This window comes from Aeromonas sp. s2 (genome assembly GCF_040907935.1).
In the GTDB taxonomy this organism is placed as follows: domain Bacteria; phylum Pseudomonadota; class Gammaproteobacteria; order Enterobacterales; family Aeromonadaceae; genus Aeromonas; species Aeromonas dhakensis.
In genome coordinates, this window is sequence record NZ_JBFOCR010000009.1 from 557619 (window position 1) to 670992 (window position 113374).

101 protein-coding genes, 1 pseudogene and 1 riboswitch (1 of these 103 running past the window's edge) are annotated in these 113374 nt (G+C 63.6%); of the genes and pseudogenes, 43 read left to right on the forward strand and 59 right to left on the reverse strand.

What is annotated here, in order from left to right:
• The 3 genes from AB5Y81_RS07470 to AB5Y81_RS07480 all read left to right on the forward strand — a co-directional run.
• On the forward strand, nt 1–530 hold a 530-nt coding region (locus AB5Y81_RS07470), incomplete at its 5' end, for a M23 family metallopeptidase (protein ID WP_368146617.1).
• A 194-nt stretch (nt 531–724) separates the two neighbouring features.
• Entirely contained in the window at nt 725–2122 is a 1398-nt protein-coding gene (locus AB5Y81_RS07475; RefSeq protein ID WP_279484662.1) for an alpha-amylase family protein, read from the forward strand.
• Nucleotides 2123–2295: 173 nt separating this feature from the next.
• A complete protein-coding gene (locus AB5Y81_RS07480; RefSeq protein WP_279485551.1) occupies nt 2296–3045 on the forward strand; it encodes a lytic transglycosylase domain-containing protein in 750 nt (249 codons plus the stop codon).
• 260 nt (nt 3046–3305) lie between these two features.
• On the opposite strand, the gene aqpZ is transcribed toward AB5Y81_RS07480, so the two are convergent.
• The 4 genes from aqpZ to AB5Y81_RS07500 form a co-directional block, all read right to left on the reverse strand.
• Complete coding sequence (gene aqpZ, locus AB5Y81_RS07485; protein WP_017788518.1) at nt 3306–3992, reverse strand: aquaporin Z; 687 nt, start codon at nt 3990–3992, stop codon at nt 3306–3308.
• A 326-nt stretch (nt 3993–4318) separates the two neighbouring features.
• Nucleotides 4319–4840, reverse strand: a complete 522-nt coding sequence (gene ruvC / locus AB5Y81_RS07490) for a crossover junction endodeoxyribonuclease RuvC (protein ID WP_005298649.1) — start codon at nt 4838–4840, stop codon at nt 4319–4321.
• A gap of 185 nt (nt 4841–5025) precedes the next feature.
• Nucleotides 5026–5934, reverse strand: coding sequence for a Gfo/Idh/MocA family oxidoreductase (locus AB5Y81_RS07495; RefSeq protein WP_279484663.1), 909 nt, complete (start codon nt 5932–5934; stop codon nt 5026–5028).
• Between the two features lie 207 nt (nt 5935–6141).
• Nucleotides 6142–6528: a hypothetical protein gene (locus AB5Y81_RS07500; RefSeq protein WP_005298645.1), complete on the reverse strand. Its 387-nt coding sequence runs from the start codon at nt 6526–6528 to the stop codon at nt 6142–6144.
• 539 nt (nt 6529–7067) lie between these two features.
• Between AB5Y81_RS07500 and AB5Y81_RS07505 the strand changes: the two genes are divergently transcribed.
• On the forward strand, nt 7068–7601 hold the full coding sequence (locus AB5Y81_RS07505) for a DinB family protein (RefSeq protein WP_279484664.1): 534 nt from the start codon (nt 7068–7070) through the stop codon (nt 7599–7601).
• On the forward strand, nt 7598–8032 hold the full coding sequence (locus tag AB5Y81_RS07510; RefSeq protein WP_279484665.1) for a hypothetical protein: 435 nt from the start codon (nt 7598–7600) through the stop codon (nt 8030–8032). Before AB5Y81_RS07505 ends, AB5Y81_RS07510 begins: the two co-directional genes overlap by 4 nt.
• Before the next feature lie 75 nt (nt 8033–8107).
• On the opposite strand, the gene AB5Y81_RS07515 is transcribed toward AB5Y81_RS07510, so the two are convergent.
• Nucleotides 8108–8323, reverse strand: coding sequence for a hypothetical protein (locus tag AB5Y81_RS07515; protein ID WP_215269674.1), 216 nt, complete (start codon nt 8321–8323; stop codon nt 8108–8110).
• Between the two features lie 437 nt (nt 8324–8760).
• Here AB5Y81_RS07515 and AB5Y81_RS07520 point away from each other — a divergent pair, with 437 nt between their 5' ends.
• Nucleotides 8761–10506 (forward strand): hypothetical protein, encoded by a 1746-nt coding sequence (locus tag AB5Y81_RS07520; RefSeq protein ID WP_279484666.1) that lies wholly within the window; start codon nt 8761–8763, stop codon nt 10504–10506.
• A 121-nt stretch (nt 10507–10627) separates the two neighbouring features.
• Here AB5Y81_RS07520 and AB5Y81_RS07525 read toward each other — a convergent pair whose 3' ends face one another.
• From AB5Y81_RS07525 to AB5Y81_RS07540, 4 genes are all read right to left on the reverse strand, one after another.
• Nucleotides 10628–13045, reverse strand: a complete 2418-nt coding sequence (locus AB5Y81_RS07525; RefSeq protein WP_368146619.1) for a YgiQ family radical SAM protein — start codon at nt 13043–13045, stop codon at nt 10628–10630.
• Nucleotides 13046–13182: 137 nt separating this feature from the next.
• Nucleotides 13183–13554: a hypothetical protein gene (locus tag AB5Y81_RS07530; protein ID WP_005298618.1), complete on the reverse strand. Its 372-nt coding sequence runs from the start codon at nt 13552–13554 to the stop codon at nt 13183–13185.
• An 83-nt stretch (nt 13555–13637) separates the two neighbouring features.
• Nucleotides 13638–16757: an efflux RND transporter permease subunit gene (locus AB5Y81_RS07535; RefSeq protein ID WP_279484668.1), complete on the reverse strand. Its 3120-nt coding sequence runs from the start codon at nt 16755–16757 to the stop codon at nt 13638–13640.
• The gene (locus AB5Y81_RS07540) at nt 16757–17806 is read right to left on the reverse strand and encodes an efflux RND transporter periplasmic adaptor subunit (RefSeq protein ID WP_242526965.1); all 1050 of its coding nucleotides are present in this window, start codon (nt 17804–17806) and stop codon (nt 16757–16759) included. Before AB5Y81_RS07540 ends, AB5Y81_RS07535 begins: the two co-directional genes overlap by 1 nt.
• Nucleotides 17807–18112: 306 nt before the next feature.
• On the opposite strand from AB5Y81_RS07540, the gene AB5Y81_RS07545 reads away from it, so the two are divergent.
• Together AB5Y81_RS07545 and AB5Y81_RS07550 are read left to right on the forward strand one after the other, a co-directional pair.
• The gene (locus AB5Y81_RS07545; protein WP_341536331.1) at nt 18113–19570 is read left to right on the forward strand and encodes a diguanylate cyclase; all 1458 of its coding nucleotides are present in this window, start codon (nt 18113–18115) and stop codon (nt 19568–19570) included.
• Between the two features lie 33 nt (nt 19571–19603).
• The gene (locus AB5Y81_RS07550) at nt 19604–20470 is read left to right on the forward strand and encodes a patatin-like phospholipase family protein (protein ID WP_005298608.1); all 867 of its coding nucleotides are present in this window, start codon (nt 19604–19606) and stop codon (nt 20468–20470) included.
• A gap of 73 nt (nt 20471–20543) precedes the next feature.
• Here the strand turns inward: AB5Y81_RS07550 and AB5Y81_RS07555 are convergent, their stop codons facing one another.
• Together AB5Y81_RS07555 and AB5Y81_RS07560 are read right to left on the reverse strand one after the other, a co-directional pair.
• Nucleotides 20544–21905, reverse strand: coding sequence for a sodium-dependent transporter (locus tag AB5Y81_RS07555; protein WP_005298606.1), 1362 nt, complete (start codon nt 21903–21905; stop codon nt 20544–20546).
• A 204-nt stretch (nt 21906–22109) separates the two neighbouring features.
• Entirely contained in the window at nt 22110–22376 is a 267-nt protein-coding gene (locus AB5Y81_RS07560; protein WP_005298604.1) for a DNA-binding transcriptional regulator, read from the reverse strand.
• Between the two features lie 259 nt (nt 22377–22635).
• Here AB5Y81_RS07560 and AB5Y81_RS07565 point away from each other — a divergent pair, with 259 nt between their 5' ends.
• The 4 genes from AB5Y81_RS07565 (at nt 22636) to AB5Y81_RS07580 (ending at nt 27289) form a co-directional block, all read left to right on the forward strand.
• The gene (locus AB5Y81_RS07565) at nt 22636–23232 is read left to right on the forward strand and encodes a hypothetical protein (protein WP_201880463.1); all 597 of its coding nucleotides are present in this window, start codon (nt 22636–22638) and stop codon (nt 23230–23232) included.
• Between the two features lie 309 nt (nt 23233–23541).
• Nucleotides 23542–24576, forward strand: coding sequence for an OmpA family protein (locus tag AB5Y81_RS07570; RefSeq protein WP_017766527.1), 1035 nt, complete (start codon nt 23542–23544; stop codon nt 24574–24576).
• Between the two features lie 431 nt (nt 24577–25007).
• Nucleotides 25008–26009, forward strand: coding sequence for a porin OmpA (gene ompA, locus AB5Y81_RS07575; RefSeq protein ID WP_005298595.1), 1002 nt, complete (start codon nt 25008–25010; stop codon nt 26007–26009).
• A 218-nt stretch (nt 26010–26227) separates the two neighbouring features.
• Nucleotides 26228–27289, forward strand: coding sequence for an OmpA family protein (locus AB5Y81_RS07580; RefSeq protein WP_095593178.1), 1062 nt, complete (start codon nt 26228–26230; stop codon nt 27287–27289).
• Nucleotides 27290–27418: 129 nt separating this feature from the next.
• Here AB5Y81_RS07580 and AB5Y81_RS07585 read toward each other — a convergent pair whose 3' ends face one another.
• Together AB5Y81_RS07585 and AB5Y81_RS07590 are read right to left on the reverse strand one after the other, a co-directional pair.
• Complete coding sequence (locus tag AB5Y81_RS07585) at nt 27419–29113, reverse strand: NAD-dependent malic enzyme (protein ID WP_005298591.1); 1695 nt, start codon at nt 29111–29113, stop codon at nt 27419–27421.
• A 68-nt stretch (nt 29114–29181) separates the two neighbouring features.
• Complete coding sequence (locus AB5Y81_RS07590; RefSeq protein WP_279484670.1) at nt 29182–30039, reverse strand: AraC family transcriptional regulator; 858 nt, start codon at nt 30037–30039, stop codon at nt 29182–29184.
• A 120-nt stretch (nt 30040–30159) separates the two neighbouring features.
• Between AB5Y81_RS07590 and AB5Y81_RS07595 the strand changes: the two genes are divergently transcribed.
• Together AB5Y81_RS07595 and AB5Y81_RS07600 are read left to right on the forward strand one after the other, a co-directional pair.
• Nucleotides 30160–31539: an MATE family efflux transporter gene (locus tag AB5Y81_RS07595; RefSeq protein ID WP_279484671.1), complete on the forward strand. Its 1380-nt coding sequence runs from the start codon at nt 30160–30162 to the stop codon at nt 31537–31539.
• 138 nt (nt 31540–31677) lie between these two features.
• Nucleotides 31678–31926 carry a YciN family protein gene (locus tag AB5Y81_RS07600; RefSeq protein WP_005298586.1) on the forward strand — a complete coding sequence of 83 codons (249 nt, stop codon included), beginning with the start codon at nt 31678–31680 and terminating at the stop codon, nt 31924–31926.
• Nucleotides 31927–31960: 34 nt separating this feature from the next.
• Here the strand turns inward: AB5Y81_RS07600 and AB5Y81_RS07605 are convergent, their stop codons facing one another.
• Nucleotides 31961–33100 carry a GGDEF domain-containing protein gene (locus AB5Y81_RS07605; RefSeq protein ID WP_279484672.1) on the reverse strand — a complete coding sequence of 380 codons (1140 nt, stop codon included), beginning with the start codon at nt 33098–33100 and terminating at the stop codon, nt 31961–31963.
• Between the two features lie 246 nt (nt 33101–33346).
• On the opposite strand from AB5Y81_RS07605, the gene AB5Y81_RS07610 reads away from it, so the two are divergent.
• Both AB5Y81_RS07610 and AB5Y81_RS07615 read left to right on the forward strand, forming a co-directional pair.
• Complete coding sequence (locus tag AB5Y81_RS07610) at nt 33347–34744, forward strand: nucleobase:cation symporter-2 family protein (RefSeq protein ID WP_279484673.1); 1398 nt, start codon at nt 33347–33349, stop codon at nt 34742–34744.
• Nucleotides 34745–34843: 99 nt separating this feature from the next.
• The gene (locus tag AB5Y81_RS07615) at nt 34844–35545 is read left to right on the forward strand and encodes a protein ligase (protein ID WP_279484674.1); all 702 of its coding nucleotides are present in this window, start codon (nt 34844–34846) and stop codon (nt 35543–35545) included.
• A gap of 108 nt (nt 35546–35653) precedes the next feature.
• Here AB5Y81_RS07615 and AB5Y81_RS07620 read toward each other — a convergent pair whose 3' ends face one another.
• Nucleotides 35654–37030 carry a sodium:alanine symporter family protein gene (locus AB5Y81_RS07620; protein WP_005298574.1) on the reverse strand — a complete coding sequence of 459 codons (1377 nt, stop codon included), beginning with the start codon at nt 37028–37030 and terminating at the stop codon, nt 35654–35656.
• Nucleotides 37031–37280: 250 nt separating this feature from the next.
• Nucleotides 37281–37391: riboswitch (glycine riboswitch) on the reverse strand.
• A 508-nt stretch (nt 37392–37899) separates the two neighbouring features.
• Here AB5Y81_RS07620 and AB5Y81_RS07625 point away from each other — a divergent pair.
• Complete coding sequence (locus AB5Y81_RS07625; protein ID WP_005298572.1) at nt 37900–39051, forward strand: type III PLP-dependent enzyme; 1152 nt, start codon at nt 37900–37902, stop codon at nt 39049–39051.
• A gap of 68 nt (nt 39052–39119) precedes the next feature.
• Here the strand turns inward: AB5Y81_RS07625 and AB5Y81_RS07630 are convergent, their stop codons facing one another.
• Complete coding sequence (locus tag AB5Y81_RS07630) at nt 39120–40088, reverse strand: calcium/sodium antiporter (RefSeq protein ID WP_025202060.1); 969 nt, start codon at nt 40086–40088, stop codon at nt 39120–39122.
• Nucleotides 40089–40212: 124 nt separating this feature from the next.
• Nucleotides 40213–40686, reverse strand: coding sequence for a peroxiredoxin (locus AB5Y81_RS07635; protein ID WP_017780615.1), 474 nt, complete (start codon nt 40684–40686; stop codon nt 40213–40215).
• Between the two features lie 126 nt (nt 40687–40812).
• Between AB5Y81_RS07635 and AB5Y81_RS07640 the strand changes: the two genes are divergently transcribed.
• Nucleotides 40813–41739, forward strand: a complete 927-nt coding sequence (locus AB5Y81_RS07640) for a phenylacetate--CoA ligase family protein (RefSeq protein WP_025202061.1) — start codon at nt 40813–40815, stop codon at nt 41737–41739.
• A gap of 63 nt (nt 41740–41802) precedes the next feature.
• On the opposite strand, the gene yfcD is transcribed toward AB5Y81_RS07640, so the two are convergent.
• Nucleotides 41803–42306 (reverse strand): NUDIX hydrolase YfcD, encoded by a 504-nt coding sequence (yfcD, locus tag AB5Y81_RS07645; protein WP_017783488.1) that lies wholly within the window; start codon nt 42304–42306, stop codon nt 41803–41805.
• Between the two features lie 172 nt (nt 42307–42478).
• On the opposite strand from yfcD, the gene AB5Y81_RS07650 reads away from it, so the two are divergent.
• Nucleotides 42479–42694, forward strand: a complete 216-nt coding sequence (locus AB5Y81_RS07650) for a DUF1107 domain-containing protein (protein WP_005298562.1) — start codon at nt 42479–42481, stop codon at nt 42692–42694.
• A gap of 105 nt (nt 42695–42799) precedes the next feature.
• Here the strand turns inward: AB5Y81_RS07650 and AB5Y81_RS07655 are convergent, their stop codons facing one another.
• The 20 genes and pseudogenes from AB5Y81_RS07655 to AB5Y81_RS07750 form a co-directional block, all read right to left on the reverse strand.
• Entirely contained in the window at nt 42800–43543 is a 744-nt protein-coding gene (locus tag AB5Y81_RS07655) for an amino acid ABC transporter ATP-binding protein (protein ID WP_005298561.1), read from the reverse strand.
• Nucleotides 43544–43556: 13 nt separating this feature from the next.
• The gene (locus AB5Y81_RS07660; protein ID WP_126882321.1) at nt 43557–44651 is read right to left on the reverse strand and encodes an amino acid ABC transporter permease; all 1095 of its coding nucleotides are present in this window, start codon (nt 44649–44651) and stop codon (nt 43557–43559) included.
• A 9-nt stretch (nt 44652–44660) separates the two neighbouring features.
• Complete coding sequence (locus tag AB5Y81_RS07665; protein ID WP_236664646.1) at nt 44661–45848, reverse strand: amino acid ABC transporter permease; 1188 nt, start codon at nt 45846–45848, stop codon at nt 44661–44663.
• A gap of 61 nt (nt 45849–45909) precedes the next feature.
• A complete protein-coding gene (locus tag AB5Y81_RS07670; protein WP_019839099.1) occupies nt 45910–46929 on the reverse strand; it encodes an amino acid ABC transporter substrate-binding protein in 1020 nt (339 codons plus the stop codon).
• Between the two features lie 461 nt (nt 46930–47390).
• Nucleotides 47391–47717, reverse strand: coding sequence for a DUF2845 domain-containing protein (locus AB5Y81_RS07675; protein WP_010634719.1), 327 nt, complete (start codon nt 47715–47717; stop codon nt 47391–47393).
• Entirely contained in the window at nt 47714–48727 is a 1014-nt protein-coding gene (locus AB5Y81_RS07680) for an ABC transporter permease (protein ID WP_139431397.1), read from the reverse strand. The genes AB5Y81_RS07675 and AB5Y81_RS07680 overlap by 4 nt, the downstream gene beginning before the upstream one ends.
• Before the next feature lie 73 nt (nt 48728–48800).
• The gene (locus AB5Y81_RS07685) at nt 48801–49682 is read right to left on the reverse strand and encodes an ABC transporter ATP-binding protein (RefSeq protein ID WP_017783484.1); all 882 of its coding nucleotides are present in this window, start codon (nt 49680–49682) and stop codon (nt 48801–48803) included.
• Nucleotides 49683–49811: 129 nt separating this feature from the next.
• The gene (locus AB5Y81_RS07690; RefSeq protein WP_005298548.1) at nt 49812–50423 is read right to left on the reverse strand and encodes an FKBP-type peptidyl-prolyl cis-trans isomerase; all 612 of its coding nucleotides are present in this window, start codon (nt 50421–50423) and stop codon (nt 49812–49814) included.
• Nucleotides 50424–50622: 199 nt separating this feature from the next.
• Nucleotides 50623–50715: pseudogene (locus AB5Y81_RS07695) on the reverse strand (copper homeostasis protein CutC); the annotation flags it as partial.
• A 34-nt stretch (nt 50716–50749) separates the two neighbouring features.
• Nucleotides 50750–51475 (reverse strand): copper homeostasis protein CutC, encoded by a 726-nt coding sequence (locus AB5Y81_RS07700; protein WP_010634723.1) that lies wholly within the window; start codon nt 51473–51475, stop codon nt 50750–50752.
• 42 nt (nt 51476–51517) lie between these two features.
• Nucleotides 51518–52420 carry an ROK family protein gene (locus AB5Y81_RS07705; protein WP_368146621.1) on the reverse strand — a complete coding sequence of 301 codons (903 nt, stop codon included), beginning with the start codon at nt 52418–52420 and terminating at the stop codon, nt 51518–51520.
• A gap of 109 nt (nt 52421–52529) precedes the next feature.
• Entirely contained in the window at nt 52530–53036 is a 507-nt protein-coding gene (locus AB5Y81_RS07710) for a GNAT family N-acetyltransferase (RefSeq protein WP_017765749.1), read from the reverse strand.
• The gene (locus AB5Y81_RS07715) at nt 53024–53830 is read right to left on the reverse strand and encodes a M48 family metallopeptidase (protein WP_279484678.1); all 807 of its coding nucleotides are present in this window, start codon (nt 53828–53830) and stop codon (nt 53024–53026) included. The genes AB5Y81_RS07710 and AB5Y81_RS07715 overlap by 13 nt, the downstream gene beginning before the upstream one ends.
• Nucleotides 53831–53980: 150 nt before the next feature.
• On the reverse strand, nt 53981–54955 hold the full coding sequence (locus AB5Y81_RS07720; RefSeq protein WP_005298532.1) for a PstS family phosphate ABC transporter substrate-binding protein: 975 nt from the start codon (nt 54953–54955) through the stop codon (nt 53981–53983).
• 377 nt (nt 54956–55332) lie between these two features.
• Entirely contained in the window at nt 55333–56628 is a 1296-nt protein-coding gene (phoR, locus tag AB5Y81_RS07725) for a phosphate regulon sensor histidine kinase PhoR (RefSeq protein ID WP_005298529.1), read from the reverse strand.
• 9 nt (nt 56629–56637) lie between these two features.
• Nucleotides 56638–57327: a phosphate regulon transcriptional regulator PhoB gene (phoB, locus tag AB5Y81_RS07730; protein WP_005298527.1), complete on the reverse strand. Its 690-nt coding sequence runs from the start codon at nt 57325–57327 to the stop codon at nt 56638–56640.
• Nucleotides 57328–57429: 102 nt separating this feature from the next.
• Entirely contained in the window at nt 57430–57840 is a 411-nt protein-coding gene (locus AB5Y81_RS07735; protein ID WP_026139211.1) for a VOC family protein, read from the reverse strand.
• 149 nt (nt 57841–57989) lie between these two features.
• Nucleotides 57990–59144: a CoA transferase gene (locus AB5Y81_RS07740; protein ID WP_279484679.1), complete on the reverse strand. Its 1155-nt coding sequence runs from the start codon at nt 59142–59144 to the stop codon at nt 57990–57992.
• Nucleotides 59144–60319 (reverse strand): acyl-CoA dehydrogenase, encoded by a 1176-nt coding sequence (locus AB5Y81_RS07745; protein ID WP_279484680.1) that lies wholly within the window; start codon nt 60317–60319, stop codon nt 59144–59146. Before AB5Y81_RS07745 ends, AB5Y81_RS07740 begins: the two co-directional genes overlap by 1 nt.
• Before the next feature lie 85 nt (nt 60320–60404).
• The gene (locus tag AB5Y81_RS07750; protein ID WP_368146623.1) at nt 60405–62081 is read right to left on the reverse strand and encodes a sigma-54-dependent Fis family transcriptional regulator; all 1677 of its coding nucleotides are present in this window, start codon (nt 62079–62081) and stop codon (nt 60405–60407) included.
• A 235-nt stretch (nt 62082–62316) separates the two neighbouring features.
• Between AB5Y81_RS07750 and AB5Y81_RS07755 the strand changes: the two genes are divergently transcribed.
• Nucleotides 62317–63834 (forward strand): aldehyde dehydrogenase, encoded by a 1518-nt coding sequence (locus tag AB5Y81_RS07755; protein ID WP_279484681.1) that lies wholly within the window; start codon nt 62317–62319, stop codon nt 63832–63834.
• Nucleotides 63835–63896: 62 nt separating this feature from the next.
• Here AB5Y81_RS07755 and AB5Y81_RS07760 read toward each other — a convergent pair whose 3' ends face one another.
• Nucleotides 63897–64703 carry a helix-turn-helix transcriptional regulator gene (locus AB5Y81_RS07760; protein ID WP_005298514.1) on the reverse strand — a complete coding sequence of 269 codons (807 nt, stop codon included), beginning with the start codon at nt 64701–64703 and terminating at the stop codon, nt 63897–63899.
• Between the two features lie 96 nt (nt 64704–64799).
• On the opposite strand from AB5Y81_RS07760, the gene AB5Y81_RS07765 reads away from it, so the two are divergent.
• Nucleotides 64800–65687: a DMT family transporter gene (locus AB5Y81_RS07765; RefSeq protein ID WP_279484682.1), complete on the forward strand. Its 888-nt coding sequence runs from the start codon at nt 64800–64802 to the stop codon at nt 65685–65687.
• A gap of 87 nt (nt 65688–65774) precedes the next feature.
• On the opposite strand, the gene AB5Y81_RS07770 is transcribed toward AB5Y81_RS07765, so the two are convergent.
• The 5 genes from AB5Y81_RS07770 to AB5Y81_RS07790 form a co-directional block, all read right to left on the reverse strand.
• Nucleotides 65775–66467, reverse strand: coding sequence for a response regulator (locus tag AB5Y81_RS07770; protein ID WP_005303332.1), 693 nt, complete (start codon nt 66465–66467; stop codon nt 65775–65777).
• A gap of 3 nt (nt 66468–66470) precedes the next feature.
• Complete coding sequence (locus AB5Y81_RS07775) at nt 66471–68039, reverse strand: sensor histidine kinase (protein WP_017780632.1); 1569 nt, start codon at nt 68037–68039, stop codon at nt 66471–66473.
• 17 nt (nt 68040–68056) lie between these two features.
• Nucleotides 68057–69607 carry an NAD-dependent malic enzyme gene (locus tag AB5Y81_RS07780; RefSeq protein ID WP_279484683.1) on the reverse strand — a complete coding sequence of 517 codons (1551 nt, stop codon included), beginning with the start codon at nt 69605–69607 and terminating at the stop codon, nt 68057–68059.
• 11 nt (nt 69608–69618) lie between these two features.
• A complete protein-coding gene (locus AB5Y81_RS07785; RefSeq protein WP_017764159.1) occupies nt 69619–70926 on the reverse strand; it encodes a 2-hydroxycarboxylate transporter family protein in 1308 nt (435 codons plus the stop codon).
• Nucleotides 70927–71455: 529 nt separating this feature from the next.
• A complete protein-coding gene (locus AB5Y81_RS07790) occupies nt 71456–71647 on the reverse strand; it encodes a hypothetical protein (protein ID WP_017764158.1) in 192 nt (63 codons plus the stop codon).
• A 320-nt stretch (nt 71648–71967) separates the two neighbouring features.
• Here AB5Y81_RS07790 and slyA point away from each other — a divergent pair, with 320 nt between their 5' ends.
• From slyA to AB5Y81_RS07815, 5 genes are all read left to right on the forward strand, one after another.
• Entirely contained in the window at nt 71968–72441 is a 474-nt protein-coding gene (slyA, locus tag AB5Y81_RS07795; protein ID WP_010634735.1) for a transcriptional regulator SlyA, read from the forward strand.
• Between the two features lies 1 nt (nt 72442).
• On the forward strand, nt 72443–73498 hold the full coding sequence (locus AB5Y81_RS07800; RefSeq protein ID WP_005303344.1) for an HlyD family secretion protein: 1056 nt from the start codon (nt 72443–72445) through the stop codon (nt 73496–73498).
• A gap of 10 nt (nt 73499–73508) precedes the next feature.
• Entirely contained in the window at nt 73509–74537 is a 1029-nt protein-coding gene (locus AB5Y81_RS07805) for a DUF2955 domain-containing protein (RefSeq protein ID WP_279484685.1), read from the forward strand.
• A gap of 140 nt (nt 74538–74677) precedes the next feature.
• Complete coding sequence (locus AB5Y81_RS07810; protein WP_279484686.1) at nt 74678–75439, forward strand: ABC transporter substrate-binding protein; 762 nt, start codon at nt 74678–74680, stop codon at nt 75437–75439.
• Between the two features lie 127 nt (nt 75440–75566).
• Complete coding sequence (locus tag AB5Y81_RS07815; protein ID WP_005303350.1) at nt 75567–75926, forward strand: MliC family protein; 360 nt, start codon at nt 75567–75569, stop codon at nt 75924–75926.
• A 60-nt stretch (nt 75927–75986) separates the two neighbouring features.
• Here AB5Y81_RS07815 and AB5Y81_RS07820 read toward each other — a convergent pair whose 3' ends face one another.
• The 4 genes from AB5Y81_RS07820 to nrdD all read right to left on the reverse strand — a co-directional run bounded on the left by AB5Y81_RS07820 (nt 75987) and on the right by nrdD (nt 79564).
• Complete coding sequence (locus AB5Y81_RS07820; protein WP_123245534.1) at nt 75987–76379, reverse strand: energy transducer TonB; 393 nt, start codon at nt 76377–76379, stop codon at nt 75987–75989.
• Between the two features lie 153 nt (nt 76380–76532).
• Nucleotides 76533–76703 carry a YqaE/Pmp3 family membrane protein gene (locus tag AB5Y81_RS07825; RefSeq protein ID WP_005343870.1) on the reverse strand — a complete coding sequence of 57 codons (171 nt, stop codon included), beginning with the start codon at nt 76701–76703 and terminating at the stop codon, nt 76533–76535.
• Between the two features lie 64 nt (nt 76704–76767).
• Nucleotides 76768–77277, reverse strand: a complete 510-nt coding sequence (gene nrdG, locus AB5Y81_RS07830) for an anaerobic ribonucleoside-triphosphate reductase-activating protein (RefSeq protein WP_201892339.1) — start codon at nt 77275–77277, stop codon at nt 76768–76770.
• A 169-nt stretch (nt 77278–77446) separates the two neighbouring features.
• Nucleotides 77447–79564: an anaerobic ribonucleoside-triphosphate reductase gene (gene nrdD, locus AB5Y81_RS07835; protein ID WP_279484688.1), complete on the reverse strand. Its 2118-nt coding sequence runs from the start codon at nt 79562–79564 to the stop codon at nt 77447–77449.
• 442 nt (nt 79565–80006) lie between these two features.
• Here nrdD and AB5Y81_RS07840 point away from each other — a divergent pair, with 442 nt between their 5' ends.
• Nucleotides 80007–80984 (forward strand): ABC transporter substrate-binding protein, encoded by a 978-nt coding sequence (locus tag AB5Y81_RS07840; protein ID WP_017787821.1) that lies wholly within the window; start codon nt 80007–80009, stop codon nt 80982–80984.
• A 73-nt stretch (nt 80985–81057) separates the two neighbouring features.
• Here AB5Y81_RS07840 and ligA read toward each other — a convergent pair whose 3' ends face one another.
• The 3 genes from ligA to AB5Y81_RS07855 form a co-directional block, all read right to left on the reverse strand.
• Nucleotides 81058–83064 (reverse strand): NAD-dependent DNA ligase LigA, encoded by a 2007-nt coding sequence (gene ligA, locus AB5Y81_RS07845; protein WP_260750765.1) that lies wholly within the window; start codon nt 83062–83064, stop codon nt 81058–81060.
• Between the two features lie 99 nt (nt 83065–83163).
• Nucleotides 83164–84288 carry a cell division protein ZipA gene (gene zipA, locus AB5Y81_RS07850; RefSeq protein ID WP_279484689.1) on the reverse strand — a complete coding sequence of 375 codons (1125 nt, stop codon included), beginning with the start codon at nt 84286–84288 and terminating at the stop codon, nt 83164–83166.
• 15 nt (nt 84289–84303) lie between these two features.
• On the reverse strand, nt 84304–87678 hold the full coding sequence (locus tag AB5Y81_RS07855; RefSeq protein WP_279484690.1) for an AAA family ATPase: 3375 nt from the start codon (nt 87676–87678) through the stop codon (nt 84304–84306).
• Between the two features lie 109 nt (nt 87679–87787).
• Here AB5Y81_RS07855 and cysZ point away from each other — a divergent pair, with 109 nt between their 5' ends.
• Together cysZ and AB5Y81_RS07865 are read left to right on the forward strand one after the other, a co-directional pair.
• Complete coding sequence (gene cysZ / locus AB5Y81_RS07860) at nt 87788–88552, forward strand: sulfate transporter CysZ (protein ID WP_017779872.1); 765 nt, start codon at nt 87788–87790, stop codon at nt 88550–88552.
• Nucleotides 88553–88686: 134 nt separating this feature from the next.
• Entirely contained in the window at nt 88687–89301 is a 615-nt protein-coding gene (locus tag AB5Y81_RS07865) for a trimeric intracellular cation channel family protein (RefSeq protein ID WP_005303366.1), read from the forward strand.
• A gap of 94 nt (nt 89302–89395) precedes the next feature.
• Here AB5Y81_RS07865 and AB5Y81_RS07870 read toward each other — a convergent pair whose 3' ends face one another.
• The 4 genes from AB5Y81_RS07870 to AB5Y81_RS07885 form a co-directional block, all read right to left on the reverse strand.
• Nucleotides 89396–89647 carry a hypothetical protein gene (locus AB5Y81_RS07870; RefSeq protein WP_017779871.1) on the reverse strand — a complete coding sequence of 84 codons (252 nt, stop codon included), beginning with the start codon at nt 89645–89647 and terminating at the stop codon, nt 89396–89398.
• 92 nt (nt 89648–89739) lie between these two features.
• Entirely contained in the window at nt 89740–90285 is a 546-nt protein-coding gene (locus tag AB5Y81_RS07875; RefSeq protein ID WP_005303369.1) for a DUF882 domain-containing protein, read from the reverse strand.
• Nucleotides 90286–90435: 150 nt separating this feature from the next.
• On the reverse strand, nt 90436–91920 hold the full coding sequence (locus AB5Y81_RS07880) for a murein L,D-transpeptidase (RefSeq protein ID WP_279484691.1): 1485 nt from the start codon (nt 91918–91920) through the stop codon (nt 90436–90438).
• Nucleotides 91921–92001: 81 nt separating this feature from the next.
• Nucleotides 92002–92772, reverse strand: a complete 771-nt coding sequence (locus AB5Y81_RS07885) for an ABC transporter substrate-binding protein (protein WP_211051607.1) — start codon at nt 92770–92772, stop codon at nt 92002–92004.
• 315 nt (nt 92773–93087) lie between these two features.
• Between AB5Y81_RS07885 and AB5Y81_RS07890 the strand changes: the two genes are divergently transcribed.
• The 5 genes from AB5Y81_RS07890 to AB5Y81_RS07910 all read left to right on the forward strand — a co-directional run bounded on the left by AB5Y81_RS07890 (nt 93088) and on the right by AB5Y81_RS07910 (nt 98599).
• Nucleotides 93088–93633, forward strand: coding sequence for a hypothetical protein (locus AB5Y81_RS07890; protein ID WP_005303374.1), 546 nt, complete (start codon nt 93088–93090; stop codon nt 93631–93633).
• Between the two features lie 56 nt (nt 93634–93689).
• Nucleotides 93690–94751: a glycosyltransferase family 2 protein gene (locus tag AB5Y81_RS07895; RefSeq protein ID WP_017779869.1), complete on the forward strand. Its 1062-nt coding sequence runs from the start codon at nt 93690–93692 to the stop codon at nt 94749–94751.
• Entirely contained in the window at nt 94748–95119 is a 372-nt protein-coding gene (locus AB5Y81_RS07900; RefSeq protein ID WP_005303379.1) for a GtrA family protein, read from the forward strand. The genes AB5Y81_RS07895 and AB5Y81_RS07900 overlap by 4 nt, the downstream gene beginning before the upstream one ends.
• Nucleotides 95119–96282: a membrane protein gene (locus AB5Y81_RS07905; RefSeq protein WP_043170790.1), complete on the forward strand. Its 1164-nt coding sequence runs from the start codon at nt 95119–95121 to the stop codon at nt 96280–96282. The genes AB5Y81_RS07900 and AB5Y81_RS07905 overlap by 1 nt, the downstream gene beginning before the upstream one ends.
• A gap of 208 nt (nt 96283–96490) precedes the next feature.
• Complete coding sequence (locus tag AB5Y81_RS07910) at nt 96491–98599, forward strand: alpha-amylase (RefSeq protein WP_368146625.1); 2109 nt, start codon at nt 96491–96493, stop codon at nt 98597–98599.
• A 106-nt stretch (nt 98600–98705) separates the two neighbouring features.
• On the opposite strand, the gene AB5Y81_RS07915 is transcribed toward AB5Y81_RS07910, so the two are convergent.
• A complete protein-coding gene (locus AB5Y81_RS07915) occupies nt 98706–99332 on the reverse strand; it encodes a glutathione S-transferase (protein WP_017779866.1) in 627 nt (208 codons plus the stop codon).
• A gap of 158 nt (nt 99333–99490) precedes the next feature.
• Between AB5Y81_RS07915 and AB5Y81_RS07920 the strand changes: the two genes are divergently transcribed.
• From AB5Y81_RS07920 to AB5Y81_RS07935, 4 genes are all read left to right on the forward strand, one after another.
• Nucleotides 99491–100135, forward strand: a complete 645-nt coding sequence (locus AB5Y81_RS07920; protein ID WP_095593209.1) for a response regulator transcription factor — start codon at nt 99491–99493, stop codon at nt 100133–100135.
• 88 nt (nt 100136–100223) lie between these two features.
• Entirely contained in the window at nt 100224–100805 is a 582-nt protein-coding gene (locus AB5Y81_RS07925; RefSeq protein ID WP_279484692.1) for a TetR/AcrR family transcriptional regulator, read from the forward strand.
• 71 nt (nt 100806–100876) lie between these two features.
• Nucleotides 100877–101746, forward strand: coding sequence for an alpha/beta hydrolase (locus tag AB5Y81_RS07930; RefSeq protein WP_201892352.1), 870 nt, complete (start codon nt 100877–100879; stop codon nt 101744–101746).
• A 120-nt stretch (nt 101747–101866) separates the two neighbouring features.
• The gene (locus AB5Y81_RS07935; RefSeq protein ID WP_279484693.1) at nt 101867–103012 is read left to right on the forward strand and encodes a patatin-like phospholipase family protein; all 1146 of its coding nucleotides are present in this window, start codon (nt 101867–101869) and stop codon (nt 103010–103012) included.
• 66 nt (nt 103013–103078) lie between these two features.
• On the opposite strand, the gene AB5Y81_RS07940 is transcribed toward AB5Y81_RS07935, so the two are convergent.
• Nucleotides 103079–105031 carry a cation:proton antiporter gene (locus AB5Y81_RS07940; protein ID WP_024941009.1) on the reverse strand — a complete coding sequence of 651 codons (1953 nt, stop codon included), beginning with the start codon at nt 105029–105031 and terminating at the stop codon, nt 103079–103081.
• A gap of 100 nt (nt 105032–105131) precedes the next feature.
• On the opposite strand from AB5Y81_RS07940, the gene AB5Y81_RS07945 reads away from it, so the two are divergent.
• A complete protein-coding gene (locus AB5Y81_RS07945; RefSeq protein WP_024941008.1) occupies nt 105132–106052 on the forward strand; it encodes a GGDEF domain-containing protein in 921 nt (306 codons plus the stop codon).
• Between the two features lie 66 nt (nt 106053–106118).
• On the opposite strand, the gene tilS is transcribed toward AB5Y81_RS07945, so the two are convergent.
• Nucleotides 106119–107459 (reverse strand): tRNA lysidine(34) synthetase TilS, encoded by a 1341-nt coding sequence (gene tilS / locus AB5Y81_RS07950; RefSeq protein WP_279484694.1) that lies wholly within the window; start codon nt 107457–107459, stop codon nt 106119–106121.
• Nucleotides 107460–107585: 126 nt separating this feature from the next.
• Here tilS and AB5Y81_RS07955 point away from each other — a divergent pair, with 126 nt between their 5' ends.
• The 4 genes from AB5Y81_RS07955 to AB5Y81_RS07970 all read left to right on the forward strand — a co-directional run bounded on the left by AB5Y81_RS07955 (nt 107586) and on the right by AB5Y81_RS07970 (nt 112862).
• On the forward strand, nt 107586–109616 hold the full coding sequence (locus AB5Y81_RS07955) for a M13 family metallopeptidase (RefSeq protein WP_017779860.1): 2031 nt from the start codon (nt 107586–107588) through the stop codon (nt 109614–109616).
• Between the two features lie 111 nt (nt 109617–109727).
• Nucleotides 109728–110165, forward strand: coding sequence for a PliI family lysozyme inhibitor of I-type lysozyme (locus AB5Y81_RS07960; RefSeq protein ID WP_010634765.1), 438 nt, complete (start codon nt 109728–109730; stop codon nt 110163–110165).
• Nucleotides 110166–110528: 363 nt separating this feature from the next.
• Complete coding sequence (locus AB5Y81_RS07965; RefSeq protein ID WP_279484695.1) at nt 110529–112250, forward strand: ABC-F family ATP-binding cassette domain-containing protein; 1722 nt, start codon at nt 110529–110531, stop codon at nt 112248–112250.
• 72 nt (nt 112251–112322) lie between these two features.
• A complete protein-coding gene (locus AB5Y81_RS07970; protein WP_010634767.1) occupies nt 112323–112862 on the forward strand; it encodes a GNAT family N-acetyltransferase in 540 nt (179 codons plus the stop codon).
• 40 nt (nt 112863–112902) lie between these two features.
• Here the strand turns inward: AB5Y81_RS07970 and yjeH are convergent, their stop codons facing one another.
• Nucleotides 112903–113374, reverse strand: partial view of an L-methionine/branched-chain amino acid transporter gene (yjeH, locus tag AB5Y81_RS07975; RefSeq protein ID WP_279484696.1) — the 3' end only. Its footprint extends 809 nt past the window's final position; the window shows 472 of its 1281 coding nt (coding positions 810–1281); the start codon falls outside the window, past its right edge; it ends in the stop codon at nt 112903–112905.

Below are 113374 nucleotides of genomic sequence, written 5' to 3' on the forward strand. Positions count from 1 at the left end.
AGTTCCAGCTGCCCTGGCGCCAGGGCTACAGCTGGAAGGCCAATGGCGCCCACTCCCATACCGGCTCCGGCTACCCCTACTCCTCCATCGACGTCTCCTACGACTGGCCGGGCTGGGGCGGCGCCACCTACACGGTCACCGCCGCCAACAGCGGCACCGTCACCGTCTTCTCCCGCTGCCAGGTGCGAGTCACCGCCCCCAATGGCTGGGCCACCAACTACTACCACATGAGCGGGATCTCGGTGCGCAGCGGCGACTACGTGGCCGCCGACACCCCCATCGGCACCTATGCCAGCAACCGCAACGAGGCCCTGTGCGAGGGCGGCTCCTCCACCGGCCCGCACCTGCACTTCTCCCTGCTCTACAACGGGGTGTTCCAGTCCCTGCAGGGACAGAAGCTGAGCAGCTATGCCGTCAACGTCGGCGCCAGCAACTACGACGACAACTGCAACCGCTTCTGGCTCTACAACCAGCGCAATGGCCAGCGCTACTGTGCCTGGCAACCGCTCTACAACAACGGGGTCGACTGAGTTGCATTACAACCCGCTAAGTGATTGAAAAATCAGTAATGATGGGATCTGTGCGGTTTTTTGCAAGCCGTCACAGATCCGCACAGTCCGCTTTGAAAGTGCTCACAAAATCACCGTCAGGCGATTGCCGGCCAGCCAGGCTGGTGTGAGGCTCTGGGTGCCCATCAGGGCACCCAATAAAAGGACTGACAATAATGAAACACACAGCGGGAATCTGGGCGATCGCAGGCATGCTGATCGCTCCTTTGACACACGCCGACGTCATACTGCACGCCTTCAACTGGAAATACAGTGAAGTCACCGCCAAGGCCGATCTCATCAAGGCTGCCGGCTACAAACAGGTGCTCATCTCGCCGCCCCTCAAGTCATCGGGCAACGAGTGGTGGGCACGCTACCAACCCCAGGATCTGCGCCTCATCGATACACCCCTTGGCAACAAGCAGGATCTCGAGCAGCTGATCGCCGCCATGCAGGCACGGGGCATCGCCGTCTACGCGGACGTGGTGCTCAACCACATGGCCAACGAAAGCTGGAAGCGCAGCGATCTCAACTACCCCGGCAGCGAGCTGCTGCAAAGCTATGCCGCCAACCCCGGCTACTTCGAGCGCCAGAAGCTGTTTGGCGATCTGGGCCAAAACTTCCTGGCCGGCCAGGACTTCCATCCGGAAGGGTGCATCAGCGACTGGAACGATCCGGGCAACGTGCAGTTCTGGCGGCTGTGCGGCGGCGCGGGCGACAAGGGGCTGCCGGATCTCGACCCCAACAACTGGGTGGTAAGCCAGCAGCAGGCCTACCTCAAGGCGCTCAAGGGGATGGGGATCAAAGGCTTTCGGGTCGATGCGGTCAAGCACATGAGCGATTACCAGATCAACGCCGTGTTCACCCCGGAGATAAAGCAGGGGATGCACGTGTTCGGCGAGGTGATCACCACCGGCGGCGCCGGCAGCAACGACTACGAGCACTTCCTCAAGCCCTACCTCGACAGCAGCGGCCAGGGTGCCTATGACTTCCCGCTGTTCGCCTCCCTGCGCGGGGCGCTCGGCTATGGTGGCAGCATGAACCTGCTGGCGGATCCCGGTGCCTACGGTCAGGCCCTGCCGGGCAGCCGGGCGGTCACCTTCGCCATCACTCACGACATCCCCACCAACGACGGCTTTCGCTACCAGATCCTGAACCCGACCGACGAGAAGCTGGCCTATGCCTACCTGCTCGGGCGCGATGGCGGCTCGCCGCTGGTCTATTCGGATCATGGCGAGACCCAGGCCAAGGACGGGCTGCGCTGGCAGGACTATTACCTGCGCAGCGACCTCAAGGGGATGATCCGCTTCCACAACGCGGTGCAGGGCCAGCCCATGCAGCTGGTCGGCAGCGGCGACTGCTTCGTGCTGTTCAAGCGTGGCAAGCAGGGGCTGGTCGGCATCAACAAGTGCGACTACGAGCAGGAGTACTGGCTCGATACCGCCAAGTTCGAGATGAACTGGTATCGCAACTACCGGGACGTGCTCGACCAAAACGCCGTGATCAACGTGCAGAGCCAGTGGGTCCGGGTCGCCATTCCCGCCCGCAGCGCCCGCCTCTGGCTGCAGGAGTAAACCGGCCACTGCCGTGCGAGGCCGCCACCGGGCGGCCTCGCTTTTTTTTTTGCCGCACACAAAATAGTGAGCCGCGGCCACAGCTCGGCCTGCGCGGGCTTGTTCTGCCCGCGCCGTGATGCTTTACTCAACAAGGCTAACGAGGCTGAAGGAGCAAGCCGTTGAAAGCATGGATGTTGATGGGATTGATCCCGCTGTTCTCCCCGCCCGGCTGGAGCCAGACACCCGCCCCGGCCGAGGTGGTGATCCTCACCGCCGAGCCGCCGGCCCCGCCCCCCGCGACGCCCCCCGTCACCATGCCCACCCCGGGGGTGCTGCCACCGCCCGAGCCAGCCAGCCCGCCACTGCCGCCCGGTACCCGCCAGATCCAGGTCTACAAGTCGGTGCAGAAAAACGGCGTGGTGCGCTACTCGGACGTGATGCCGGATCAGGGCCGCTATGAGCTGCTGCTGTTCAACGACTGTTACGCCTGCGACCCCGACTCCAAGGTCAACTGGCACACCACCGGCCTGTTTCTCTATGACTACGCCAGCACCATCCAGGCCGCAGCCAAAGCCTATCAGGTGGAGCCGGCCCTCATCCGGGCGCTGATCCACGCCGAATCCGCCTTCAACCCCCTCGCCGTGTCCCGCAAGGGGGCCATGGGACTGACCCAGCTGATGCCCGCCACGGCGCGGGAGCTGGGGGTGGGCAATGCCATGCTGGCGGAGCAGAATATCTTCGGCGGGGTGAAATATCTGGCGGGGCTGCTCAAGCAGTATGGTGGCAACGTGGCGCTGGCCACCGCGGCCTACAACGCCGGTGCCGGTGCGGTGCAAAAACATGGGGGCATCCCCCCTTATGCTGAAACCCGCGCCTACGTAGAGCGGGTGCAGCTGCTGCGCCAGCGCTACAAAGACATGCTGAGCGCCAAGGGGTTGTAAGCCCTTGGCAAGTCACAAACAAGGTGGCACTCCCTCCCATATGGCATGGCCGAAACCCGCACCTATGCCTATGTGTGGAGCGGGTGCAACTGCTGCGCCAACGCTACAAAGATATGCTGAGCGCCAAGGGGTTGTAGCCCCTCCCCTCTTGCCGATGACCAGGCTACTCTGCGGGCCCTTGCGGCCCGTTTTCGTGCCCGCCAGAAACGAAAAAACACGCCCGGGGGCGTGTCGATACCACACTTTGCTGCCCTGACGGATCAGGCTTTGGTCGCGATCGCGCGATAGGCCAATGCACCCAGAATGGCACCGACGATGGGAGCGACCCAGAACAGCCACAGCTGGCTCAGTGCCCAGTCCCCCACGAAGAAGGCCACGCCCGTGCTGCGCGCCGGGTTGACCGAGGTGTTGGTCACCGGAATGCTGATGAGGTGAATGAGGGTCAGGCACAGGCCAATGGCGATGGGGGCAAACCCGGCCGGGGCCCGGCTGTCGGTGGCGCCCATGATGACGAACAGGAAGAAACCTGTCATCACCACTTCGCACACCAGCGCCGCCAGCATGCTGTAGCCGCCCGGGGAGTGCTCGCCATAGCCGTTGGAGGCAAAGCCCGCCGCCAGGTCAAAACCGGCCTGACCGCTGGCAATCACATACAGCACCGCCGCTGCAGCAATCCCGCCCAGCACCTGAGCGACCATGTAGGGCAGCACGCCGGAGGCCGGAAAACGACCGCCGGCCCAGAGCCCGATGGTCACGGCCGGGTTCAGGTGACAGCCCGAGATATGGCCGATGGCGTAAGCCATGGTCAGCACGGTCAGGCCGAAGGCCAGCGCCACGCCGAGCAGGCCGATGCCGACGTTTGGAAAGGCGGCAGCCAGAACGGCGCTGCCGCAGCCCCCCAGCACCAGCCAGAAGGTGCCCATGAATTCAGCTGCAAAAGGTTTCACTTCTCGACTCTCCCAATGATGGATGAAGCGGGAGCCCAGGGCTCACCGGGCCGCACCACGCGGCCGGCGCATATTATGGGAGTCAGGATCGGGCATGCGAAGGGAGGGGGGCACGGTCATAAAACGTGACATGCATCACAAGCAGTTGATTAACTGAGAGGATTGTCGTTAGCGACCGATCAGGCAGCCCTTCTCGGTGAAGAGGAGGTGCGACAGAAAGTGACCCTTTTGAGGCTTCTACCGACAGCCGCCGCTGCCAGAAGAGGCAACTCGCCGGTGTATGGCCGGTTGTCCGACAGTGCCGCTATCACAGCGGCATGCACGGCTCAGCGGTAGCGACCGCGCACCGATCCCGTGCTGCGTCCGGCCATCTTGATCAGGATCTGACGGGTATGGAAGTGGCAGAGCGCCACCCCGAGGGCATCCGCCGCATCCGCCTGGGGGGTGGCCGAAAGCTTGAGCAGGTGGGTCACCATATGCTGCACCTGCTCCTTGGCGGCGCCGCCGGTGCCCACCACCGCCTGCTTGATCTGGGTGGCCGAGTATTCGCTCACCGGCAGCAGGGCATTGACCGCCGCCACGATGGCGCTGCCGCGAGCCTGACCCAGCTTCAAAGCGGAATCGGCATTACGGGCCATAAAGACCCGCTCGATGGCGAACTCGTCCGGCTTGAACTGGGTGATGATCTCGCTCACCCCGTCATAGACCTGCTTGAGGCGCGACGGCAGCTCCCCCAGGTCGGTGCGGATGCAGCCCGAGCCCAGGTACTCCGCCTTGCCCGCCACGATGCGAATGACCCCGTAACCGGTGATGCGTGAACCCGGATCTATCCCCAAAATAATGCTCATAGACTCGCTGCTGCTCTGAAGGCCGTTTCTGCTCGCCAAGATAGCAAACAAGCGCCCGCTTGGCTTGCGTGGCAGCGCCCCCGCCAATCAACTGCGCAGGGATGCGCCATCTCATACAGTGGTCCGGCGATTTTTTCGCCCGCCGCCCCGCCGATGGCCCTGGCAAACCGGCGCGGCGATCACCTTCACTCCCCCACCAGGGTGACCAGTTGCTCCGCCAGCCGGTGGCCGTGCAGGTAACTCTCAATCAGCGCCCCGTCGGCCCGTCCCGTCTCAATCTGCTGATACCAGTGAGCCAGCATGGCGACAAAACCCCGTTGGGTAAGCACCGGCTGCCAGTCGTCGGGGGCCAGGGTCAGCACGCTCTTGTCTCGGGCCATCGTGCCCCGGGTGCAGTTCTCGATATGCAGGGAGAAGTTGTCGCCATAGGCGTTTATACGCTCCTCGGTAATGCCAGCGCTGCGATTCATGCTGCCGCTCACCGCCACCTGCCCGCTCTGCCAGGCCACGCTCACCCCGGCCAGCAACTCGGGTTGGCGGGCACAGCGCCGCAGCACCGCATGCAGATCCCCATCAGGCGCCCCCCCGTAGTAGCAGAGGCTGTCGAGCACGTGGATAAAGTCGTCGAACAGAAACGAGCGCGGGGCCCCCGCCAGGGCGTGGCGGTGCTTTTGCCAGTTGAGCTCGGTAAGCGGCTGGCCGCGGGCCGCGCTCATGGCGGGCAGATAGCGGCGATTGAAGCCCACAAACAGCGGGCAGTTCTTGGCGATGGCGATATTGGCGAGGCTCTCTACCCCGGCAAACGTGTCGCAGAGCGGCTTGTCGACAAGGGTGGGGATGCCGGCGCGCAGGCACTGGGCGGCCAGTTCCAGGTGCACCGCGGTGGCGGCGTGGATCATCACCGCATCCGGGCGGCTTGCCAGCAAGCCGCCCAGCTCGGTGAAGCACTCGGCGATACGGTACTGGCGGGCCAGCTTATCCAATACCGCTGGATTGCGGGTACAGAGCAGCGGGGTGACTCGATCGTCACTGGCCAGCAGCGGCAGATAGGCTTTCTGGGCGATATCACCAAGACCTACGAGGGCAATGCGCATGACAACTCCTTGTTTTATCAGGCACGCGTGGGCAGAGTCAGCGCTGGCGAGCGCCTGCGCCAACCGGCCAATGCAAACTGGCGGACAGAGTAGCACTCCCCTCCTCTCCCCTCCATCGGCGGCGCCAAAAGCAACAGGGGCGACCCGCCGGTCGCCCCTGTTTCTGCATCTGTTGCTTGCATTACACGCCGGATCGGCCTGCGAGGATCAGCCCCGTGACAGCCCTTTGAGGGACTGGCAGTCGTAGTAGGTGACCCGCGGCTTGTCGTTGTAGTTAAGGTCGATCACCCCGAACAGCATTTTACGAGCGGGAATATAAACGTGGACATAGTTGGCCTGTTTCTCGTCGGCCACCTTGACGCTCTCCTGGTTGTTGTTCAGATAGGAGTTGAGCAGTCCTGCGCTGCTATAGCGCTCCAGCAGGTTCATCGGGAGCTCTTCGTTGTGCTTGAGGGTGCACAAGTTCTCCGGCTTGGGCGGGAACTGGCCCACCACCACTTTGCGCCCTTGCGGGCTGGTCTTGTCAACAGAGGTCATGCTGCCGGCACAGGCCGTCAGCGCCAGCGCGGGCAACAACAGAAACAGTTTTTTCATGGGGTCTGAACTCACAGATGGCGGGCCATCCCGGCCCGGTTTTGCCGCGGTGTTGACCGCGACGCTCGCCGCCGCCATCACCGCTGTCGCTTTTTTGATATCTCTCGCCGAGCAGGCTCGTGTCGCGAGTGGCGCGCATCTTCACACCCAGCCCCTCGTTATTCAATCACTATTCAATCAACAGGGCGGGAAGAGTGTAACCAGATATTTCAGGGCATCTGGTCGCCCTTTTGCCACCTCTCCCGCCCCGCGAAACTGGCGGCGGCACTGGCTTCGGACGAGTGTCTCTGGCTCCCCCGTCCTTCAGGGACGTCCGGGGATGGCGGCCTTATGGTCATCCCTATGTAACTGATTGATCACCTTATGTTTCACCAGCCAGAGCGAGAGCGGATCATAGGCTGGCAGGCCCATGGAGCCCGGCTGACCGCGTACTGGCAGCAACCGGCCTGCTGTCGATACCGCCGCAGAACAGGTTTCATATCGGTCTCTTCTTGGCTACCATGCCCACCTTTCAAGGAGCAGATGAGGGCAAGGAACCGATGAACAACGAGACGCTGCAATCCCTTTTTCATTACAAGCGCTGGGCCGATGACGAACTGCTGGCGGCCCTCGCCACCCTGGATGCCACACAATATGGCGAGGCTCACCACACGGCCCTGCGCATCTTCAACCATATCCATGTGGTCGATACCATCTTCAAGGCCAACCTGCTGGGGGAACGGCACGGTTTTACCGCCACCAATACCCCCGAGACGCCGACCCTGGCGGCGCTGCACGGCGCGGTCACGGCACTGGATAACTGGCTGGTGGAGTATTTGGCGACCCTGAGCCCGCAGGCGTGCAATACCCAGGTCCGGTTTCAGTTCACGGATGGCGACCAGGGGCAGATGAGCCGCGCCGAGATGCTGCTGCACCTGGTAACCCACGGCGGCTATCACAGGGGGGCGATCGGGCGGATCCTGGTGCAGTGCGGCATCACGCCGCCGCGCGATACCCTGACCACCTTCTTGCATCGCAGCGAACCTGAGCGGCGGGGCGATGCTGCCCTGGCAGATGACAAGGCCCGCCCATGAAGCGCACCTGTCTGCGGCTCACACCGCTGCTGCTGATCTGGCTGCTAAGCGGCTGCGCCGCCGCCCTCGATCACTACTCGGGACGCTTTCGCAATACCCTGGTGTCAGGGGAGACCCGCACGACCATTCGCGCCGAACTGGGCGATCCCCAGCTCTGCCAGCAGGCCACCTTTCTGACCGAGGATAAGGTGCAGGGCTGCGATCGCTTTACCGTGCTCGGCAAGATCCACAAGCGCGGTGACGGCAATGGCCAGGCCACGGCGAGCGCCGTGACAATGGGGCTGGGGGAGCTGATCCTGGTGCCCATGACGGTGGCCAGCGTGGCGGCGGACTACACCGAGCGTCACACCATTACCGTCTATTACGATCGGGATGATCACTATCTGTTTCACACCCTGCTCAATGGCAAGGGGCAGGAGGTGTGGCAATAAGGGGTTATAAAGCAGAACGCTTCGCTGCCCCACGGCCATGTGACAGCCGTTTGCCGGGTGACTAGCGAAATCCCGTCAAGATTGCTCTCTGCGATCCAGCCACTTGCCTATCCTGGCCCCCAGCTCGGCGCAGAGCAGCGCCGTCACGGCGGCCCAGAGCATCTGGCTGCCATCAAAGCCCGCCTGCTTTTCAAACAAGAAAGGCACCAGCAGATTGAAACCGATGATCCCGAGCAGCAGCCCAAGGCCGCTGCCCACCTTCTCCCTGCGGGATCGTACCTTTAACGCCATCTGATTGCTCCTGTTGAGATGAGATAAGGGGTACCTATCGCCCCAGCCGATCTACCCGGCAAGATAACAAAGCCTCCCACAATGGGGACAGTCATCTTTTTAGGGGGTGAAAATAGCCACATATGCCCTTTCAAATCCATTTGCTGATCCAGTTCAAAAAACGATGAGAATCTGATGGTTACATCACTTTAAGGCTCGCCCAAGTAGTTTCGTTTGGCTTACCATAACCATCCAGAACCTGTTGAACTGCGATGGGATGCTGTCATCGCTGGTCAAAGGAGCATATTGGAAACTGTCATCCACGGGCAGTAGTTTACTTCCCTAGTCTGGCGGGAAATAGCAGACGACCTCGAGACCAGATGTAGAACTCGGTCAAAAAAGATGGGTGTCCCAGAATTGCCGACGACAGAGGCGGCGAATACAAAGAGGAAGACCGAGTGACAGTTGAACAGTGCTTCGTGGGCGTTTGCTTCATCCCTCTCGACGGTAGCGGGCAGAAGTTCTTCGGCTTCTCGGAATACCTTGCGGGACTCGCACTCATGGTGTTGGCCTGGACAATCGCCGACGTCCGATACCGGTTCCGGGTCCGGACCGCTCCCATTCCTCTGCTGGGTATCACGTTCTCGGTCGTCGCCACCGTCGGTGTACTCACGCTGCTTACAGACCTCTGGCGCGCCGAGCAGTGGCTCGTGCCAAAGGGTAACCTCCTGACGCCCGCGTCGTGGCAAGCGATCCTGGGCGGACTGTTCCTGCTGACGTTCCTCACCTGGACTTGGTTCGCGTTCATCCGGCCGCCTACATACGGTCGGCACAACTCCGAGCGCTTCGCACATACCCTGTATCGATTCATCCTCAAGGGGTCACCGGCAGAGCTCGCAGTCATCGCAGACGAACTCGCCTACTCGGCCAGAGCGCTAGTCCGCCATGCCACGGACAGGGGCAGACTGAAGAACTATCGGCTTGAGCGCGAAGATGAAAAGAAGAAGGCCCCTCCGAAGGTAGAGGGATACGCCAACGACCTGCTTCTGCTCATCGCCGACAAGAGGCTGTGCCGCGCAATCGTCGAGTCGTCGCCGGGCACCGCACTGGCCGTGTTCCAAGCAATGGCCGACGCGAAGAAGCACGGCATCCAGGTGGAGACCTTCGCCAAGAACATCGTCAACGAGGCGCTGGCAAACAAGGACTCATTCCTCTATCACGAGGCGGAGGGCTACGAATCGGGCCTGATCGGCTACCACAAGCCGCTCAGTCAGGCGATGTTCTCGAACTACGAGATGGCCGAGACGATCGGGACTCTCCTTGACCCCGACATATACGGCAAGAGGGAATGGGACGCCACTCAATGGGAGGCCTACTGCAGGGTAGTGTTGATGACCTTCCGCAGCTACGTCAAAGAAGGGTATGGGGGCCATTCGTTCGTGCTGTATCGAGCCAAGGGTTACATCGAAAACGCTGCCTCCGACCTCTACACGTTGAACGAACTCGCCAGCGCTTGGGACACCGACTCGTCCCGCCGTCTTCGCATCGTCGTCGAGTTCGTCAAAGACGCGGTCAAGATTCTCAACGAGAAGGGGGCTCCCGACCACGTCCGCATTCGTGTGAGAGAGCAGCACGGCCATCCGCGCGAGACCTTTTACGATCACATAGCCAGCATGATCTTCGAGGTGATCTTCCACGCTTCGGCAGTCAAATCGCCACAGTGGGGATGCTGGACGATTCAGCACAACTCGGTGTGGGGCGAACTGTTCAACTTCAATCACCTTGATGGTCACGCTGGCAAGGTGGTGAAGTTCAAGGTGCGACGGCTCCTGTACGACGAGATTGCCGACATGAAGCGCTTTCCCAATTTCAAAGGTGCAAAGATTCTCGGCTTCTGCCTGAACGTGATGGGGCTCACTGTCAGGCAGGGCGACTACGACAAGGACAGCCGGGCGCTTCAAAGGGCCGTGCTGGCTTGGACGAGGAAAAACTTTGTATGGCTGCACGGGTACAACCCGCGCGTTGCCGAGGCGTGCTTGGTGGACGGCATAACCTTCGACGTGGAGAACCGGCGATTGGTGCACACGTCTCCGGCTGAAGGACTCAGGCGCAAACCAAGCTACGTCTACCTCGAACTTGACAAGGCCCCACCTGAATCCGACCCGGAAGCGGCGACCGCACCTCAATCTGAGGCCAAGGCGTAGCTCTCCGAGCTCCCCCAGCTATTGGAGGAACAAGCCACAGACCAGTCAGACCAATCAATAAATCAAGGGCGACCATCTGGCCGCCCTTATTGTATCTAGCTTTTCCCTATCAGAGGGAATATCACCGCGCCGGTCGCTTGGCACCATTGCCTTTGGCCGCAGGCTTGCCGCCTTGAGCGACGGGTTTGGCGCCCGGCTTGGCTGAGCCTGCGCGGGTCGGCGTCTTGCCCTTGTGAGCCGGTTTGCTCTTACCAGCACTCTGGCCTGCGCCTTGTGCGGCGGGATTGCCGTTCCCTTTACCCAACTTGAGCTCGGAGCCGACCGGTTTGCCATTGCCCGCCTTGCCGCCATTTCTGGTGGCTGCCGGAGCATTCGCTGCACCAGCCTCGCTGCGGGCGGCCTTGTTGCCAGCCCCGTTGCTGCGCTGATGGGTGATGGCACTGTGGCGGGTCAACGCGGGCTTGAGGCCCTTGCTGCGGCTGCGTTCGGCCCCGCTCTTGCCTTTAAGTTCGCCACGGCCTTCCGGCGGCACCAGGCAGTCGGGGCCGTTGCCGATCAGGTGGCCCTTGCCCATCTCCAGCAGGGCTTCGCGGATCATCGGCCAGCCGGCCGGATCGTGATAGCGCAGCAGCGCCTTGTGCAGGCGACGGCGACGCTCCCCTTTCACCACGAACACGTCCCCGCCCTGGCGACTCACCTTGTTGAGGGGGTTTTTCTCCGTGTAATACATGGTGGTGGCGTTGGCGAGCGGCGATGGGTAGAAGTTCTGCACCTGATCGAGCTTGAAGCGGTTGGACTTGATCCAGAGCGCCATGTTCACCATGTCTTCATCCGTGGTGCCCGGGTGGGCGGAGATGAAGTAGGGGATCAGGTACTGCTGCTTGCCCGCCTCCTTGGAGTACTTGTCGAACAGCTCCTTGAAGCTGTAGTAGCTGCCCATACCCGGCTTCATCATCTTGGAGAGCGGGCCCTCCTCGGTGTGCTCCGGCGCGATCTTGAGGTAGCCGCCGACATGGTACTTGGCCAGCTCCTTGATGTAGCGCGGATCTTCCACCGCGATGTCGTAACGCACCCCGGAGGCGATCAGTATCTTCTTGATGCCCTTGAGGTCGCGCGCCTTGCGATAGAGGTTGATGGTCGGGCTGTGGTCGGTGTCCATGTGCGGGCAGATGGTCGGCCAGACGCAGGAGGCACGGCGACAGGTCTGCTCGGCCTTGGGGCTCTTGCAGCGCAGCTTGTACATGTTGGCGGTGGGGCCGCCGAGATCCGAGATGACGCCGGTAAAGCCCGGCACCTTGTCGCGGATCTCTTCGATTTCTTTGAGGATCGACTCTTCCGAGCGACTCTGGATGATGCGCCCCTCGTGCTCGGTGATGGAGCAGAAGGAGCAGCCGCCGAAGCAGCCGCGCATGATGTTGACCGAGGTCTTGATCATGTCGTAGGCCGGGATCTTCTCCTTGCCATAGGCCGGGTGCGGCACCCGCTGGTACGGCAGGCCGAACACTCCGTCCATCTCGTCGGTTTCGAGGGGGAAGGCGGGCGGGTTGACCCAGATGATGCGATCGCCGTGGGCCTGGGAGAGCGCGCGGGCGCAGCCCGGGTTGGTCTCGTGGTGCAGGATGCGCGACGCATGGGCGTAGAGCACCTTGTCCTCCTTCACCCGCTCGAACGCCGGCAGCTTGACGTAGGTCAGCTCCCACGGCTTTTGCTTAGGGGGCTGCACCAGGATGGGCTTGGCCTCCTGCTCCACCGGCGCGGTACCTTCGTCGTCCGCGCAGGGGGCCCCTTCCATATAGGGGTTGGGGATGGGGTCGATGCGGCCAATCTGATCGAGCTTGCTCGAATCCACCCCGCGCCAGCCCGGCAGCGGCTCCTTGCGGATCACCGCGGTGCCGCGAATGTCCTGCATGGTCTCGATGGTCTCGCCACCTGCGATGCGGTGAGCCACCTCCACCAGGGGGCGCTCGGCGTTGCCGTAGATGAGGATGTCGGCCTTGGCGTCGATGAGGATGGAGCGGCGGATGGTCTCGGACCAGTAGTCGTAGTGGGCGATGCGACGCAGGGACGCCTCGATGCCGCCGATGACCACGGGGACCTCTTTATAGGCCTCCTTGCAGCGCTGGGTATAGACCAGGGTGGCGCGGTCCGGCCGCTTGCCGCCCACATCCCCGGGGGTGTAGGCGTCGTCGTGGCGCAGCTTCTTGTCGGCGGTGTAGCGGTTGATCATGGAGTCCATGTTGCCCGCGGTGACGCCATAGAAGAGGTTCGGCTTGCCCAGGCGCATGAAGTCATCCTTCGACGACCAGTCCGGCTGGGCGATGATGCCGACCCTAAAGCCCTGGGATTCGAGCATGCGGCCAATCACCGCCATGCCGAAGCTCGGGTGATCGACGTAGGCGTCGCCTGTCACCAGCACGATGTCGCAGCTGTCCCAGCCGAGCTTGTCCATCTCCGCACGGGACATGGGCAGGAAGGGCGCCGTGCCGTAGCACTCGGCCCAGTAGCGGGGATAGGAGAAGAGGTTGGTAACCGGCTGCATTTTGACCACCTGGAACAATTCGGGTCGCGCATTATACCGGCAGAGCAAGGCGGGGGCGACGGCTTTTTGCCCCTACGATAGATGCGGAAAAGGCGAGCCAGCGGGGCTCGCCTCAAAAGTGCGGGTCAATGGTCGGCTCAGGCCAGGGCGCGGGCCAGCACGATACGGTTGTAGTGGCGCTGCAGCAGCTGATAGCCGCCCAGCAGGCACCAGACCAGGGCGGGCGCCAGGAACACCGGGTGGGTGGCAAGGCGCAGCATCAGCAGGCCCAGCAGGATCAGCGCAAACGGTCGGCTCTCGTAGAGCCACAGCGGCCAGCCCTGCTTTCGCACCAGCCGGTGCTTGTCTGGGCGGCGATAGGCGCCGCGCCGAAACCAGGCCAGCGAACCGGCCAGATAGAGTGCCAACCCGGCCAGCAACAGCCCCGGCTGATCGGCAATCCCCAACAAAAGCAAACCGCTGCCCATGTAGGCAAAGGGCAGCGGCTCATAAATGGCTGATGGCAACATGACTCACCTCGAGTATCAAACTGGCTACATATTAACCCGCAGCCGTTTGCATGCCAGCCTCTGCCCCTATATGGGGGGCCGCATCAGGCAGCCGGTTTGTCCTGCTGCGAGGTGGCCTCGCTGGCGGCCAGCGCCGCGTCCACCTGTTGATCCCGCGCGCCGGTCATGCCGGCCCGTCTGGCCAGCAGATGGTAGATGGCGGGCACCAGCAGCAGGGTCACCAGGGTCGCGAGAGACAAGCCGAAGAAGACCACGGTGCCCACCGACATCCGGCTCTCGTAACCCGCCCCCATGGAGAGCATCAGCGGCACGGCCCCTATGATGGCGGTGAGGGAGGTCATCAGAATGGGGCGCAAACGGCGCACCGAGCCTGCGATGATCGCCTCGTCGAATCCTTCACCGCGCTGGCGCAGCTGGTTGATGAACTCGACGATCAGGATGCCGTTCTTGGTCACCATGCCGATCAGCATGATCATGCCGATCTGGCTGTAGATGCTCATCTCCTGCCCCGTCAGCCAGAGGCCGAGCAGGCCGCCGAAAATGCCGAGCGGCACCGTCACCATCACCACCGCCGGGGTCAGCATGCTCTCGAACTGGGCCACCAGCACCAGATAGACCACCAGCAGGGCCAGAGCGAACACCATCACCATCTCGCCCTGGTTGTCGCGATAGTCCTTGGACTCGCCGGCATAATCCACCGTCATGCCGTTTGGCAGGTTGGCATTGGCCCAGCCGTCCAGGTAATCCAGCGCCTCACCCAGGGTATGGCCCGGCGCCAGATCCGCGGTCAGGGTCACCGCCTTCTGGCGCTGGTAGTGATTGAGGCGCTGCGGGCTCGCCACCTGCTTGACGGTGGCCAGGGTCGAGAGGGTCACCATCTCGCCGTTGGCTGCCTTGAGGTAGATGCGGCTCAAGTCGGAGACGCCGTTGAAGTCGCGCTGGTTGGCGCGCAGGTAGACGTCATACTCCTCCCCCCTGTCCACATAGGTGGTCTGGCTGATGCCGCCGAGCAGGGCCTGCAGGGAGCTCGCGACGGTGGAGACCGGGATGCCGAGCTGGTTGGCCCGATCCCGCTCTATGGTCACCTGCAGCTCCGGGGTCTTCTCGGCGTAGTCGAGATCCGGCGTCTCCATCAGACCGCTCTGGGCTGCCGCCTCTTTCAGGGCCAGCCCCTGCTGATAGAGCTCGGCATAGTCGGAGCCCTGCAGCACGAACTGCACCGCCGCGGTGGAGCCACCGCGAAAGCCCGGCTGGAAGGTGCGGATCATCACGTCCGGGATGCCGGCCAGCCGCCCGCTCAGGGACTTGGCGAACTCGGTGGCGGTTTCATCCCGCTCGGCCCAGTCGGTGAGCTGGATGATGGCCATGCCGGTCTGATCGCCGCCGCGGCCGAAGGCCGGGGTGCTGAAGCTCATGGCCTGCACCACCCCCTTGCCGAGCAGCGGCATGATGGCGGCCTCCACCTGCTGCATGTTGCGTTTCATCCGCTCGATGCTGGTGCCCTCGGCCCCCTTGACGAAGACGTAGAGCACGCCCCGATCCTCGGTCGGGGTCAGGCTGGTGGGCAGCTGGGCAAACAGGGCACCGATGCCGCCCAGGCAGAGCACCAGCACCAACGGGGTCCAGCGCGAGTGGCGCAGCACGGCGCCAAGCAGAGTGCGATAGTGCTTCTCCACCCAGCCGAGGCCACGATCGAGCGCCGCCGTCAGCCGGTTGGGTCTATCCACCGAGCGCATCAGCCAGGAGCCCATGGCCGGGGTCAGGGTGAGCGCGATCAGCGACGAGAAGAGCACCGCCAGGGACAGCAGGATGGCGAACTCGGTAAAGAGCCGCCCCACCATGCCATCCATGAAAGCGATGGGCACGAACACCATCACCAGCACGGCGGTGGTGGCGATCACCGCAAAGCCCACCTCGCGGGTACCGTGCCAGGCGGCCAGCAGGGGCGGCTCGCCCCGCTGCAGATGGTGGTGAATGTTCTCCACCACCACGATGGCGTCATCCACCACCAGGCCGATGGCGAGAATGAGCGCCAACAGGGTGATGAGGTTGATGGAAAAGCCGAGATACCAGGCACCGATAAAAGCGGAAATGAGGGAGACCGGCACCGTGATGGCCGGAATGAGGGTGGTGCGCCCCTGCCCCAGAAACAGGTAGAGCACGGCCACCACCAGTACGGCGCAGATGGCGAGCGTTTCGTACACCTCGTCGATGGCCTGCTTGATGAAGATGGTGGAGTCGTAGTCGACCTCCAGGGTCGCCCCCTCCGGCAGGAAGCGCTGCATCTCGGCCATCTTTTTCTCGACCCCCTGCGCCACCGCCAGCGGGTTGGCGGTGGACTGGGCGACTATGCCAATCCCCAGGCTCTCACGGCCGTTGCGCTGGTAGGCGCTGTCTTCGTTCTTGGCCCCCACCTCCACATCGGCGATGTCGGCCAGATAGATGCTCTGGCCGTTGGCGGCGGTGCGCACCTGCAGCGCCTGGAAATCGGCGGCGGTGTGATAGAGCCGGGCGATCTGCACCGCCATGGTCATGCTGTTGTTGCGGATCTCGCCACCCGGCAGCTCGATGTTCTCGCGCTTGAGGGCGTCCTGCACATCCGCCACCGTGACACCGCGCGCCGCCATGTCGGCTGGGCGCAGCCGCACGTACATCACCTGGGTCAGATCGCCGGAGAGGGATACCTCGCTCACCCCGTCCACCAGGCTCAGGGGATCCACCAGCACCCGATTGGCGTAGTCGGTCATGGCGGTGCGGTCCATCTGGGTGCTGCTGAAGTTGAGCCAGACCGCTACGTCGCCGTTGCCGTTGTCCTTGGTGACCAGGGGTTCATCCACCTCGTCCGGCAGCTTGGGGCGGGCACGGGAGATGGCGTCGCGCACATCGGAGATCCCCTCCACCATGTTCCAGCCGAGCTTGAACTCCACCGTGATGACAGAGCGCCCCTTGCGGGTCACCGAGTTGATGTTCTTGATGCCGCTGATGCCGGAGAGCTGATCCTCGATGGGCTTGGTGACCTGGCTCTCCATGACGGCGGGGGCGGCCCCCTCGTACATGGTGGTGATGGAGACGGACGGCGTCTGCACGTCCGGCATCTCCCGCACCGTCAGCTTGGAAAACGCCACCAGACCGAACACGGTGAGCAGCGCGCTCAGCACCACCGCCACCAGCGGGCGGCGCACGGAAATATCGGAGAGCCACATCAGCCTTTGACCTCCGCCAGATCGTGCACGCTGACGCCGTCACGCAGGTTGACCAGCCCCTCGACCACGATGCGATCGCCCACCTTGAGCCCCTCGGTCACCCACACCTCTTCGCCATGGGTATCCCCCAGCACCACGGGCACCCGCTTGACCTTGCCGTTGGGTTCGAGACGATAGACGAAGCGCTGCTCGCCGGCATACTCCACCGACTGGGCAGGGATCAGGGTCATCTTCTGTGGCGGCAGGGAGAGCTCGACGTTGAGCAGCATGCCGGGGCGCAGCTGACCGTCGGGATTGGGGATGATCACCCGCGCCTTGATGTTCTGGGTATCGTTGGAGACGCGACTGTCCAGCGTCTCCAGTACGCCGCGAAAAGATTGATCCGGCCAGGCCGAACTGGTCGCCGTCACCGCCATGCCGGGGCGCAGCAGCGAGAGGTAGCGCTCGGGCACCGCCAGATCGAGCCGCAGCTTGGCCAGCTCGTCCAGGTGGAGCAGGGTGTCGCCGCTGTTGACCAGGGCCCCTTCGCTCAGATCGATGAGGCTGACCGAGCCGTCGAACGGCGCCAGCAGGGTGCGCAGGGAGAGCTCGTACTTGGCGGCATCGGCGCGGGCCTGAGCCTGGGCGACCGTGGCCTCCTGCCCTTCCAGCTCGGAGGTGGTGATGGCGCCGCGCGCCACCAGCCGGCGCATGTCCCGCAGCTTGCGGCTCTCGTCGCGCACGCTGGCGCTCTGCTCGGCCAGCTCGGCCTGCTGCTTGCCGGCGTCGAGGGCGATCAGCACGTCCCCCTGCTTGACCTGCTGGCCGGAGCGCACCGCTATCTTGACGATGCGGCCGGTCACCTCGGGGCTGATCACCACGGAGCGGTTGGCGGCCAGCTTGCTCACCAGCTTGATGGAGGGCTCGGCCAGGCTCTGGCTGACCGTCTGCGCCCGGATGTTGACCTGACGTGGCTGGGGTTTGCCGGCAGGGGCAAAGTGGCGGTAATACCAGCCGGCGGAAATCAGCAGAGAGAGGCAGGCAAGCACCAGCCAAGTACGCATTTTCATCAAGCAATCCATGAAATTAAGAGAAAAGAGGGCACTTCATCAATGATGGTCACCATGTTACCCCCTGACTATGCCGTGACTATGTATAAATGTGACAAAACGTAACAAGAGTGGGGTGAGATCACCGAAATAGCATCCAGAAGAGATGTTCTCCATGGTTACTACCTAGACTGACAATTGAATCAGTGAAAATCAGGTACGACCGTCAATATGCCAATAACACGCTTTCACAATGCTCTACACCGACAGCATTGGCTGCCTGGTATTGTCGTCATGCTGTTGCTCGCCCTCACCCTCCATCAGACGCTGGAACAGCTCGTCGAATTCAACAAACAAGATTCTCTCCATAGTGCGACTCACTTGCAGTCTCAGTTTAAGCAGATGACAGCCTTCCTCGAAGCCATGCGAGGCCAGGCGGAGGAACGGCTGCGCAGCAATCCGCAGTCGACGCTGACCCGCCAGCTTTATAAGGTCCTTCACGTAGACCCGACGCGAAGATTCTCACTGGATCAGATCCCCCCCGACCTGCCCGTCGGGCTCGTTGGCAATCTGACCGGGCTAGGACCATTGCCTGACCCGGGCGGCGAGCGCGAAGCCAGGATCCACCTGGCATTAAGCCTCTCGCCTTTATTGTCCACCGCCACCAAGTTGCTGAAAGACAAGGTCACCTGGGTTTATTTCACCGGGGCAGATGATTTTATCTATGTCTATCCGTGGGTGCCCTCAAGCCGTTTTCATTTTCAACGAAAACTCTATCAACAATCCTACTGGCTGGATGCCCTGCAAAAGCAAAACCCCAGCCAGCGCGTCATCATATCGCGTCCCTACGCAGATACTGCAGGTGAGGGAATGATGATCACGCTGTCCAAGCCCATAGTGCGGGAGCAGATGCTGGTGGGAGTCATCAGCATGGATATTTTACTCTCACGGCTCGATGAGATGATGAGGGAACACGCACCACGAATTGGAACCCTGTTTCTGGTCAATCAAGATCACTATATTCTGGCCAGCAGCGCGCGGGAGCATAGCCGGGCCCCCAAGCCGGTAGAGGCATGGGATGGCTATCGCTGGCTCCAGGGGGCGTTTCAGTTCCAGTACATCATTCCTGACACCGGGCTCACCCTGCTCCACCGCGTCCCTTTGCCTTCCCTGCTGTGGGCCCTGCTCAGTCAGTCCGCACCAACCCTGATCGCCCTCTTCTTCATGGCCTGGGCCGTGCTCGCCAACCTCAAGTCTCGCCGTCTGAACCGGCAGCTGAATTACCTCTCCAACCACGATGCCCTGACCGGCGCCTTCAACCGCCACTACTTCGACGAGTTCGAGCGCCGCCATCAACAGCGCGGGGGCAGCGTCGGGGTGATCATGTTCGACTGCGATCACTTCAAGCAGGTCAACGACCGCTTTGGCCACGAGGGGGGCGACCAGGTGCTGATCCAGCTGGTGCGCCTGTGCCAGCAACAGCTGCGGCGGGAAGATGCCCTGATCCGCTGGGGCGGCGAGGAGTTTCTGCTGCTGGCGGCCAAAGGGGGCGAACCACTCGACCAGCTGGCCGAGCGGTTGCGCCAGCACATCGCCAGTCACCCTTGGCAGGCGCTGGCGCCAGCGCTGGCTGTCACCATCAGCCTCGGCTATCACCACAGCAACGCCGAGACGCCGCTACAAGAGGCCATCAGGCGGGCCGACGTGGCGCTCTACCAGGCCAAGGCCAACGGGCGCAACCGCAGTGAACCCTGGCAGGATGACGGCGCCGGCAACTGCGGGTAAGCTGATCCCCTCACTCATGTTCGGAGAGACAAAGTGGCACGAAAACCCCGTGTGGGACTGGCTCTTGGCAGCGGCGCGGCCCGTGGATGGGCACACATCGGCATCATACGGGCGCTGGAGCGGCTCGGTGTCAAACCGGATCTGGTGGCGGGATGCTCCATCGGCAGCTTTGTCGGCGCCGCCTATGCCGCCGGTGAACTGGACAAGCTGGAGAGCTGGGTACGCGGCTTCAGCCGCTTGCAGGTGGTCAGCCTGCTCGATCCGGCCCTCTCCGGCGGCCTGTTTCGCGGCGAAAAGGTGTTCGGCATCGCCGCCAATCACTTAGGGGATCCCGCCATCGAGAGCCTGCCGCTCCCCTTCGCCTGCGTCGCCACCGAGCTCGACACCGGTCGCGAGATCTGGTTGCAGCAGGGGCCGCTGCGCCAGTGTGTGCGCGCCTCCTGCGGCATGCCCGGCATCCTGACCCCGACCCGGGTCGACGATCGCTGGCTGGTGGATGGCGCCGTGGTCAACCCGGTGCCCATCTCGCTGGCTCGCGCCATGGGGGCCGAGGTGGTGATCGCGGTCAACCTCAACGCCGACATGCACCAGCCCTGGACCGACGAGCCGGACGAGCCGAGTGGCGGCAACCGCTTCAGCCAGTGGTTCAACCGGGGCGACAGCCCCAACACACCCGGCATGTGGAGCGTGATGACCGGCTCCATCAACATCATGCAGGAGCGCATCACCCGCGCCCGGATGGCCGGCGACCCGCCCGAGATCCAGCTCTGCCCGCGCCTTGGCAGCTTCTCCATCATGGATTTCCACCGCGCCAGCGATGCCATCAACGAAGGCGAAGCCTGCGTCGAGCGCAACGCCGATCAGCTCAAGGAAGAGTTATCCCGCTTAGGCCTCATCTAGCACGGTTCACCGGATCCGCATCACCAATAAAAAGAGCGCCTTGCGGCGCTCTTTTACTGTGGAAACGGCTGGTCTAGAACAGCCCCAACCCCTTGAGCATCACGATCAGGATCAACAGCGGCGACACGTAACGGATGATGAAGAAGAGCGGCTTGAGGATGGCCAACTCCAGCTCGCCACCGTTGGTCAGCGCCTCCTTCATCCGCTCGAAACCCCACACCCAGCCCACGAACAGGCAGAGGAAGATGCCGCCAAGGGGCATCAATACGTTGGAGGAGACGAAATCGAACAGGTCGAAGAAGGTCTTGCCGGCGATCTGTACCTCCGCCAGCGAACTGTTGGAGAGCGCGCAGGTGGAGCCCACCGCCCCCAGCACCAGCAGGTTGAGCAGGGTTGCCTTGGGGCGGCTCATGTGGAATCGTTCGGAGACCACCGAGACCGGCACTTCCAGGATGGAGAGCATGGCACCGGTGGCGGCGATGGCGGAGAGCACGAAGAACAGCACCATGAACAGGTGACCGAACGGAATGCTGGCGAAGACCGCCGGAATGGTGATGAACAGCAGGGAGGGACCGGCGGTGGGCTCAAAACCGAAGGCGAACACCGCCGGGAAGATGGCGATGCCGGCCAGCATGGAGACGAACAGGTCGGCACACATCACCCGGAAAGTGGTCAGCGGGATATTCTGATCATCCCGAAAGTAGCTGCCATAGGTCATCATGCAACCCATGCCGATGGAGAGTTTGAAGAAGGCGAGCCCCATGGCGGTCAGCACCACCCCGGCGGTGATCTTGGAGAGATCCGGCGAGAACAGAAAGTGCAGCCCCTGGCTCGCGCCCGGCAGGGTCAGGCTGCGGATGCCGATGACCAGCAGCAGGATGAAGAGCACCGGCATCAGCTTCTTGGTGACCGCCTCGATCCCCTTGGAGACCCCCATCAGCAGGATGCCCCCCATCAGGATCAGCACCAGCCACTGCCAGAGCAGGCTCTGCAGCGGGTCACTTATCAGCGCCCCGAAGGCCGCCCCGGTCACCTTGGGATCGGTCGACAGGATGGAGCCGTCAACGGCCTTGAAGATGTAGGCAAAGACCCAGGCCGCCACTTCGGAGTAGAAGGACATGATAAGGAAGGCGGCCAGCACCCCCATCAGGGCGATCAACCACCAGGGCTGCCCCTTGGGGGCCAGCTTGCTGAGGGTGGTGACGGCGTCGGACTTGCCTTTGCGCCCCAGCATGATCTCGGAGATCATCACCGGCAGACCGACCAGCAGGGTGGCGATGACATAGACCAGCAGGAAACCGGCGCCGCCGTTTTCGCCCGTCAGGTAGGGAAACTTCCAGATATTTCCCAGCCCGACGGCTGAGCCCAGGGTGGCGGCAAGGACGCCGAATTTGCTGGTAAAGCCATCTCTGGCCTTAGGAGTGATTTGACTCATGCTTGTCTCACTGTGCGCATCATGCGAGGGGTACTGCTAATTTTAGCGGTCGGAATTTTCTGAGGATTGATTCGGCTTGCCAAGGTATTTTCGTGAAAAGCCTTGGTGAGAGCACAAATAGCCAAATTTAATTAAATAAATAATAAATATGATGAATAAAAAATGCCGCCTCGAGGGCGGCATTTTTGTCAGGGCTCAATCAGCTCAAGCCTTGGCAATATCGTCCGGACCGATCTGGCCGATCTCGGCGACTTTCTTGTCAGCCAGCAGCCAGAGGGTGAACTTGTGCAGTTCCGGGTGGTGAGCCAGGGCCACCAGGAAGGCGCCACCAACTTCACGATAACCCAGCTCATAGTTCTTCAGGGTGGTCGGGGGAACGCCCAGCAGATCAGCAAACTTGGGACGGCTCAGGCCGACTGCTTCACGGATCTGACGGATCTTCTTACCAACAGTTACGATATTTGAATTCATATTGTTCCATACTCCGTACGGCGGATTGACTCCACCTTTATTTTTCGCGACGACTCGTAGTCAAGTGTATCAGTTTTGAACGGACTCGTTATGGTCGAGTCTCTATCTTTAATCAGCGTCTTTCGACGACAACCCTTGCAAACATCGGGGATGGTAATCGCTCAACCGCCTCAGGTAAACAGTCTCGAAAAGAAACCTTTATTGTTGCCACAGGAATTACTCGTATAATCCGCGGGCTATCCCTTAAGAGTAAGAACCCATGGCACTTCCCGGCATAATCTCCTGTTTACACCCGGTATCCTCCCCCGCAGAACTCAGTCGCCAATTGCAGCAGGGCCAGCAGACACGCGCCGAAGCCTTCTGGTTGCCCGCCGCCCTGCACGATCAGGCGGCAGCAGTTTTGGCTGCGCTGGATGACAAGAGCAGCCTGTTTCTCGACCAGCCCGTTGCCGGACTTTCCCTGCGCAGCCACGATGGTGTCATGCAGGAAGCGGGAACCCTGCTGCTTGGCAATGGCCAGCAGCTGACACTGGCCAGCACAAGAGGGGATGGCGGTCTGGTCCCCACCAGCGCGCTTGCCGAGATGGCCGACTGGCTCGAGGCGGGCCACCGCCACTTTTGCTGTTCAGCTGCAGTACAGCCTGTGGCCCGGGCCATCCTCAATATCTGGCCCCTGGATCCCTACCTGGCCCGGCATTTTTTGGTCAGTTTTACACCCTTACTGTGCGAAGCAACCGAGGCCGATTATCTGGCGGTGTTCCAGGCGAGGGAATCTCCCGCCATGGCGCAATCTGACTGGGTTCAGGCCTATATGAAACTCGAAAAGAGACTGCACAGATCCTATTTGGATCACTAATTAATCTGGATAAACAGCCAGTTACCCACACGACACAATCTGCCATATGGATTATGTGTGAGCTTGATCATGTTTTGAATTAGGCATAGAGTGCGCCACGTCATCGGAATGACACCGGCTGTTCGTGAAGGGGTGAACCATTGTTTTTGCAATGTCCCCCGCTCGCTAGTGCACCAGGAATGCGTGCCTCCCGGAAGGAACCGGGATCCCTGCCAGACTCAACGCTGTTGTTCGGCAGAGCCTGCAGCTTACATAAATTAAAAAGTGCGAAGCACGTGAACAACGTGCCATCTCAACGAGGATTTTTTTATGATGAAAATGGCTCCTTCCCTGATCGCCATCGCCATGGCTGCCATGGGTGCAACTGCCGCTCACGCCGCTGACGACATCTACTTCGGTGCCGGTGCCGGTGCTGCCCACTTCAACGGTCTGAACAAGATCGGTGGTGGCGGTTACGCTGGTACTGAAGACGCTGCTGCTGCCAACGCCTTCGTCGGTTACAACTTCACCGAAAACTTCGGTACCGAATTCGGCTACCAGTACGCTGGCCGCGGCAACACCGACGGTCTGCGTTACGAGAACCAGGGTGCCACCCTGTCCGGTATCGCTCGTCTGCCGCTGGGCGGCGACTTCTCCGCTTTCGCTGAAGGCGGCGCCTACTGGGCTCACACCGACGGTCTGGGCACCAGCGACACCAAAGTATCCCCGCTGGCCGGCCTGGGCGTGACCTACAAGGTCAACGACGCGCTGGATCTGCAAGCTCGCTACCGCTACATGTGGGACGTGGCCGACCTGCACGCAGGCGACGCCCCGGACGACGTACGCTACAAGTCCAACCAGAGCGTTGCGACCCTGGAAGCCGTATACCACCCGTTCCGTACTTCCTACGTAGCTCCGGCTCCGGCTCCGGTTGTTGAAGAAGCCCCGGCCCCGGCTCCGCAGGTAGTTGAGAAGAACTTCGCCCTGAACTCCGACGTGCTGTTCGCCTTCGGCAAAGACAGCCTGAAGCCGGAAGGCGTTGCTGCCCTGAACGCTCTGTACCAGCAGATCGTTGAGTTCCAGCCGAAAGATGGCAACGCTGTTGTCGTTGGTTACACCGACCGTATCGGTTCCGACGCCTACAACCAGAAGCTGTCTGAAGCCCGTGCCCGCACCGTTGCCAACTTCCTGGTCAGCAAGGGTATGGCTGCCAGCAAGGTTGCCATCGAAGGCCGCGGCGAAGCCAACCCGGTTACCGGCACCAAGTGCAACGGCGTGAAAGCCAAAGCTCAGCTGATCTCCTGCCTGGCTCCGGACCGTCGCGTAGAAGTTCGCGTATCTGGCGTACAAGAAGTTCAGAAGTAATCTGACTTAGTTCAGATAATGCGAAAAGGGGATGCCACGGCATCCCCTTTTGTTTGCCCGCCGCCTGTTTTTGAGCAAAAACACAGCAACCAGCGTCACTTCCTGTCAAATCGTTTCCCCCGGCTTCCTTCTCCATAATCACCGCAGCGCCGCGCCAGTGCTGGATATCTGTACAGAAACTTGATCCGTGCGAGTCAAAAGAATACAGTAAACCCGCTTGTAAGGTATTGGATGAACTATTAAAAGTGCATTCGGCCCGGTTAGTTGTCCATGAAGCCAAGGCTTCGTGAGTATCCAGGAACCATCTCTTTTTTCATTCAGACCAACCGTGGTTCACCATGGAGGTCGCAGTGAGACTGTCATCTGCGGCCGGTATAACTGAAAGAGTGCGCAGTACGCCCTAGCACGGCAAACTCAACGAGGATAAAACGATGAAAATGAAAATGGCACCCACCCTGATTGCTCTGGCCATCGCTGCCATGGGCACCACCACAGCTCAAGCCTCCAACGACTGGTACACAGGTATGGGTGCAGGTTGGGCTTATGGTCACGATCTGGACGACTTCGGCAAAGACGCAGACAAGGACGCCACCGCGCTCTCCCTGTTCGGCGGCTACAACTTCAACGAGAACTTCGGCGCCGAGCTGGGTTACCTCTATGCCGGCAAAGGCGGCGTTGACGGCGTTGACTTCAAGACCCAGGGCGCGACCCTGTCCGGTCTGGCCCGTCTGCCGCTCGGCGACATCTTCTCCGTGTTTGCAGAAGGCGGTGCCTACTTCAACCACGTCAACGGCAACGGCAGCAGCGACAACGGCACAGCCCCGCTGGCCGGTCTGGGCGTGACCGCCAAGCTCTCCGACCTGCTCGATCTGCAAGCCCGCTACCGCTACATGTGGAACCTGGGTGACGAGCAGAAGACCTGGGAAACCGACATGAGCGTGGCCACCCTGGAGCTGGTGATGCACCCTAACCGCACCACCTATGTGGCCCCCGTGCCCGCCCCGGCACCCGAGCCCGTTCCTGAGCCGGTGATGGTCGACAAGAACTTCTCCCTGAGCTCGGACGTGCTGTTTGCCTTCGGCAAATCCACTCTGAAGCCGGAAGGTGTGGCCGCCCTGAACACCCTGTATCAGCAGATCGTCGACGTTCAGCCCAAAGATGGCAGCGCCGTGGTCGTCGGTTACACCGACCGCATCGGCTCCGAAGCCTACAACCTGAAGCTGTCCGAAGCCCGTGCCCGCACCGTGGCCGACTTCCTGGTCGGCAAGGGTCTGCCGGCTGGCAAGGTCTCCATCGAGGGCCAAGGCAAGGCCAACCCGGTCACCGGTACCCAGTGCAACGGCATCAAGGCCAAGGCTCAGCTGATCTCCTGCCTGGCGCCGGACCGTCGCGTTGAAGTGCGCGTCACCGGTGTACAGCAAGTTCAACAGTAAGTCGTCAGCCCGCTGACCATGAAGGAGGCCATCAGGCCTCCTTTTTTATTCCCCTCGTCAGGCCCGCCATCCTGCTCCGCTTTTGTGCGCATTTCTGTGCACATTTCCTGCCAACCTGCCCCGTCAGCTGGTTAAACGCTCTGCATCACCTATAAATAGTGGTGGTTGTACTCAACAGGGCTTGCGCCCTACTACACCAGCATCGACGAGGATACGCGATGAACATAAAAGTAAAACCGGTTTGGATTGCATTGGCATTGGCGGCCACGGGTGCCCAGGCGGCGCCGGACAACGACTGGTACGCCGGGGTGGGTGGCGGCTGGGCCATCGCTCACGATCTGGGTGACTTTGGCAAGGATGCGAGCAAGGATGCCACCGCGCTCTCCCTGTTCGGCGGCTACAACTTCACCGAGAACCTGGGGGGTGAGCTGGGTTACCTGTCGACCGGCAACTGGGATGTGCAGGGCAATGACTTCAGCAGCCAGGGCGCCACCCTGTCGGTGATTGGGCGGCTGCCGCTGGGGGATATCTTCTCGGTGTTCGCCGAGGGGGGCGGTTACCTCTACCACGTCAAGTCCGTCAACGGCGGTGACAACAACCTGGCTCCGCTGGCCGGTCTCGGCCTCACCGCCAAGCTGCACGACTGGGTCGACATCCAGGCCCGCTACCGCTATCTGGTCCGGGTCGGGGACGATCCTGACAACGACAAGGTGGGCAGCGGTACCCAGCGCTGGGTCAGCGACATCAGCACCGCCACCCTGGAGCTGGTGATCCACCCCAATCGCAGCAAACCGGTCGAACCGGCCCCCGCCCCCATGGTCGTTCCCCCGCCACCGCCCGCCCCCGAGCCGGTGGACCAGACCTTCAACCTGAGCTCGGACGTGCTGTTTGCGTTCGGCAAGGCGGATCTCAAGCCGGAGGGGATGCAGGCACTCGACTCGCTCTACCAGCAGATCGTCGACGTCCAGCCCAAGGATGGCAGCGCCGTGGTGATGGGTTACACCGACCGCATAGGCACGGATGCCAACAACCAGAGGCTGTCGGAGGCCCGCGCCAGCACGGTTGCCAACTTCCTGATCGGCAAGGGGTTGCCCGCCGACAAGGTGAGCATCCAGGGCAATGGCGAGAGCAACCCGGTCACCGGCAGCCAGTGTGATGCCATCAAGGCCAAAGCCGCCCTCATCGACTGCCTGGCCCCGGATCGCCGGGTGGAAGTGCGGGTCACCGGTACCCAGGGGAGCGCCGAGCCCGCCGCGCCTGAGATGCCAGCAGAGCAGTGAACCCGGCCGAACAGAGGACCGGACGTGTGACGAGGTGCAGATGACTGCGCGCCGGCCAGCGAGCCCGCCACGCCATGCACAAAAAAGGGATGCCGAGGCATCCCTTTTGCTTTGCTCCTTTGCGCAGGATCAGAAGGAGGTGCGGCGATAGCGACGGTACTCTGGGCGCCAGAAGTTCGCCTCGATGGCCTGATCGATCACCTCGTCCGGAGTCTGCACCGCCTTGCCCTGCAGCATGGCGGTCTTGGCCACCATCTTGGCGATGTAGCGGGAAACCTCATGAATGTCCGCCAGATCCGGCAGCAAGGAGCCCTCCTCCCCCTTCACCAGCGGTGAGCACTCCGCCAGCGCGCGGCTGGCCGACATCAGCATGGCATCGGTCACCCGGGTGGCACCGGCGGCGATCACGCCAAGGCCTATCCCCGGGAAGATGAAGGAGTTGTTGCACTGGGCGATGACGTAGCGCTTGCCCTTGTACTCCACCGGTGCAAACGGGCTGCCGGTGGCCACCAGCGCCTGACCGTCAGTCCAACGGATGAGGTCGGCCGGGGTGGCTTCCACCCGGGAGGTGGGGTTGGAGAGCGGGAAGATGATGGGTCGGGCACAGTGCTTGTGCATGGTCTTGACCACCTCTTCGGTGAACAGCCCCGGCTGGCCGGAGACCCCGATCAGGATGTCAGGGCGACCGTGCTCCATTACCTCCAGCAGGGAGATGTTGTCCCCCACCGGCCAGTCGGCGATGCGCTCCACCGGCTGGGAGAGACGGCGCTGGAAGTCGAGCTGGTTGGGGATCTTGTCGGTGATGAGACCGAAGCGGTCCACCATGAAGACCCGGCCGCGAGCCTGGGCATCGGTCAGCCCCTCGGCCTTCATCTGCGCCACTATCTGCTCGGCGATGCCGCAACCGGCGCTGCCCGCGCCGAGGAAGGCGACCCGCTTCTCGGAGAGCTTGGCGCCGGAGGCCTTGCAGGCGGCGATGAGGCTGCCCAGGGTCACGGCGGCGGTGCCTTGAATGTCGTCGTTGAAGCAGCAGAGCTCGTTCTTGTAGCGGTTGAGCAGCGGCATGGCGTTGTTCTGGGCGAAATCCTCGAACTGCAGCAGGATGTCGGGCCAGCGACGCTTGACCGCCTGAATGAAGGCGTCGACGAACTCGGCATACTCTTCGCCCGAGATGCGCGGATTGCGCCAGCCCATGTAGAAGGGGTCATTCAGCAACTGCTGGTTGTTGGTGCCCACGTCCAGCACCACCGGCAGGCAATAAGCTGGCGAGATGCCACCGCAGGCGGTGTAGAGCGACAGCTTGCCGATGGGAATGCCCATGCCGCCGATGCCCTGATCGCCGAGGCCCAGGATGCGCTCACCGTCGGTGACCACGATCACCTTGACGTTCTGCTTGGTGGCGTTTTGCAGCATGTCATCGATCCTGTCCTTGTCCGGATAGGAGATGAACAGGCCACGGGCGCGGCGATAGATGTTGGAGAACTCCTCGCACGCCTTGCCGACGGTCGGGGTGTAGATAACCGGCAGCATCTCGGTCAGGTGGTTGGTCAGCAACCGGTAGAACAGCGTCTCGTTGGTGTCCTGGATGTTGCGCAGGTAGATGTGCTTGTCCATGTCGTTGCCGAACGCCATGAACTGACGGTAGGCCCGCTCGGCCTGCTCTTCGATGGTCTCGATATTCTGGGGCAGCAGGCCTTCGAGGTTGAAGTTGCTGCGCTCTTCGCTGGTGAAGGCGCTGCCCTTGTTGAGCAGCGGGGTCTCCAGCAGGGCCGGACCGGCATAGGGAATGTAGAGGGGACGTTTCTGGTTATTATCTTCAAACATGGATCGGGTACCTAAACGATGACCTGGACGAAGGAGTCCGCCGATCCTATGGGCTTGCGCCGTTAATTTCAAAGAGTTTGCACATCCGTTGCAAAAGGTTTGCGACCCAGGCGACGAAAGGCGCCAGGGGTCAGACCAGTGAGCCGGCGAAAGCGGTTGGCAAAGTTGGCGCCGTCGCTGTAACCGACCCGGCCGGCCAGCTCACCCAGCGGCCAGTTGGTATAGAGCAGCAGCTGGCGCGCCTTGTTCATACGAAGCTCGGTGAGCCAGGCCATGGGGCTCATGCCGAACACCTGCCGGCAGAGCCGGTGCAGGTGGGGCACCGAGCAGGCCATCTGATCGGCCAGCAAGGCCACACTCCAGGGCTCGTCGAGGCGTGCCTCCACCTGTCGAAACAACGCCTGCAACCTGAGCTCGGGGGTGCCGCGCACCTCCCCCTGCAGGGTGCGCTCCAAGAGCGCCAGCAGCAGGCTCAGCAGCTGGGGCTGCAGCGGTGAACGCACCCCCTCCCCCTGCATCAGGCTGAGCAGGTGATAGATCGGCTCCCCCTCTTCCCCCTGCCAGATGCGGTGACCGAGCCGGTGCAGGTGCTGCCAGCGCGGCACGTCATCCAGCAGGATCCAGCTGGTGCGCCACTGCGCCCCCACCAGCTTGAGGCCGCCCGGCACTGCCGCCGGCAAGAAGACGAGCGAACCGGCCGGGATGGGCTGCTCGCCGCCATCGGTGAGCAGGGCCCCCCCCTCGTCGTGGCTCACCATCAGGATGTGAAACTCCGGCCGATTGCGGCGGATCAGGTAGTGATCGCGGATGCGCGAGAGCCCGGTCAGGAAGATACCCGCCTCGCCGAGCAGTGGCAGCCCTTCGCGCCCCAACATTCGCTCCTCGCAGGACGGGGCGATTTCCAGACACTCGCTGACAAACGGCATAGCACCTCAACAGGATAGTTTTGCACAAGAAAGCCGAGAGAGGCTCACAGTGAAGCCACCCGCTACTCCCCCTATCATACCCATGACAAACCTTGCTTTTTATCTACCCGGTTAACATAAATGAATTATTGGCAAGCGATTTTAAAACAAACCACCGATCGTGAGTTCATGACCCGATTGTGGCGGCTGGCCCTGCCGGTCTCGCTGCAATCCATGATGTTCTCCCTGCTCGGTCTCATCGACATCATGATGGTGAGCCAGCTTGGCACCACTGCTGTGGCTGCGGTCGGCTTGGGTAACCGGGTCTTCTTCTTCAATCTGCTGGTGATAGCGGGGCTCTCGGGCGGGGTCTCGGTGTTGGCGGCACAATATTACGGTCGCGGCGAGATGGCCGGGGTGCGCCGCTCGCTGGCGCTGGCGCTGGTGGGGGCCCTGGCGGTGAGCCTGCCGTTTGCCCTCGTCTACCTGCTCTCACCTGGCAGCGTGCTCGGCTTTGCCAGCCAGGAGCCCGCGCTGCGCGAGCTGGCGGACGAGTTTTTGATGATCACCGGCGCCACCATCCTCTGCACTGCCGTGGTGGTGCCGCTGGAGTCGGCGCTGCGCTCGGTCGGCAATGCCGCCGCCCCCACCCGCATCGGCATCATCGCCATCATTGCCAACGTCATCCTCAACTACGCCCTCATCTTCGGCCATTTCGGTTTCGAGGCGATGGGGGTGGCCGGCTCGGCCTGGGGCACCACGATTTCGCGGCTGCTGCAGACTGCCCTGCTGCTGTGCTATGTGTGGCGCATCGAACCCCGCCTGATCCCGCGTAAGCAAGACTGGCTGGCCGCCTTCAAGCGCAAGGAGGTGGTGCGCTTCACCCTGATCGCCCTGCCGCTCCTGTTTCACGACGGGCTCTGGGCCTTCGGCATGCTGCTCTACGGCTTTCTTTACGCCCACCTTGGCACCGACTCGCTGGCCATCATGACCACCCTCGGGACGCTGGAGAGCATCCTCATCTCCCTCTTCTTCGGGTTGGCAGTGGCCTGCTCCACCCTGCTCGGCCACCGGCTCGGGGCCGAGGAATACGAGGCCGCCTGGCAGCACTCCCAGCTCTTCCTGCTGCTTGCCCCCATCGGTGCCCTGCTGGTGGGGATCGCGGTCTGGCTGCTGCAGACCCACCTGCTGCAGTGGGTCGGCAATCTGCCGGGCGAGCTGATGACGGAGGCCGGCCAGGTGCTCGCCATCCTGTGTCTGGGCATGCTGCTCAAGGTGTTCAACATGGTGGGCATCGTCGGGGTGCTGCGCTCGGGCGGGGATGTCAACTACAGCATCTTCATCGACATCGTCGGCATGTGGTGCATCGGCCTGCCGCTCGCCTGGGGAGCGGTCAACCTGCTCGGCTGGCCCCTCTCCTGGGTAGTGGCGGTGATCCTGCTGGAGGAGCTCAGCAAGGTGTTGCTGGTGCAGCGCCGCATCCGTCAGCGCCGCTGGCTGCGCAATCTGGTGCTGGGATAAGGGAAGAGAGCAAAGCGGGAAAATGCGGGGTCATATCAATGACAGAAAATCCCCGTTTGCAGTATGCTGGCCCCCTCTTCAATCAGAGGCAGGGCCGCCCCTTATGCCCCTGCCCAGTAGTCGTTTAAGGAGACGAGCATGCAACCACAAAAAGAGCTGATCACCGAGACTGCCCTGCTGGAGATGGCCAACAAGATCATCAAGGAACACGAAGACTTCATCCACGGCATGCGCGCCGATTCGGTGGAGCAGAAGGGGGAGATCCTGGTGTTCAAGGGGGAGTTCTTCCTGGCCGAAGATGGTACCCCGACCGGCAAGACCATGGCGGTGTTCAACATGTTCAAGCTGCTGGCCCAGCAGCTCTCCGGCAAGTACCAGCTGGGCTGAGCCCGCTCAACCCCGCTCAAGCAAGATGCCGCCCTCAGGCGGCATCTGTCTGTATGGCGGCAGGCTGTGCCGGCTTGCCGCCCAGCTCCCCCACCACGCAGTTGCGCCCGGCCATCTTGGCCATGTAGAGACACTCGTCGGCCCGGTTGAGCAGATCCTCCACCCCTTCGCCACGCAGGGCCAGGGTCAGGCCGATACTCACCGTCACCTCCAGCAGTTCGTCGGAGGTGGGGCTTTTCACCAGCCGCGCCTCCACCGCCACCCGCAGCCGCTCGGCCACCCGTTTGGCCTGGGCCAGCCCGGCGCAGTTGGGCAGCAGGATGGCAAACTCCTCGCCGCCGTAGCGGCCCAGTACCATGCCGGGCTCCAGCTGCTCCGCCAGGGTCGCCGCCACCTCCTTGAGCACCGCATCCCCCGCCAGATGGCCGAAGGTGTCGTTGATGCGCTTGAAGCGATCCAGATCCAGCAGCAGCACCGCAAACGGCACCTGCTTGCGCACCATGTTCATCCTCGCCTTCTCCAGCTGCTTCATCAGCAGGCGGCGGTTCATCATGCCGGTCAGCTCGTCGGTGGTGGACTCCCGATAGAGCTGCAGCAGCATGTTGAGCTGGCCGCACTGCACCCAGCTGCTGGCCAAGGCAAACAGCCCCAGCAGCCAGATCTGGTTGAGGGTCTGCACGCTCCAGATCGGCTGCCCCACCAGCAGCCAGTTGCCAGCCAGCATGGTGACCAGAATGCCCCCCGCCAGCTGCAGGCCGAGGGAGAGCGGAATGGGGAAGATGGCGAACAGGCTGATGAGCAGGTAGGGGAAAGCCATGTAGCCCGCCTGCAACTCCTGATCCGCGCCGAAGCTGTGCAGGCAGATGAGGGAGAAGAGCATCATCACCGCCATCAGGTAGCCGAGCGCCAGCTTCATGCGTTCGCGTTTGAAATGGATGAGGTAGGAGAAGGGGATGAGCGGGGAGAGGGCGAGCAGGCAGAAGATCCGGGCCTGAAACAGTTCATCGAACTGGGCGGCGGGCAAGGTCAGCCAGTCCACCACCGCCCAGGCGGGCAGGCCCACCATCAGCAGACAGGTGAGCAGCCGAAGACGCACCGTCATAAAGCCCATGCGGGTCAGGGTAAAATCTTCGGAGTGGGCACGGGCACTCCAGAACTCCGACAGCTTCAGCATCCAGAGCCTCCAAATCGCAACAGAGGCCTCATTCTACGCCGTGCGGCGGCAAAATCCTATGCAACCCGGGCCATTTACGGGCGAGCGCCGTCACACAAACCGGCGGATCATAATCGCCGCGCGCAAACGTTTCAACCCATGGGAAAATAAAGCCGTTTCCAGCCGAATTAGCGCTGGTCAGCCCGTTCTCAATCACTAAAATAGCGCCCAATTTTCTCCCCCCTCCCCCACACATTCGAGGTATTTATGGAACAGGCTGCCGCCGTACGCGCAACCCGAGAGGCCCATCCACCCAGAAGAGCCCACAGCGAACTGGTCTACGGCATAGAGGATGTCCCGCCCCTGCCCCAGACCCTGTTCGCCGCCCTGCAGCATATGCTCGCCATGTTTGTCGCCATCATCACCCCGCCCCTCATCATCGCCAATGCCCTCGGCCTCCCTGCCGCCGACACCCGCTATATCGTCTCCATGTCGCTGGTCATGTCCGGCATCGCCTCCTTCATCCAGACCCGCCGCTTCGGCCCCCTCGGTTCCGGCCTGCTCTCGGTGCAGGGCACCAGCTTCAACTTCCTCGGCCCCATCATCGCCTCCGGCCTCGCCCTCAAGCAGGCGGCCATGCCCACCGAGGCGCTGCTGGGCACCCTGTTCGGCACCATGCTGGCGGCGGCCCTCACCATAGTGGTGATGAGCCGCTTCCTGCACCTGGTCAAACGGATCATCACCCCGCTGGTGACCGGCATCGTGGTGCTGCTCATCGGCCTGACCCTTATCAAGGTGGGCCTCATCAGCATGGGGGGTGGCTACGGCGCCCTGGCGGACGGCAGCTTCGCCAGCCACACCAACCTCTTCCTCTCCCTGCTGGTGCTCGGCCTCATCGTGCTGCTGCAGCGCAGCCGCAACCCCTGGCTGCGCCTCTCCGCCATCATGATCGCCATGCTGGCGGGTTATGCGGTGGCACTGCTGCTGGGCAAGGTCAACACCCCCACCTTCGACGGCCCGCTGCTGATGGTGCCTGTTCCGCTGCACTACGGGCTCGGTTTTGACTGGCAGCTGTTCGTACCGCTCGCCATCATCTTCGTGGTGACGGCGCTCGAGGCCATCGGCGACATGACCGCCACCTCCGACATCTCCGGCGAGCCGCTGGAAGGGCCCATCTACATGGAACGGATCAAGGGTGGGGTGCTGGCCGATGGCGCCAACTCCATGCTGGCGGCGGTATTCTCCACCTTCCCCATGTCCACCTTCGCCCAGAACAATGGCGTCATCCAGCTGACCGGGGTGGCCAGCCGCCACGTCGGCCTCTTCATCGCCGCCATGCTGGCCCTGCTCGGCCTGTTCCCGGCGGTGGCGAGCCTGGTGCAGCAGATCCCCGAGCCCGTGCTGGGGGGCGCTACCATCGTCATGTTCGGCACCATCGCCGCCGCCGGCGTGCGCATCATCTCCCGCGAGGAGCTGGACCGCCGCGCCCTGATGATCCTGGCGGTGTCGCTGGCGATGGGCCTCGGGGTGGCCCAGGTGCCGGAAGTGCTGCAGCACCTGCCGGATCTGGCCAAGAGCGTGCTCTCCTACGGCGTCGCCACCGGCGGCCTCACCGCCATCATCATGAACCTGCTGCTGCCCAAGCGCGCCGCTGCACAGGCCTGACACACCGCCATCCTTACACCAAAGCCCCGCCATGCGGGGCTTTACCTCCTTCGCTGCCACGGGTAGTGTGCTGGGCAGCCTCTGCTCAGGATGCCTTTCATGCCCTATACCCTGCTTCCCCCCCTGCCCAGCAGCCACACCCTGGATCAGATCCTGGCCGAGGAGCAGCGCTGGCTGCGAGAATGCGCCCATGACCGCCAGCCCCGCGCCCACCTTTGGCAGGCACCCCAATGCCTCATCGTCACCCGCAAGGACACCCGCTTGCCCCGCTACCAGGCTGCCTGCGAGCAGCTTGCCGCCGAGGGTTGGCCCGTGCATGTGCGCGACAGCGGCGGCACCGCCGTGCCCCACGGCGCCGGCATCCTCAATCTGTCGCTCATGCTGCCTCGCACCACCACGGATCTCGCTCACTACTACCGGCTGCTGGGGGCACCGCTGCTCGCCCTGCTGGGGGAGTACGGTCTCGAGGGCAGCTATGACTTCGTGCCCGGCTCGTTTTGCGACGGCCAGTACAATCTGGTGATCGGGGGGCGCAAGGTGACCGGCACCGCCCAGCGCTGGCTGGCGCCGGGTCAGGATCACCACGGAGCCGTACTGGCTCAGGCCATGCTGCTGGTGGCAGGCAACGTGGACGAGGGCACCCGGATGGCAAGTCGCTTCTACGAGCTGGCGGGCGGCGAGCTGCGCTTTATCCCGGGCACCTCCACCACCATTGCGCAAGCCATCGATTGGCAAGGGCGCGATGGCGAGCTGGTAGAGAGGGTGAAAGCCCGGCTCAGCGCGCTGCTGAGCAAGGAGTGAGCACGGGCCCTGCTGCCGGGCACAGCAGCCTGCTCCCCTCATAAAAGCGCCCATAGAAAAAGCCACGACCCAGGTCGTGGCTTTTCGTTTGAATGCAGTGTCGTGGCATCAGGCCGTCTGCGGCTCGGGCTCGGACTCCGTATCGCTGTCCCGACTGAAGTAGGCGCGGGTCTCGGCAATCACCACGTGGCGCAGGCCGATGAGGCCGATGAGGTTGGGCACCGCCATCAGGCCGTTGACGATGTCGGCCAACAGCCAAATCATGTCCAGATGCAGGAAGGCGCCGCACGCCACCAGCACCAGGTAGACCAGGCGGTAGGGCTTGATCGCCTTCACCCCGAACAGGTACTCGGTGCAGCGCTCGCCGTAGTAGTTCCAGCCCAGGATGGTGGTGAAGGCGAAGAACAACAGCCCGATGCTAACCAGATACTGGCCGACATGGGCATCGAGCCCCTGGGCGAAGGCCAGACTGGTCATGGCAGCGCCGCTCGCATCGCCGCTCCACACCCCGGTCACCACCAGGGTCAGACCGGTCATGGTGCAGATGATGATGGTGTCGATGAAGGTGCCGGTCATGGAGACCAGCCCCTGCTCCACGCAGGAATCAGTCTTGGCCGCCGCCGCCGCGATGGGGGCAGAACCCAGTCCCGACTCGTTGGAGAAGACGCCCCGCGCCACCCCGGACTGGATCGCCAGCATGATGCCGGCACCGACGAAGCCGCCGGTGGCCGCATGGCCGGTGAAGGCGCTCTGCAGCACCAGCGCCACCGCATCCGGCAGGGCGGCGGCGTTGCTCACCAACACGCCGAGGCAGGCGACGATGTAGAAGATGGCCATGAAGGGCACCACCTTGCTCGACACGCTGGAGATGGACTTGATCCCCCCCAGGGTCACCAGTGCCACGATCAGGGTCAGCAGCACGGCGGTCACTTCCCGGGGCACCGAGAAGGAGAGGCTCATGGCGTCACTGATGGCGTTGACCTGGGGGAAGGTGCCGATACCGAAGAAGGCGACGCCGATGCCAAACAGGGCGAACAGCTTGGCCAGCACCTTGGAGCCAAGCCCCTTCTCCAGGTAGTACATGGGACCGCCCGCCATCTGGCCGTTGGCGTCCTGCTGGCGATATTTGACCGCCAGCAGGCACTCGGCATACTTGGTGGCCATGCCGAACAAGGCGGCCATCCACATCCAGAACAGGGCGCCCGGGCCGCCCAGCTTGATGGCGGTGGCGACCCCGACGATGTTGCCGGTGCCTATGGTGGCGGAGAGGGCGGTACAGAGCGCGCCGAAGCTGGAGACATCCCCCTGCTTGCCCTGACCCTGATCGCGGCCAAAGACCAGTCGCAGGGCGAGCGGCAAACGCACGACCTGAAGCAGACCCAGACGCAGAGTGAGGTAGACGCCGGTCCCGACCAGCAGGATCAGCAGGGGTGGCCCCCAGATAAAGCTATCGATGGCGGCGAGCGCCGATTGAATTGATGACATGCATCCTCCTTAAGAAACAGAAATTAAGGAGGAGAAGGATGATCTTCCCATAGGTGTCGCGATCGGCCAGAGGCGATCGGATGCGGGCAAAAAACGTGTTCACACTCTTGCTGTGAGGTCGTGACCAAGGCTCATGCGCTGCTCGAAAGCCTCATGTATTTACATACACTCCGGTTCCTGCGCTGCTCTTTACCTTGCTGACGACCTCTCGTTACAGACCGTGAACAGTTTCAAGCTCAGGTACAACCATCCCATCCCCTCTGTCCTTTTGCCTGAGAGTTTCCGGCTCCAGATTGCGATGCAATCACGGTGCCTTGCTCCTTCGGCGCCCGATTCAACGGGTCTCTCCAGAGTATCGTCCAGTAGCAGTCCACACCGGTTGCCCGGTACCTGAAAGATTCACTTCTTCGGTGGATGGTTGCCCATCGCTCTCCTGCTACCTTCATCCGAACTAGTTTGGATTAGGAAGCGGGCATGGTAATCCAAAAAGTGTGAGCTGTCTCCCACTCGCGCCCACTCGTCGCCGATTTTTTTCGATCCCGGCCAGGCTGAGGCCGAATGTTATTTGTTCGTTAACTATCAATACGTTAGACAAGGTTGCCTGCACAGCCTGCCGCTCGCTGGTCGAAACATGGGCCATATCAAGATGGTCTTTCGTCTCGACCAGAAAAACTTGCCGACATATCCAATCAAAATGGTTGCACACAAACGCAATAAGCCGATAATCCCGCGCATAACTAAGCACTTCGCAAGGAAGTTATGCAATGTGCCTGGTTGGTCCCACCGGACCGCTCGCCTGAGCCGGCCGTCGCCGGTTCAATCGCATATGGCTTGGGCATATCACGCCCCCTAAGGATGACCAAAAGAGAATGAACGAGACCCTGGTTGCACAAGATTACCGTCAGCTGGTTGAACAATTCGGCTCCCCCCTGCTGCTGCTCGACAAGGCAGCCGTCCGCAAACAGTATCGGGCCCTGGCCGCCGCCCTGCCCGATGTACGATTGCACTATGCACTCAAACCCCTGCCCCACGAGGCAGTGGTCTCTGTCTTGAAGGAAGAGGGGGCCTGTTTCGATCTGGCCACCAATGGCGAAGTGGATCTGGTGCGCAGTCAGGGTGTCCGCCCGGGGCGCTGCATTCATACCCATCCCATCAAGCGCGACAGCGATATCCGCTATGCGCTGGAGTACGGCTGCACCGTGTTTGTCTACGACAACCCGCTGGAGCTGGAGAAGTTCCTGCCTTACAAGGACGAGGTGAAACTGCTGCTGCGGGTGAGCTTCCCCAATCCCGAGACCAAGGTCGACCTCTCCAAGAAGTTCGGCTGCACTCCGGAGCAGGCGCTGCCACTGCTGCAGCTGGCCCATGCCAAGGGGATCAAGGTGATGGGGCTGTCGTTCCACGTCGGCTCCCAGGTGCCCCACGCCCGTCGCCACGTGCAGGCCATCGACGCCTGCCGCGAGATCATGGAGCAGGCCTGGGAGCTCGGCCTCAAGCCCTGGGTGCTGGACATCGGTGGCGGCTTCCCGGTGGATTATGAGGGCGGCGAGTTCGACATCGACGGCTTCTGCGCGCCGATCCGCGAGGCGCTGGCCAAGCTGCCGGCCACGGTGCAGAAGATTGCCGAGCCGGGCCGCTTCATCAGCGCGCCGGCCATGACCTCGGTATCCAGCGTGATGGGCAAGGCCCATCGCGGCGACAAGATCTGGTACTACCTGGATGACGGTCTCTACGGCAGCTACAACGGCCAGCTCTACGATCACGTCACCTACCCGGTGAGCACCCCGCTGGCCCGCGGCGAGCTGCACAACTCGGTGCTCTCAGGCCCCACCTGCGACAGCGTGGACGTGATCCGCGACGGCATCATGCTGCCGGATCTGGCCATCGGCGAGCTGGTGGTGGGCCGGGTGATGGGGGCCTACACCTGGGCGTCGGCCTCCACCTTCAACTTCTTCCCCAAGGCGAACATCCTCATTCTGGACAGCAGCCAGAAAGGGCAGAAGATGGTGGCCGTGGCCTGACAGGCCTGCGCCAAAAACAGAAGGGGGAAGCCGATGCTTCCCCCTTCTTTTTATTGTCTGGCGAATCGTCAGATAAACTGGCTGGTCAGCAGCCAGCCGGTGTAGGCGACGAAGCAGGCGAGCAGCACGCCCCCCTCCAGCCGGTTGATGCGCCCCTGCCCCTTGCGGCCCAGGCACATCACCAGCAGCAACAGGGTCAACCCCATCATCAGGCTCCAGTCGCGGGAGAGCACTTCCGGCGCCACGTCCAGCGGGTGGATGCCGGCCGCGATCCCGACCACCGCCAGGGTGTTGAACAGGTTGGAGCCGAGCACGTTGCCAAGGGCCAGATCATGCTCGTTCTTGCGAATGGCGATGAGGGAGGAGGCCAGCTCCGGCAGCGAGGTGCCGATGGCGACGATGGTGAGACCAATCACCAGATCGCTGATGCCAAAGCCCTGGGCTATGGTCACCGCCCCCCACACCAGCAGGCGAGAGGCACCGATCAGCAGCACCAGCCCGACCACCAGCCAGAACAGGGCCAGCTTGAGGGACATGCCTTCGCTGTCGATGCTCTCCTCGGTCTCCGCATCCAGCGCATCCCCCTTGCCGCGCATGCCGGCCCAGATGGACCAGCCCATCAGCGCCAGGAACACCACGCCGAGGATGACGGCGTCCGTGCGATCCAGGCGACCATCCAGCAACAGGGCGCCGGAGAGCAGGGTGATGCCGAGCAGGATGGGGATCTCCTTGCGCACCACCTGGGAGGCTACGGCGATGGGGCTGATCAGGGCCGTCAAGCCGAGAATAAGGGCGATATTGGTAATGTTGGAGCCATAGGCATTGCCGAGCGCGAGCCCGGGATTGCCCTGGGAGGCCGCCAGCGCGGAGACCACCATTTCAGGGGCCGAGGTACCAAAACCGATGATCACCATGCCGATCAGCAGCGGCGGCATACCGGCATAACGGGCAGTGGCGGCGGCACCGTCCACGAACTTGTCGGCACTCCAGACCAGCAACGCCAGTCCGGCAATCAGGGCAACAAAAGCCAGGGTCATATTTTTCTATCTCATCCACGGCAAACACGAGAGCCAGGCAACTTGCCTGGCTCCATCCAAACGCGGCAACAGTGTAACGGGCCGCCTTGCTATTTCAAGATGAAATCAAACGGCGATTAATCTTTCACAGCGCTGCCAGCAGACTCTCGGCATCCGACACCTCGAACTTGCCAGGCGCCTCCACGAAGAGCCGCTCCACCACGCCGTCATTGGCGATGAGGGCAAAGCGCTGGGCGCGCACGCCGCCAAAGGCGCCGGTCTCCTTGGCCAGCCCCAGGGCCCGGGTCCAGCTGCCGTCACCGTCCGCCAGCATGGTGATGGCAGCGGCGTTCTGGGCATCCTGCCACGCCTTCATCACGAAGGCGTCGTTGACCGACAGGCAGCAGATGGCATCCACCCCTTTGGCCTTGAACTGGTCCGCCAGCACCACGTATCCCGGCAGATGGGCGTTGGAACAGGTGGGGGTAAAGGCGCCGGGCACCGCAAACAGCACCACCCGCTTGCCGGCAAACAGGCTGTGGCTATCCCGCTGCTGTTTCCCCTCTGGGGTGATGAAGGTGAATTCGCCCGCAGGCAGGGTCTGACCCGTAGCAATCATTGTGCTCATCCTTAAGTGGAGGGAAGGAGCCCCAGTCTACCCCACGGCCGAGCTGTGACACAGGCCCCCCTTTAGCGGGATCATTTGAACTAACCTTGAGCAGGATCAGCCGACCAAGGAGGCTTCATGCAGCACTATTACGATGGACTGGAAATTCGCCCCTCCACCCTGCGCGAGCAGCAGCAGCTGGATCAGCTCAACCACCTGCTTGCCCATGTCGGCCAGTATTGTACCGGTTACTCCAGCGCCTACCGCCAGCGCCGCCTGCAGGATCTGGGGGAGTTGGCCAGCCTGCCCCTGCTCAACGCCGGTGAGCTGTTCGCCGCCCAGCAGGCCCACCCGCCCTTTGCCGGTCTCACCGGTCGCCCCGCCAGCCAGGCGCTGCGGGTGTTTGCCTGCCCCGGCCAGCTGGCCATTCCCGAATATGCCGGGGCCGATTGGTGGGGGGCGGCGCGGGCCCTGTTCGCCGCCGGCTTCAAGGCCGGGGAGGTGCTGCTCAACGGTCACGACTATCATATCAGCCCCACCGCCTTCATCTTCGACAACGGCGCCCGCCAGCTGGGGAGCCCGGTGGTGCCCTGCGGCCCCCACGATACCCGCCGCCAGCTGGAGGCGTTGCAGCGCTTTGAGCCGACCGGCTTCGTCGGACCGCTGGCGGTACTGCTGGACCTGCTGGAGGCGGCAGAGCGGGCCGAGGTGCCGAGCGACAGCCTGCGCTGCGCCCTGCTGTGCGAATCGTCCCACCCCGACACCCGGCCGCTGCAGGCGGTGCACGGCATCCGCGCGCTCAACTGCCTACTGCTGCAGGATGCCGGGGTGATCGCCTACGAGAGCCAGCCCGGCCAGGGGTTCATCGTCAACGAGAACTGTCTGGTCGAGATCATCGATCTGGCCAGCGGCGAGCCGGTCATCGGCGACACCGTCGGCCAGCTGGTGGTGACCCGGCTCGATCTGGAATACCCGCTGCTGCGCCTGGTGACCGAGTGGCAGGGCCACTGGCTCGCCGGTGCCAGCCCCTGCGGGCGCACCAACCGGCGACTCAGGCTGGTATGAGGTTCCATCCATCCAGAAACAGAACGGGCAGCCACTGGCTGCCCGTTCTGCATGCAACGCCGCTCAGCGCCGCGCCTGCCAGGTGGCGATGGCGAGCAAAGAGTCGGGGGTGAATTCGGCGGCCCGTGCGGCTATCTCCGCCTGGCTCATCCAGCACACCTCGCTCACCTCTTCGGCCTGCAGCCGCAGCGGCCCCTGATAGTGGCAGCTATAGAGGCCGCCCCAGACCCGGTAACCCTCCCCTTCGGCATAGAAGGTGCCAAAACCCTGCAGCGGCACCCCTTCGATGCCCAGCTCCTCGGCCAGCTCGCGGCGGGCGGAGGGTTCCATCTGCTCGCCCGTGGTGACCACGCCGCCGGCGCAGGCGTCCAGCATGCCGGGGCAGAAATCCTTGCTGAGGGTACGCCGCTGCACCAGGATCCGGTCAGCCTCGTCGAGCACCAGGATATAGCTGGCGCGGTGGCAGAGGTTCTCTCGCCGCACCTTGGCCCGCTCGGCCACGCCGATCACCCGGTTCTCTCCATCCACCACATCCACCCACTCCACACGCAGACCCTTCTGATTCATCCAAGTGACCGCAGTATATCGGGGTAACGGCTTGTCATGGCAGCCTTTTTTCAATTGCGTCCCGGCCGGCCGCCGACGGCAAACCGGATTCATACAAACCTCCATGAATTGTCACATCCGTGTCACCTGACGAGGCCATAGTGTGCCCTGTCCACGCAACAGGTGTTTTGTGATGAAGGTGTTCAAGAACTTGTCTCCCCGCCAGATTGCCCGCTACATCAAGAGCTTCCATCACGGCAGCTTCATGGTGGAGACCCACGGGCGGTTCGAGTTCAGCGGCGGCGAGATCAATCTGGAGAGCCTGACCTGCCGTCAGACCCTGAGTCTGGCCCGGCAGATCAATCTGGAGGTTCGCGGCCTGCGCCACACCACCCTGCTGTTGGGGTAACTTCCATAGTCCTTTCTGTTTTGTAGTCTGCGTCCATGCTTTTACTACTTGCCCGCCGCTCACCAGAGTGCGGGCTTTTTTATGGACGACATCCCCCCATGCGGCTCAATGTTGCAGGATCTGGGAGAGGAACAGCTTGGTCCGATCCGACTGAGGGTTGTCGAAGAACTGATCCGGCACGTTCTCCTCGATGATCTGTCCCCGGTCCATGAAGATCACCCGATCCGCCACCTGCTTGGCAAACCCCATCTCATGGGTGACGCAGAGCATGGTCATCCCCTCGTGTGCCAGCTCCACCATGACGTCCAGCACCTCACGCACCATCTCGGGATCCAGCGCCGAGGTGGGTTCGTCAAACAGCATCACCTGGGGGTTCATGCAGAGACTGCGGGCGATGGCGACTCGCTGCTGCTGACCGCCGGAGAGCTGACCCGGATACTTCAGGGCCTGCTCCGGGATCCGCACCCGACGCAGGAAGTTCATGGCGATCTCTTCGGCCTCCCTGCGCGGCAGCTGCTTGACCCAGATGGGCGCCAGGCAGCAGTTCTCCAACACGGTCAGGTGGGGGAAGAGGTTGAAGTGCTGGAACACCATGCCCACCTCCCGGCGCACCGCCTCGATGTTCTTGAGATCCGAGGTCAGGGCCGTGCCCTTGACCAGGATGTCCCCGCTCTGGTGCTCTTCCAGCCGGTTGATGCAGCGGATCATGGTGGACTTGCCAGAGCCAGATGGCCCGCAGATGACGATCTTCTCCCCTCTGCCCACCTGCAGGTTGATGTTGCGCAGCACATGAAACTCACCGTACCACTTGTTGACTGCTTTCAGTTCGACGACAGCGTCCGTTTTCATCTCGAAACTACTCCTAATGCTTGTGGCCCGTGTTGAGTTTGCGCTCCAGATAGATGGAGTAGCGGGACATGCCAAAACAGAACATCCAGAAGATCATGGCGATAAAGACATACGCCTCGGTGGAATACCCCAGCCAGGCCGGATCCGCCAGCGCCACCTTGGAGATGGCCAGCAGATCGAACAGCCCGATGATCAGCACCAGGCTGGTGTCCTTGAACAGGGAGATAAAGGTGTTCACCAGCGAGGGGATGGTGATCTTGAGGGCCTGCGGCATGATGATGAGCCCCATCACCTTCCAGTAGGAGAGCCCCAGGGCCTCCCCCGCCTCGTATTGCCCCTTGGGGATCGCCTGCAGCCCGCCTCTCACCACCTCGGCCACATAGGCCGCCTGGAACAGGATGATGCCGATGAGCGCCCGCAGCAGCTTGTCGAGCTCCACTTCGGTACTCATGAACAGCGGCAGCATGACGGACGCCATGAAGAGCACGGTGATGAGCGGCACCGCCCGCCAGAACTCGATATAGACGGTGCAGAGGCTGGCGATGACCGGCATGTGGGAGCGACGCCCCAGCGCCAGCAGGATGCCGAACGGCAGCGCAACCACTATGCCCACCACCGCCAGCACCAGGGTCAGCATCAACCCGCCCCAGCGGTTCGTCTCCACCACCTCGAGCCCCGCCCCGCCATGGATGAGGAAGAAGGCGATGACAGGAAACACCAGCAGGGTGAACAGCGCCAGCCACCCCTTGCGCGGGGTCTTGGGCCAGATGAGCAGGGCCAGCAACACTGCCAGGCCGGCGAAGGTCAGGTTGATGCGCCAGTACTGATCGGCCGGGTAGAAGCCATAGAGGTACTGCCCCAGCCGGCTCTCGATGAAGATCCAGCAGGCGCCGCCCTGGCCGCAGGCCTCGCGGCTGCTCCCCTGCCAGGTGGCGGAGAACAACGCCCAATCCAGGGCAGACCAGATCAGCGGCAGCAGCAGATAAGCCAGCGCCAGGGTCAGCAGGCCGTTCCACCAGTTGGGAAACAGATTCTGCCTGAGCCAGGCGACCAGGCCCCGGCGATGGTTGGGAGGTGGCAGGGCCTCCTGCAATTCGTTCACGAACATGACTGCTCCCTAGCGCTCAACCAGCGTCATTCTGCGGTTGTAGATGTTCATCAGCAGCGAGGTGGTGATACTGATGACGAGATAGACCCCCATGGTCATGGCAATGACCTCGATAGCCTGCCCGGTCTGGTTGAGGGTGGTGCCCATGAACACAGACACCAGATCCGGATAGCCGATGGCCGTGGCCAGCGAGGAGTTCTTGGTGAGGTTCAGATACTGGCTGGTCAAGGGAGGGATGATGACCCGCATCGCCTGGGGAATGATCACCAGCCGCAGCGTCTTGGCGGGTGAGAGCCCGAGGGCGGAGGCCGCCTCCGTCTGGCCCTTGCTGATGGCCATGATGCCGGAGCGCACTATCTCCGCGATGAAGGCCGCCGTGTAGATGGTGAGCGCCAGCAAGAGGGCCGCGAGCTCGGGCAAGACCGTCAGACCACCCCGGAAGTTGAACCCCTGCAGGGCTGGCACGCTCCAGCTGAGCGGGCTGCCCGCCAGCAGGAAGGCGGCGGCCGGGAGCAGAATGACCAGGGCAGCCACGCTGCGCCAGAACGGGAATATCCTGCCGGTCAGGGCCTGACGGCGCCGTGCCCAGCGGCTCAACCCCCAACTCAGCACCACGGCGATCAGCAATGCCAAGAGCACGTAGCCGAATCCCTCTTCGAACAGGGGCTTGGGCAGATAGAAGCCCCGCACGTTGAGGAAGGCGAGCCCCCCCAGATCCACGCTCTGGCGCGGAGATGGCAGGGTGCGCAGCACCGAGAAGTACCAGAAGAAGATCTGCAGCAGCAGCGGGATATTGCGAAACGTCTCTATGTAGACGGTCGCTATCTTGGCCACCAGCCAGTTGCGCGACAGGCGCGCCACCCCGAGCATGAAACCGAGCAGGGTGGCAAACAGGATGCCGAGCACGGAGACCAGCAGGGTATTGAGCAGCCCCACCAGAAAGGTACGGCCGAAAGTATAGGTCTCGTCATAGGGGATCAGGCTCTGCAGGATGCCAAAGCCCGCCGTGTTGCCCAGAAAATCGAAGCCTGTGGTGATGCCACGGGTGGCCAGATTGGTCAGGGCATTGTGGATGATGTAGAACAGGAAGCCGACCACGACCGCGATGGCCAGGCACTGGAAGATCAATGCCCGTACCTTGGCGTCATACCACCAGCGGCCCTGTTCTTTCCTATGGTTTGATGCGTGTAACGCCATGAGGATGACTCCGACAAAGCCAGGGGAAATGGGGGGCCTCGGCCCCCCGATGGTTGTCGACTCAGCGGATGGGCGGCGCGTACATCAGGCCACCCTTGTTCCAGAGCGCATTGATGCCACGCTCGATCTTGAGGGGGGAGCCGGCACCGACGTTGCGATCGAAGGATTCGCCATAGTTGCCGACCTGCTTGACGATGTTGTAGGCCCACTTGTCATCCAGCCCGAGCACCGAGCCCTTGGGCTCTTCCAGCCCCAGCAGACGACGGATATCCGGGTTGGTGGACTTGAGCATCTCGTCCACGTTGGTACTGGTGACCCCGGCCTCCTCGGCGTTGAGCATGGCGTTCAGGCTCCAGCGCACCACCTTGAACCACTGATCGTCACCCTGACGCACGGCAGGTCCCAACGGCTCCTTGGAGATCACCTCAGGCAGCACCATGGCCTCCGCCGGCTTGCTGAGCTTGATCTTGAGGGCATAGAGCTGGGATTGATCCGAGGTCAGCACATCGCAGCGGCCCGCCTCGAACCCCTTGACGGTCTGATCCGAGGTATCGAACACCACAGGGGTATATTTCATGCCGCCATTGGCGCGGAAATAGTCCGCCAGGTTGAGCTCTGTGGTGGTGCCAGACTGGATGCAGACGGCGGCACCGTCGAGCTCCTTGGCGCTCTTCACCCCGAGGGACTGCTTGATCAGAAAGCCTTGGCCATCGTAGTAGTTCACCCCGGCAAAGGTCAGACCCAGCGACCCGTCCCGGGTCAGGGTCCAGGTGGTATTGCGCGACAGCAGATCCACCTCGCCGGATTGCAGGGCGGTGAAACGCTCCTTGGCGGTGAGGGAGACATACTTCACCTTGCCGGCATCCCCCAGCACGGCCGCGGCCACGGCGCGGCACACATCCACGTCCAGACCGGTCCAGGTGCCCTTGGCATCCGGATTGGAGAAACCAGGCAGGCCGTCACCCACCCCGCACTGCACGAATCCCTTCTTCTTGACGGCATCCAGGGTGCCGTCGGCCCATGCATTGGCTGCCACCAGCGACAGCACCATCACCATACCTGCCTTGTGTATCTGCTTCATCTCACGCTTCCCTGTGGTTTGATTCAAATAGGCACCAGAACCTGGCAAGATGCCTTCGTTTCTCTGCTTTTTCACAGCTTATCGAGCGGCTCAAAAACCTGTCAATCGGTGCAAGCCGGCCCAACCTTGGTGCAGCAGCACAAAATAGGTCAACGGGCCGATATGCACTCTTAGAATTAAAAATAGACCCTTATTCGCAAAATGGCCTACGGTTCCAAGCCCCCGATAATGTGAGGATTATTTTTCGCAAAAAATCGGACGCACCGGATTGGGGCAGAAAAACGCGCTGACAACGCATTTATCGGGCGCGTTTTGCCAACAACAGGGCCCGTTATTGGGGGGCATGAACCAATACCGGGCAACCGGAAGAGAGGGATGAAAGGTGGGAACGGGGGCGTAAACGCCGGAAAGAGACCGGAGCCACACCACCGCACTCGGCGCGCAGCATCCGGTCGGCAGGATCAATTGCCGCGCGGGCCGTTCTCGATGTCGGTGACCACCCCGTTGCGCACGGTGACGAAACGCATGAACTCGTTCTTGCCGAAGTTGTAGGTCCAGCGCTCCCCATACTTCACCTGCACCAGGTTGCCGAACTGGTTCTCCTCGTTGCGGGTCAGCTCCTCGCGCAGCATGGGCTCGCCGCACTTGATCAGCATCTCGGCGGTGCTGTCCCCTTCGGTGATCAGCGCATTCTTGCAGCGCATGGCGCCGGCACTGGCCGGCAGACTCAGCAGCAGGGCCAGCAGGGTTCCGCCAACCAGCGGCAGTGACTTCATCAATAGCTTCATCTGTGACTCCATTTGAACAGGGCGCTGCCCAGGGTGATGCAGCAGAGCGTAAACAGCAGGACCCAGCCCAGTGGCGTAGCCACCTCGGCCCAGCCTGCTCCTTCCAGCATGACGGCGCGGGCCGCCGCGATGATCTGGCTGAGCGGCAGCCAGGCCGCCAGCTGCTGCAGCCAGGCGGGAGCTCCTTCCAGCGAGAACCAGACGCCGGAGAGGAACATCATCGGCATGCTGATGACGTTGAGTAGCCCGCTCGCCAGCTCCTCGTTCTGGATGCGGGCCGCCACCAGCAGGCCGAGGGACGCCATGGCCGCCCCGCCCAGCAGGGCGATCAACAGCAGCAGCCAGCCCGAGCCGAGCAGCGGCACCCCGAGCAGAAAGTAGGCCACCAGAAACACCAGCAGGCTCACCACCAGGGTGATCAGGATGCGCGACAGCAGTTGGGCGCAGAGAAACTCGGCGGCCGAGAGCGGGGTGGCCCCAAGCCGTTTGAGCACCCCGTTCTTGCGGTAACGGACGATGACGAAGCCCACCCCGAACAGGCCGGAGAACATCAGGTTCATGCCGATCACCCCGGGCAGCAGCCAGTCGCCATAGCGAATGGCGCGCCCGCTCAGGGTCTCCCGCACCAGCGGCGCCGGCACGGCCTGGCGCAGCAGATACTCGGCCATGGCGCCCTGGGGGGCATCCAGGTTGATCCAGTAACGGCCCGTGCCGGGCGAGAGCAGCAGATCCAGCTGGTGGTGGCGCACCTTGAGCCGGCCCTTCTCCTCCTCGTCATAGGGGATGATCTTGAGCAGCGGCACGGCGCGTAGTGGGGCATAGGCCGCAGGCAGCTCCCCCACCACGCCCATCTGCACCAGCGGCTTGGGTGGGCCGGAGAAGATGAGGGTGAACCCCAGTACCAGCAGCAGCGGAAAGGCCAGGTTCCAGATCAGCGCGGCCCGATCCCGCACGAACTCCAGGTTGCGGGCATAGAAGAGCGCCCCGATGCGCTTGAGTGATCCCGTCATCTGGTGCTCCTTGGGCTGGCAGGCTGGAGCGGCATGCCGGCAGGCGCCCCTGCGGGGTGCCACGGGGTAGCTTTCATGCGCCGCTCCGCAGGCTGTGGCCGGTCAGGTTCAGGAAGAGATCCTCCAGGTTGGGGGAGCGCACCTGCATGCCGGTCAGCGGCACGCCCAGGCTCAGCAGCCGTGGTAGCAAGTCCGCCACGTCGGGGCAGCTCAGCTCCACCTGCTCGCCCAGCGGGCGCAGGGGGTAGCCGAGACTGGCGAGGGCCGGGTGAGCCGCCAGGCGCACCAGCACGCCGTCAAAGTGTTGGGCCAGCAGGGCGACCGGGGTATCCAGGCTGAGCAGATGGCCGTGATCGACGATGGCAATCTGATCGCACAGCTGCTGGGCCTCGTCCATGTAGTGGGTGGTAAGCACCACCGTCTTGCCCTGCGCCTTGATCGCCTCGATGCGCTGCCAGAAGTGGTGACGGGCCTGGGGATCGAGACCCGTGGTGGGCTCATCCAGAAACAGCAGCTCGGGGTCGCCGAGCAGGGCCAAGGCCAGCAGCAGCCGTTGCCGCTGACCGCCGGAGAGCTTGCGGCTGTCCCGATCGATGAATTCCCCCAGCGCACACAGCTCGATGAGCTGAGCCTGGGGCAAGGGGGCCGGGTAGAGGCTGGCAAACAGCCGCAGGGTATCGCGCACCGTCAGGAAATCCTGCAGCGCCGTGTGCTGGAACTGGATGCCGATGCGGGAGCGATAGTCGGGGCCGCGTGGGGCGCCGTGGAACAGGATCTGGCCGCTGTCCGGGGTGAGGATCCCCTCCAGCAGTTCGATGGTGGTGGTCTTGCCCGCCCCGTTCGGGCCGAGCAGGCCGAAACAGCTGCCGGCAGGAATTGCAAAGCTGAGCCCGTCCACCGCCTTGACGCCGGGGAAGTGCTTGACGAGATCGACGACTTCAATGATGGCAGCCATGGGCGCTCTCCCAGCAGGAGCCATGACTATATCCAAAAGCGCAGGCGCTGCCCATGCCCCGCCGTGCGCGGCGCAAAAAAACAGACGGCGACCCTAGGGTCGCCGTCTGTATCAATCAAGCCAGCCGGATCACAGGATGTCCAGCAGCTCCACTTCGAATACCAGTGCAGAGTAGGGCGGGATGGAACCGGCACCGCGTGCGCCGTAGGCCAGATCCTGCGGAATGTAGAGCTTCCACTTGGAGCCAACCGGCATCAGTTGCAGCGCTTCTACCCAGCCGGCGATCACGCCAGTTACCGGGAATTCGGCCGGCTGGCCGCGGGCGACGGAGCTGTCGAACACGCCACCGTGGGTGAAAGTACCGTGGTAGTGCACACGGACGGACTGACCGGCTACCGGTACGGCACCGTTGCCTTCCACCAGCACTTCGTACTGCAGACCGGACTCGGTGGTCTTCACTTCGGCGCGCTTGGCGTTGTCGGCCAGGAAGGCTTCGCCTTCGGCGGCGGCAGCCTTGGCGACGGCTTCCTGCTCTTCCTGCATGCGGGCGGTGATGACCTGGAAGGCATCGTTGATATCGTCACGGCTGACCGCGAACTCCAGACCATTCAGGGCATCTGCCAGACCTTGCTGCAGGGCCGGGATATCCAGACCGGCGAAGGCTTGCTGCGCCAGTTGATCACCCATGTTGCGGCCGATGCCATAGCTGGCCTTCTGTTCGATAGAGTCGTATTGGGACATTGAGAAGTTGCTCCGGGTCCTGAGGGTAAAAGAGACGGGATAATATCAGACTTTTGCGCCGGGTGCTGCCGGCCTGTCCCCGGTTTTGCCCCCAGGTGGGAGGTGCCTCACATCAGCCCCCTCATCCCCGTCCCTTCTCCCGCTAGGGGAGAAGGGAGCAAAACAGAGCACCATCACCCCTGCTCACATTCAAGCCGTATCAGGCCCTGTCCAGCAGGGCCCGTACCGCCGCGACCTTGGCGCCGTCGGTGATATTGACCCGACCGTCGTCCGAGGTGTCCATGCTGACGCCCATGACGAGACACCATGCCGCCGTGCGGCTCGTATCAGCCCCTGTCCAGCAGAGCCCGTACCGCTGCAACTTTGGCGCCGTCGGTGATATTGACCCGACCGTCGTCCGAGGTGCCCATGTTCACTCCATGAGGCACCATGCCGCCGCGCCAGCCCATGCCGGACATGTGCACTTCGTTCACCCCGGTAAACTCGATGATGGTACGCACGTTGTCGGCATTGACCCCGGCACCCGGCATCAGACTGGCGCGCCCCGCCAGCGCCTGCTGCATCGCCTGCAGGGTCTCGAGCCCCGCCAGCGCAGTCGGTGCATGGCCCGAGCTCAGAATGCGCTCGCAGCCGGCGGCGACTATGGTCTCCAAGTCGAGGCGCCAGTCAGAGGAGAGGTCGATGGCGCGGTGGAAGGTGACGCCAAGGGGCCCCGCCGCCTCCACCAGCTGGCCGAGTCTGGCGGCGGGCACCCGTCCCTCCTCGTCCAGCAGACCGACCACCACCCCTTGCAGGCCAGCGGCACGGGCCGCCGCGATATCCTGCAGCATCATCTCGAACTCCCCTTCGCCAAAGCAGAAATCGCCGGCCCGGGGCCGGATCATGGCGTAGACGGGAATGGTGGCATGGCGCGCCGCCAGCTGCATGAAGCCATAGGAGGGGGTCAGGCCGCCCAGCCCCAGCGCAGAGCAGAGCTCGATGCGATCGGCGCCGGCCGCTTGGGCGGTGAACAGGGATTCCAGGTTGTCGATACAGATTTCAAGAGAGGTCATTATGGACTCCTTTATTGGGGAGATCAGACCCCGGATCTGATCTCATAAATTGAGCAAGGCGGCCCCGCGCACCCCGCCGGCGCCGCCGAAGCGGGCCTCGCGGATCTCGGGCAGGGCGACCCCGGGCAGCAGGTGACCGGGCAGGCGCAGCGGCAACTGCTCATAGAGCGCGGGCAGGCCGCTCAGGCCGCCCCCCAGCACCACCACGTCGGGGTCGACCACCGAGATGGCGGTGGCCAGTCCGGCGGCCATGATCTCGAGCCAGCAGTCGACCGTGGCCACCGCATGGGGCTCGTGCGCCTCGAAGCGCCCCACTATCTGATGACCGCTGGCACGCTGGCCGTGGAAGTGGTGATAGAGCCGCTCCAGCCCGGTGCCGGAGGCATAGGTTTCAAAGCAGACCAGGCGACCGCAGCCGCAACGGGGACGAGGCAGGTCGGGGTACTTCATCAGCATGGTGGCCGGCAGCGGGTAGTGGCCTATCTCCCCCGCCAGCCAGTTGCGGCCCTGGATCAGCTTGCCCGCCAGATAGACGGCGCCGCCGATGCCGGTGCCTATGGTGACGCCGAGGGCGTTGTCGGCCCCCGCCGCCGCCCCCTGATGTACCTCGGACCAGAGGAAGCAGTTGGCATCGTTGTCCACCTTGACCGGTCTGCCCAGCAGTTCAGCCAGATCGGCGCCCAGGTGGCGACCATTGATGGAGGGCAGATTGGCCGCCACTATGCTGTGGTCGTGCCGGTTGAGAATGCCGGGAAAGCCGATGCCCACCGCACCGCGCGCGCCAAAACGGGCATCCGCCTGCTCGACCCGCTCGCGAATGAGTTGCTGCAGCCCCTGATAGTCATTGCCGGGAGTGCTCATGCGCTCCTCGTGGCAGAGATTCAAGGCGCCGTCATAGACGGCAAACGCTATCTTGGTGCCACCAATATCAAAGCCGTAATACATGCCACACTCCCTTGTCGGTGAGCCGCCTCACCTCAGCCTGTCCAGAGGGGGACATTGTATTAATTCGCAAAAAAAATAAAGTGACCGAGGGCGAAAAACGGGAGAGAGATCAAAGCAAACGAAACATTTGTCGCTGCAGGCAGGGCTGGCCGAGGCTCATCAGGGTGCGCTCCTGGCCATCGAAGACGAAGCCGCGGCGCAGATAGAACCCCTCACCTATGTGGTTGCCATCGAGCAGCCACAATCTGACGCCTTCACAGCCGGCGCGCCGCATCTGCATCGCCACCGCCTGCCACAGCCGCTTGCCGTGGCCCTGGCGCCAGTGGTCGGGATGCAGGTAAAAAGCGCGGATCCAGGCGGTGGGGTACTCCCCCGCCAGCTCCGGCTGCCAGTAGAGCAGGCCGATGACCACCTCGTCCTGGCACAACAGCATGGGCCTTGGGCCCGCCTCCGCCAGCCGGCGCTGCCAGATCTGCAGGTGCTCGGTGACCGCCAGCTGGGCCAGCATGTCGGTACCGAGCACACCGCCGTATGCGGCGAGCCAGCTGGCCCGCTGCATCACCGTCATGGCGGCGGCGTCATCGGGCCGCGCCATGCGCAGGCTTATGCCTTGCATTGGGGCACCTGACCGGAGGCGCGGGCCTGCTGATAGAGCGGCACGGCCTCAGCCTGCTGGGCCTGCAGCTCGGCGATCCGGCTCTCGTTGCTGGGGTGGGTGGAGAGCAGCTGGGGCGGCGCATTGCCGCCCGCGGCCGCGCTCATGTTCTGCCAGAGCGGAATGGCTTCGGCCGGATTGAAACCGGCGCGGGCCATCAGATCCAGCCCCAGCCTGTCCGCCTCGCTCTCCTGCTCGCGGCCATAGGGCAGCATGACGCCGACCTCGACCCCGAGCCCCAGCGCCGCCATGGTGGCGCCGCGGTATTCGCTGCTGCCCATGGCGATGTCGGCCGCCGCCAGCCCAAGGCCGGTCAGCTGGCTGCGGGAGAGCCGCTCGTTGGAGTGCTGGGCCAGCACGTGGGTCAGCTCGTGGCCGATGACGGTGGCGAGCTGATCCTGATTCTTGGCCACCTTGAGCAGACCGCTGTAGACCCCGATCTTGCCGCCGGGTAGGGCGAAGGCGTTCACCTGCTTGGAGTCAAACACCACCACTTCCCAGTTGGTGATGCCGTAGCTGGCGGGCACCTGGGCGGTCACCGCCTTGGCGACGCAGGAGACATAGGCGTTCACTCTGGCATCCTTGCTCACCTTCTCCTGCTTTTTCATCTGCTCGAAGGAGTCAGCCCCCAGCTTGCTCATCTGCTGGGGCGAGAAGAGCAGCATCTGGCTGCGACCGGTGGGAGACTGGGCACAGCTGGCGAGCAGGGTCGTACAGAGTGCCGCCAGGCCAAGCTTGAACAGGGGAGATGTCATGGAGGTGTCCTTCACCATAAAGATGCCCTATTTTCGGAAATGCGGGCGTCCGGTGCAAGTCGACAAATCACCCGGTCCGGCGAAAGCGGTCACAGCCGGCCCCAAAAAGAAAACGGGCCCCGCGGGGCCCGTCTGGCAGAGAAAACCGGCTTACATGATGCCCAGTTTCTTCAGGTCGGCTTCGACCACCTTGGCCGGTACCGGTACGTAGCCATCTTTGGCGACGATGTTCTGACCCGCCTTGGAGAGCACCATCTTCAGGAACTCTTGCTCCATCGGGGAGAGCGGCTTGTTCGGGTGCTTGTTCACGTAAACGTACAGGAAGCGCGACAGCGGATACTTGCCGGTGATGGCGTTGTCGGAGGTCGCTTCGATGAAGGTCTTGCCATCCTTGGAGAGCGGTACTGCGCGCACGCCGGAGGTGACGTAACCGATGCCGGAGTAGCCGATACCGTTCAGGGAGGAGGAGACCGACTGCACCACGGAGGCAGAGCCCGGCTGCTCGTTCACGCCGCTCTTGAAGTCGCCGTTGCACAGAGCGTGCTCTTTGAAGTAGCCGTAGGTGCCGGAGACGGAGTTGCGACCGAACAGTTGCAGATCCTTGCCGGACCAGGAGCCGTCCAGACCCAGGTCGGCCCACTTGGTGGCCGCCTTGGCTTCACCGCACTTGAGGGTGCTGGAGAAGATGGCATCCAGTTGCTGCATGGACAGGCCCTTGATGGGGTTGTCCTTGTTGACGAACACCGCCAGGGCATCGACCGCGACGCGGATGGCGGTCGGCTTGTAACCGTAGCGCTTCTCGAATGCCTCTTCCTCGCCGGACTTCATGGCGCGGCTCATGGGGCCAAACTGGGCGACGCCTTCGGTCAGCGCGGTCGGCGCGGTAGAGGAACCGGCGGCCTGGATCTGCACGTTGACGTTGGGGTACATGCGCTTAAATTCTTCGGCCCACAGGGTCATCATGTTGGCCAGGGTGTCCGAGCCGACAGAGGACAGGTTGCCCGAGATGCCGCTGGTCGGAGTGTAATCCGGCAGATTTTTATCCACACCGGCAGCCAGGGCGCTGACGGAAAACAGGGTTGCTGCGGTGAATCCGATTACACCAGCCAGTTTGTTGAGTTTCATCCAATCTCTCCAAGGTTGCAGAACGCAGTCCATCAAAACACGGGTTAACTTGGCTCAGTGCCAGTCATCCGACCGGGGCGCTGAGTGTCATTCCCTGCCCTCTTTGGCCCGACTCCGGGGCGGTGGAAGGCAGTCATCAATCTGAGGCCGAAACGTGGTGGCATCCCGAGTGGGGCGATCGGCCGGTCGCGTTTCATTCTCTCCCTGCGCCGCACTGGCACAGGTCCGTTCTCAAGACGGCGCCAGTATCTGACCTGGCAGTGACAAATTTATGGATTTAATGTGACACTTTAATGACATGGCGAGGCTTTTGACCAAATGAAAAAAGGGCCGCCATCGCCGCCCTCTTTTCATTGCTAACCCATTGCTTGAAAAGCTTATTTCAACACCACCATGCGAGCGGGGATGAGGAAGCTGAAACGGCTGCCAAGGCCGACCCGGCTCTCGATGTCGAGCTGGCAGTCGTGGTGACTCAGGGCATGCTTGACGATGGCAAGGCCGAGCCCGGAGCCGCCGGTGTGGCGCGAACGCGCCTTGTCGACCCGATAGAACCGCTCGGTGAGCCGCGCCAGGTGCTCGGGCGGGATCCCCTCCCCCTCGTCCTGCACCGCAAACAGCGCCATCGTCCCCTGCTTGCGCCACTCCACCGTGATCTTGCGCCCCGCCGGGGTGTAGTGTATGGCGTTGTAGACCAGGTTGGAGACGGCACTGCGCAGTTGATCCTGATCGCCGCGCACCAGCAGATTGGGCTGCACCATGAACTCGATCTGGTGGGCCCGCTCGCCGGAGAGCGCCCGCGCCTCCTGCTCCAGCAGCCCCAGCATGGCGGGCATGTCCACCAGATGGGAGAGATCCACGGTGGGCGCCGCCTCGATCCGCGACAGGGTGAGCAGCTGATTGACCAGGTTGTCCATGCGGATGGTCTGCTCCATCATCACCCTGTGTGCCTTGGCCCACATGGCGGGCGGCGGCGGCTCCTCGGTCATCTCCAGATAGCCCTTGAGCACGGTGAGCGGGGTGCGCAGCTCGTGGGAGACGTTGGAGACGAAATGCTTGCGGGTCTTCTCCAGGCTGCGCAGCCGGGTCACGTCCCGCACCACCAGCATGGCCTGATCCTCGGCATAGGGCATGATGCGAAACTCGAGAAACTTCTCCTCGTTGATGGGCGAGGTCATCTCGAACGGTTCGTCATACTCTCCCTTGCCGAGGTAGGCGCCGAAGGCGGGATTGCGAATCAGGTTGCCGATGTGCTGACCGGCGTCTTCCGGCCAGCGAAAGCCGAGCAGCTGCTCCGCCAGCCGGTTGCACCAGAGGATGCTGCCGTCGGTGCGAAATACCACGGCCGCATCGGGCAGTGCCTCGGCCCCTTCCCGAAAGCGGCGAATGAGACCCGCCAGCTCGCGGCGGCGGGCCCGGTGGCGCTGCTGCAGCTTGTAGATGCCGTTGAAGATGTACTCCCAGCTGCCGCTGCCGTTGGGAGGCACCAGGCTGCGATCGTGCCACAGCCAGTCCGACAGCCGCTTCTGGAAACGGTAGTGCCAGCCCAGGTGCATGACGGTAGCCAGCAACAGACACAGGGCCAGACTCTCCGTCAGCCAGCCGACCAAGACGAAGGGCGCATAGAAGAATGCCATTCGCCACAACTGGCGCCGCCAGGCGTATGGTTGCAACATAAGTGCCTCTTAGAGACGGGTTGAGAAGCGATAGCCCGCGCCGCGCACCGTCTGGATCAAGCGATCATGTCCCGTCTCTTCAATGGCCTTGCGCAGGCGACGGATGTGCACATCCACGGTTCTGTCCTCGACGTACACATTGGTACCCCAGACGTTGTTGAGCAGCTGCTCGCGGCTGTAGACCCGCTCCGGGTGGGTCATGAAGAAGTGCAGCAGCTTGAATTCGGTCGGCCCCATGTCGAGGGCCTTCTCCTCGGCGCTGACCCGGTGGGAGACAGGATCCAGCTTGAGCCCCTGCACCTCAATCACCTCGTCCACCGAGGTGGGAGAGACGCGGCGCATCACCGCATGCAGGCGGGCGGTCAGCTCCTTGGGGGAGAACGGCTTGGTGATGTAGTCATCGGCCCCCGCCTCCAGCCCGCGCACCTTGTCCTCTTCCTCGCCGCGAGCGGTCAGCATCACCACCGGGATCTGGCGGGTCACCTCATCCTGCTTGAGCTGCTTGATGAACTGGATGCCGCTGCCGCCTGGCATCATCCAGTCCAGCACGATGAGTTCGGGGTAGGGTTCGCGCACCTTCGCCAATCCGTCGGCAAAATCTTCAGCTTCTACTGTTTCATATCCCTTCTGCTCGAGCACGAAGCAGAGCATTTCGCGGATCGGTGCTTCGTCCTCGACCACCAGAATTCGCTTAGCCATATCCCTTCTCTCTCCTCTGTGAAGATGGGTGCGCCAATTATTAGAACTTTCTGTGACACTTTTATGACTTTATGACAGGCGGGATGATAAACGTTTTCAGATTCAGTTGGCAGCAGTGAGTTGCAGCAGATCCCAGCGATTGCCACTGATGTCCTCGAATACCACCACGGTGCCGTAAGGCTCGGTGCGCGGCTGTTCACAAAAATGGACACCGTACGCCTGCATGCGCCGGTAGTCGCCCCAGAAGTCGTCAGTCTCGAGGAACAGGAAGACCCGGCCGCCCCCCTGCTGGCCGATGGCGGCCCGCTGCTCAGGGGTGGCCGCCCGCGCCAGCAACAGGGCGGAACCGGGGGCTCCCTTGGGGGCAACCCGCACCCAGCGCTTGCCCGGTTTGCCCGGCTCGTCGAGGGGGGTGTCTTCCAGCAGCTCGAACCCCAGTCCCTGGGTAAAGAAGGTGATGGCCTGGTCGTAATCGGCCACCAGCAGGGCCAGGGCGCCAATGTGTTGTGCCATGGGAAGTACCTCAACAGATGAATGGACGGGGCGCATCATAACGGGGGACTGCCCCGGGCTCCAGCACCGGGGCAGATGAGATGGCAGAAGATAGAAGAGGGAAGCATGGCGCCGGGCAGGCGCGATCTCCCCCGCTTAAAGCAACCGGTTCACTCCTGTCCGAGCCAGTCGCGCAGCACGCTATCCCGGTCCCCGTCCAGCGCTGGCGAGGCGCACCCGTAGCATACCGGGGTGGCCGACAGATGGAGCGGGTTGGCCAGGGTGGGCAAGGATTGTTCGCCGCGCTGCACCTGCTGCACCCAGCCCCGCACCGCCCCCTGCTCGAGGGCAAACAGCGCATCCAGGGTGAGGATGGGGCCGCCCGGCACCCCGGCCGCCTCCAGCATGGCACTCCACTCGGCGCTGCAGCGCGCCGGCAGCCGCTCGGCAATCAGGGCATTGAGCCGGTGGCGCTGGCGCACCCGGGCGGCGTTGGTGGCAAAGTCGGGGTCCGTCGCCCAGCCGGGTTCCCCCAACAGGGCCGCCAAGGCGGCAAACTGGCCATCGTTGCCCACCGCGAGGATCAGATGGCCATCCCGGCTGGGATAGACGTCGTAGGGGACGATATTGGGGTGGCCGTTGCCAAGGCGCCCGGGCGCCTGACCGGTGGCGAGATAGTTCATCGCCTGGTTGGCCAGCACCGCCACCGACACGTCGAGCAGGGCGAGATCGATCTGCTGACCCTCCCCGGTTCGCTCCCGATGGCGCAGGGCCGCCTGGATGCCGATGGTGGCGTAGAGGCCGGTGAGGATGTCGACGAGCGCCACCCCCACCTTGACCGGCCCGCCGCCGGGCACCCCGTCGGGTTGACCCGTAATGCTCATCAATCCGCCCAGCCCCTGGATCAGCAGATCGTAACCGGGTCGCTGGGCCCAGGGCCCGTCCTGGCCAAAGCCGGTGATGGAGCAGTAGATGAGCGCCGGCCGGCGGGCCTTGAGGCTAGGGTAATCGAGGCCAAAGCGCGCCAGTCCCCCCACCTTGAAGTTCTCGATCACCACGTCGGCACAGTCCACCAAGGCCAGCAGGGTGTCTCTGTCGCGCGCTAGATCCAGAGCTATGGAGCGTTTGCCCCGGTTGGCCGCGTGAAAGTAGGCCGCCTCCCCCGCCACCAGCTCGGGCGGGCCCCAGTGGCGGGTGTCGTCACCGCGCCCGGGGGCCTCCACCTTGACCACGTCGGCGCCGAGATCGGCAAGCAGCTGGCTGGCCCAGGGGCCGGCCAGCACGCGGCTGAGATCCAGCACGCGCACGCCGGCAAGGGGCCCCATCACTCAAACGCCTGCAGGTCGGTCTGGGCCCGCCCCAGGATCAGGGCGTGGATGTCGTGGGTCCCCTCGTAGGTGTTGACCGCCTCCAGGTTCATCAGGTGGCGAATGACGTGAAACTCGTCGCTGATGCCGTTGCCGCCGTGCATGTCGCGGGCGACGCGGGCTATCTCCAGCGCCTTGCCACAGCTGTTGCGCTTGATGAGCGACACCAGCTCCACCGGGCAGCGCCCCTCGTCCATCAGGCGCCCGGCCTGCAGGCAGCCCTGCAGGCCGAGGGCAATCTCGGTCTGCATGTTGGCCAGCTTGAGCTGAAACAGCTGGGTGGCGGCGAGCGGGCGGCCGAACTGCTGGCGATCCAGCCCGTACTGGCGGGCGGCGTGCCAGCAGAACTCGGCGGCGCCGAGCGCCCCCCAGGCGATGCCGTAGCGCGCCTTGTTGAGGCAGCCGAACGGCCCCTTGAGGCCGCTCACCCCCGCCAGCCGGTTGGCCTCCGGCACGAAGACCCGCTCCATCACGATCTCGCCGGTGATGGAGGCGCGCAGGGAGAACTTGCCCTCGATCTTGGGGGCAGAGAGCCCGGCCATCCCCTGCTCCAGCACGAAGCCGGTGATCTCGCCATCGAGCTTGGCCCACACCACGAACAGATCGGCGATGGGAGAATTGGTGATCCACATCTTGTTGCCGGTCAGCAGATAGCCGCCGTCGACCCGCTCGGCGCGGCTCTTCATGGAGCCCGGGTCGGAGCCCGCGTCCGGCTCGGTGAGGCCGAAGCAGCCCACCAGCTCGCCCCGGGCCAGCCCTGGCAGCCAGCGCTGGCGCTGGGCCTCGTCGCCATAGGTGTGGATCGGGTGCATCACCAGGGAGGATTGCACACTCATGGCCGAGCGGTAGCCGCTGTCGACCCGCTCCACCTCCCGGGCGATGAGGCCGTAGGCCACGTGATTGACCCCGGCGCAGCCGTACTGCTCCGGCAGGGTGGCGCCGAGCAGCCCGAGCTCCCCTAGCTCGTTCATGATGGTGCGGTCAAACTGCTCGCGGCGGTTGGCCTCCAGCACCCGCGGCATCAGCCGCGCCTGGCAGTAGTCGCGGGCGGCGTCGCGGATGAGCCGCTCCTCTTCGCCGAGCTGGCTATCGAGAAAGAAGGGGTCTTGCCAATCAAATCGGGTACGCGTCATAAAGCACTCCATGCCATGCAAAAGAATCATCAAAGGGTCTCTTGTGGACCCATCTTAACCACGAAAAACTTAGGTCACAAACGCCTCAGCCAGCCTCCCGCAGCGCCCGATAGAGGGTGGTGCGGCTGATGCCGAGCCGGCGCGCCGCCTCGCTCACGTTGCCGCCGCACTCTGTCAGGGTCTGCTGCACCCGTTGCCGGTTCTGCTGGCGCAATGTGCTGCCCGCCAGCGCCGGGGGGACGACCGGCGCCACCGCCACGGTCGGCAGATGCAGGTGGGCGGGCTCAATCCAGCCCTGCCCCTCCGCCAATACGCAGGCCACTTCCAGCGCCTGCTTGAGCTGGCGCACGTTGCCGGGCAGCGGGTGGGCCAGCAAGTGGCGCTCGGCCTCATCGCTCAGGCGCAGGGCAGGATCCATCTCGGCCAGCAACCGTTGGACCAGTGCCTGCCGCTCGGAGGCCGGCCAGTCGCGCAGCGGTGCCAGTTGCTGGCGCCAGCCGCAGATGCGGTAGTAGAGATCCTCGCGAAAGGTGCCGGCCGCCACCATGGCCGCCAGATCCCGATGGCTGGCGCTGACCAGCCAGAAATCCACCGCTTCGGGCTTGTGGCTACCGACCGGGGTGACGGCGCGCTCCTGCAACACCCGCAGCAAACGGGTCTGGGCCGAGAGCGGCAGCTCGCCGATCTCGTCCAGCATCAGGATGCCGCCGTGGGCGGCGCGCAGATACCCCTGACTGCCCTGGCTGCGAGCACCGCTGAAAGCCCCGCCCACGTAGCCGAACAGCTCGGCTTCCACCAGCTCCGCCGGCAGGGCGCCGCAGTTGACGCACACCAGGGGCTTCTCGTGGCGGCTCGACTGGCGATGGAGTTCGCGCACCAGATGCTCCTTGCCGCTGCCGGTCTCCCCCTCGATAAGCAGGGAGATGCCGCGCTCCAGCATCTTGAGCGGCACCTGATGGCCGTGCGAGCCGCCGGCAGCGGCCGGCAGGCCGGGTAGGGTCGCCACGGGATGAGCCTCCGGCACCAGCCGCAAGCCGCGCCTATCCCGCAGCAGTTGCTTGCCGTCGAAAGGGTGCTGGCCGAGCCAGAGCCGGCCGGCCCGGTTGGCCCCGAGCAGTTCGCCCTCCTCCCCCAGCAGCAGACGGGCAGACCAGAGACTCTGGGGCTCGAGATCCACCAGCCAGCCCGGCTGGCGTGCCAGCAGCGCATTTTCCAGGGTCATGGCCAGCAGCCGTACCGTGCCCAGCATGTCGCCGCCGTGGTGGGCCGCATCGGTGGAGATGTCGAGCACCCCGATCACTTGCCCGTCCGGCCCGAGCAGCGGGCAGGCGCTGCAGCTGAGAAAGCTGTGCTGGGCGAAGAAGTGCTGATTGCCGAGCACCTGTACCTCGCTCTGCTCGGCCAGCGCGGTGCCGATGGCATTGGTGCCCTTGCTCGCCTCCCCCCAGCGGGCACCGCTGCGCAAAAAGACCCGCTCGGCGTGGCGGGCGAAGCCGTCGTCACCGCTGGCGGCCAGGATGGCGCCCTCGCCATCGCACAGCAGCAACCGACAGGGGCGCTCCGCCAGCAGCTGGTCAAACAGCGGCAGCACGAAGCGCCGGAAGCTGGCGATCAGCACCCTGTGCTGCTCCTGGCGGGCCGACAGCTCTCCCTGGGGCAGCAAGTCCAGCTCGGCGCTCTGCTGACGGCTCAACCCCTGGTGCAGGCAGCGCTGCCAGGAGCGCTGGATCGGGCTGGCACCAGATTGAGGGAACTCGCTCATCACACCTCCTGTTCACAAACGGCACGACTGTCGCGACCACTGTCCAGAAACGGCACAGTTGTATCGCCACCGCCGCGGTCATTGGTTAACCAAGATACGCTGCCGCACCCCGTTTGATAACGTTTTTGTAACTTTTGACGCGCTGGTCAGACCCTCTGGCACGCCCCTTGCGATACACAGCAGCAACCGGGTTGCCCGCCAGCCCGGTCAGGACCACACACATAAGGATGATGAGATGATTTATACCGCTCCCGGTCAGGCAGGTGCCCTGGTCAGCTTCAAGTCCCGTTACGACAACTTCATCGGTGGTGACTGGGTGGCGCCGCGCGCCGGCCGCTACTTTGAAAACATCTCGCCGGTCGATGGCCGCGTGTTCTGCGAAGTGGCCCGCTCCGACGCCGCCGACATCGAGCTGGCGCTGGACGCCGCTCACAAGGCATTCGCCAGCTGGAGCAAGACCAGCGTCACCGAGCGCAGCAACCTGCTGCTGCGCATCGCCGATCGCATCGAGCAGAACATCGAGGTGCTCGCCATCGCCGAGACCTGGGAGAACGGCAAGGCGGTGCGCGAGACCCTGGCCGCCGACCTGCCGCTGGTGGTGGATCACTTCCGCTACTTCGCCGGCTGCATCCGTGCCCAGGAGGGCTCGGCCGCCGAGCTGGATCAGAACACCGTCAGCTACCACTTCAAGGAGCCCATCGGGGTGGTCGGCCAGATCATCCCGTGGAACTTCCCGCTGCTGATGGCGGCCTGGAAGCTGGCCCCGGTGCTGGCGGCCGGCTGCTGCAGCGTGCTCAAGCCCGCCGAGCAGACCCCGGTCACCATCATGCTGATGATGGATCTCATCAAGGACATCCTGCCCGCCGGGGTGGTCAACGTGGTCAACGGCTTCGGCGCCGAGGCGGGCCAGGCGCTCGCCACCAGCAACCGGATCCAGAAGCTGGCGTTTACCGGCTCCACCGAGGTGGGAGCCCACATCCTGCGCTGCGCCGCCGACAAGCTCATTCCCTCCACCGTGGAGCTGGGTGGCAAGTCCCCCAACATCTACTTCGCCGACGTGATGCAGCACGAGAGCAGCTACATCGACAAGGCGGTGGAAGGGATGCTGATGACCTTCTTCAACCAGGGCGAGGTGTGCACCTGCCCCTCCCGCGCCCTGGTGCAGGAGAGCATCTATGACGACTTCATGGACAGAGTGCTGGCCCGCGCCCGCACCATAGTGCAGGGCAACCCCCTCGACACCAATACCCAGGTCGGCGCCCAGGCGTCCCGCGAGCAGTTCGACAAGATCTTGAGCTACATGGAGATCGGCCGCGGCGAAGGGGCCAAGATGCTGATCGGCGGCGGCCCGGCCAAGGTGAGCGGGCTGGAGGGGGGCTTCTACATCCAGCCCACCATCTTCTTTGGTCAGAACAAGATGCGGGTGTTCCAGGAGGAGATCTTCGGGCCGGCGCTCGGGGTCACCACCTTCAAGGACGAGGCGGATGCGCTGGCCATTGCCAACGACACCCAGTACGGCCTGGGGGCGGGCCTCTGGACCCGCGACAGCAACCTGGCCTGGCGCATGGGGCGCGGCATCCAGGCCGGCCGGGTCTGGGTCAACTGCTACCACGCCTACCCGGCCCACGCGGCCTTCGGCGGCTACAAGAAGTCAGGGATCGGCCGCGAGACCCACAAGATGATGCTGGACCACTACCAGAACACCAAGAACCTGCTGGTGAGCCACGACATCAACCCGCTCGGCTTCTTCTAAGCCCACCCCGTGATCCACAAGGGCGCCTGCGGGCGCCCTTTTCATTGCTGGTGCGGTCGCGGTCAGAGCTGTGCCTGCCCGGCGCCGATCCCCAGCTGCTGGCGATAGCGCTGGGGGGCACAGCCCTGTTCGCGCTGGAACATGGCGATAAAGGCCGAAGTGGAGGTGTAACCGAGCCGCCAGGCGATCTCCTGCACCGGCATCTCGCCCCGCAGCCAGTCCAGCGCCTTCACCAGCCGCAGCCGGGTGCGCCACTGGCCGAGGCTCATGCCAAGCTCCTTCTGGCAGCGCCGCGCCAGGGTGCGCTCGGTGGTGTGCAGCACCTTGGCCCACTGGGCCAGGGTGCGGTTGTCCTCCGGCGCCGCCTGCAACGCCGCCAGCAGGGGGGCGAGCAGGCGATCCCGGCTCTGGGGCAGGTAGCTTGGCTGGCAACGGGTGCGGGCCAGCTTCTCGATGAAGAGTTCACCCTGGCGGGCATCCCACTCGTCCTCCATGTGGCCGACCCGGCGCTGGGTGAAATCCTCCAGCAGGGCCCGCAGCAAGGGGGTGAGCGCCAGCAGCTGGGGTTCCCGTGGCAGGCGCGGCGCCAGCGCGTGGCTCACGTAGATGGAGGTGTAGTCCAGGGTCTGCTCGTTGAAGGCGGTGTGGGGCTGATCCGCCGGCACCCAGATGAGGTAGTCCGGCGGCGCCACCAGCCGCTGCCCCCCGACCTCCACCACCATGACCCCGAGACTGATGAGGCTGAGCTGGCCCCAGGGGTGGGCGTGCTCGGCGCAGGCGTTGCCCCCCTGGATCTGGCTGTAGCGAAAATAGAGGGGGTTGGGGGCGGCCAGCAGGCGATCCTGCTCGGCCAGGGTGAGGGTGCCCATGCAGATTGTCCCAAAGCGGTTATGACATGTCTTATTTACGCTACTTGCATCGTTCAAGACAAGGCTAGACTCTCCCCATCATACCAAGGAGTGCCTATGCCTTTTCTCTTTCCCCTGCTCGCCATCCTGATCTGGGCCGCCAATACCGTGGTCTCCAAGGCCGCCGCCGGCGTGCTGGATCCTGCCGCCATCTCGTTTTACCGCTGGGTGATCGCCGCCCTGGCGCTGACCCCCTTCTGCCTGCCGCACCTGTGGCGCCGCCGGCGCGATCTCCGCCCCTGGCTCGGCAAGCTGCTGGTGCTCTCCCTGCTTGGCATGGTGCTCTACCAGTGCCTCGCCTACTACGCCGCCCACAGCACCTCGGCCACCAACATGGGGGTCATCGGCTCCCTGCTGCCGCTGCTCACCCTGCTGATCGGGGCCTGCTGCTTTGGCCAGAAGCCGGGCAAGCAGGCGCTGCTCGGCATGAGCATCTCGCTGTTCGGGGTGCTCTGGCTGCTCGGTCAGGGCAACCCTCAGGCACTGCTGCACAGCGGCATCAACCCAGGCGACGGCATGATGCTGCTGGGGGCGGCCAGCTATGCCCTCTATGGCCTCTTGATCCGCCGCTGGCAACTGCCGTTCGGCCCCTGGCTCAACCTCTACCTGCAGATCCTGCTGGCGGTGCTGCTGCTCATTCCGCTGGCCCTCTCCGCCGACTCCCTGGCCATTCCCGCCCAGGGCTGGAGCATGGTGCTGTTCGCCGGGCTCGCCTCCTCCATCTTCGCCGCCTACTGCTGGATGCGCGGCCTCGCCAGTCTGGGGGCGGAGCGCACCTCGGTCTTCATGAACCTGATGCCGCTGTGCACGGCCCTCATCGCCGTCATCAGCCTGGGGGAACCTATCCACGGCTATCACCTGCTGGGGGGCGGCCTCATCCTGAGCGGGGTTATGCTCTCCCAGTTCAAGCCAAGAGCCCGCCGCGTCCTGCTGGAAGAGGCCTGAGCGGCCCGCCGTACTGGTTTTCGTGCCGACGTATAGACCTGAAAAAGGGAGCTTCGGCTCCCTTTTTGCTGGTATGGATCTGGCAGCTCAGCTGCCCCGCCGCCAGTGGTAGCGGCGCTCGGGCCGGCCGCGCTGGCCGTAGTTGAGATCCACGTCCACCCTGTCCTCCGACTCCAGATACTCCAGATAGCGGCGCGCCGTGGTGCGGCTCAGGGACAAGCGCAGCGCCACCGTATCGGTGGAGAAGGCGCTGTCCGGCTCACCCGCCAGCAGCTCCAGCACCTGGCGCAGGGTGATGGCGTCGATCCCCTTGGGGGTGTCGCGCACGTCGCGCCCCTGAGGCCTCACCTTGCCCATCAACCGGTCCAGATCGCTCTGCTCGAGGGAGCCGCGCTCGCAGATGCGCCGGTGCAGAGTGAGGATCTCGTCCAGGCTCTGCTGGATGCGAAACAGCCGCAGCGGCTTGATGATGTAATCCTGCACCCCCTGATTGAGGGCCTGCTGGATGGTCTCCACGTCGCAGGAGGCGGTCACCATGATGACGTAGGCTTCGCGGTTGTGGCTGCGCAGCCGGTTCACCCACTCCAGGCCGGAGCCGTCGGGCAGCGAGATGTCCACCAGCAGCAGCTGCGGCTGGGCCGCGCGCATCATGAGATCGGCCTGGGTCAGGCTTTCGGCCCGACCCAGCAGGGAAAATCCGGGGGTGGAGGAGACCAGCTCGGCCAGAATGGATCCTATCCGTTCGTCATCCTCGATCACCAGCGTGAAAATGGGCTCCATAGATCACACCAATTGGTTTTTATTCAAGTAGATACCGAACAGGGTCGTCTGTTCGGCGGTGCGGCGCCATTCTATCACACCCCCTCGCCTGGCCACCGTCTCCTTGACCAGGAACAGACCGACACCGTGATCGCCGGTCTGGCGACTGATGCCGTAATCAAACAGATGGTCCGCCAGCGCCTCGTCCACCCCCTCGCCGCTGTCCTCCACCTCGATCACCAGCCGGCGCCCGAAGTCGTTGAGGGAGATGAGCACCCGCGGCGGGCACTGCTTGCGCCGGGCCCAGGCGGCGCGAATGCCGTTGTCCAGCAGGTTGCCGATGAGGGTGATGAGATCCGCCGACACCGCCGCCGGGTACTCCCCCAGCGCCGAATCGGGATCCAGCACCAGCTCCACCCCGAGCTCGCGGGCCCGGCTGAACTTGCCGAGGATGAGCCCGGCCACCGGCTTGTCCTCGATGGCCCGCAGCAGATCGTGCAGCATGGTCTGGCACGCCTCGCTCTCCTGCTGGATGAGCTCCACCGCCTGATCCACGTGGCCCAGCTGCAGCAAGCCGGAGAGGCTGCTGAGCTTGTTGGCGAACTCGTGGGTCTGCATCCGCAGCATCTCGGCATACTGGCGCAGGTGGGTCACCTGCATGCCGAGACTGCCGGTCACCTCGGGGCGGCTGAAGATCAGCAGCCGGCCGGGGATCTTGCCCTCCACCGCCTGCCAGCGCCCGACGAACGACTCGCCGTGCACGGTGAAACCGAGCTCGGTCTCGACCTGGGTCAGGGCGGGAGCGAGCGGCGGCGACAGCTCCGAGAGCGGCTGGCCGAGCAGGGCGTGGCGGCCGGTGCCGGGCAGGCGCAGCTGGTAAAACGCGGCGCTGTTGAGCATGCGGATGTGGCCGCGGGAGTCGAGGGCGATCACCCCCTCCGAGATGTGCTCCAGCACCAGCTCCTGCAGCACGAAGCGGTTGACTATGGTCTCCGGCTCCAGATCCAGCAGGGTACGCCGCAGTCGATGCTGGACCCAGAGCGCCAGCAGCAGACCGCAGCCCAGCACGGCGCCGATGGCGCTGATGAGCAGGGCGATCCGATCCAGGTAGATGCTCTCCACCGTCTGCATCAGATACCCCACCACCACGGCACCGATGGCGCGCCCGTCAGGCCCGATCACCGGGGCGAAGCAGCGGATGGCCGGCCCCAGGGTACCCACGTCCTTGGAGCAGTAGCTGCTGCGCTCGTTGAGGGAGGGCCAGATATCCTCGCCGCGAAACAGGCCGCCCACCAGCTCCGGGGAGGGGTGGCTCAGCCGGCGGGCGTGCTCGTCGGTCACCACCATGTAGGCGGCATCGGTGCGACTGCAGATCCCCTGCACATAGTCGCGCAGGCCCGGATCGCTCCCCCACTGCAGCGCCTGCACCACCCGGTTGTCTCCCGCCAGCACCCGCGCCAGATCTCCCCCCTTGTCCTCCAGATTGCTCTCCAGCAAATGGCGTATGAAGAGCGCCAGCAGGCTGCCCAGAATGACGATCAGGAGCAGTGACAGGCCCAGGGAGAGGGTGACCAGTTGGTGACGCAGTTTCATCGATTAGCCTTGCAACATCAGGACGCGGACCAATAGTGCGGGCGCCACCAGGTCTGGTCAATCAAAGGTGCGGGATCACCGGCAAAATCAGCCAGCCCCTCGGCACGGGCACAGAGCGCCACCGCCCTCGCCACGGCGCGGGCCACCTCCCCCACCTGCTCGATGGGGGGCAGCAACCGCCCCTCGGCCAGCGGATAGGCGCCCACCGCCTGCACCGCCGCCCGCAGCATGCCGTCGCTGATGCGCCGCGCCTTGACCGCGCAGGCCCCCAGACCAATGCCCGGGAACACGTAGACGTTGTTGCACTGGGAGACCACCCGCGCCGCGCCGTCCACCTCCACCGGCGGGAAGGGGCTGCCGGTGGCGAGCAGGGCCCGCCCGCCGGTAGCCTGCCACACCTGGGTTGGGGTTGCCTCGGCGCTGCGGGTGGGATTGGAGAGCGGCAGGATCACCGGCCGCTCGCACACCTCCCCCATGGCGGTCAGCACCGCCTCGTCGAACAGACCACCCTGACCGCTCACCCCGATCAGCACCCCGGGGCGCAGCCGCTCGATAAGCGCAGGCAGGGAATTACACGCCTCCCCCGCCGGGCGGGCAAACGGCTGCTGGGCCGGGGTGAGCCCGGCCCGGTCCAGGCAGACCAGACCGTCCTGATCGAACAGCTGCACTCGCTCCGGGCTGCCCGCCAGCTGGGCCAGCATGGCGGCGATACCGCAGCCGGCCGAGCCCGCGCCGACGATCAGCACCGGGGTATCCGCCAGCGCGCTGCCCGCCTGCTGCAGGCCCGCCAGCACGCAGGCCGACGCCACCGCCGCCGTGCCCTGGATGTCGTCGTTGAACATGCACAGCTCGTCGCGGTAGCGGGCCAGGAGGTTCGCGGCATGCTTGCCGGCGAAGTCCTCGAACTGCAGCACTACCTGGGGCCAGCGTTTGCGAATGGCGGCCACCACCTTGTCCATGAACTGGTAATAGGGCTCGCCATCCACCCGCCGGGCCTGCCAGCCGAGGTAGGAGTCATCTTCCAGCAGCTCGGGGTTGTTGGTGCCCACGTCCACGCACAGGGGCAGGGTGCGCGAAGGGTTGATGCCGCCGGCGGCGGAGTAGAGCGCCAGCTTGCCGATGCAGATCCCCATGCCGCCGATGCCGAGATCGCCTAGCCCCAGCACCCGCTCGCCGTCGGAGATGACGATGACGTCCACCTCCTGCTCCACCGCCGCGAAGATGTGGTCGAGCTCGTCCCGGTCGTGCCAGGAGAGGTAGAGGCCGTGGCTGCGCAGATAGAGGTCGCTGTGGCGCTGGCACGCCTCTCCCACCACAGGGGTGTAGATGATGGGCAACAGCTCCGGCAGGTGGTGGCGCACCAGTTCGTAGAACAGTACCGGGTTGTCCTCCTGCAGCTGGCGCAGCAGCAGGTGCTGATCAAACGGGCTCTGCATGGCCGAAACCAGCCGGTAGATGCGGCGTCGCTGCTGGGCCAGCGACTCCTCCTTGTGGGGCATGCGCCCCATCAATCCCTGACGCTTGCGTTCGGCATAGGGCAGGCTGGTGCCCATCATGATGTCGTTCATTATCTTGTTCCTTATGCCAGCAGCGAGATGAGCAGGGTCGCCAGGATAAGCATGACGGCGCCCCCGAGACGAGAAGAGATCTGGGCGAACGGCATCAACGTCATGCGCTGGGCCGCCGAGAGCACGGCCACGTCACCCGTTCCCCCCATGTTGGCCATGCACAGGCCCCCGGTGATGGCCGCCTCTATGGGGTAGAAACCGATCATCCGCCCTACCAGCGCCGCCCCCAGGGCACCACCGAGCACGGTCACCAGCACCAGCACGAAGTAGCTGACGGAGAAGGCGCTGATGAGCTCGGGAATGCTGGTGTAGGCGACACCGATCCCCACCAGCAGAGAGGGAGTCAGGTTGGTGACTACAAACTGGTACCAGTCGGCCGCCGCCTGCTCGTAGCGACGGGGCAGCAGGCCGCTCACCTTGATGACGGCCACCGCCAGGATCATCAGGGCAAAGGGGTGCATGGGGATGAAGTTGCCAAGCAATGAGCCCAGCACGAACATGCTGGAGCTGATGAAGAGCCCCAGACCCAGGCTCTCCAGCGTCGGCGCCTGCGCCTTCTCCTCGGCCACGCCAGCGGCACTCTCTTTGATCATCAGCTTGCCGTTGCCGGTCAGGGAGGGGTAGCGGCGACCGAGGCGGGCCAGCAGGGTACCCACCAGGATGGCCAGGGTGTTGGCGATCACTACCGCCGGCACCATGCGCGACAGCAGATCGGCGCTCGACATCTGCAGCGGCCCGGAGAGGATCTCCACCAGCGGCACGGCGCCGGCCCCCATGCCACCGCCCATGATGGGCAGACCGATGAGCAGCACCGCATTCTTGAAGCCGTAGCCCATCAGGGCGCCCACCAGACCGACGCTGAGCAGCGCCAGTGCGACGCCCCCCAGGATCACCGGCAGGTAGCGCATGGCGGCGTTTTTCAGCAGGGCGCCGCTCATGCCGAACACAGAGCCGGTCACCAGGCTGGCGATGAAGAAGTTGAGAAAGCCCCCCTCCTTCATGAAGCCGATGATCACCTGACCCGCCTCGACGGGCAGGATCCGGTATTCAAACAGGGCGGCGCCGCCGAAGATGGCGAGTATGGTGCCACCCCCCAGGTATTCGCGGATGGGGGTGATGCGCTCGCCGAGCTCGGTCAGCAGGGTGCCGAGCACGAACATCAGCGCCAGCGCGCCGACCATGCCGAGCGGCAGCGAGCCGTTCCAACCCGAGAAGAGGACGCAGGTGGCGAGGCCCAGAAAGATCATCATGGGCATGCCGGCAATCTGTCGACCGCCGAACAGGGCGGTTCTGGTGTGTGGGGTAGAGAGGTTTTTCATTGTTATGCTCCAGCGTGTGGTGTGGCGCCACTCTAGAGATCTCCGCTCCCTCTGTCGGTTAGCCCGCCAACAAAGGCATATAAAAACATTAAATTCTTAAACGCTATGGCCTGCGGGCAAGGTTGGCACCCATTTTACAGGGGGTATTTTGGTCCCCGTCGTCGTCATTAAATCACTTAGAAGCGCACTCTTTTGCACTTTAAAGCGGCGCTTGAAGCGGTCATTGTCAAATAACGATCAAATAACCAGCGTCGCAACCAACAATAATGGCCTGCCAGGTTTGGCTGTGGTGAATGATCACCCGGTACAAGGCAAGGGTGATCCCCTGATCAACAAAAACGCTCCGGCCAGGATCTGCCGGGTGAAAAATAAGGAGGACGATGACAGCTCGATAGCGAGCGCCTAGCTTGTTACAAGCATGGCGCTCCCGCAGGTAATGGCGGCTTGCAGCAAGAGGATAAAGGGTGCGGGCAGGCCCTGTGACAGGCTGCCCTCTCAATATGACGTGCGGATGTCACCGACCGAAAGACTATTCGGCTAATAACAATGGAATATTGGCAGGGTCAAATTCATGACAGGTTTCGGCATTTTCCAGGCTGAGTCCATAATGGCCGTCGACCACATATTCCACGTCCACCAGCAGACTCTCGATGGCGAGATGGGCGTCACCCGATTCATATCGTTCCACAGCTATCATCTCCCTGTTTAGCTGACTCATCAATATTAGTGAATAAAAAACAGAGTGCCGCATTTATATAATACTTTTTTGCATCGTCTAATTAGGGCACACATAAAAAGCTGTGACTATTTTCATGCCATCCCAATAAACGACTCTCTTTATTTCACCGGGCCCTGCCGACCATATCCAGCCTCCTGTTTCACTCAAAAGTGCCGCTGCTCCCAACTCACCCCTTCACCCATGCTGTTTGAGCTCCACCAGAGACCTACCTCCAAATTTCATAAACAAGATCGCGATCACACTATTTACTTAGCCTGCTAAATAATTACAATGCTTAGCAAGCTAAGTAAAAGGAGAATCTCATGATGAAGGATCTGGAAATGCTGCGCGAGCTCTCCCTCGCCGAGCGGGTCGGCCGGCTGCATCGACTGTGGCGCACCGTGGCCGATCTCGAGCTGGCCCCCCTCGGCCTGACTCATCCCCGCTGGACGGCCCTGTGGAAACTGAGCCGGCTCGGCGGCCACCTCAGCCAGAAGACCCTGGCCGAGGCGCTGGAGATCGAACTTCCCTCCCTGATGCGCACCCTGGGCCAGCTGGAGGAGCAGGGGCTGGTGGAACGCCACTGCTGCAGCCAGGACAAACGGGCCCGCATCGTCACCCTGACCCCGGCCGGCAAGGCGCTGCTCGACCAGATTGAAGATCGCATCATGGAGATACGCCGGGAGCTGCTCGCCGGCATCAGCCAGCGGGAGCTGGAACAGTTTGAAGATATCGTGCACCGCATCTGTGCCAATGCCCTCGGCAAGATAGGTGCGCAGAGTGAAGAGAGAGAATGAGATGACCCCGGATCAACAATTCCAACGCTGGATCAAATGGGCCATGGGCGCCTTCGTGCTGGTCTTTGCCTATTTCCTGCTGGCCGACCTCAAGATGCCGCTCACCCCGCAAGCCATGGCAACCCGCGTCGTCACCAAGATGGCGCCCCAGGTCAGCGGCAAGGTGATGGAGGTTGCTGTCGCCAATAACCAGCACGTCAAGCAGGGGGATCTGCTGTTTGCCCTCGACCCGGCCCCCTTCGAGCTGGCGGTAGAGCAGGCTCGCCTCGCCCTGGCCCAAGCCGAGCAGCAGAATCGCCAGCTCGATGCCACCCTCAACGCCGCCAGCGCCGATTTCAGCTCGTTGCAGACCCAGGCCGCCCTCAAGTTGCGGGAAGCGGAGCGTATCGACGCCCTCTATCGCCGCCACATGGTCTCCGAGCAGCAGAAGGATGACGCCGACAGCGCATTTCGCACCGCCCAGGCCAACCTGCTGGCCAGCAAGGCCCGCATGACCCAGGCCAGGGTCAACCGCGGCCTGCCCGGCGACGACAACCTGCTGCTGCGCCAGGCCCGCAACCGCCTCGCCCAGGCCGAGCTCAACCTCGCCTACAGCCGGGTTCACGCCAGCCAGGACGGCATCATCACCAACCTGCAGCTCAAGCCGGGCAGCTTCGCCGCGGCGGGCGCCCCGCTGCTGGCGCTGGTCTCCGAGCAGGTGGACGTGATCGCCGATTTTCGCGAGAAGAGCCTACGCCACGTAGACCAGGACAGCCTGGCCCTGGTCGCCTTCGATGGCGAGCCGGGCCGCCTCTATCCCGCCCGGGTCACCAGCCTGGATGCCGGGGTCAGCGCCGGTCAGTTCGATGCCAACGGCCAGCTGGCCAGCCCCACCGAGTCGGATCGCTGGGTGCGCGACGCCCAGCGTCTGCGCCTGCACCTGGCGCTGGAACAGCTGCCCGCCCATCTGCCGGCCGGTGCCCGCGCCACCGTGCAGCTGCTGCCCGACAACGCCCTGACCGGGCTGCTGGCCCGCGCCCAGATCCGCCTGCTCAGCCTGCTGCACTACATCTACTGAGGTGACGGCAATGAACCTGTGGCATAGACCCCTCACCGTCAATGAACTGCGCCAATGCCTGCGCATCGCCTTTGGCAGTACCAGCGGCTTTCTGCTCTGCAAGCTGTTCGGCTGGAACTACGGCGTCTTCTACACGGTGACGCCTGTACTGCTGCTGGGCATGGTGCCGGTGATGAACGGTCATGCTGCCCGTCAGCTCATCGCCGCCGCCGTGGTCTGCGGGCTGGAAGTGGGGCTGCTGGGGGGGCTGTTCGGCGGCCATCCCGGCCTGATGATCCCCATCGCCTTCCTGCTGTTTCTCTACCGTTTCGCCGCCATGTCACGGGGCAGCCTGTTCCTGTTCGGTGCCAACGGGGTGCTGAGTCTCAGCATCATGCTGCACTTTGCCAGCTACCCGCAGACCGATCTCAACGACCTCATCTTCAGCAACCTGTGGGCCAGCGTGCTGTCGGTGCTCATCGCCTACCTGATGACGGCGCTCATCCCCGACGTGGAGGAGCGCCCCAGGCCGGCCCCCTCTCCCAAGGCACCGCACCGAATGCGGCACGAGGCGCTACTTGGCGCCAGCATCGCCACCCTCTCCTTCATGGTGTTCCAGCTCTTCGATCTGCGGGACTCCATGTCGGCCCAAGCCACTACTCTGCTGGTGCTTTTCCCCATGCACTGGGACGGTGCCCTGAGCTATGCCCGCAAGCGGGCCATGGGCACCCTGCTCGGGGTAAGCTTCGGCCTGGTCGGCCAGCTGGTGCTTTACGACTGGTCCGGGCTGCTGATCCTGGTCGCCCCCCTGCTCTGGCTCGGCGCCATGCTGTTCAGCCATGCCCACGTGAAGGAGGCGAGCGGTTCCGGGGTCGGCTTCGGCGCCCTCACCACCCTCGGCATCCTGTTCGGCCAGTACCTGACGCCCGGCAACGATCTGGTGTTCAGCGCCCTCTACCGGGTCAGCAGCATCCTGTTTGCCATCGTCGTCACCCTGCTGGCCTGTTACCTCATCCACCGACTGCTTAACCGTTTCGAGGCCACCCGGTTCGGTTATTGACCCCCTGTTGTTAGCTCAAGGATGTGCGCCTTTCGCCCCGCTATGCCTACCGGGGCGTTTTTTTGCCCTGTATCTGGCAGCGCCAGCGGCCAGCCCCAGCAACTATGCTTGCTAGGGCAGTTGGCAACGGGAGAGAGACCATGACACACGCAACCCACATTTACTGGCTGGTTATCTGTCTTCTGCTGATGGTGGGAAGCGCCCGGGCCGAGTCTGTGCTGATCGCCGCGGAAGATGACTGGGCGCCCTATTGCGTCCTCGACAAAGAGAACGGCCAGCCGCAGGGGCTCGCACCCGAGCTGGTGAAGGCAGCCTTTGCCGCCGAGGGGGTCGAGGTGGAGTTTCGTACCATCCCCTTCGCCCGCTGCATGTACGAGGCGCGCAGCGACAAGGTGCTCGGCTGTTTCGATGCCACCATTACCGAGGAGAACCGTTACCAGTACTTCTGGCACGAGACCCCCATGTTCGAGGAGGATCTCGCCATCTTCGCCCTGGCCAGCGAACCGCGCCGGGATCTCAAGCTCACCTCGCTGGAACAGAAGACGGTGGGCATCACTCTCGGCTACACCTACCCCACCGATTTCATGGAAAACCCCAGGATCACCCGCTTTCAGGCCAAGTCAGACACCCAGATCATCGAGATGCTGGTGCGTGGCCGGGTCGACTACATCCTGATGAACGAGATGCCGGGCTACCTCAAGATCCAGCAGAAACAGCTGAGCGGGAAGGTGGTCAAGGTGGGCAAGATCTCCACCGACGGTTTCTGGCTCGCCTTCTCCCGCGTCCACCCCCGGGGTGAGGAGATGGCCAGTCGCTTCGAAGAGGGGCTGCAGAAGATCAAGAACAACGGCACCTACGAAGCGCTGGTGCGGGCCTTCGAGGCCAGGCTCGGCCTGCACTGATCTCATACTCATTAATGCTTCTTTTGACGCCTATGGACGCATATCGACGCAAGTCGGGTCGAGCGGCATTGCCCCCCTTGGGCAAGCTGTTAGGATCACGCCCGGATGACACCGATGGAGAATCAACATGAAGCACGCCAACCTTCTGCTGCTGGGCATCACGACCCTGACCCTGCTGAGCGGCTGCGAACGCGGCGCCGACCCCCTGAGCGTGACCGGCGGCGACCCCGTCACCTATCTGTGCGAACAGGGCCAACGGGTACAGGTGCGCTATTTCGCCCTCTCCGATCAGAGCCTGAACTTCGTCAAGCTGGCGCTGCCGGATGGCAAGGACTACACCCTGCCGCAGAGCGTTTCTGCCTCCGGCGCCCGCTACACCGACGATCACGAGGCCGTCTGGTGGAACAAGGGCGACGAGGGCTTTGTCGAGATGCGCGACAAGGATGGCGAGTGGCAGAGCGTCTACAACGACTGCAAGCAGCAATAAACCTGGCACTGCCATGGCGCACCGCAGAGACGCAACACCCCGGCCAGGCCGGGGTGTTTATCATTTCACTTCAACTTCGAATCTGGTTTCCACCCGAGCCGGGATCGCTTGCGGATTCTGCTCGGATGCCCGGTAGCGCATCTTCGCCAACCCTGAGATGGCGATGAGATCCAGCACTCCGGGGGGCTCGGATGCCAGGACTTCAGGGCTGAACAGATTGCCATTGGAATCGATGAGATAGCGGAGCTTCACATACCCCTTGACCGGCCTCTTCTCCGGCAGCCCCCCGACCGGACGGAAGACGCCTATGTCCCCCACCAGCACCCAGTATCTGGGCAGCTCTTCCCAAGTGACATCCACCGGAGGCTGGTTCAGCTTCACGGTCGGGCTCGGGCTGGCACAGCCCCCCAACAGGCCCAGGGTGGCCCACAGCAACAACACCTTAAAACGCACTCGACACTCCCTCTTCGTTGCACCGTTCAGCTCCTTGAACGGCCGTTCCATTGTTCGGCGTCCAGTGTCGGACGAAAGTGCTCATTCGGGAAGCCCCCATCTGGCGGGCAATAAAAAGGCCAACCCAGGGGTTGGCCTCTTGAGGTGTCCGGCTCAGCCGCGCTTGTCGCTGACCACCAGCCAGAGCGCATGCACCATGCCGGGCAGACCGCCGAGCAGGGTCAACACTATGTTGATTAAGAAATGCAGGCTGAAGCCCACCTGGATAAAGGCACAGACCGGCGGCAGGAAGATGGCCAGCAGGATCTTGAGCAGATTGTTCATCTCGGATTTCCTCGTCAACGATGTCACAGGGATTGGAATGGGCTAACCATAAACATCCCTGGCCTCAACTGCAAACCAGACAGGGGATCCGTTCACCCCCCGCCCGCCAGGCGTTGAGGTCGTGGATCTGCTGATTGCTGCTGCCGCGCCAGAGCAGGCCGGGGTCTGCCAGCCCCTGCTCGAACTTGCCGTCCACCAGCACGTCCAGTAAACAAACCAGCTCGCGCTGGGCCGGGCTGAGCTCGTCGAGCAGATAGCCGGTCCAGCACCAGATGTCCTTGCCGGGACACTCGGCACGTACCCGCTGCACCAGCGCCAGCACATGCGGCACGTTGGCGGGGTGGAGCGGATCGCCGCCGGAGAGCGACAGACCCCGCCGCTTGATGCGCGGATCCTTGAGATCCGAGATGATGCGATCGCTCATCGCCTGATCAAACGGTTTGCCGCCATCGAGCCGCCAGGTGCTCTGGTTGTAGCAGCCTGGGCACTGGTGTTCGCAGCCCGAGACGAACAGGGTGGCACGGGTGCCTGGGCCGTTGATCACATCGACCGGGTAGTACTGGTGGTAGTGCATCTTGTCTCTCGATTCACGGTTTGGCAGGCAAGTGATGATGGATGCCCCCTCATCTCCAGCCCTTCTCCCACTCTTTTCAACCTGAGCGGGAGAAGGGAGCAAGACCGTACAAACAGCACCTCGGCCGGTACCCTCTCCCTCTGGGAGAGGGCTAGGGTGAGGGCTCGGCTCACATGTGTTTGACGCGGCGCTTCACCTCTTCCTGCTTGCCCGCGTTGAAGGGGCGCGCATCCGGGCTGCCGAGATAGCCGCAGACACGGCGGGTCACCGACACCTTGGCCGGGTCGTGGTTGCCACAGCGCGGGCAGGTGAAGCCCTTGGAGGTACACTCGAACTCGCCGGTAAAGCCGCACTCGTAGCACTCGTCGATGGGGGTGTTGGTACCGTAGTAGGGCACCTTGTCATAGCTGTAGTCCCAGACGTTCTCCAGCGCCTCCAGGTTGTGCTGGATGTTGGGGTACTCGCCGTAGCAGATGAAACCGCCGCTGGCGATGGGCGGATAGGGCGCCTCGAAGTCCAGCTTGTCGTACGGATTGACCTGCTTTTCCACATCGAGGTGGAAGCTGTTGGTGTAGTAGCCCTTGTCGGTCACCCCCGCCACCACGCCAAACTCCTTGGCGTCGATGCGGCAGAAGCGGGAGCAGAGGTTCTCGCTCGGGGTGGAGTAGAGGCTGAAGCCGTAGCCGGTCTCCTCCTTCCACTCGTCGGTGGCCGCCTTGAGGCGCTCGACGATGGCGATGGCCTTCTGCTGCAGTTCGGCACTGTCAAACAGGTGAACCTGCTCGCCAAACAGGGCGTTGATGGTTTCGTGCACCCCGATATAGCCAAGGGAGATGGAGGCGCGGCCGTGCTTGAAGATCTCGCTGACGTTGTCGTCCGCCTTGAGGCGCACGCCGCAGGCCCCTTCCATGTAGAGGATGGGGGCGACCCGGGCCTTGACCCCGTCCAGGCGTTTGATGCGGTACATCAGCGCGGTCTTGGCCACCCGCAGGGCGGCATCCAGCTTGTCCCAGAAATCCGCTTCATCGCGGGATTTGAGGGCGATGCGCGGCAGGTTGAGGCTCACCACCCCTAAGTTGTTGCGCCCTTCATGAACCAGCTCGCCCTGCTCCTCGTAGGCACCGAGGAAGGAGCGGCAGCCCATGGGGGTCTTGAAGGAGCCGGTTACCTTGACCACCTGATCGTAGTTGAGGATGTCCGGGTACATCCGCTTGGAGGCGCACTCCAGCGCCAGCTGCTTGATGTCGTAGTTGGGATCGCCCTGTTTGTGGTTAAGGCCATCCTTGATGGCGAACACCAGTTTCGGGAACACGGCGGTCTTCTTGTTCTTGCCAAGGCCGGCGATGCGGTTGCTCAGGATAGCCCGCTGGATCAGGCGTGACTGCCAGCTCTCGCCCAGGCCAAAGCCGAAGGTGACGAACGGGGTCTGACCGTTGGCGGTGTGCAGGGTGTTCACCTCATATTCCAGCGACTGGAAGGCGTCGTAGCACTCCTTCTCGGTGCGGGCCATGGCATAGGCATCCACATCGCCGATGCCCCACTCCAGCGCCACTTCCCGGTGCTTCTCCCAGCTGATGGTCACGTAGGGAGCCAGCACTTCGTCGATGCGGTTGATGGTGGTGCCGCCATAGATGTGGCTCGCCACCTGGGCGATGATCTGGGCGGTCACCGCGGTGGCGGTACTGATGGACTTGGGGGTGTCGATCTCCGCGTTGCCCATCTTGAAGCCGTGGGTCAGCATCCCCTTCAGGTCGATCAACATGCAGTTGAACATGGGGAAGAAGGGGGAGTAATCGAGATCGTGGAAGTGCAGATCGCCGCTCTCGTGGGCCTGCACCACGTCGCGGGGCAGCATGTGGCTGGTGGCGTAGTGCTTGGCGACGATGCCCGCCAGCAGGTCGCGCTGGGTCGGGATCACCTTGGAATCTTTGTTGGCATTCTCGTTGAGCAGGGCCGCGTTGGTCTGCTCAACCAGGCCGCGGATCTCCTGGGCCAGCCGGCCGCGGGCCTCGCGAGCCTGATCCCGGTCGTGACGGTATTCGATGTAGGCACGGGCGATGGCCTTGTCGTCGGAGGCCATCAGGTGGTTCTCGACCCGGTTCTGGATCTCGTGGATGTCCACTTCTCCCCGCCCTTCCAGCTCCTGGCTGACGGCGGCGGCAATGCGCTCTGCCAGCGCCGGACTGGCCTGATTGACCGCCTCCGCCGCTCGGCCCACCGCCTCGGCAATCAGCTGGGCATTGAATGGTGCGCGACATCCATCACGTTTGATCACAACCGGTTTCATGGAGTTTCCCCGTTAAAAAGGCCAGGCTCTCGCCCTCGGCTTACCCTTGTTTGGCCCCCTTCTCCACGCCTCGTCCTCGGCGCAAATAAATTCAGCCGAGGCTTGACAAGCCTGGGCTGACGATGAGAAGGGAACAGCTTTTACACAGCTTAATAACACAACATATAGGGATTAAAAACGAATGCAGCCCTATATGTGGTGTCTATTAGGCACCAAAGCGGGGTCGTATTTCTTGATCCAGAACAGGTTTTGAGGCGAGTGGCGCAGTTCCCGACCAGCCACAAAAGGCACCATACGAGACCACTCTCAAGCCTGGTGCGGGCTAGCGCCCGATGCCGGCCAGCGAGAAAAAGATTTCCCCTCCGACAGTAATTGACCGGCACCGGCTGGCCCAGGAGTGAACATAATGAATGACAACACCCCTGTGCCGATGGGAAGCCATATGACCAAGCCTTTGTTGCTGCTACTGTTGCTGTGCCCCCTGTCGCTGCGGCTGTGGGCTGCCGAGATCCTGGTGATCAGCAGCTACCATCCCGAGTACCTGTGGGATCAGAGCTACAACGCCAGCCTGGTGGCCAACCTCAAGGGCGAGCACCACATCAGCCACTTCTACATGGATACCAAGCGCCGCCCCGCCGAAGAGTTCGACCAGATCGCCGAACGGGCGCTCGCCTACTACCACCAGGTGAAACCGGATCTGGTGGTGCTTGGCGATGACAACGCCATCAACTACCTTGCCACCAGCATCGCCTCCCTCGGCACCCCGGTCGTGTTTCTCGGCATGAACGAGAACCCGCGCCACAAGGGGCTGGTCGGCCACCCCAAGATCACCGGCGTGCTGGAGCGTCCCCTGCTCAAGCGCAACATCAGCGAGATGAGCCAGCTGATGGGGGGGATCAAGAAGGCACTGGTGCTGTTCGATTCGAGCAACGTGGCCCTGACCGCCATCGAGGATGAGTTCAAGACCCAGACCGAGTTGCGGGTCGGCCAGACCCGGGTCAACAGCCAGTTGCTCGGCGACTACGACCTGTGGCAGGAGGCCGTGCTCAATGCCAGGCAGAACGGCTATCAGGCGATCTTTATCGGCCTCTACCACACCCTCATCGATGAGCAGGGTCGCCACGTGGATGAACGCCAGGTGCTGGAGTGGACCAGTGCCCACAGTCCGGTGCCGCTGTTCTGCTTCTGGGAGTTTACGGTGGGCAAGGGCAAGGCCATCGGCGGCCTGGTGCTGGATGGGCACGATCAGGGGGCCAAGGCGGCCGAGCTGGTCAATGCCATTCTGGAGGGAGCCCAGCCCAAGACTCTGGCGCCGCGGGCTGCCCTGCGCGGCGAGTATGTGTTCAGCAAGAGCGAGCTGGCCCGCTGGCAGCTCACCCTGCCCGACAAGTGGCGCTACAAGATCCTCTGGCGTGATTGAGCCTCGATCATTGCCCTCATAACGAAGAACCCGGCATGGCCGGGTTCTTCGTTTATCTGGTTGAGCCAGCGACTCAGCCCTGCAGCGCCTGCTGCAACTCCTCTTCGGTCCAGACGGTGATGCCAAGCTCCTGGGCCTTGGCCAGCTTGGAGCCTGCCGCCTCCCCCGCCACCAGCACATCGGTCTTGGCCGACACCGAGCCCGCCACCTTGGCGCCGAGCGCCTGCAGCGCCGCCTTGGCGTCGTTGCGCGACAAGGTGGTGAGGGTGCCGGTCAGCACGAAGGTCTTGCCGGCAAAGGGCTGATCGCTTGCCTCCTTCTTCTCGATGGCGGGCCAGTGGATACCGGCGGCCAGCAGGGCCTCCAGCACCTCGATGTTGTGGGGCTGGCGCAGGAAGTAGTAGACATGCTTGGCCACCACGTCCCCCACGTCGGCCACTTCCAGCAACTGCTCCACCGAGGCGGCACGCAGGGCGTCCAGGGTGAGGAAGTGATTGGCGAGGTTCAGCGCAGTCGCCTCCCCCACTTCGCGGATCCCCAGCGCAAACAGGAAGCGCGGCAGCGTGGTGCTGCGGGCCGCATCGATGGCCGCCACCAGATTGAGGGCGGACTTCTGCCCCATCCGCTCGAGCCCGGCTAGCTGGATGGCATTGAGGCCGAACAGATCGGCCGGGGTCTTCACCAGCCCCTTGTCCACCAGCTGCTCGACTATCTTGTCGCCGAGGCCGTCCACGTCCATGGCGCGGCGTGCGGCGAAGTGCTTGATCGCCTCCTTGCGCTGCGCCTCGCAGAACAGGCCGCCGGAGCAGCGGGTCACCGCCTCCCCTTCCAGCCGCTCTACCGCCGAGCCACACACCGGGCACTCGGTCGGGAAGAGGATTTCACGGGCATCGCTTGGACGCTGGGCCTCCACCACCGCCACGATCTGCGGGATCACGTCCCCGGCCCGGCGCACGATCACGGTGTCGCCGATCATGACGCCAAGGCGCTCAATCTCGTCGGCATTGTGCAGGGTGGCGTTGGAGACGGTGACGCCGCCGACGAACACGGGTTTGAGCTTGGCCACCGGGGTCACGGCGCCGGTGCGACCGACCTGGAACTCGACGTTTTCGAGCAGGGTCATCTCCTCCTGGGCCGGGAACTTGTGGGCGGTGGCCCAGCGCGGCGCACGGGCCACGAAGCCGAGCTCCTCTTGCAGGGGAATGGCATCCACCTTGTAGACCACGCCGTCGATCTCGTAGGGGAGTGCACCGCGACGGGTCAGGATGTCGTCATGGAACGCCTGACAACCGGCAGCCCCCTCTTTGAGTTTCACCTCCGGGCTGAGCGGCAGCCCCCAGGCATTGAGCCGGGTGAGGCGGCCGTAGTGGGAATCTCCCAGCAACTCGCCACCAACCCCCACCCCATAGGCGTAGAAGCTGAGCGGACGGCTGGCGGTGATGCGCGAGTCGAGCTGGCGCAGGCTGCCGGCGGCGGCGTTGCGCGGATTAACAAACACCTTCTCGCCGGCGGCCAGCGCCCTGGCGTTCATCGCCTCGAACCCCGCCTTGGGCATGAACACCTCGCCGCGCACTTCCAGCCGAGCCGGCCACCCCTCGCCACGCAGGGTCAGGGGAATGGCCTTGATGGTGCGCACGTTCTCGGTGATCTCCTCACCCGTGGTGCCATCGCCCCGGGTGGCGGCCTGCACCAGCTGGCCGTCCACATAGAGCAGGCTCACCGCCAGGCCATCCAGCTTGGGCTCGCAGCAGAAGGTGAAATTGACCTCCCGCTTGAGGCGATCGCTCATGCGCTGTTCAAACGCCTGCAGCTCTTCGCTGCTGAACACGTTGTCCAGGCTCAGCATGGGGATCTCGTGGCGCACCTGCTTGAAGGCGGTGAGCGGCTGACCGCCCACCCGCACGCTCGGCGAGGCCGGGGTTTTCAGCTCGGGATGGTCGGCCTCCAGCGCGATCAGCTCGCGCATCAGGCGGTCGTATTCGGCATCCGGCACTGTGGGGTTGTCCAGCACATAGTACTGATGCCCATATTCGGTAAGCAGCTCACACAGTTGACGGTGGCGGGAGAGGATATCGCTCATGAAAAAGTCTCGAAGTGTGATGAAAAAACCGGCCAGCGGAGCAATAAAAATGCGGCACCTGGGTACCGCACTTTTGATTCATTCGACCCGCCTGGCGTATTAGTCGCGACTGGCCTCGTAGGCGGCCAGCTCGTGCCGGTAACGGGCGATGGTCTCGTCACTCAGCGGGCTGCGATCCACGTCAGTCAGCATGGCATCGAGATCGCTGGCCAGCTGGTCGGCAGACTGCAGCATGTGCTCGAAGGCAAAGGCTGCGTTGCTGCGCAGCGGCAGTTGCATGAAGAGCGACACACCCGGAGTGGTGAACTGCTCCATCCGGTACGGGTTGAAGGTACCCGGCTTGACCATGTTGATCATGGAGAAGAGCACTTCGCCCTTGCCGTTGAGATCCTCGTGGCGATGGAAGATGTCCATCTCGCCAAACTTGAAGCCCAGCGCCAGCAGGGAAGAGATCAGGGTCGCCCCCTGCAGGTCGTGGCCGGGGCGCGCCATCAGGTTGATGACATAGACATCCTGCCAGATCTTCTCGACCGGCTGACGTTCAATCTGCGGCTCCTGCACCGGCTCTTCATAGGCGGGCTCCTCGTAGGCAGGCTCGGGGGCTGCGTAACGGGGCTGCGCCTTGTATTCGGGCGCGGCGGCCTGGGCCTGTTCACGGGCACCGAAGGTGGGCGCGGTGGCGTAGGCTGGCTCCACCAGCGGCTCTTCGTCCAGCGGCTGCAGCAGCGGCTCGCGCTGGGGACGGGAACGGTGGACCGGGGTACGACGGATCACCTGGGCAGGCTTGCGCACCGGCGCGGCAGGCACTTCCTCCACAGGCTCGGCGGCCGGCTCCTCATACTCCTCCTCTTCATAGACGGGAGGCGGGGGCACGGGGCGAGCGGCAGGCTTGCGTACCACGGGCGGCGGCAGATCGGCGTCATCATCTTCTTCATCATCGAAGGCGGACGCGGGGGCGCGACGGCTGACGTCCGGCTGGCGGGGTTCATCATGGTGGAGCTTGGGCTCGGCACGACGGCCACCGCTGACCACTCGCACCTGACCGATGCCATCGCTGTCGAAGGCGTCGTTGTCACGATCCCGTGATTTGGATTCCATCCGACCCAGAGGTTTCTCTTTGATCGGTGCCTGACGATTCTTTCTGTTGCTCCACAACCCGTGAATGAGCAATGCCGCGATGGCAATACCGCCCAGGGCAACCAAGATGTAACGCAATTCCTGCATTAGCTGCTTCTCTTTCTAGTTTTGCTCAGCCAAAGCGACGGCTTCACCGATATCGACCGACACTATGCGCGAAACCCCGGGCTCTTGCATCGTGACGCCAACCAGCTGCTCAGCCATCTCCATGGAGACCTTATTATGACTGATGTAAACGAACTGTACTGTGCTCGACATCTCTTTGACAAGAGAACAGAAGCGACCGACGTTCACTTCATCGAGCGGTGCATCCACCTCATCCAGCAGACAGAAAGGTGCCGGATTGAGTCTGAAGATGGCAAAAACCAGCGCAAGAGCGGTTAACGCCTTCTCCCCCCCGGAAAGCAGGGCAATGGTAGCATTCTTCTTACCCGGAGGTCTCGCCATGATGCTCACTCCAGCCTCCAAAAGATCATCGGAGGTGAGCTCAAGCCAGGCACTGCCCCCACCGAACACTTTTGGAAACAGGGATTTTAAATCTTCGTTGACCTTATCGAAAGTGTCACGGAAGCGTATTTGTGTCTCTTTATCAATTCTTTTAATGGCTTGGCTCAAGGTTTCCAGCGCCTGCTCCAGATCCTGGCACTGGTTTTCCAGGTAGCTTGCGCGGGTTTTCGCCTCTTCATACTCCTCCAGCGCCGCCAGGTTGATGGCGCCAAGCGCCTCCACTTGCGCCTCCAGGGTCTGGATCTCCTGGCGCAGCTTGCCGCGATCAGCCGCTATCAGCACCGCCTGATCGAGATCCACCAGCCGTACCCCCAGCTCTTCGAACTGCTCGTGCAACCCCTGCCGGCGGGTGAGGTTGCGTTCGCGCTCGAGCCGCAGGGTCGCCAGCTTCTCCTGTATCTGCACCAGTTGCTTGTGATCGGCGCTTCTGGCCTGCTCCAGCTCGGTCAGCTGGCGATCCAATTCTGCAAGCCGCTGATGACAGGCAAGTTGCTGCGCCTCGAGGCTGCGCTGCTCGGCCAGCAGGGGCGACAGATCCTGACTCGAAGTGGCCCCCGGCTCCTTGAGCTCGGCCAGCTCCAGCCCAAGGCGGGCCAGCTCCTGCTCGCGCAGGGTGATGAGCTGGCGCAGGTTCTGCTGCTCCAGTTGCAGCCGCTGGCAGGCGGCCTGCTGCTGTTCACGACGCAGGCGGGCCTCTTCCACAGCGCGATCCGCCGTGCTCGCCTGCTCCTGGGCGAGCAGCAGCGCTTCGGCAAGCAGCTCCCCCTGCTCCTGCAGCTCGCCGAGGGCCGCTTCATCCTGCTCAAGCCGCTCCCCGGCCGACACCAGACGCTGCGCCTCCTCAGCCTGCTCCTTATCCAGCCGGATCAACTCCTCTCCCAGCTGGCCGAGGCGCTGCAACCGCGCCTGGCGCTGCCCTTCGCGCAGGCTCCAGGCCTCGCGCAGTTGCTGCCACTGCTGCTCCTGCTCGCGCAGGGTGCGCTGGGCCAGTTCATGGGCGCTGTGCAGCTGGGCCCGCGCCGCATCGGCAGCGGCAAACTGTTCATCGAGCCGGCGCAGCGCCTCCCGGCCCGCGACCAGCTCGCTGTGCAACCGCTCACGTTCGCCGAGCAGCGCCAGGGTGCCGAGGGCCATGCCCTCCCCCAGATCCGCCCAGTTGGGGCCGAACCAATCACCGGCAGGAGTGAGCAGCGACTCACCGGCAGAGAGGCTGTGCAGGCGGGCCTGCACCTCCTCCCGGCTCTCTGCCAGCCAGATGGCGTTGAGGAAGGCGGGTATGTGCTCACCGCCCAGTTGCGCCGCCAGGGTGCCGGCAACCGCCGGCCGGGCCGGGCCAATCCAGAGCCCGGATTGCGCCAGATTGCACTCGTCCGCCGGCGTGGCGGTGAGCCAGCGACCGAGCACCTTGTCCAGCCCCCGGGCCCACTCGGGGGGGACCTGCAGCCGATCCGCCAGGGTGGCGCCCGCCATCTGCTCCCCCAGGATCTGATCCAGGGTGGCGAGGCGCGCCTCCAGCTCGCGCAGCAAGCCCTGCTGGCACCCCTGCGCTGCCTTGAGCTCTTCGTGGCGGGCCACGCCGGCCTGCCACGCGGCTTCGGCTTCCTCATGGCGGGCGCGGGAGAGCGAGAGCGTCGCCGCCAGCGCATCGAGCGCCGGTTGCAGGTTCTCCCCCTCCCCGCCGAGGGGGCCGGCCTGTTCATCTTCCAGCTTGAGACGGGCCAGCCGGGTCTTGGCCTGCAGTTCCTGCAAACCGTTCACCTCGGCGCGGGTCTGGTTGAGCCGCCCCTGCAACTGGCCAAGCTGCTGCTGCCACTGCTGCTGGCGCTGGCGCGCCTGCTCGAGCCGCTCGCCCGCCGCCGTGCGCACGCTCTGCTGGTCGGTAAGCAACTGCTCACACTGCTCGAGGCACGCCGACGCCACCTCCCCCTGCAGAGTGCTTTCGCCCAGTTGTTCCAGTTGGCCGGCCAGCTGGGTCTTGAGCCCCTCGATGCGCTCACCGAGGGCCTGCCGCCTTGCCTGCCAGTCTCGACCGAGTTCGGTTTGGTGCAGTTGCTGCTGCTCGAGGCGGGCGATGGCCTGGCCGCCGAGAAAAATCTGTTGCTGACGGCTGGCCTGTTCGGCCAGCGCCTCCTGGCGGGCGACCGACAGGGTGACGTGGCGCCCCTCATCAGTGGTGCGCTTGGCATCGAGGGCCGCCAGCGCCTGCTCGGTCTGGGCCAGTTCGGTCTTGGCCTCGCCCAGACGCGTCTCCAGCGCCCACAATTCCGAGCCGATCAGCTCGGCGCGAGCAGCGCGACTGCGGCTCTTGAGCTGCTTGTAGCGCTCGGCGGTCTCAGCCTGGGCCTTAAGATGGTCGAGGCGCGACCCCAGTTCGCCGCGGATGTCGCCGAGGCGCTCCAGGTTCTCCTGGGTATGGCGGATGCGCTGTTCGGTCTCCCGGCGCCGCTCCTTGTAGCGGGAGACCCCGGCAGCCTCTTCCATGAACAGCTTGAGATCGGCGGGGCGGGACTCCACCAGCCTGCTGACGGTGCCCTGCTCTATGATGGCGTAGCTGCGCGGCCCGAGGCCGGTGCCGAGGAAGAGGTCGGTCACGTCCTTGCGGCGGCACTTCTGGCCATTGATCTGGTAGTGGTTGGAGCCGTCGCGCAGCACTTCGCGGCGCACCGAGATCTCGGTAAAGCGGCCGAACTCACCGGGTACCCGGTTGTGGGGGTTATCGAACACCAGCTCCACCGAGGCGCGGCCGTGGGCGCTGCGGTTGATGGAGCCGTTGAAGATGACGTCGGTCATGTTCTCGCCACGCAGATGGCGGGCGGAGCTCTCCCCCAGCACCCAGCGCACGGCGTCGATGACGTTGGATTTGCCGCAGCCATTGGGCCCCACCACGGCAGTCATGTCGGCGTTGAGTTCGATGCGGGTCGGCTCGACAAACGACTTGAAGCCGGCGAGTTTGATCAATTTCAGACGCATGGCGGCCTATGTCGGTAACGAAATAAAGAGGAGGCGGGCAGGCGACTTTACCAAATCAAAAGCTTGTTTGTAATATGCTGGCAGTTTCCCATGAACAGATGGAGCTCCGATGAGCCACTCCCCCCGTATGGTAAAAGACTCGATCAGTGGTGCAGACTACTTTCTGCGCGGCTTCTCCCTCATTCGCCAGCCCGGCATCCGCACCTTCGTGCTGATCCCCCTGCTGGTCAACTTCGTGCTGTTTGCCGGGGCCTTCTACGCCCTGCTGCTGCAGCTGGATGGCCTGTTCGCCTGGCTGCACCAGCAGATCCCGAGCTGGCTCGACTGGCTGGACTACCTGCTCTGGCCCATCGCCCTCATCACCATACTGGTGGTCTTCTCCTTCCTGTTCAGCTCGGTGGCCAACTGGATAGCCGCCCCCTTCAACGGCCTGCTGGCGGAGAAGGTGGAGCAGGCGCTCACTGGCGAGGCCGCCAACGACACCGGCATGCTGGACATCGTCAAGGATGTGCCACGCACCTTCGGTCGCGAGTGGATCAAGCTCAAATACTACCTGCCCAAGGCCATCGGCTGCCTGATCCTGTTCCTCATTCCGGTGGTGGGCCAGACCCTGGCGCCTGTGCTCTGGTTCCTGTTCAGCGCCTGGATGATGGCGATCCAGTATGTCGACTATCCGTTCGACAATCACAAGATCGACTTCATCACCATGCGCGACGCCCTCAAGCAGCGCCGCGGCAAGTGCCTGAGCTTCGGCGCCCTGGTCACCCTCTTCTCCGCCATCCCGGTGGTGAACCTGTTCGTGATGCCGGTCGCCATCTGCGGCGCCACCGCCATGTGGGTCGATCACTACCGCAGCGAACAGCTCAAGCGCTGACCCGGACAAGCATGATGAAAAATGGGGGCGAAAGCCCCCTTTTCATTACTTAATCTAATGCATATATGAGTTTGCTTGTCCCGCCAGCGCTAGATTGTTAGGATGCGGGCCTTTCTCGCACCCTGGGATATCTCATGTTACATGCACTCTTCTTGCTGGGCCTGGTGGCCGAAGGGATGACAGGCGCGCTGGCCGCGGGCCGGCGACGGATGGACTTGTTCGGCGTGGTGATCATCGCCTCGGCGACGGCCATCGGTGGCGGTACCATCCGCGACGTACTGTTGGGCCATTACCCCCTGCTCTGGGTCGAACACCCGGAGTATGTGCTGCTGGTCGCCGGCGCGGCCATGGCCGGCGTCATCTCGGCACCGCTGATGCGCTATCTCGGCAAGCTGTTCATGGCGCTCGATGCTCTGGGGCTGGTGGTCTTCTCCATCTTCGGTGCGGCCAGGGCGCTGGAGATGGGTCATGGCGCCGGCATCGCCTGCATCATGGCGGTGGTGACGGGGGCCTTCGGCGGCGTGCTCAGGGATCTGCTCTGCCAGCGCATTCCGCTGGTGTTTCGCCGCGAGCTCTATGCCGCCATCTCGCTGGTGACCGCAGCCCTCTACTGCCTGGCGCTGGATCAGGGCCTGCCTAACGACTGGGCCGCCTTCGGTGCCATCGGCATCGGCTTCGTGCTGCGCCTGCTGGCGGTGCGCTTCAAGTGGGGGCTGCCCACCTTCCACTATCAGTACGCCGCGCACTGAGCGCGCCAGCTTCTGGCGAGCCGGTACGGATCACAACCAACAAAAAAGCGCCGATCAGGCGCTTTTTTGTTGGGCAAGGGGGGCAGCAACTGCCTCAGTTGATCCCTTCCGAGCTGAAGAAGGTCGCCTTGTCGGCGATGAAACGGATCTTGATGTTCTTGCCCTCGTTGCCCCAGATGCAGCTGGTGGTGCCCAGCGCATCGTCACAACGCTCGGCCTTGCCGAGGATGCTGCTCGCCTCGGCATAGCTGATCCCCATCTTGAGCTTGTCGTAGTTTTCGCGGTTGAGCTTGCCACAGCCGGTCAGCAGCAGGGCAATCAGCCCGCCAAGCAAAATATGTTTCATCTGGTTCTCCTCTGCATGGTGTCCAGAGCCTATCAGCTCGACCACCCCGCTGACCAGTCACCCGCCGGGCCGATGCGGCCAGCAAACCGCCGTTACCAGCTGCGCACGGGCCCGGTGTCGAGGTGCACGAAGTTGTCGCTCGGGTAGTAACCGACGCCGCCCACCTTGAGATGGAGCGCCGCCTTGCGCAGGTGCGCCAGCTGTACCCCGGGGATCCGCACGTCCACCGCCTGCCCCAGGGTGTGGTAGCTGTGCTTGGCCACCCCGCGGCTGCGACTGCGCTTCTGGCGATTGGTCACAGGGGAGCGATAGCCCGAGATGAGCTGGATTTCGCCGTGGCGACCCAGCTTGTGCTGCAGCAGGTAGAGCTGGTCGAACAGCTTCCTGTCGATGTTGAACACTTCGTTGCGACGGTAGTCGCGAAAGATGTGGTTGAGCTCGGCCAGCCCGTCTTTCAGATAGCGGCCATCTTCCCAGTAGCTGGTGCGCACCCGCTCACCGGTATTGAGATTGAAGAAGCTGAGTTCACGTCCCGCCGTACTGCGACTCGCCATGGCGGGGAAGGACAACAGCGAGCCCCCCAGCAGGCAACCGGCACCCAGCAGCAGGCGACGTCGGCTTATCTCTTGATCAAGCATCCCTTGTCCGTCCATCGCAATGTTGAGGTGAAACCGTTGAATGAATTTGATACAGGCGCTTGAAACTACCCGCCGAGCCGGCCGCTGTCAAACCGCGAGGTGCCATGAAAAAGCCCGGCGCAGGCCGGGCTTTTCACTCTGTGGCGAGGATCACAGCAGGCGACTCTGGTAGCTGACTCGATCAAATCCATAGATGTCGTTGCGCAGTTGCTGACGCCCCTCCTCGTCGATCCAGCTGCTCCAGTAGACGGTGAACACCGGGATCGGGGTGGTCAGCGGCAGCCACTTGGTCTGGCTCTCTTTCAGGATGTTGGCCACCTTGTCGGGCTGGTAGCGGGAGTCCGCCAGCAGCAACTCGGCCAGATCGTCGGCGTGCTCCACCCGGATGCAACCCGAGCTGAAGGCGCGCGCGCCCTGCTCGAACAGCGCCTTGCGCGGGGTTGAGTGCAGGTAGATCGCCTCGTTGTTGGGCAGATAGAACTTGTAGCGACCCAGTGCATTGTGATCGCCGGGCTTTTGCCGCAGACGATAGGGGAAACCGGACGCCAGTGCCTGCTGCCAGCCCTCTTCGGTGAACTGTACCGGATTGCCTTCGCCGTCGATCACCTCGAACTGCTCGCGATTGAGGTAGGCGGGATCGCGCCCCAGCTTGGGCAGAATGTCCTTGCTCAGGATGGAGCGCGGCACGTGCCAGGCCGGGTTGAGCACGATGGAGCGGATCTCGCTGGCGAGGATCGGGGTAGCCCGCTGCTCCTTGCCCACGATCACCCGGCTGGTAAACACCTCGTTGCCGGACTCCACCACGCTCAGCCGATAGTCGGGGATGTTGACCAGCACGTAGCGGGCACCGGAGAGCTGATCCACCAGATCGCGTCGCCACAGGTTGCGCAGCAGCAGGCTGGCGCGCACCTCGGGCCCGGTGTTGAGCCAGCTGCGGGTCTGCCGGCCTATGATGCCGTCGGCGGTCAGGCCGTGGCGGCGCTGGAACTGCTTGACCGCCTGCAGGGTGTCGTCGTCGTAGGTGGCGTCGTCATGGCGCGGGGCCGTGTCGCCCAGCTCGTTGAGGATGGAGCGGATCTGGCCCAGCTCCGGGGAAACCTCGCCGGCTCGCAGGGTTGGCATGGTCAGGGTCGGCCACCTCTTGGCCATGGGCAGCGCCAGCAGCTTGCGCACTTCCTCGCGCACCGCCTCGTATTCCGCGACCTGGGGTCTGAGCTGTTTGACCTGTTCCAGCAGGTTGTCGCCGGCCGGCTCGTGAGCCAGCGGCTTGTTCAGATTGAGTTTGAGGGTCTGCATCTGCTCGCGGGAGACCAGATCCATGGCGCGCCAGGCCTGCTGGAACCGGGCCAGCTTGCCAAACGCCTCGTCATAGAGGGCGCCACGCTGATCTGCCGGCTTGGCCTGCAGCTTCTTCCAGAGCGTATAGAAATCCGGGTGCAGCTGGGCCAGCACGGCCTCCTGCAGTTGCTGCTCCAGCTCTTGCCTGGCCTGCTCCGCCGTCCGGTTCTGATACCAGTCGTGCTGCTCCGCCGCATTGCTCACCACCACCTGGCCTTCGCTGGCCTGTGCCATGGCCGCTGGCCAGCAGCCCAGCCAGATCAGGTTTGCCAATGCCAGCCAATACTTCTTCCCCATGCTTACCTCAAGATAGGTTCACTTCAATCCGTCAAACCCGGCGGTCAAGGCGCTCATCATGCGTGAATGCCCGCGACTTTGCTAGCCGGCGGGCGCATAGCGCCGCCAGATAATGTCATACTCATTTGTTGCTTTAAACTTGGCCAGCTCTCGATTGAACTCCCGCACGAATTCGGGGGACAGCCGTTTCTTGCTGAACATGAAAAAGGTCGGTGCTTCATATACGGCCATGGCATGGGGCACGATCAGATCGCTCAACCCCTCCTTCTTCAAGCCCCAGGGGGTGGCCAGCACATCGCCGAGAAAACCGTCGATGCGTCCCAACACCAGCTTGCCGTAGTTCTGCTCGTCGTTCACCACGCTCACCTGAGCGGCATAACGACGCAGCAGCTCGCTGATCTCGGCGCCGTAGTAGTAGTCCTTGGTGATCCCCAGGGTATGCCCGTCAGCCAGCCAGCTCGCCAGGTCGGTGTCGGCATAGGCGTCTGACTTGCGGATCCAGAGCACGCTGCGGCCCGGATTGTAGGCATCGGAAAACCAGGCATAACGGGCACGATCCTCGTTGAAGTAGGCCTCCATGGCAATGTCGACAGACCCCAGCGCCAGACCGTGCAACACCCGTTTCCAGGGCATCTCCACGTAGCTGGCCTTGCAATCCAGCCGTTTGAGCATGGCGTTGAGCGCCTCGATGGCAAAGCCCTGCAGCTCTTTCTTGCCGGCCGCGGCCTCGAGGTAATAGTGATAGGGCGGCCAGTTGTCATAACCGATCCGCAAGGGAGCAGGGCACAGCGCATTTGCCGATACCAGCGGTGTCAGCAACCAGAGCATCCAGCAGCAGAGTTTCAGCTTCATGGGTCATCCTTGACGGCGTATCAGCTCATCATAAATCGGCCTCGGCAAAATGGCGACAGATCCTGCCACAGGGATGCAGACCATGATCGGGGCACCGAAAAAGCGGCATCGCCCGAGCAGAAAAGGGGCCCGGCCAGCCCGCCACAACAGGGCCTGGGGGCTAGCTAAAAAGAGGGAGAAGCGACATTTGGAACACCAATCAGAAAGGGGTTAATATGTGACCAAATATATTTTTGTGATCCACTATGCTTTTTTTGCAATTGGATTAGCATATGCGCGAAATCAGCCTACAAACCGTGAGGCGCAGAGAGTGATATGACGTACAAAAAGTTTGGTTTTCTGACCGCCATCATGGCGCTGAGTGGTTTCTATCTCTACACCCTCTATCTGGCCGCCCACCCCAACGTGAGCCTGGCCTACAAGCTCTATTACCTGGAAGGCAAGACCCGCTTCTGGGAGCACAACTCCAGCATGACCTATCAGCCCGGCAACGAGCTCAATCTGACCAAGCCGAGCCGCTTCCTCTCCAGCGAAGGCTGGGCCAAGAAACCGAGCGCGGACGGCACCGAACTGAGCGGCCAGGGCGGCCTCTATTTCGTGCTGCCCAAGCAGCAGGCACAGCCGGAAGAACTGACCATCCAGGCCCGGGTCAACAGCCCGCAGGCCGGCGCCCTGCTCAAGGTGGCACTGGGTCACGATTTCACCACCACCGTCAAGCTGGCCAAGGCCGGCATCAACGAGATCCGTCTCAGCCTGCCGGGCGAGTCGCTGACCTCGGATCCCAAGCGTCCCAACTTTCTGGCGCTCTCCGCCCCGACACCGCTCAATGTCCAGTCGGTGCGCTTGACCGTCGCCCAGTAAGACGTATTCTCCAATACGCTGTTTTATAAAATAATTTTCCAAATAAGGAAGTTTTCATGTCGCATGCCGATTTTCGACTCTCTCTGATCGTTCCCGTTTACAACGAGGAAGAGAGCATAGATGCCTTCATCAACGCGATAGATAACGAACTGGCGCCGCTCAAGGATCAGCTGGAAATTGTATTCGTCAACGATGGCAGCCGCGACCACACCCGTGAAGTCGTCGAGCAGGCCATCGCCCGCGACCCGCGCGTCACCCTGGTCAACCTGGCCCGCAACTTCGGCAAGGAAGCGGCCATGACCGCCGGCCTGCATCACGCCAAGGGTGATGCCGTGGTGCCGATGGACGTGGACCTGCAGGATCCGCCCTCGCTCATTCTCGAATTCGTCAAGCTGTGGCAGACCGGCGACTACGACACCGTCTACGGCATCCGGGTGGATCGCAGCGCCGACACCCCGATGAAGCGTCTCACCGCCGGCGGCTTCTACCGCTTCTTCAACGCCCTCTCCACCAGCACCAAGCTGCCGGAGAACGCCGGCGACTTCCGTCTGATCGACCGCAAGGTGGTCGAGGCGATCAAGCAGCTGCCGGAGCGCAACCGCTTCATGAAGGGGCTGTTCGCCTGGGCCGGTTTCCGTGCCGTCGGTGTGCCCTACGAGCGCCCCGCCCGCCACGCCGGCGAGACCAAGTTCAACTACTGGAAGCTGTGGAACTTCGCCCTCGACGGTCTGATGAGCTTCTCCAGCTGGCCGCTGCGGGTATGGAGCTACGTCGGCGTCGGCGTATCCTTCGTCGCCTTCCTCTACATCCTCAAGATCGTCACTCAGGTGGTCTTCTTCGGCATCGACGTGCCGGGTTACGCCTCCCTGATGTCGGTGGTGCTGTTCCTCGGCGGCATCCAGCTGCTGTCGCTCGGCATCATCGGCGAGTACATCGGCCGCATGTTCGTGGAAGTGAAGCAGCGCCCCGTCTACCTCATCGAAGGGGTCTACGGCCAGTATGCCAAGCAGGATGAAGAGCCCAAGCAGGACGCCGCCAGCGGCAGCAAGAAGAGCGCCGGCAAGAAGGCTGCTGCCGCTAAGGCCGCTGATGACCAGCAGGAGCAGGCTTCTCAATGATCTCCCGCGAGGAATTCTGGCGGCTGGTACGTTTCGGGTTTGTCGGCGGGGGGGCCACCCTCGTCGATCTGGGCACCTCCATCGCCCTGTTTCACACCTGGCCCACCATCTCGGAGCACCTGGTGACGACGTTGGCCTTTGCCATCGCGTTCTGGTTCTCCTTCTTCGGTCACCGTTACATCACCTTCCAGAAGCAGGGTGCCGCCAGCAAGTTCCTGCTGGTCGCCCTCTTCTCGCTGGCGGTGCGTAACCTGATATTGAGCGGTCTGCTGTTTGCGGGTCTTTCCGGTCTGTTGCCGGTGGTGATCGCCACCCTGACGGTCACCGTGCTCACCTACCTCCTCTCCAGGATCTGGGTATTTGCCTGATGAATGACATGACTACCACCACTGCCCCCGACCAGGTGGCGCCCTATCGCCCGTCACTTCGCATCAGCGGTCGCGACTGGCTGATGATCATCGCCGCCTTCGTGCTGAGCCGGGTCGCCCTGTACGGCATGGGTTACTTCGGCGTCCAGCTCTACGGCGCCACCGACATAGGCCCGCTGCAGGCCTATTGCCAGTTTGACTGCGTCTGGTTCCAGCGCATCATCGAGAACGGCTACGACCTCTACCCGCGCTGGCTGAGCAAGGGCAACGCGGCCAACTGGGCCTTCATGCCGCTCTACCCGATGATCTCCGGCACCCTCTCCAACCTGCTCAACGTCGAGAGCCTGATCGGCCTGATGCTGGTGGCCAACCTGGCGTTCTTCGCCAGCCTGCCGCTGATGCTGCTGGTGCTGCGCCAGCTCAAGCTGGGTGACGATACCGCCCGCTTCGGTGTCTGGCTGCTCGCCTTCTCCCCCTTCTCCGCCTACTTCGTCTCCGGCTATACCGAGTCGATGTTCATGGCGCTGATGCTGGGGATGTTCCTGTTCGCCTATCGCCAGCAGTGGCTGATGGTGGCCCTGCTCGGCGTCTTCATCTCCGCCACCCGCAACCTGGGGGTGATGATGGTGTTCCCGGTGCTGATCCTGGCGCTGCAGGCCTACGGCTGGCGCGAGTTCTTCCGCTTCACCGAGCGCGCCTTCAAGGTGGTGTTCACCCTCTGGATGATCCCGCTCGGCCTGTTCGCCTACATGTTCTATCTCTATCACCTCACCGGTGACGCGCTGGCCTTCAAGCACATCCAGGTGGCCTGGGGCCGTTACATGGACAGCCCGCTGGACTGGTGGCTGAGCGGCTTCGAGCTGGGCGGACGCAAATCCTACCTCTCCATCATGGTGATGTTCGGCTGGGCGCTGAACCTCTATCTGTTCAGCCAGAAGCGCTGGGCCGAGGCGACCCTGATGTTCATCTGCTGCACCATTCCGCTGATGACAGGGCTCAATGCCATGCCGCGCTACATGTTCGGCCTCTATCCGACCATGCTGGCGATCGTGCTGTTGACTCATCGCTGGCCGGCCATTCGCCCGGCCGTGCTCTGCCTGAGCGGCATGGTGGCCTCCTTCATCGCGGTGGCCTTCGTCAACTTCAAGTTCTTCACCGTGTGACGAAGGTGGCAATGCAACAAGCCGGTCTATCGACCGGCTTTTTTTATGGGCACGACACCCCGCTCACACTTTTCCACTCTTGAAAACGTAACCATTTGAACTGATGTCACAAATCGACGGTTTGCCTGTCCAAGCGCGCCCTCATGCCTCCTAGAATGAGCCCCATTGACGGCAATCTGGTCCGCTTAACCCCAGCAAGGAATGGCTTATGCGTCGCACCCCCTCGGTTTCTTCCCTCTGGCTCGCCCTGCTGGCCTGCCCCCTCTTCCTCCATCAGGCCATGGCCGCCGAGGTGCACCTCTACGTGGATGACCAGCCGGTCGGCGCGCCGCTGACGCTGGACAAGGGGGCGGTGCAGCTGACCCATCCGCTCACCAAGGGGAGCCACCAGATCCGCATCAGCGACGCGGGCAACAGTTGCGGCACCAGCTTCGGCCCGAGCGAGGCCAAACCGCTCCCCTTCGGCACCGCCCAGCCCATGGACAAGTGCAGCAAGGGGCAGCACTTCAACCTGCGGGTGATGCTGGCGGGGGATTATGAGTTCACCTTCAACCCGGATACCCCCAGCCTCAAGGTGCTGCGGGCCACCAAGAAGAGCGAGTTCAAGCGCCAGCCGCCAGCGGAGCCCTGCATCAGCTGGGATGGCGGCCCGGTGACCGTATCCCTGAAAGGAGTCTGGCCCGACGGCACCCGGCTGCGGGACGCCTACTCCGGCCAGGAAACCGTGGTCAAGGGCGGCAAGCTGACCCTGACGCCGAGTAAAGAGAGCGGCGGCCTGCTGCTGCTCGAGCCGGTCAAGGCGGCCACAGTGGCCCCCTTCAGCTGGGATCAGGCGAGCGTCTATTTCCTGCTGACCGACCGTTTCAACAACGGCGATCCCGCCAACGACCACAGCTTCGGGCGCCAAAAGGACGGTCAGGATGAAGTGGCCACCTGGCACGGCGGCGACTTCAAGGGGCTGACTGCCAAGCTCGATTACATCAAGCAGCTTGGCATCAACGCCATCTGGATCACCCCCATGGTGGAGCAGGTGCACGGTTTCATCGGCGGCGGCGAGCAGGGCAACTTCCCCTTCTACGCCTATCACGGCTACTGGGCACTCGACTTCACCAAGATAGATCCCAACTACGGCGACGAGGAGAGCCTCGAGACCCTAGTGGACGAGGCCCACAAGCGCGGCATGCGCATCATCCTCGACGTGGTGATGAACCACGCCGGCTACGCCACCCTCGCCGACCTGCAAGATCTGGGGCTCACCGATCTGGCCCAAAACACAGCCAAACTACCGACCACCTGGAACCAGTGGCGCCCGAGCGGCGGTCTCAGCTGGCATGGCTACAACCAGTTCATCGATTACCAGTCGCCGAAATGGGACCAGTGGTGGAGCGGTGACTGGGTGCGGGCCGGCCTGCCCGGCTACCCACAGCCCGGCACAGATGATGTCACCGGCTCGGTGGCGGGGCTGCCCGACTTCCTCACCGAATCCACCAAGCCGGTGGGGCTGCCGCCGCTGCTGGCGGCGAAAAAAGATACCAGGGCCAAGGCGCTGCCCAACGCCACCGTGAGCGACTATCTCATTGCCTGGCACACCGACTGGGTGCGCCGCTTCGGCATCGACGGCTTTCGAGCCGACACCGTCAAACACCTGGAGCCCGCCGTCTGGGCCCGCCTCAAGCAGGCTGGCACCGATGCCCTCAAGGAGTGGAAAGCCGCCAACCCGACCAGGAAGCTCGACGATCTGCCCTTCTACATGGTGGGAGAGGTGTGGGATCACGGGGTGGCCAAGGATTTCTGGTATCAAAACGGCTTCGATTCGCTGATCAACTTCGACTATCAGCGCGAGTTCGCCCTGCCCCAGGCCCAGTGCCTGGCCAGCGCCGAGCCTACCTATGCCGGCTACGCCAGCCGCATCAATCAGGATCCCGAGTTCAACGTGCTGAGCTACATCAGCTCCCACGACACCAAGCTGTTCTTCGGTGACTATCAGGACGTGCCGTTGCAGCGCCGGGTCGCCAGCAGCTTCATGCTGCTGCCGGGCGGCATCCAGATCTACTACGGCGATGAGTCCGGCCGCGGGCTCGCCAAGGATGGCGGCGTGTTCGATCAAGGCTTGCGCTCGGACATGAACTGGCAGGAGATGGCCAGTGGCGAGAAGGCCGAGCTGGTCAAGCACTGGCAGCGGCTCGGCCAGTTCCGCGCCGCCCACCCGGCGGTGGCGGCGGGCAGTCACCAGAAACTGGCCGACAGCCCCTATGCCTTCGTGCGGGAGAAGGGGGATGACAAGGTGGTGGTGGTGTTCGCCGGCCGCCAGCCGTAATCCGGCCCAAGGAACCAAATCCAAACAGAGAGGGGAGCCAGTGGCTCCCCTCTCTGTTTACACCAGCCGTTCAGACAAGCTGTTTACAGCGGTTGTGCCCGCGGGTTCACTGCAGCTGACGAGCGGCCGCCGGCCACTGCAGACGCGCCTTGACCAGGGTCTGCTGCCACAGCGGCCAGGCCAGCAGCGCTTGCTGATAGGCGCCCGCCTGGCCGGGCAGCTGGATGCCATAGCTCGCCAGCCGGTAGGCCATCACCGCATAGAAGGCATCGAGGATCCCCGCCTCGCCAAAATAGAAGGGGCCCCGCGCCTGGGACCAGATGGTCTGCAGCCGGGCCAGCTCGCCGATGGCCTCCACCGGCGGTTCGCTGCGGGTCGGGGCGCCGAGGAAGAAGGGCAGCAGGGTACGGATCTGGCGAAAACCGGCGTGCAGCTCGGCGCAGAGGCTGCGGGCCAGCGCCCGCTCGGCTCGCGCTTCGGGATAAAGCTGGCGCGCGGGGCAGAGCTCGTGCAGGTACTCGGCGATGGCCAGCGAGTCGTGTACCCGCACGCCGTCGTGATCGAGCCAGGGCACCAGGCCGGCGGGGGCCAGCCGCTTGAGCCGCTGCAGCTCCTTGGCATCCTCCAGGTCGAACACCTGCTCCTGCCACTCCAACCCGCTCATGGCCAGCACCAGCGCCGCCCGCATCGCCCAGGTGGAGCCCGTGCCCACCGTCAATACCAGAGATCCCATCTATTGCCTCCTGCATGGGTTGTTCATGACCATCCCATCTGCCCCAATGGCACGACATCCGACGGTCGCTTCACATTTGCGCGCCGGCAGGTTTGACCCTCTCCGGGAGCGGTGCTAGTTTGATTTTCCAAAACAATCAGTTAGCAACAATGTGAGCAATGGACAGCCAATTTACCATCGTCATCGCAGATGACCACCCCTTGTTTCGGGGCGCCCTCTATCAAGCGGTGCACATGGCCATCGACGATGCCCAGCTGCTGGAAGCGGACTCCATCGACAGCCTGGCCCACCTGCTGGGTGAACACCCGGAAGTCGACCTGCTGCTGCTCGATCTCAAGATGCCGGGGGCCAATGGCTTCTCCGGCCTCGCCCACCTGCGTGGCCAGTATCCCGACCTGCCCATCGTGGTGGTATCCGCTTCGGAAGAGCCCGCCATCATCCAGCAGGTGCTGCGCCTGGGCGCGCTCGGCTTCATCCCAAAATCGGCGCCGATGAAGGAGCTGGTCAACGCCCTCAATACGGTGATCGGGGGTGACAACTGGGTGCCGGCCGGTATCTCGCTCCACCCCGAACCCTGTGAGGGCACCGATTTTGCCAGCAAGCTGGCCAGCCTCACCCCCCAGCAGTACAAGGTGCTGGTGATGCTGCGCGACGGCAGCCTCAACAAGCAGATCGCCTGGGAGCTCAACGTCTCCGAGGCCACCATCAAGGCCCACATCACTGCCATCTTCAGAAAACTCGGCGTCAAGAACCGCACCCAGGCGGTCATCGCCCTGCAGCAGATGGATATCAAGGAGAGCTGAACCCTCCCAGCAAGCCTGCACATCATCTGCCACTCGACAAATAGCACGGTCGTACTTTATGCTGCCACGGTCAATGAAGGAGAGTGCGATGAGCAAGGGCCGGCTGACCCGCGACAACATTTTGCAGACTGCGTTCGAGCAGGCGAGCCAGCAGGGGCTGGAGAGCCTCACCATCGGCTCCCTTGCCAGCGCCTGCGAGATGTCGAAAAGCGGCCTGTTCGCCCACTTCCAGTCCCGCGACAACCTGCAGATTGCCGTGCTGGAGTACGCCGCCGAGGTGTTCCGGGAGCGGGTGATCCAGCCGGTGCGCCAGCAGCAATACGGCAGCCAGCGAGCGAAGCTGACGGCCCTGCTGCAGGCCTGGCTGGCCTGGAACCAGTGCTTCGCCGGCCGCTGCATGTTCCTCGACGCCTGGACCTCGGCTCAGGAAGGTGAGGTGCAGCAGGCCGCCCGCCAGTTGGTGCGCTTCTGGCTCGACTACCTGGCCCGCCAGGTGGTGCAGGGACAGAGCGAGGGCGAGTGGCGCAGCGACATGGACCCCTGGCGCGCCGTCTATCGCCTCTATGGCCTCTATCTGGCGGATCAGGTGTTCAATGCCCTCGATCTGTGTCAGGATCCGGCCCGCCACTTCTGGCCTGAAGTAGAGTTGCTGCTGGATGGCTGGCGCTGATGGATTGACCTCTCTTTTTTAAAACCGACAAAAAAGCACGACCGTTCGCACATAAAAACCACAGGATGACCATGAGCAGCAAGATCTACTTCAACACCCGCCGCTTCAGCCCGAGCAAATGGCTGCTTGGCCTTGGCACCCGCTTGCATCACACCCTGGCCCCCGCTCATGCCAAGCGCACCGCCAGCAAGCTGCTGCTCACCCCCCAGCGCAACCAGCGGGATGACACGGCGCCGGCCGGACTGGTCAAACAGGCCGTGCACACCAGCGAAGGCACCCTGATGAGCTACCGACTCGGCCAGGGACCGGTCTGGCTGCTGATGCACGGCTGGTCAGGCAGCGCCGGCCAGTTCTACCCCCTGATGAGCCACATCGCCGCCCAGGGCTTCACGGCCATTGCCTACGATCACCCGGCCCACGGCCACAGCGCCGGCCATACCGGCCACCTGCCCCGCTTCGTGCGCGCCTTCGACGAACTGGTAGAGAAGATGACGGCCGAGTGTGGCCCGCTGCAGGGCGTCATCGCCCACAGCATGGGGGGCGCCGTCACCCTCTCCAGCCGCCGACGCGAGCTGGATGCCCTGCCGCTGCTGCTCATCTCGCCGGTGCTCGACTACGTGCCCCAGCTCTACGGCATGGTGGCGCGCTCCGGCTACTCCATCCGGCTGTTCGATGCAGTGGTCAAGGAGATTGAGCAGGAGTACCAGCACCCCCTGAGCACGGTCGACCCACTGGGGCGGCTCGCCAGCCGCAGCGGGCCGGCCATCATAGTGCACGACGAGGAGGACCGCTTCGCCCCGCATGGCGATTCCCTGCGCGCCACTCAGGATGGTCGCACCCGGCTGGTGAGCACCCGCGGCCTCGGCCACGGTCGCATCCTCGCCAGTGCTCCCGCATTCGCCGCGTTCGATCAGTTGAGCGCCGCCCTCCGCGCCAACTGAACAGCCTCAAAAAGGGCCTGAAAAAATGGTTGGCAGGCCTGTTTTTATATTTGATACAGCGTCTTATAGTTAAATTGCTCGGTGGCAACACCCCCAGTGGCATGCATAAGGCGCAGTATCATGGCCAAACCCAACACAGCTCTTCTGTTGACCGGTGGTGGTGCCCGCGCCGCCTATCAGGTCGGCGCCCTCAAGGCGATCGCCGAGTTCTATCCCCGCAATCTCGGCATTCCGTTTCCCATCCTGTGCGGTACCTCGGCCGGCGCCATCAATGTCACCGCACTGGCCTGCTACGCCTCCTGCTTTCATCTGGGAGTGCGCAAGCTGGAGTGGGTCTGGCGCCGTTTCGAGACCCACCACATCTTCGACTTTCACCCGGGGCGCCTGTTGTGGCGACTGATGTACGAGGGCTCGGCGGGGCTCGTCAATCCCCATACCAACCACGCCTTTCACCTGTTCGACAACGCGCCGCTGCGCCGCCTGCTGGATCAGCTCATCGACTATCACCGCATCGACGACAACATCCTCTACGGCAGCCTGGAGGCGCTGGCCATCACCGCCTCCGACTACGACGACGGCCTCTCCACTACCTTCTTTCAGGGGCGAGCGGAACACCTGCCGTGGGAGCGGGCCAGACGGCGCGGGCTGCGCACCCTGCTCACCTCGGATCACCTGCTCGCCTCCTCGGCGCTGCCGTTCGTCTTCCCGGCCACCCACATCGGCGAGAAGTTCTACGGCGACGGCTCCATCCATCAGCTGAGCCCGCTCAGTCCCGCCATCCACCTGGGGGCAGAGCGGATCCTGCTGATCACCCTGGATCCGCCGGCGCACACGGCCCCCACCTTTCACCATGGCCACCTGACCAGCTCCAACATCGCCAGCCACCTGCTGGACACCGTCTTCACCGATACCCTCAACTCGGATCTGGAGCGGCTGTGGCGCATCAACCAGACCCTGGATCTCATCCCGGAGCGGGAGCGCAACCGGTTGAAACTCAAACGGGTGGAGACCTGCGTGCTCAAGCCGAGCCAGGATCTCGACCTGCTGGCGCTGGCCTATCTGCGCAAGCTGCCGGTGCATCTGCGCCGCCTGCTGCGGGTGCTGGGGGTGACGGGGGACGAGACCAGCAGCCTGGCCAGTTTCCTGATGTTCTATCCCGGCTACTGCCAGCAGCTGATCAAGCTGGGCTACCTGGATACCCTGAACGAGCGCCAGCGGGTCGAACAGTTTCTGGGGCTAGAGGAGGCGGTACGGGTCGAGGCCTGAGCCGGAGCATTCAAGGGAAGCGGGGACGGCATTGGCAGCAGGGCTGGTGCAACATGGGCTCAGGGATCAGCGCCCCTCCAGCAGGCGCTGCTCCGCCTGCTCCACCGCCACCGCATTGCCAAACAGCACCAGCTTATCCCCCGTCGCCAGCACCAGTTCAGGTCTGGGCTCCAGCCGCTGTGTGCCCCGCTGCACCTCCCTGATCCGCACCGCATCGACCCCCAGCGCCTGCACGCTGCGCCCCACCGCCCAGGCCTGCTCGTGCAGCAGCACGGGGTGCAGCCGCTCGAGCAGCTGATCCGTCTCCAGGTTGCCGGCGCTTTGATCTCCCCAATAGAAGCCGTGCAGGAAGCGATACTGGTTGCTGCGTTCGTGCTCCATGCGCCGGATCACCCGGCCAATGGGGATGTCGCAGTTGAGCAGCAGGTGGGAAACCAGCATCAGGGCCCCCTCCTGGGATTCGGGGATCACCTCGAAGGCCCCCGCCCGCTTGAACGCCTCCAGGAAGCTGTCGTCCCGGGTGCGCACCAGCACCTTCACCTCCCCCGCCAGCTCCCTGATGAGCGCCAGCATGGCCTCCACCCGCTTGGGATCGTCAAAGGTGATGATCACCAGCCGGGCCCGCAGCAGGCCTGCGGCCAGCAGGATGTCGCGCCGGCTGGCATCGCCAAATGCCACCTGTTCCCCCGCCGACTTGGCCTCGCTCACCCGCTCTGGGTCGAGATCCAGCGCCAGGAAGGGGATCTCCTCCTGCTTGAGAAAGCGGGCGCAGGTCTGGCCGGCCCGGCCAAAGCCCGCGATGATCACGTGCTGGCTCTTGCTCAGGCCCGACTGGGCCACTTCGGAGCGGGTGAGCAGGGCCGGATCGGTGAGGGAGCGGGCCAGCTGGTGAGCCTGTTGCACCAGCCAGGGGGTCATGGCGATGGAGGTGACGCCGATGCCGATAAGCAGGGAGACCAGCCGGTGATCGAGCAGACCGTGGTGGTTGGCCAGTGCCAGCAGTACAAAACCGAACTCCCCCACCTGACTCAGCATGATCCCCGCCGCCATGGCGTCGCGCTTGCGCTCCCCCATCAGCCGACCGGCCAGCAGCACCAGCAGCGACTTGAACAGGATGAGGGCCGGTACGCTCAGCGCCACCAGCCACCAATCCAGCGCCACCCGCTGCCAGTCCATGGTCATGCCGATGGTGATGAAGAAGAGTCCCATCAGCACGTCCCGAAACGGCCGGATGTCCACCTCCAGCTGGTGACGGTAGTGGGACTCTCCCAGCATCATGCCCGCCAGAAAGGCCCCCAGCGCCATGGAGAGACCCATCCACTGGGTGAGCGAGGCGGCCAGCAGCGCCACCAGCAGGGTGCTCAGCACGAACAGTTCGTCGGAGCGAGCCCGTGCCACCTCGTGAAACAGCAGCGGCAGCAGCCACTTGCCCACCGCCAGCAGGCTCAGCAAGGCAAACAGCCCCTTGAGGGTGGCCCAGGCGATCTCCACCAGCAGGGCGCTGCCCTGGATCTCCGGCCGGGCCAGAATGGGGATCATCACCAACAGCGGCACCACCGCCAGATCCTGAAACAGCAGCACGCTCACCCCGAGCTGGGCACGGCGGGTATGCAACTGCTTCTGATCCCCCAGCTGCTTGATCACCACGGCGGTAGAGGAGAGCGCCAGGGTGCCCGACACTACCAGCGCCTGAGGCAGGCTCAGGCCCCACCACCAGGCGATGGCAAAAAACAGCAGGGAGGTGAGCAGCACCTGCAGGCCACCCACCCCGATCACCAGTCGGCGCATGGCGATGAGCCGGGGCAGCGAGAACTCCAGCCCCAGCGAAAACATCAGAAAGACGATGCCGAGCTCGGCGATGGTCTGCATGATCGCCTGGCCGGTGATCACGGCGGCGCCATGGGGGCCGAGCACGACCCCGGCGAGCAGGTAGGCGAGGATCACCGGCTGGCCCAGGCGCCGGAAAATCGCCACCAGCAGGACGGCGGCAAGCAGCAGGATCAATACGTCTGCGTACAATATTTCCTCCTTTTTTATCTACTTAAGCCTAGCCAGCCGCCCTTGTTCGCATCGAACATATTTTGGGCACAGGTATTGCAGGTGAGCAGCAGGAAGTAGGTTGTTTGAGGGCTGTACCGTGGAAAACACATCATCATTGAGCGGTTTGGGACATGGCATCGAGCAGTGGGTTCGCCAGATGGAGCGGCTCACACCGCTGGCAAGCCAGGATCGCAACCAGCTGCTCGAGCAGTTGCTGGTGCAGACCGATCTGGGCAGCCTGCTGGCAACTTTTGCCGATCGTGCGGCAAGAATTGTCCGGATCCACAGCCTGCACTTCGACTGCGGCCAGCCGCACACCCTGATCCAGCATCCACCCCAGGCCAGCCTGACCCTGCACAGCTACCCGTTCGAGCTGCGCGGTCAGCATGGCCAGCTGCTGGGCCAGCTGCACTACACCCTCGAACACGCCCTGAGCGGCAGTCAGCAACGGGTGATGCAGCAGTATCATCAGCTGCTCAGCCTGCCGCTGCCCCTCTATCTGCGCCTGTCACAGCTGGAGCTGCAGGTGCGGCTCGATCACCTGACCGGGCTCGGCAACCGCTCCTACTTCGACGAGGCCATCGGCCGCGCGGTGGAGCAACACAGCCGGGAGTCTCACGGGTTGGTGCTGGTACTGCTGGATCTCGACAGCTTCAAGCAGATCAACGACACCTGGGGTCACCCGGTGGGCGATCTGGTGCTGAGCCGCTTCGCCCAGCTGCTGACCCACTGCATCCGCAGCACGGATCAGGCGTTTCGCCTCGGCGGCGACGAGTTCGCCCTGCTGCTGCAACCCGCCGAGCCCGAGGCCTGGCGCCCGGTCTGGCTGCGTCTGCAGCACATGTTGCTGACTCACAAGGAGCTCAGCACCTTCTCGGTCGGCTGCAGCCTGGGGGCCGCCAGCTGGCAGTCCGGGGTGGACGTGCACAGCCTGTACGAGGCGGCCGATGCCCACCTCTATGCCCGCAAGAAGGCGGGCAAGGCCGGCCTGCTGGACTGAAGCGGCCAGCCGCTGAATACGACAAGGCCGGCATATGCCGGCCTTGTCCGTTTGCTGCAGAGAGGATTACAGCGGGGGCTGACAGGCCGCCGCCGGCAGCCAGTGCCAGGCCAGGCCAGGCTCCTGCGTCATGAATCCGTCACAGAGGAACAGCTCGCCCACCGCCACCACCTGCTCGCCGTAATAGAGGATGGGAATGCGGCCGCGCTGCCAGGAGGGCACCCCATACTCCTGCAGCAGCTTCTTGAGGCGCCGGCTGCCGCCGCGCCCCACCGGCTTGAGCATGCTGCCGGCGGCCACCCCGAAGCGCACCGACAGCGGCTCGTCCACCCCTGGCAGCCGCAGCCCTTCGCCCCCCGTCCGCGGCGACAGTCGCACCTCGCCGAGCCCGTCCGGTAGGATCTGCGTCTCCCCCACCCTCAACGCCAGCTGCTCGTGACGAGGCTGCAACCCGGGTCGCACCAGATGAAGCCGACCCTGAAAGCGGCGGCAGCTCTGCTCGCCCCAGTTGAGCTGGGGATTGGCGTCTTCCCGCGCCAGCGCCACCTCCTGCCAGAGCAGACCGAGCTGCTCGCGAGAGGGCATCTCGCCCCCCTGGCGGCGGATCCAGTAGCGCAGCAGGTTGTTGCGCCGGGTACCTGACAGGGCCAGCAGCGGCGTGATCTGCAGCGCCTCTCCTGCCGCCGCCAGTCGCCAGTCGGCCTCGGCCAGCTCCTCCAGCAGCGCCTCCTGTTCGGCGCACAGCGCCATGCTGCGCGCCGCCGTCTGGGCCATGGCGGGCCAGCGGGCCTTGAGCTGGGGAATGAGCCGTTGGCGCAGGAAGTTGCGGTCATAACTCACATCCTGGTTGCTCTCATCCTCCACCCAGCCATAGGGGAGGCTGGCCGCCGTCTCGGCCAGCTCGGTCCGGCTCACCTCGAGCAACGGGCGCAGCAGCAGGCCGCCAGCAAAGGGCTGACTCGGCACCATGCCCGCCAGCCCGCGCAGACCGGCGCCACGCTTGAGCGCCAGCAGCAGGGTCTCCAGCTGATCGTCCTGATGGTGGGCGGTGAGCAGCCACTCCCCCTCCCCCAGCTGGGCGGCGAGGCGCAGATAACGGGCCTCCCGCGCCTGCGCCTCCAGGCTGTCGCCACAGCCCCGTTGCAACTGCACCCGCTCGACCAGCAGCGGCACCGCCAGTTGCTGACACACCCCTTCACAGTGGGCCACCCATTCGTCGGCATGTGGACTCAGGCCGTGATGGACGTGCAGGGCGCGCAGGGCAAGGCCGTGGGCGTGAGCGAAGCGGGCCGCCAGCACCAGCAGCACGGTGGAGTCGAGCCCGCCGCTGAAGGCCACCAGCAGGCCGCGGGAACCTTCGGGCGCAGGCAGAGTCTGACAAAAGCGAGAATAAATACGAGAAATCATAGTCTTCCCCAATACGACCAGGCCGATCTTAGCAGAGTCGGGCTTATCAAGCGCTAACCCGACTGCTAGAGTGAATCGCTCCCTGCGTGGGCAAGGAAGCCGTATAACCCGAATTGGAATCAAAAAATGAACAATAAGAAAAGCATACTGGCCGGCCTCATCGGGCTGGCCCTGCTGGCAGGCTGCAGTCAGGCGCCGGATACCAGCAACAAGCACTCAGGCCTCGCGCTGGCCAACATGGACACCAGCGTCAAACCCGGCGATGACTTCTTCCGCTACGTGAACGGCCACTGGCTGACCACCGCCAAGATCCCGGACGACAGGCCCGCCGACGGCGCCTTCTACCTGCTGCGGGACAAGTCCCTGGCGGACGTGCGGGTGCTGGTGGAAGGGCTGGATGGCAAGGCTGCCGCCGGCACCCAGGCCCAGCAGATCCGCGATCTTTACCACAGCTATCTGGATCAGGCGACCCGGGATGCCAAGGGTACTGCTCCCCTGCTGCCCATGCTGAGCGAGATCGAGCAGATCAAGAGCAGCCAGGATCTCGCCCGCGCCTTCGCCCAGAGCGGTCGCAACGGCGGCGGCGCCCCCTTCGGCTTCTGGATAGACGCCGACGCCAAGGCCCCGGACAGCTATGCCGTCTACCTCTACCAGGCCGGCCTCAGCCTGCCGGATCGGGACTACTACCTCAAGACGGATGCCGCCAGCCAGGCGCTGCTCAAGAAATACGAGCAGCACATCGCCACCATGCTGGGTCGCTTCGGCGAGCCGGATGCCGCCGCCAAGGCCAAGCGGGTGCTGGCCCTCGAGAGCAAACTCGCCAAGATCCAGTGGGACAACGTCAACCTGCGGGATCGGGAGAAGAACTACAACAAGGGGCCCCAGAGCGAGCTCAAACGCCTCGCCCCCGCCATCGACTGGGACGCCTACCTGAGCCAAGCCGGCCTCGCCGGTCAGCAGAGCCTGGTCATCGGCCAGCCGAGCTATCTCGCGGCCCTGAACGAGGTGATGAAGCAGACCCCGATCGGCGACTGGCAGGCCTACCTCAAGTGGCAGCTCATCACCGATTACGCCCCCTACCTCGACAGCCAGACCGATGCCCAGAACTTCGCCTTCTTCGGCACCACCCTGAGCGGCACGCCCAAGCAGCGCGCCCCCTGGGAGCGGGCGCTCGGCGTGCTGGACGATCATCTGGGTGAGGCTGTCGGCAAGCTCTACGTGGAGCGCTACTTCCCGCCCCAGGCCAAGGCCCGCATGGAGCAGCTGGTGGAGAACCTGCGCACAGCCTACGGCCAGAGCATCGAGGAGCTGGACTGGATGTCGCCAGCCACCAAGGCCCAGGCCAAAGAGAAACTCGCCAAGTTCCGCCCCAAGATCGGCTACCCGGACAAGTGGAAGGACTACAGCGCCATCGCGATCCGTGCCGACGATCTGGTGGGCAACCTGCAGCGCGCCCGCGCCTTCGAATACGCCGACAACCTGGCGCGCCTCGGCAAGCCGGTGGACAGAGACGAGTGGCACATGTCGCCGCAGACGGTGAACGCCTACTACAACCCAAGCAACAACGAGATCGTCTTCCCGGCCGCCATCCTGCAGCCCCCCTTCTTCGACATGCAAGCGGATGACGCGGTCAACTACGGCGCCATCGGCGGGGTGATCGGTCACGAGATGGGTCACGGTTTTGATGATCAGGGCGCCAAATCCGACGGTGACGGCGTGATGCGCGACTGGTGGACGCCGACCGATCTCAAGGAGTTTCGCTTCCGCACCAGCCGGCTGGTGGCCCAGTACAACCGCTTCGAGCCCATCGCGGGGCAGTTCGTCAACGGCCAGTTCACCCTGGGGGAGAACATCGGCGATCTGGGCGGCCTCACCATAGCCCACAAGGCCTATCTGCTGTCGCTGGATGGCAAAGAGGCCCCGGTGCTGGACGGCTTCACCGGCGAGCAGCGCTTCTTCCTCGGCTGGGCTCAGGTGTGGAAGGGCATGTATCGCCCCGAGCTGATGCAGATGCTGCTCGCCTCGGATCCCCACTCGCCGCCGGAGTACCGGGTCAACGGCGTGGTGCCGAACATCCCCGCCTTCTACGAGGCGTTCAACATCCAGCCGGGTGACAAGCTCTATCTGGACCCTGCCAAACGGGTCAAGATCTGGTAATGACGACCCCGCTGAGGGGTGGATGACGCGGACCGGCGGGGACTGCCCGACCGGTTCGCACAGTGACACAGGTGGCGGGCAACCGCCGCCGCAGTAACAAGGGTCAAACCGATGAAAGCCTTGCTCATGACACTCGGCCTGCTCACCCTACCCCTCGCCAGCCAGGCGGCGGACGGGTTCTTCAAACAGCTGACGCTCCCCTCAGGCCAGGTAGTGACCGTCAGCGAAGGGCGCGGCGAACCGGCCTCCACCGGCAGCTACGACGTGCGCCTCTACTCCGGCGCCAACCCCCAGTTCCCGCTGGATCAGTTCATCGACGGCAAGGTGCTGCCGCGCGATGGCAGCATCAAGGAGCTCAAGCTGCTGGATCTCAACGGCGACAAGCAGCCCGAGCTCATCGTCGTGGTCGAGAGTGCCGGCAGCGGCAGCTATCTGAGCGCCGACGCCTTCACCCTCAACCCACAGGAGGGGGTGGAGAACTTCAATCACGTGGAGGGGCTGGCCCCCAATGACGATGTGATTGAGGCCCTCAAGACCCCCCGCGACTGACATCCCCATCACCACGCCCCGCCCAGCGGGGCGTTTTTTTGTCCCGCCGCTGACAAAGCGCCTTCCCGCCTCATCCACAGGCACCGCCATGGATAGACGGTTATTTTTTCTGCGCTTATAATCGCCGCACCGTGCCATAACGAAACACAAGGAGGTAAAAAATGGTTATCCAAGCGTGTCCGATGTTCTCGGCTCGCCTGTTCGGCACATTCGCCTGCTCTTGCCTGCATACCATCGCGCTGCGATAGCGGGTTCGAGCAAAGCCGACTCCCTTCCATACCGAGACCTTTCTCGACTCTGCCGTTGTCGCCAGCGCTCCTGATGACAGGGATCTTCGATCCCGCGATTTAAGAGAGCAAGAGCATGACAACCCTGATGAGTACCCATTCCCTGCAGATGAGTGCGGGGCACCTTCCGTTATTTGACCATCTCGAACTTGGCATCCGCGCAGGCGACCGGCTCGGCCTGATTGGTGCCAACGGCTGCGGCAAGAGCACATTGCTGGCACTGCTGGCGGGCGAGCGCACGTCCCAGGCTGGCCGGGTCGTGCAGGCTGCCGCCTGCCGCTGCGAGTTCGTGGCCCAGCAACTGCCAGCCAGGCTTTCAACCCTCAGCACCCGCGCCGTGCTGCTGGATGCGCTGGGCAACGACCCGAGCGCCGAGTGGCAGGTGGACAAGCTGCTGGCCGAGCTGCAGCTGGAGGCCCAGGCCACGCTGCCGGTCAGTGCGCTGAGCGGCGGCCAGCACAGCCGGCTGCAGATAGGGCGCGCCCTGCTGCGCCAACCCAACCTGCTGCTGCTCGATGAGCCCAGCAACCACCTGGACTTGCCCGCCCTGCTCTGGCTCGAGCAGTTTCTGCTGGGCTGGCGCGGTGCCTTCGTGCTGGTCTCCCACGACGCTCGCCTGCTGGACAGCGTCACGGATCAGACCCTAATCCTGCGAGACGGCCAGCTGCACCGCTTCGCCCTGCCCTGCAGCCAGGCCCGGGCGGCGCTGGCCGCCGAGGATGAGCAGGCCCGCCTGCGCCGGGCCGACGAGCAAAAAGAGATAGACCGCCTGAGCGCCAGCAGCAAACGCCTCGCCATCTGGGGGCGGGAGCATGACAACGAGAAGCTGGTACGCCAGGCCAAGTCCATGGAAAAACGCATCGCCCGCCTGCAGGAGGAGCAGAGCCAGGTCGCGGCACTGGCCCCCTGGCGATTCGAGCTGCGCGGACTGAGCATGCCCGCCGACACCCTGCTGCGGCTGGAGGCCCTCGATGTGTCACCAGCACCGGACCTGCCGCCGCTGCTGCGGGCAGAAGGGCTCTGGCTGCGGGCGGGGGACAGGGTCGCCCTGCTCGGAGCCAACGGCACCGGCAAGTCCTCCCTGCTGCGCCAGTGCTGGCGCGAACTGGCCGCGCAGAGCCCGCAGGCGGGCTGGTACTGTCACCCCGGCGCCAGCATCGCCTATTACGATCAGTCCCTGCAGCAGCTGGCGGACGACGCTACCCTGAGCGACGCCCTCTACCCGCTGGCCCCTCTGCCTGAAGGGGCACTGCGTCAGGCGCTGATCCGGGCGGGCTTCCCCTATGCCCGCCACAGCCAGCAGGTGCACACCTTGAGCGGGGGCGAGCGGGCACGGCTGCTGTTTCTCGCCCTGTCGCTCGGCAACCACCACATGCTCTGGCTCGACGAGCCCACCAACCACCTGGATCTGGTGGGCAAGGAGGATCTGGCCGAGGCCATTGCCACCTTCCCGGGCGGCGTGCTGCTGGTCTCCCACGACCGGGAGCTGATCGAGCGCAGCTGCAACCGCTTCTGGCTGATAAAGGATGGGCGCATCCAGGAGGCTCACAGCGCCGAGCGCGCCTATGCCGAGCTGCTTGGCGATGCGCCCTTGCCAGCAGCAGACAAGGCCCCCGCCATGGGGCAGGCCCCGGCCGGCCCGGTGGATGACGAAGAGGCACTGCTGGCACGCTGGTATGAGCTCGATGCCCTGCTCGCCGCCGATCTGGCCCGCAAGCCCAGGCACCAGACCCCGCGCCTGCAGCAGCAGTGGCGTGACGAGCTGGCGCGCCTTGCCGACCTGCTCGGCTTTGCCTGACGCCAGCCAGCATCATCCATCCTTTATCACTCAACTCATGCGGCCAACTCAGGTTGGCCGCAAGGAGCCACTATGACATCAACGCAACAACCCCACATCAGGCTGGATCCGGTCAGCGACGCCGATCTGCCCCACATCTACCGCGGCCTCTCCGATCCGCGGGTCGTCGCCTACTACGGCGTCAGCTACGACAGCCTGACGGCGTGCCAGGCCCAGATGGATTGGTATGCCGAGCTGACCCGCACCGGCCGCGGCGCCTGGCACCTCATTCGTGACCAGCACACGGGCGAACCGCTGGGGGCCATCGGCTACAACGATGCCGACCCTGAGCACCGGCGGGCCGAGCTGGGCTACTGGCTCTATCCCGAGCATTGGGGCAAGGGGGTGATGAGCGCGGCGCTGCAACTGTGGCTGCCGCTCACTTATCGCACCACAGCGCTGCACCGGTTGCTGGCGGTGGTGGAGGAGCCCAACCGCCCCTCCGCCCGCCTGCTGGAGCGGGCCGGCTTTCACTACGAGGGCACCGCGCGGGAGTGCGAACGCAAGGGGGATGGTTTCATCTCCCTGCGCCACTACGCCATCTTGCGCAGCGACCTGCCTGCCAGCATCTGACCAGCAACAAAAAGCCCCGCACTGCGGGGCTTTTTTCGGGTTACTTGATGGCGCAGACACGATCATCTGGCGTCGAGCGGCGACCTCTGCGCCGCCACAACGAGAAGCAGCCATACCCCAGACTGAGCACGACGGCATAGAGCATCTGGGAAGCGAGCGCCACCAGCACCAGGGCGCAGAGCAGCACGCTTATCCCCGCCAGCCCCTTGCCCACCCCGCCGAGCAGGCGCCAGCCCGCCGCCATGCAGAGCAGGTAGACCAGCACGAAGTTACCGTTGGCGTAGCGGATCAGCTCATCGAGCGGCAGTCGCAACCAGATGATAAGGGTGATGCAGAGCAGGCAGATGAGCAGTACCAGACCGAGCGCCCGCAGCGGCGCACCGCGAGCGGTAAGCACCGCCAGCGAGGGGGGCAGCTTGCCTTCGCGCGCCATGCTCCAGATAAGCCGGGCGAAGCCTTGCAGGTAGATGTTGATGCTGGCGAAGCAGGAGAGGTAGCCGAGCACCGCCACC

Coding starts and splice junctions, on each gene's coding strand:
- AB5Y81_RS07475 (WP_279484662.1), top strand. CDS start 725: ATGAAACACACAGCGGGAATCTGGGCGATCGCAGGCATGCTGATCGCT.
- AB5Y81_RS07480 (WP_279485551.1), top strand. CDS start 2,296: ATGTTGATGGGATTGATCCCGCTGTTCTCCCCGCCCGGCTGGAGCCAG.
- ruvC (WP_005298649.1), bottom strand. CDS start 4,840: ATGAGCATTATTTTGGGGATAGATCCGGGTTCACGCATCACCGGTTAC.
- AB5Y81_RS07495 (WP_279484663.1), bottom strand. CDS start 5,934: ATGCGCATTGCCCTCGTAGGTCTTGGTGATATCGCCCAGAAAGCCTAT.
- AB5Y81_RS07500 (WP_005298645.1), bottom strand. CDS start 6,528: ATGAAAAAACTGTTTCTGTTGTTGCCCGCGCTGGCGCTGACGGCCTGT.
- AB5Y81_RS07505 (WP_279484664.1), top strand. CDS start 7,068: ATGAACAACGAGACGCTGCAATCCCTTTTTCATTACAAGCGCTGGGCC.
- AB5Y81_RS07510 (WP_279484665.1), top strand. CDS start 7,598: ATGAAGCGCACCTGTCTGCGGCTCACACCGCTGCTGCTGATCTGGCTG.
- AB5Y81_RS07515 (WP_215269674.1), bottom strand. CDS start 8,323: ATGGCGTTAAAGGTACGATCCCGCAGGGAGAAGGTGGGCAGCGGCCTT.
- AB5Y81_RS07525 (WP_368146619.1), bottom strand. CDS start 13,045: ATGCAGCCGGTTACCAACCTCTTCTCCTATCCCCGCTACTGGGCCGAG.
- AB5Y81_RS07530 (WP_005298618.1), bottom strand. CDS start 13,554: ATGTTGCCATCAGCCATTTATGAGCCGCTGCCCTTTGCCTACATGGGC.
- AB5Y81_RS07535 (WP_279484668.1), bottom strand. CDS start 16,757: ATGTGGCTCTCCGATATTTCCGTGCGCCGCCCGCTGGTGGCGGTGGTG.
- AB5Y81_RS07540 (WP_242526965.1), bottom strand. CDS start 17,806: ATGAAAATGCGTACTTGGCTGGTGCTTGCCTGCCTCTCTCTGCTGATT.
- AB5Y81_RS07555 (WP_005298606.1), bottom strand. CDS start 21,905: ATGAGTCAAATCACTCCTAAGGCCAGAGATGGCTTTACCAGCAAATTC.
- AB5Y81_RS07560 (WP_005298604.1), bottom strand. CDS start 22,376: ATGAATTCAAATATCGTAACTGTTGGTAAGAAGATCCGTCAGATCCGT.
- AB5Y81_RS07565 (WP_201880463.1), top strand. CDS start 22,636: ATGGCACTTCCCGGCATAATCTCCTGTTTACACCCGGTATCCTCCCCC.
- AB5Y81_RS07570 (WP_017766527.1), top strand. CDS start 23,542: ATGATGAAAATGGCTCCTTCCCTGATCGCCATCGCCATGGCTGCCATG.
- ompA (WP_005298595.1), top strand. CDS start 25,008: ATGAAAATGAAAATGGCACCCACCCTGATTGCTCTGGCCATCGCTGCC.
- AB5Y81_RS07580 (WP_095593178.1), top strand. CDS start 26,228: ATGAACATAAAAGTAAAACCGGTTTGGATTGCATTGGCATTGGCGGCC.
- AB5Y81_RS07585 (WP_005298591.1), bottom strand. CDS start 29,113: ATGTTTGAAGATAATAACCAGAAACGTCCCCTCTACATTCCCTATGCC.
- AB5Y81_RS07590 (WP_279484670.1), bottom strand. CDS start 30,039: ATGCCGTTTGTCAGCGAGTGTCTGGAAATCGCCCCGTCCTGCGAGGAG.
- AB5Y81_RS07595 (WP_279484671.1), top strand. CDS start 30,160: ATGAATTATTGGCAAGCGATTTTAAAACAAACCACCGATCGTGAGTTC.
- AB5Y81_RS07600 (WP_005298586.1), top strand. CDS start 31,678: ATGCAACCACAAAAAGAGCTGATCACCGAGACTGCCCTGCTGGAGATG.
- AB5Y81_RS07605 (WP_279484672.1), bottom strand. CDS start 33,100: ATGCTGAAGCTGTCGGAGTTCTGGAGTGCCCGTGCCCACTCCGAAGAT.
- AB5Y81_RS07610 (WP_279484673.1), top strand. CDS start 33,347: ATGGAACAGGCTGCCGCCGTACGCGCAACCCGAGAGGCCCATCCACCC.
- AB5Y81_RS07615 (WP_279484674.1), top strand. CDS start 34,844: ATGCCCTATACCCTGCTTCCCCCCCTGCCCAGCAGCCACACCCTGGAT.
- AB5Y81_RS07620 (WP_005298574.1), bottom strand. CDS start 37,030: ATGTCATCAATTCAATCGGCGCTCGCCGCCATCGATAGCTTTATCTGG.
- AB5Y81_RS07625 (WP_005298572.1), top strand. CDS start 37,900: ATGAACGAGACCCTGGTTGCACAAGATTACCGTCAGCTGGTTGAACAA.
- AB5Y81_RS07630 (WP_025202060.1), bottom strand. CDS start 40,088: ATGACCCTGGCTTTTGTTGCCCTGATTGCCGGACTGGCGTTGCTGGTC.
- AB5Y81_RS07635 (WP_017780615.1), bottom strand. CDS start 40,686: ATGATTGCTACGGGTCAGACCCTGCCTGCGGGCGAATTCACCTTCATC.
- AB5Y81_RS07640 (WP_025202061.1), top strand. CDS start 40,813: ATGCAGCACTATTACGATGGACTGGAAATTCGCCCCTCCACCCTGCGC.
- yfcD (WP_017783488.1), bottom strand. CDS start 42,306: ATGAATCAGAAGGGTCTGCGTGTGGAGTGGGTGGATGTGGTGGATGGA.
- AB5Y81_RS07650 (WP_005298562.1), top strand. CDS start 42,479: ATGAAGGTGTTCAAGAACTTGTCTCCCCGCCAGATTGCCCGCTACATC.
- AB5Y81_RS07655 (WP_005298561.1), bottom strand. CDS start 43,543: ATGAAAACGGACGCTGTCGTCGAACTGAAAGCAGTCAACAAGTGGTAC.
- AB5Y81_RS07660 (WP_126882321.1), bottom strand. CDS start 44,651: ATGTTCGTGAACGAATTGCAGGAGGCCCTGCCACCTCCCAACCATCGC.
- AB5Y81_RS07665 (WP_236664646.1), bottom strand. CDS start 45,848: ATGGCGTTACACGCATCAAACCATAGGAAAGAACAGGGCCGCTGGTGG.
- AB5Y81_RS07670 (WP_019839099.1), bottom strand. CDS start 46,929: ATGAAGCAGATACACAAGGCAGGTATGGTGATGGTGCTGTCGCTGGTG.
- AB5Y81_RS07675 (WP_010634719.1), bottom strand. CDS start 47,717: ATGAAGCTATTGATGAAGTCACTGCCGCTGGTTGGCGGAACCCTGCTG.
- AB5Y81_RS07680 (WP_139431397.1), bottom strand. CDS start 48,727: ATGACGGGATCACTCAAGCGCATCGGGGCGCTCTTCTATGCCCGCAAC.
- AB5Y81_RS07685 (WP_017783484.1), bottom strand. CDS start 49,682: ATGGCTGCCATCATTGAAGTCGTCGATCTCGTCAAGCACTTCCCCGGC.
- AB5Y81_RS07690 (WP_005298548.1), bottom strand. CDS start 50,423: ATGTCCCAATACGACTCTATCGAACAGAAGGCCAGCTATGGCATCGGC.
- AB5Y81_RS07700 (WP_010634723.1), bottom strand. CDS start 51,475: ATGACCTCTCTTGAAATCTGTATCGACAACCTGGAATCCCTGTTCACC.
- AB5Y81_RS07705 (WP_368146621.1), bottom strand. CDS start 52,420: ATGTATTACGGCTTTGATATTGGTGGCACCAAGATAGCGTTTGCCGTC.
- AB5Y81_RS07710 (WP_017765749.1), bottom strand. CDS start 53,036: ATGCAAGGCATAAGCCTGCGCATGGCGCGGCCCGATGACGCCGCCGCC.
- AB5Y81_RS07715 (WP_279484678.1), bottom strand. CDS start 53,830: ATGACATCTCCCCTGTTCAAGCTTGGCCTGGCGGCACTCTGTACGACC.
- AB5Y81_RS07720 (WP_005298532.1), bottom strand. CDS start 54,955: ATGAAACTCAACAAACTGGCTGGTGTAATCGGATTCACCGCAGCAACC.
- phoR (WP_005298529.1), bottom strand. CDS start 56,628: ATGTTGCAACCATACGCCTGGCGGCGCCAGTTGTGGCGAATGGCATTC.
- phoB (WP_005298527.1), bottom strand. CDS start 57,327: ATGGCTAAGCGAATTCTGGTGGTCGAGGACGAAGCACCGATCCGCGAA.
- AB5Y81_RS07735 (WP_026139211.1), bottom strand. CDS start 57,840: ATGGCACAACACATTGGCGCCCTGGCCCTGCTGGTGGCCGATTACGAC.
- AB5Y81_RS07740 (WP_279484679.1), bottom strand. CDS start 59,144: ATGGGGCCCCTTGCCGGCGTGCGCGTGCTGGATCTCAGCCGCGTGCTG.
- AB5Y81_RS07745 (WP_279484680.1), bottom strand. CDS start 60,319: ATGACGCGTACCCGATTTGATTGGCAAGACCCCTTCTTTCTCGATAGC.
- AB5Y81_RS07750 (WP_368146623.1), bottom strand. CDS start 62,081: ATGAGCGAGTTCCCTCAATCTGGTGCCAGCCCGATCCAGCGCTCCTGG.
- AB5Y81_RS07755 (WP_279484681.1), top strand. CDS start 62,317: ATGATTTATACCGCTCCCGGTCAGGCAGGTGCCCTGGTCAGCTTCAAG.
- AB5Y81_RS07760 (WP_005298514.1), bottom strand. CDS start 64,703: ATGGGCACCCTCACCCTGGCCGAGCAGGATCGCCTGCTGGCCGCCCCC.
- AB5Y81_RS07765 (WP_279484682.1), top strand. CDS start 64,800: ATGCCTTTTCTCTTTCCCCTGCTCGCCATCCTGATCTGGGCCGCCAAT.
- AB5Y81_RS07770 (WP_005303332.1), bottom strand. CDS start 66,467: ATGGAGCCCATTTTCACGCTGGTGATCGAGGATGACGAACGGATAGGA.
- AB5Y81_RS07775 (WP_017780632.1), bottom strand. CDS start 68,039: ATGAAACTGCGTCACCAACTGGTCACCCTCTCCCTGGGCCTGTCACTG.
- AB5Y81_RS07780 (WP_279484683.1), bottom strand. CDS start 69,607: ATGAACGACATCATGATGGGCACCAGCCTGCCCTATGCCGAACGCAAG.
- AB5Y81_RS07785 (WP_017764159.1), bottom strand. CDS start 70,926: ATGAAAAACCTCTCTACCCCACACACCAGAACCGCCCTGTTCGGCGGT.
- slyA (WP_010634735.1), top strand. CDS start 71,968: ATGATGAAGGATCTGGAAATGCTGCGCGAGCTCTCCCTCGCCGAGCGG.
- AB5Y81_RS07800 (WP_005303344.1), top strand. CDS start 72,443: ATGACCCCGGATCAACAATTCCAACGCTGGATCAAATGGGCCATGGGC.
- AB5Y81_RS07805 (WP_279484685.1), top strand. CDS start 73,509: ATGAACCTGTGGCATAGACCCCTCACCGTCAATGAACTGCGCCAATGC.
- AB5Y81_RS07810 (WP_279484686.1), top strand. CDS start 74,678: ATGACACACGCAACCCACATTTACTGGCTGGTTATCTGTCTTCTGCTG.
- AB5Y81_RS07815 (WP_005303350.1), top strand. CDS start 75,567: ATGAAGCACGCCAACCTTCTGCTGCTGGGCATCACGACCCTGACCCTG.
- AB5Y81_RS07825 (WP_005343870.1), bottom strand. CDS start 76,703: ATGAACAATCTGCTCAAGATCCTGCTGGCCATCTTCCTGCCGCCGGTC.
- nrdG (WP_201892339.1), bottom strand. CDS start 77,277: ATGCACTACCACCAGTACTACCCGGTCGATGTGATCAACGGCCCAGGC.
- nrdD (WP_279484688.1), bottom strand. CDS start 79,564: ATGAAACCGGTTGTGATCAAACGTGATGGATGTCGCGCACCATTCAAT.
- AB5Y81_RS07840 (WP_017787821.1), top strand. CDS start 80,007: ATGACCAAGCCTTTGTTGCTGCTACTGTTGCTGTGCCCCCTGTCGCTG.
- ligA (WP_260750765.1), bottom strand. CDS start 83,064: ATGAGCGATATCCTCTCCCGCCACCGTCAACTGTGTGAGCTGCTTACC.
- zipA (WP_279484689.1), bottom strand. CDS start 84,288: ATGCAGGAATTGCGTTACATCTTGGTTGCCCTGGGCGGTATTGCCATC.
- AB5Y81_RS07855 (WP_279484690.1), bottom strand. CDS start 87,678: ATGCGTCTGAAATTGATCAAACTCGCCGGCTTCAAGTCGTTTGTCGAG.
- cysZ (WP_017779872.1), top strand. CDS start 87,788: ATGAGCCACTCCCCCCGTATGGTAAAAGACTCGATCAGTGGTGCAGAC.
- AB5Y81_RS07865 (WP_005303366.1), top strand. CDS start 88,687: ATGTTACATGCACTCTTCTTGCTGGGCCTGGTGGCCGAAGGGATGACA.
- AB5Y81_RS07870 (WP_017779871.1), bottom strand. CDS start 89,647: ATGAAACATATTTTGCTTGGCGGGCTGATTGCCCTGCTGCTGACCGGC.
- AB5Y81_RS07875 (WP_005303369.1), bottom strand. CDS start 90,285: ATGCTTGATCAAGAGATAAGCCGACGTCGCCTGCTGCTGGGTGCCGGT.
- AB5Y81_RS07880 (WP_279484691.1), bottom strand. CDS start 91,920: ATGGGGAAGAAGTATTGGCTGGCATTGGCAAACCTGATCTGGCTGGGC.
- AB5Y81_RS07885 (WP_211051607.1), bottom strand. CDS start 92,772: ATGAAGCTGAAACTCTGCTGCTGGATGCTCTGGTTGCTGACACCGCTG.
- AB5Y81_RS07890 (WP_005303374.1), top strand. CDS start 93,088: ATGACGTACAAAAAGTTTGGTTTTCTGACCGCCATCATGGCGCTGAGT.
- AB5Y81_RS07895 (WP_017779869.1), top strand. CDS start 93,690: ATGTCGCATGCCGATTTTCGACTCTCTCTGATCGTTCCCGTTTACAAC.
- AB5Y81_RS07900 (WP_005303379.1), top strand. CDS start 94,748: ATGATCTCCCGCGAGGAATTCTGGCGGCTGGTACGTTTCGGGTTTGTC.
- AB5Y81_RS07905 (WP_043170790.1), top strand. CDS start 95,119: ATGAATGACATGACTACCACCACTGCCCCCGACCAGGTGGCGCCCTAT.
- AB5Y81_RS07910 (WP_368146625.1), top strand. CDS start 96,491: ATGCGTCGCACCCCCTCGGTTTCTTCCCTCTGGCTCGCCCTGCTGGCC.
- AB5Y81_RS07915 (WP_017779866.1), bottom strand. CDS start 99,332: ATGGGATCTCTGGTATTGACGGTGGGCACGGGCTCCACCTGGGCGATG.
- AB5Y81_RS07920 (WP_095593209.1), top strand. CDS start 99,491: ATGGACAGCCAATTTACCATCGTCATCGCAGATGACCACCCCTTGTTT.
- AB5Y81_RS07925 (WP_279484692.1), top strand. CDS start 100,224: ATGAGCAAGGGCCGGCTGACCCGCGACAACATTTTGCAGACTGCGTTC.
- AB5Y81_RS07930 (WP_201892352.1), top strand. CDS start 100,877: ATGAGCAGCAAGATCTACTTCAACACCCGCCGCTTCAGCCCGAGCAAA.
- AB5Y81_RS07935 (WP_279484693.1), top strand. CDS start 101,867: ATGGCCAAACCCAACACAGCTCTTCTGTTGACCGGTGGTGGTGCCCGC.
- tilS (WP_279484694.1), bottom strand. CDS start 107,459: ATGATTTCTCGTATTTATTCTCGCTTTTGTCAGACTCTGCCTGCGCCC.
- AB5Y81_RS07955 (WP_017779860.1), top strand. CDS start 107,586: ATGAACAATAAGAAAAGCATACTGGCCGGCCTCATCGGGCTGGCCCTG.
- AB5Y81_RS07960 (WP_010634765.1), top strand. CDS start 109,728: ATGAAAGCCTTGCTCATGACACTCGGCCTGCTCACCCTACCCCTCGCC.
- AB5Y81_RS07965 (WP_279484695.1), top strand. CDS start 110,529: ATGACAACCCTGATGAGTACCCATTCCCTGCAGATGAGTGCGGGGCAC.
- AB5Y81_RS07970 (WP_010634767.1), top strand. CDS start 112,323: ATGACATCAACGCAACAACCCCACATCAGGCTGGATCCGGTCAGCGAC.